This window comes from Phenylobacterium sp. FG114, from assembly GCF_057809855.1.
Genome location: NZ_JBMDKU010000012.1, coordinates 1 through 115,343 on the forward strand (window position 1 = coordinate 1; position 115,343 = coordinate 115,343).

The following is a 115,343-nucleotide window of genomic DNA, read 5'->3' on the forward strand; positions in this document are numbered from 1 at the left end:
CGGGCGCCGCCGCCGGCGCCGCGGCGGCAGGCGCCGCAGCCTCCTGGGCTACGGCCGTCGACGCCAGCGGCGCCCCGGCCACGGCGGCGGCGAGCATCAGCCCTGCCAGCCGCTGTTTTCCGAAGAATTTCATGATCATATCCCCTTGTCCCGTGTCGCTAGAGCGCCGCCGCGCCGGTCTCGCCCGTCCGGATGCGCACCGCCTCCGAGACGTCGAGGACGAAGATCTTTCCGTCACCGATCTTGCCGGTGGCGGCCGCGGCCTTGATGGCCTCCACCGCCTTGCCCGCCGCCGCGTCGTCGACGACGGCCTCGAGCTTCACCTTGGGCAGGAAGTTGATCTGGTACTCCGCCCCCCGATAGATCTCGGTCTGGCCCTTCTGCCGGCCATATCCCTTGACCTCCGAGACCGTCAGACCTTCCACGCCGGCCCCGACGAGCGCTTCGCGCACGTCGTCCAGCTTGAACGGTTTGACGATCGCCATGATGAGTTTCATCCGCTCGCTCCCGCGTCCGGCCCTGAGGGCGGGCCCAACCCCTCTCGTTCGTCCGAAGACCGCCGCGCCGTTCATCCCCTTGGCGGCGGTCGAAGCGACGCTATGTCGGGGCGCCGCACGGCGCGGACCGCTGGGGTGACGGTTCGATGAAGAAGCCGGCTGGAGCCCAAATCCTGGGCGCCGAGAGCCGCGGGCGCCGGGAATTTGCGCAAATATGGCCGTCCAGAGAGGACGGCGGGCGCTTGACGCATCTAGAGGTCGTCGTAAATCCGGCGCTTTCCGTCCCTAATCTCGCGACTGCCGGGGACGGGAACCGCCTTTATGTCTCCAGCGTAGTCACCTGCGGTCCGACGCTCACCGGGCCGCCGTAACCACAAGGACCACGAATGTCGCCGACCCGCTTCCTCCTCGCCGCCGCCGCCGTCGCCGCAATCGGCGCCGCGCCGCTCGCCGCCCAGGCCCAGGAGCCGGCCGCCGCTTCCGCAGACGCCGCCAAGCCTGTCGCCGTTCAGGGCGATCTCGTCGACACCCTGAAGCTCTCGGGGCAGTTCACCACCTTCGTAGGGGGCATCGACGCCACGAACCTCGCCGGCCTGCTGAAGACCAACAAGAACCTGACGGTCTTCGCGCCGACCGATGCGGCGTTCGCAGCCATGCCGCCCGCCGAGCTGGCGAAGCTGAAGTCCGACAAGACCGCGATGCAGAAGTTCGTCCTGCACCACGTGGTCAACGCACCGATCGACTCCACGAAGATCAAGGGCGCGAAGGGCCCCATTCCTTCGGGCGCCGGCGACACCATCCTGCTCGACGGCAGCGACGAGGGCGGCAAGCTGAAGGTGGATGGCGCGACCATCACCCAGGCCGACCTGCGCACCGGCAGCGGCCTGCTGCACGTCGTGGACCATGTCCTGGTCTCGGGGCAGGGCGCTGTAGAAACCCCCGCCGCGGCCCCGGCCGCCGATGCCTCCGCCACGGCTCCGGCCAAGCAGTAGGCGATAAAACCTAGGGCTCAGGTGGGAACCAACCACCCGCCTGAGCCGTAGAGCGTCAGCACATCGAGGATGGGGCCAGAGATCGCGCCATCAACCGGAGTTCTGACGATGAAGATCGCCCTTTTCGCCACCGCCACGGCCGCTGTCGCCCTCGTGAGCGGCGCAGCCTACGCCCAGGATCCCGCGCCCAAGGCGCCGACCCCCGGGTCGGTCACCGGCGACTGGAACGGGGCCCATTCCCCGACCGACGACAAGCAGTACACCGAGAAGGTGACCGTGCCGGTGGGTTCGGCCCCGGCGTCCGCCGGCATCGCCGCGCCGCCCGTCGACACCGGCGTCGCGGCTACGGCTTCGACCGACGTGACCACCCCGGCGCCTTCGGCGACCGACAACGCCCAGGCCGCCAGCGTCACCACCACGACGGTCACCAATGGGCCGGTGCCCGACACGGCGGAGAACCGCGCCAAGTACGGCCAGCCCATGTCCCGGGCCGGCAAGCGCACGGCCGCCCGCGGGAATTGATCCTGCGCGCGTCCTGAAATCACCCCGCTTCGGCGGGTTGAAGCGAAGGTCGGCGGGCCCTATGGTCCGCCGACTTTTTTGCGACTGCGAACAGCCCGTCCCCCAATGCCCGACCAACCACTGTCTTTTCAGGGCCTTATCCTGAAACTCCATGACTATTGGAGCCGTCAGGGCTGCGCGATTCTGCAGCCCTACGATGTGGAGATCGGGGCCGGCACCCTGTCGCCGATGACCGTGCTGCGAACCCTGGGGCCGAAACCGTGGAAGGTGGCCTATGTGCAGCCCTCGCGCCGGCCGGCCGACGGCCGCTACGGAGAGAACCCCAACCGGCTCCACCAGCACCACCAGTATCAGGTCATCCTCAAGCCCAACCCCGAGAATCTGCAGGAGCTCTACCTGGGCTGCCTGGAGGCCATCGGCATCGATCCCCGGGTGCACGACATCCGCTTCGTCGAGGACGACTGGGAAAACCCCACGGTGGGGGCCTGGGGCTTGGGATGGGAAGTCTGGTGCGACGGGATGGAGATCACCCAGTACACCTACTTCCAGCAGGTGGGCGGCCTAGACGTGTTCCCGGTAGCCGGCGAGCTGACGATCGGGCTGGAGCGGCTCAGCCTGTACCTGCAGGACAAGGACAACGTCTACGACCTGCAGTTCAACGACGAGTTCAAGTACGGCGACATTTACCTGGCCAACGAGCAGCAGTTCTCGGCCTTCGAGCTTGAGGTCGCCGACGTCGCCACGGCCAAGCGCCAGTTCGAGGACATGGAGCGCGAGGTGCCGCGCATCCTGGCCGCGAAGGGACGCCAGGGCCAATCCTTGGCGCTGCCGGCCTACGACCATGTGCTGAAGGCGAGCCACCTGTTCAACATCATGGACGCCCGCGGCGCCATCGCCGTCGCCGAGCGCCAAAGCTACATCGGACGTATCCGCGACCTCTGTAAGATGTGCGCCGAGGCCTGGGTGGCCGACCAAGGCGGGAACGCTTAGAGACCATGCCGCAGCTCCTGCTCGAACTGCTCTCCGAAGAGATCCCCGCGCGCATGCAGGCTGGGGCCGCCCGCGACCTGGAGCGGATGGCCCGCGAGCGCCTGGCCGCCGAGGGCCTCCTGCCCGAGGCGCTGAAGACCTTCGCCGGCTCGCGCCGCCTGACCCTGGTGGCCGAGGGGCTGCCCGAGGCCCAAAAGGACCGGCATGAGGAGCTGAAGGGTCCGCGCACCAACGCGCCGGAACAGGCCCTTGAGGGCTTTCTGCGCAAGAACGGCCTGCAGAAGGCCGATCTCACCGAGAAGGACGGCGTGTGGTTCGCCCACGTCCATCGCAAGGGCCGTCCGACGCCTGAGATCGTCGCCGAGATGGTCGGGGGCATCGTCCGCGAGTTCCCCTGGCCGAAGTCGATGGTGTCCGGGACCAGCAAGCTGCGCTGGGTGCGCCCGCTGCGTCGGATCCTCTGCACCTTCGACGGCGAGGTCGTGCCGTTCCAGGTCGACGGCATCCCGAGCGGCGACACGACCCAGGGCCACCGCTTCATGGGCTCGGGCCAGTCGTTCAAGGCGAAGGACTTCGAGGCCTACGCCGAGAAGCTGGAGAAGCACTACGTCGTTCTCGACCCGCAGGAGCGGAAGGATCGCATCGTCGACGCCGCCCGGACGCTCTGCTTCGCGCGAAACCTGGAGCTCGTCGAGGACCAGGGCCTGCTCGAGGAAGTGGCGGGCCTGGTGGAATGGCCGGTCCCGGTCCTGGGCGACATGGATCCTGCCTTCCTGGACCTGCCGCCCGAGGTGATCCGCACCTCCATGCGGGTCCACCAGCGGTTCTTCGCGGTGCGCGACCCCAAGTCGGGCAAGCTGGCGCCGCACTTCCTCACGGTGGCCAATATCGACGCCACCGATGGCGGGAAGACCATCGCGAGGGGCAATGCCAAGGTGTTGGCCGCGCGACTTTCCGACGCCCGCTTCTTCTGGGACGAAGACCGCAAGACCAGGCTGGAAGACCGCTTGGAGAAGCTGAAGGGCGTGACGTTCCACGCCAAGCTGGGCGCCATGTACGAGCGCGTCGAGCGCCTCGAGATGCTGGCGGCCGCCCTCGCGCCACGGGTCGGGGCCGACGTCGCCAAGGCCACGCAGGCCGCGCGCCTGGCCAAGGCCGACCTGGGCACGGGCGTCGTGGGGGAATTCCCCGAACTCCAAGGGGTCATGGGCGGCTACTATGCCCAGGCCGAGGGGCTTTCGCCGCTCGTCGTCGAGGCGATCCGCGATCACTACAAGCCGGTCGGGGCGAACGACGAGGTTCCTGACCGCCCGGTGACCATGGCGGTGGCGCTGGCCGACAAGCTGGACACCCTGTCCGCCTTCTTCGCGATCAACGAGAAGCCCACCGGTTCGCGCGATCCGTTCGCGCTGCGCCGCGCCGCCCTGGGCGTGATCCGCATCGTGCTGGGCTCGGAGCTGCGCATTCCGCTGCGCCAGGCGGTGGCCGATTGGTACCGATCGCTGCGCTGCTTCGTGGATCCGGGTCGGGCCCTGTGGGTCTCGACGCCGAAGGTGACGGTGCACCTCGGCGCGGGCGGCCGGGCGAAGTCGCAGGAGTTCGAGGTCTACCTGCGGGAATTCGACGAGGCGCTGCTGGGCGGCCCGCCGCAGGTGGTGGCCATGGATCGCGATGTGGACATCGTCTTCGACCGCCTCGAGCGTGAGAAGCCCACGGGGCGCGTGCTCTACGAGTTCCGGCCCTACGACGACGTGGCCGACGAGATCGTGGCGTTCTTCGCCGACCGCCTGCAGGTCTGGCTCCGCGACAGGGGCCAGCGGCACGACCTGGTGGCCGCCATCTTCGCCCTGGGCGATGACGACCTGGTCCGCATCGTGGCGCGCGTGAACGCCCTCGACGCCTTCCTCAAGACCGAGGACGGCGCGAACCTTCTGGCGGGATACAAGCGCGCAGTGAACATCCTCAAGGCCGAGGAGAAGAAGGGTCCGTTGCCCGCCGGCGCGCCGGTGCGGATGGCGTCGTCCTCGGCCGAGGAAATTGCGCTCATCGAAGCGGTTGCGGCGGCGGATGCGAAGCTGGACGCGGCCCTGGACGCCGAGGACTTCGCCGGCGCCATGCGGCTGCTGGCGAGCCTTCGCGCGCCCGTCGACGCTTTCTTCGACAAGGTGTTAGTAAATTCCACGGTATCCGAAGAGCGGGACAACCGCCTTCGCCTCCTGGCGAAGGTTCGTGACGCCATGGGTCAAGTGGCGGATTTCGCTCAGGTTACGGGCTAGCTAGGGGACGAAACGAGATGGCCGAGACGATGGTGAAGACGCGGTGGGTCTATGCCTTCGGCGGCGGCTCGGCCGACGGCGATGCTTCGATGAAGAACCTGCTGGGGGGCAAGGGCGCCAACCTGGCTGAGATGTCGTCGCTGGGCCTGCCGGTGCCTCCAGGCTTCACCGTCACCACCGAGGCCTGCACCCACTACTATTCGAACGGCCGCGCCTATCCGGACGGCCTGCGCGAGCAGGTGGCCGCAGGCCTCGCGAAGGTCGAGCAGATCACCGGCAAGACGTTCGGCGACGCGGCGAACCCGCTGCTGGTCTCGGTGCGCTCGGGGGCGCGGGCCTCGATGCCCGGTATGATGGACACGGTCCTCAATCTGGGCCTGAACGACGAGACGGTGGAAGGCCTGGCCAAGCTGTCGGGCGACCGCCGCTTCGCGTTCGACAGCTACCGCCGCTTCATCCAGATGTACTCGAACGTGGTCCTCGATCTGGACCACCACATGTTCGAAGAGATCCTGGACGACCATAAGGACCGCCTGGACATCCACGTCGACACCGGCCTGTCCGCGCAGGACTGGGAAGCCGTGGTCGCCGACTACAAGCGCGCCGTCGAGGACGAGCGCGGCGAGCCGTTCCCGCAGGACCCGAACGAACAGCTCTGGGGCGCCATCGGGGCCGTGTTCGCCAGCTGGATGAACGACCGGGCCAAGTTCTACCGCCGCATGCACGACATCCCCGAGAGCTGGGGCACGGCGGTGAACATCCAGTCCATGGTGTTCGGCAACATGGGCGACGGTTCGGCCACGGGCGTGGCCTTCACGCGCAATCCCTCGACGGGCGACAACCGCCTCTACGGCGAGTTCCTGATCAACGCCCAGGGCGAGGACGTGGTCGCCGGCATCCGCACGCCGCAGCCCCTGACCAAGGTGGCCCGCGAGGAGATGGGCGACACGAACCCTTCGATGGAAGAGGCGCTTCCCGAGGTGTTCGCCCAGTTCAAGGAGGTCGTCGGTAAGCTCGAGAAGCACTACCGCGACATGCAGGATATCGAGTTCACGGTCGAACAGGGCCGGCTCTACATGCTGCAGACCCGCAACGGGAAGCGCACCGCAAAGGCGGCGCTGAAAGTGGCGGTCGACCTGGCCAACGAAGGCCTGATCACCAAGGCCGAAGCGGTGATGCGCGTCGAGCCCGGGTCGCTGGATCAGTTGCTTCATCCGACCATCGATCCCGCGAGCCCGCGCGACGTGGTAGCCACAGGACTGCCGGCGTCGCCCGGCGCAGCCACGGGCAAGGTGGTGTTCACGGCCGAGGAAGCCGAGAAGCTGGGCGGCTCTGGCGAGGCGGTGATCCTGGTCCGCGAGGAAACCTCTCCGGAAGACATCCGCGGCATGGATGCCGCCCGCGGCATCGTGACCGCCCGCGGCGGCATGACCAGCCACGCGGCCGTGGTGGCGCGCGGCATGGGCCGGCCCTGCGTCTCGGGCGCGGGCGAGATCCACATCGACGCGCGCACCGGCGAGTTCCGCGCGCGCGGCCAGTCGATCAAGGCGTACGACATCATCACCATCGACGGCTCGACCGGCGAGGTGCTGAAGGGCGCGGTGAAGATGATCGAACCGGAGCTGTCGGGCGATTTCGCCGCGCTGATGGCCTGGGCCGACGAGGTGCGCCGCCTGAAGGTTCGCGCCAACGCCGAGACCGCGCTCGACGCACAGACCGCCCGCCAATTCGGCGCCGAGGGCATCGGCCTGTGCCGCACCGAGCACATGTTCTTCGATCCGGACCGGATCGCCGCCGTGCGCGAAATGATCCTCGCCGACGACGTGGCCGGCCGGAAGCAGGCGCTGGCCAAGATCCTGCCCATGCAGCGCCAGGACTTCGTCGACCTGTTCAAGATCATGGAGGGCCTGCCGGTCACCATCCGCCTGCTGGACCCGCCGTTGCACGAGTTCCTGCCGCACACCGAAGAGGATGTGCAGGCGGTGGCCGAGGCCACCGGCCTGGACGCCGCCAAGCTGCTGCGTCGGGCCCAGGAGATGCACGAGGTGAACCCGATGCTGGGCCACCGCGGTTGCCGCCTGGGGGTGTCGTACCCCGAGATCTACGAGATGCAGGTCCGCGCCATCATCGAAGCGGCCTGTGAGGTCGCCGCCGAGGGCCGCCCCGCTCCGATCCCGGAGATCATGCATCCGCTGGTCGCCAAGGGCGAGGAGATGAAGTTCCTGCGCCAGCTCACGGACAAGACGGCGAAAGAGGTGATCGCCGAGAAGGGCGTCGCCATCGAGTACATGGTCGGCACCATGGTCGAGCTGCCGCGCGCGGCGATCCGGGCCGGCGACCTGGCCGAGTACGCCGAGTTCTTCTCGTTCGGCACCAACGACCTGACGCAGACGACCTTCGGCATCAGCCGCGACGACAGCGGCAGGTTCCTGAACGCCTATATCGACAAGGGCATCTTCGAGAAGGACCCCTTCGTCAGCCTCGACCAGGAAGGGGTCGGCGACCTGATCAAGATCGCCGCCGAACGTGGCCGCGCGGCCCGGCCGAACGTCAAGCTCGGCATCTGCGGCGAGCACGGCGGCGACCCGGCCTCGATCCAATTCTGCGAGGCCGTGGGCTTGGACTACGTGAGTTGCTCACCCTACCGCGTGCCCATCGCGAGGCTCGCGGCGGCGCAGGCCGCCATCGGGGAGCGCGAGAAGGACCGGTAGTGCTTCCAGTTGCTCCCCCGCTGGGGGAGCTCCCGCGAAGCAGGTGAGGGGGCTTCCTCCCGGAGGGTAGGACGCCCCTTGCCTCGAAGCGGAAGAGGAAACCTCCCTCCGTCGCCTTCGGCGACACCTCCCCCAACGGGGGAGGGACTAGATCACCAACTCCAGTCCTTCGCCGACTTGCGGCAACCGCCGTCCTTCCAGCCGGTCCAGCCGCGGCCGCGGACGACCTGGCCGGGCCGCGCGTCCGTGGGTTCGCCGTTCGCCAGCGCGAGATGGCCGTTGACCACCACCTCGCTGACGCCGGTGGAGAACTGCTGCGGCTTCTCGAAGGTGGCGTGGTCCTGGACGGTCGCCGGGTCGAAGACCACCACGTCGGCGTAGTTCCCGACCTTCAGCATGCCCCGGTCGTGGAGGCCCAGGTTGTGGGCGGGCAGCGCCGAGAGCTTCCGCACCGCTTCGCCGAGCGTGAGCCGCTTCTCGTCGCGCACGTACTTGGCCAGTAGGCGTGAGAAGTTGCCGTAGGCGCGGGGATGGGTCGACGACAGCAGGAACGGTCCCTCCGGCGCCTGGCCCTCGGCGTCGGAGCCGAAGCTCATCCAGGGCAGGGCGGTCTGGCGCGCGACATTGGCCTCGTCCATCAGGAAATAGACCACCTGGACGCGGCTGCCGTCTTCGATGACCAGGTCGATGGCGGCGTCCTGCGGACTGACGCCGCGTTCCTGGGCCACTTGGGCCAGGGTCTTGCCGGTCAGCGGCTTGAGCTTGGGGTTCTTGAAGCCGACCAGCAGGGTGCCCTCGGCGCCGGCGTGCCGCTGCAGGTTTTCGAAGCCGACCGGCTCGCCGATCATCTCGGCCTTCACCTTCGCCCGGGTGGCGGGGTCCTTCAGCCGCGCGATCCACTGCTCGACGCCGCCGGCCTGCACCCAGGTGGGCATGGCCGCGTCCAGGCCGGTGGAACCGGCGGGATAGGTGTACATGTCGGCTGTGATCCGCAGGCCATCCCCGCGCGCCGCCTCGATCTGTTTCAACACGCCGTCGAGCTTGCCCCAGTTCGGCTTGCCGCTGGCCTTCAGGTGATAGATCTCGGCCGGCGCGCCCGAGCGCCGCGAGATGGTGATCAGCTCGTCCACCGCCTGCTCCAGCCGGTTTCCCTCGGAGCGCATGTGGCTGATGTACATACCGCCACAGCGGCCCGCCTCGGTGACCAGGGCCACCAGCTCGTCCGTCTCGGCGTAGCTGCCCGGGGCGTAGATCAGCGAGGAGCCGACGCCCATCGCGCCGTCCTCCATGGCCTTGGTCACCAGCGCCCGCATCTGGGCCAGTTGCTCGGGGGTGGGGTCCACGTCCCCTTCGCCCAGCACATGGATGCGGGTGCTCGCGGCGCCGATGAACGAGGCCACGTTCACCGAGACGCCCTTGTTCTCGAGGAAGCGCAGGTATTCGTCGAGCGTGGTCCAGGCGACCGGGTATTTGATGTCGCCCTGCCGCTGGACGGCCAGGCGCTTCATCTCGGGGCTGAGCGGCCCCATGGAGTCGCCTTCGCCCATCACCTCCAGGGTCACGCCCTGCTTGAGCTCGGACAGCGCACGGCCGTCCTGGATCAGGCTCTCGGTCGACCAGGACAGCATGTTGATGAAGCCGGGCGAGACGGCCTTGCCGGTCGCGTCGACCGTCTTCGTCGCCGCGCCGGGGCACACGCCCACGCAGGCGACCCGCTGGCCCCTGATCGCGACGTCGCCCTTCACCGGGGCGCCGCCCGAGCCGTCGTAGATCTCGCCGCCCCGGATCGCGAGGTCGTACTGGGGCGCGGAGATTGCCGTCGACGCGGACAGGCACAGGGCCACGGCGGTGGCGGCGAACAGCTTGGTCATGCGGGACTCCCTCAGCCGGGGGAGCCTAGCCTCACCGCTTGCGGACGAACACCGTCCCGGCCGAATAGCCCGCCCCGAACGAGCAGATCAGGCCGGTGTCGCCCGCCGCGAAGTCGTCGTTGGCCTTGTGGAAGGCGATGATCGAGCCGGCCGACGAGGTGTTGGCGTACTCGTCCAGGATGATCACGTTCTCGCCCGGCGCCGGTTCGCGGCCCAGGACGCGCTTCCCGATCATCTCGTTCATGTTGATGTTGGCCTGGTGCAGCCAGAGGCGCTTCAGGCCGTGGGGATCGAGGCCCAGCTCGTTTGCGTGCTCGACGATCATCTCCGAGACCATCGGCACCACCTCGCGGAACACCTTGCGGCCCTCCTGCACGAACAGCTTGTCGGGCTTGCCGATCCCCTCGGGCGCGCCGCGGTTCAGGAAGCCGAAGTTGTTGCGGATGTTGTTGGAGAACTGGGTCTTGAGCCGCGTGCCGAGGATATCCCAGCCGGCCCCCTTGCCTGAACCTGAGGCGTCCTCGGCGCGCTCGACGATCACGGCCGTGGCGACGTCCCCGAAGATGAAGTGGCTGTCGCGGTCGCGGAAGTTGAGGTGGCCGGAACAGATCTCCGGATTGACCATCAGCACGGCCCGAGCGGAGCCCGAGCCTACGAAGTCGGCGGCGGTCTTGATGCCGAAGGTCGCCGATGAGCACGCCACGTTCATGTCGAACGCGAAGCCCTCGATGCCCAACGCCTGCTGCACCTCGATGGCCATGGCCGGATAGGCTCGTTGCATGTTGGACGCCGCGCAGATCACGGCGCCGATCTGGCTGACGTCCTTGCCCCAGCGCGCGATCGCATCCTTCGCCGCGGCGACGGCGATCTCGGCCAGCAGGGAGATCTCCTCGTTCGGACGTTCGGGGATATTCGGCGCCATCCGCTCGGGGTCGATCAGGCCGGTCTTGTCGACCACGAACCGCGACTTTATGCCCGAGGCCTTCTCGATGAACTCGGCGGAGGAGGGCGTCAGCGCCTGGACCTCGCCCGCGGCGATGGCCTCCGCGTTCCGTTCGTTGAAGCGGGCCACATAGGTGTTGAAGGTCTCGACCAGTTCTTCGTTCGAGAGGCTGTAGGGCGGCGTATAGAGCCCCGTGGCGGCGATCACCGCGTCGGTCATTCGTCTTCCTTCCGGACTTTGGCCGCCTGATTACCACGACCATGCGCCGCGTCACCTTGGACGTCGGGAAGGCCTGTTGCAGGAAGGCCACAGACACCAACTGAACAAACCTTCGCCAAAGAACCGTCTGCGCCGGGCCGCGTTTGGCGTCGATCCCTCACGGGACTGGGCGGGCTGTCCAGAACGAGTACGGAGTTCCTCCCCCAAAATGAAAAAAGCTCTCATTGCCACGGCCGCCCTGGCCGCCATCGCCGCTGTCCCCGCCTTTGCGCAGGCCCAGATCGCCTCCACCGCCGCGGTCCCCACGGGTGTATACGGCGGCGTCAGCGCCGGGATCGCCGACGGCAGCGGCGTCGACCTCGGCGTGATTGGCGCCAGGCTCGGCTATCGCTTCAACAACTTCATCGGCGTCGAGGGCGACCTCGGCACCGGCCTGAAGAGCGACACCGACACCATCGCCGGCGTCGATGTGAACACGAAGCTGAAGTACGACGCCGCCGCCTATGGCGTGGGCTTCCTGCCGATCGGCCCGAACACCGACATGCTCGCCCGCGTCGGCTACGGCACCACCAAGCTGCGCGCCAAGGCGGCCGGGGTCTCGGCCTCCGATTCCCAGGAGTCCTGGAACTTCGGCGTGGGCGCCCAGCACCACTTCGACGGTCAGAACGGCATCCGCGTCGACTTCACCCGCAAGGAGTTCGAGGACAGCTCGGCTCACGCCAACGTGTGGACGGTCGGTTACACGCGCCGCTTCTAAGGCGCCCGGAGCTTCGGGCGCCGGCGCGTTCCCAGTCCCTCCCAGGGACGCCAGCGCCTGAAGGAAGGCCACCCTGTCGCAGGGTGGCCTTTTCCTTGACCGGCCGTCGTCGCGCGCCCACGCTCGGCGGCTCGAAAGTCGAGTTTGGGAGAGCCTGCCATGGACGAGGCCTTCTTCGTTCAACTGGCCGCGTCGACGGCGGCGGTCGGCGTGCTGGTCGCCATCGCGGCCTGGGCCAAGATTTCCAGGCCGTCCGGCCCGCTGGACGAGCACAAGGCCCGCGGCCTGTTCGAGTACGAGTTCCCCGGGCGCAAGCTGGACGCCGTCTGGGTGGCTTCGGATGGGGCCGGGGCGCTAGCCAAGTCCGGCGGTCTCGCCCTGGTGATATGCCAGGTGGGCGACGGCTTTGCCGCCCGCCAGATCCCGTGGGCCCAGGCCATCGCCGCCAGCTTCAAGAATGGCAAGCTCTGCGTGGACCTCGCGGACATCGCCGCGCCGCGCGCCACCATCTCGCTGCCGTCGTGGCCGCCCAAGGACCTCGCCGCATGATGAAGGCCGAGTTCGACCCGGTCACCCTCGCGACGCCGTTCTTCATCCTCTCGATCATCCTGGAGATCGTCCTGGCCCGCCTGGGCAAGGCGGACGCGCGCTACGAGACCAGGGATACGGCGGTGTCCCTGGGGATGGGGCTGATGTCGTCGGTGGCCGGGCTGCTGACGGCGGGCCTGGTTTTCGCCTGCACGCTCTGGGTCTACGAGCACCGGCTGTTCACGATCCCGATGACGGCGATCTGGGCCTGGGTGGCGATCTTCCTGCTGGAGGATCTGACCTACTACGTCTTCCACCGCGTCAGCCACGAGCGGCGGTTCTGGTGGGCGGCCCACGTGAACCACCACACCAGCCAGCACTACAACCTGTCGACGGCGCTGCGGCAGACCTGGACCGGCGGCGTGGCGGGCACCTGGCTGCTTTGGCTGCCCCTGGCCTGGCTGGGCTTCCCGCCGGCCATGATCGCCATCCAGAAGGGGATCAGCCTCGTCTACCAGTACTGGATCCATACCGAGGCGATCAAAAAGCTGCCGCGCTGGTTCGAGGCGGTGTTCAACACGCCATCGCATCACCGGGTGCATCACGCCCGCAACGCCGTCTACCTCGACCGCAACTACGCAGGCATCCTGATCATTTGGGACAAGATGTTCGGCACCTTCCAGCCCGAGTTGGAAGCGGAGCCCTGCAAGTACGGGGTGGTGAAGAACCTCGCGACCTTCAACATCCTCCGCGTGGCGTTCCATGAGTGGATCGCCATGGCCTCCGACGCCCTACGCCACCCGCGTCACGCTTTGGGCTACGTTTTCGGCCCCCCCGGCTGGAGCCACGACGGCAGCCGCGAGACCAGCGCGATGATCAAGGCGCGGACTAGTCCCGCAACAGCGGCAGGCTCAGCCCCGACACCGGCCGAGCCCCAAGGATCTCGCGCCTGAAGCGGAACAGCTCGGCGGGGCGGCCGCCCGTGTCGGCGTCCAGGCGACCCAGGCCCTCAACCAGCTCGGCGCGCTCCAGCGCGCGCCGGAAGTTTTGCTTGTGCAGGGGGACGCCGGCGATCGCCTCGACCGTCCGCTGCAGGGCCGAGAGCGTGAAGGCGTCCGGCATCAGCTCGAACACCACCGGGCGATACTTGAGCTTGCCGCGGAGCCGACCCAGCGCGGTCGCCAGGATGCGCCGGTGGTCCGAGGCCATCGGTTCGCCCAGAGCCGCCGTCAGCGCTTCGCCGCGCGCGGGGGCCGCTTCGCCGCGGTCGCGGGCGGCCTCGGAGACCAGGCCCGCCTCGTAGAGCAGCTCGTAGCGCTCCAGCACGCGCTCCTCGTTCCAGGGTGCGCCATCCAGGGCGAACAGCAGCCGCGCGCGGGCGAGCCGCTGGGCGTCGTTGCCGGCCCAGGTCCGAAGCGCCGCCTCCACCGCATCGAACGCCGCGGGACGGCCCATGCGCCAGTCCTCCCACGGGAAGATCCGCGACCAGGGCCGCCATTCGCTCCCCGCGAAGTGGGTGTCGACCGCCGCGGGGGCCAGCGCCAGGTAGCCCACGGAAATCACCCGCGCGGCGGCGTCGCCGTCGCCCAGGTCGGCGAGCGGCGCGTCGCGGCCCTTGTCGCCGAAGGTGTAGAGCTGCTCGACATAACCCAGGTCGAACCGCGTCTGTTCGGTCACGAAGGCCCGCAGCGCCAGCTCGAAGGTGCGGTGGCCATCGGGGTCGAACGGGCCGAACGGCAGGCTGGTGAGATCGCCGCCCGCCGTCTTCTGTCGGACGGTGAGCGCGACGGCTTCGCCATCCTTGATGGCCACCACCACCGCCGACAGACCGATGACGAGCGTGCTGGTCATTCGGTGTCAAACGCCTGGGCGTGACTGACGTAGCCTGCCGCCTCGGAGAGCACCTCGAAGCGGCGGACGTAGTGCGCTTGGGCCTCGAATGGAGCCTGCGGCTCGATGGTCAGCGCATAGCCGGCCGGCGGCGCGCCGAAAAAGTCCAGGCTCTCGGCGTGGCTGAAGCCGGCCAGTTGCGTGGCCTCGAAGAACGCGCAGGCGCGGTCAGCCTGCTTGATCAGCTTCTTGATCGCGGTCGGCGTCTTGGCAGGCAAGCCGAAGCGCACGTGGATCGCGTTCTCCAGCCGCTCTTCGAACAGCTTATAGTCATACCCCAACGCCGCCTTGAACGGGCTGATCATGTCGCCGATCACATATTCCGATGCGTCGTGCAGCAGAGCCGCCAGCCGCCAGCGTGGCTCGATGTCGGGCTGGATGTGGGCGACGATCTCCTCGACCACCACCGAATGCTGCGCCACCGAGAAGGCATGCTCGCCGACGGTCTGGCCGTTCCAGCGCGCAACCCGGGCCAGCCCGTGGGCAATGTCCTCGATCTCGATATCCATGGGGGAGGGGTCGAGAAGGTCCAGCCGGCGGCCCGACAACATCCGCTGCCAGGCTCGGGGCGCCTCCTTCGTGCGACGCAGCCCTTTCCTCACCCGCGCATTCCTTTCACTGTCGAGGTCGTGAACTGGCCCAGGGACTGACAAAGATCAATCCGGGTCGGAACAGGATAGAAGATGATGGGGCGTGAAGAGGATGCACATATGAGTTGGGCGCGCATCATGGCGCCGTTGTCGGGCGGACAGGGCGACGCGGCGGCCGTGGCCGCTGCAGCGATGATCGCCGAGCCCTTCGGCGCGGAACTGGCCTGCGTCTACACACCGGCCGACGTCGCCGACGTCATGCCCTGGATGGGCGAGGGGTTCCTGGGCGGCGTCCAGACCACGGCCCTGGAGTCGCTGAAGGAGGCGACCGCCGCCGGCGAGGCCAACGCGCGCAAGGCGGCCGAGAGCGTTCGATACGCCAAGAGCCAGTTCGTGGCCCTGCAGACCCCCGTGTGGGCCGGCCTCTCCGCCGAGAGCCGACTCTCGGACGTGGTTGTGTTCACGGGCGACCCCGCGCGCGGCCGCGGCCCGCTCGCCGAGGCCTTCCAGCAGATGGTGGCCGACGAGCAGCGCCCGGTGCTGATCGCCCGCGAAGGCCTCAAGGTCGGCGGCGTCGTGGCGGTGGCCTGGGATGGCGGCAAGGAAGCGTCGCGCGCCGCGCGGCTGGCCACGCCCCTGCTCGAAAAGGCGTCGAAGGTGGTGATCATCGCCGCGCCTAAGGCCAGTTCGCGCACCTTCGATCCGACGCGTCTGCAGAGCTACTACGCCGCTCGCGGCGTGGCGTCCGAGGTGCAGCTTTTGACGGATAGCGGCGACGCAGCGCCGGCGATCCTGCATGCGGCGGCCTCGGCCGGCGCGGACATCCTGGTAGCCGGCGCGTTCGGCCACCCGAGGCTGCAGGAGTTCATCTTCGGCGGGACCACCCGTACGCTGCTGAACTCGGACAGCCCCAGCCTGTTTCTCTCACACTAGAATTTCCATCCAAAACCTAGAGGTGATGCCATGACCCTGTCGCGCATCGTGATGCGGCTGGCCCGCAATCCCGGAACCGAGTTCGCTGGGGGCGACGACCATCGCGGCTATTCGCTGACCGCGCCGCTGACGGCCGACGGGATGCTGGACGAGGCCGCCTACGGCAAGGCGCGCGACGCCTGCACCGTGCGCCGGTTCGCGCCGGATGAAGATCCCGTCGACGGCCGCCTGGCGCGCAAGGGCCAGCGTTGGTTCTTCGACTACGACGAAGAGGACTCGGCCGACGACGAGCCCGTGCACCGCCTCGGGCAGCACCGCTTTGCCGTCGGAGAGTATGTCACGGTCACCGACGAAGACGGCCGGCCGCTGACCTACAAGGTGGTCGAGGTGCAACCGGCGGCCTGAGGACCGCAAGGCCGTTGGCCGCGCCTGCGGCCGGCGGCCCGCGGCGGCGTCAGACGCCGCCGTTCTTCCGCACGAGCTTCTTCACATCGGGATAGATGTCGTGGCCGTCGGGTCCTTCGGACTTCGACTTCACGACAGCGATGGTCAGCGGCCCACGCTTGGGTCCGCCTGCCTCGTAGCCGACGAAACGGTAGCCGGCGGGCAGGTCCTCGCCGGTGTAGATGAACATGGCGCGCAGGCCGCGCTTCTCGGGATTCAGCGCCTCGCCGCGCAGACGCACGTCGCGGCGCATGCGGATCGTGGCGCCGTCGTCGCCCGCATTCACGCGGAGGGGGCCGATCTGGACGTCGGCGGTGTCATTCGCATCGTCCGCGACGATGTGGACGCCGGGCAGGTTCACGCGGGTCTTGCCGTTGCTCTCCGTGACCACGCCCTTCTGGTCCTCGCCGTCCACCGTGACCTTGATGTCCAGGCCGTTGGTGTCCTCGCGGGCCTCCTTGGCCGCCTTTTCGGCGGCCGCGACGGCCTCGGCGCCGGCCTTGCCGGGGGCGGTCGCGTCCTTACCTTCGCTGACGGCCGCGGGAGCCCGATCGGCGAGCAGCGTCTTCTCGACGGAGGCGAGGGTGGCGTCGACGCCCCCTGTCACATTGACGAGCTGCAGCGTGACCTCGGCGCCGTCCTTGGTGGCGTAGGTGCAGGCCTTGCCGTCAGGCGAGGCGGAGGTCCGGGTCAGGTCGCCCTGGGTGGTGGGGCAGTCCAAGGCCGCGCGCGTCGGCGGCACCCGGGGGCCGCAGGCCGCGGCGGTCAGGGCCAGGGCCGAGGCGGTGAGCAGAAACAGCGGCTTCATATGAAAAGGGCTCCGTCCTAGCCCTGAAGGCTGGCCGGAGCCCTTCGAAAAGGCGAGTGAATTCGCCGTAACGCCGAGGCGTATTGAGTTACTGTTGCCCGGGGCGCGCCGCCCCTTCGCGCCGCGCCAGGAAGGCGAGGCGTTCGAACAGGTGCACGTCCTGCTCGTTCTTGAGCAGAGCGCCATGCAGCGGCGGAATCAGCTTGGTGGGATCCTTCTCGGCCAGCGCATCGCCGTCGATGTCTTCGACCATCAGCAGCTTCAGCCAGTCCAGGAGCTCCGAGGTAGACGGCTTCTTCTTCAGTCCAGGCACCTTGCGCATGTCGTAGAAGATGCGCAGCGCCTCGGCGACCAGCTTGTTCTTGATCCCTGGATAGTGGACGTCGACGATCTCCTGCATCGTCTCGGCGTCGGGGAAGCGGATGTAGTGGAAGAAGCAGCGGCGCAGGAACGCGTCGGGCAGCTCCTTCTCGTTGTTGGACGTGATGATCACGATCGGGCGGACGGCGGCCTTGATCGTCTCATTGGTCTCGTAAACGTAGAATTCCATCCGATCGAGCTCCTGCAGGAGGTCGTTCGGGAATTCGATGTCGGCCTTGTCGATCTCGTCGATGAGCAGGACGGGGCGGCCGCCGTGCTCGAACGCCTCCCAGAGCTTGCCCTTCTTGATGTAGTTCTTGACGTCCTTGACCCGCTCGTCGCCGAGCTGACTGTCGCGCAGACGGCTGACCGCGTCGTACTCGTAGAGGCCCATGGTGGCCTTGGTGGTCGACTTGACGTGCCAGGTGATCAGGTCGGATCCCAGCGCCTTGGCGATCTCGTAGGCCAGGACCGTCTTTCCGGTGCCGGGTTCGCCCTTGATCAGGAGCGGGCGCTCCAGGGCGATGGCGGCGTTGACCGCCACCTTCAGGTCTTCGGTAGCGACGTAGTTGTCGGTCCCTTCGAAACGCTGGCTCATCTAGGCTCCCCGCGTGGGCGCCACGCCCACGTTCGAACAGTTGTTTGTCTGGCCGCAGACTATAGGCCTGTACCGGATGTTCAAGCGCGTTCGCCCCGACGCTAGGGAAGGGCGCAGGCCATTGCCCGGCGGGGAGACGCGGAATAGTCCTTGCGATCAGCAGGCGCACTCACGAGGTCATCGGACTTGAACCTGGCGATCCTTCAGGCGCGGATGACCTCCAGCCGGTTGCCCGGCAAAGTGATGGCGCCGGTCCAGGGCGAACCGATGATCGGTCGGCAGCTGGAGCGCCTGGCTCGATCCGCGCGCATCGGTCGCATCGTGGTCGCCACCAGCACCGATCCTTCGGACGACCCGCTGGCGGCGTATGTGGCGGGGCTGGGGCATCTGGTGTTCCGCGGGTCCCTGACCGACGTGCTGGACCGGTTCGCGGGCGCCATGGCCCTGGTTCCGGAGGCCGATACGGTGGTGCGGCTTACCGCGGACTGCCCGCTGGCGGACTGGCAGGTGATCGACGCCACCATCGACTGCTACCACGATGCGGGCGCCGACTACGCCAGCAACACGCCGGCGGTGCGCACCTACCCCCACGGCCTCGATACCGAGGTGATGCGTCGCGCGGCGCTGGAGCGGGCCTGCCGCGAAGCCACCGATCCCTACGAGCGCGAGCACGTGACCCCGTTCATCTACCGCCGGCCGGACCTGTTCGAGCTGGCCTACCTGTCCCAGTCGCCGTCGCGCGCGCATCTGCGCTGGACGGTGGATTTTCCGGAGGACCTCGCCTTCGTGCGCGACGTCTACCAGCGCCTCTATCCGGGAAATCCGGCCTTCACGAGCGCCGATGTCGAAGCCCTGGCGCACAACAGTTCGGGAGCCGCCGCATGAGCGCGCCGGAAATCCTCCTCCGCCCCGTCGAGGCTGCCGACAAGGACCGGCTTCGCACTTGGCGGAACCTGCCCGAAATCTCGGCGTGGATGTACAGCGACCACCTGATCTCGGAAGCCGAGCATGAGCGGTGGTTCAACGCCGCACTGGCCGATCCGGCGCGCAAATACTGGATCATCCAGCTCGACGGCCGCCCGGTTGGCCTGGCCAACCTCTACGACATCGCTCCACAGCACCGGAAATGCTCGTGGGCCTACTATCTGGCCGACCCGTCGACCCGGGGGAAGGGTGTCGGAGCCTTTGTCGAGTTCCAGGTGATCGAGCACGTCTTCACGGACCACGGCCTCAACAAGCTGTGCTGCGAGGTGCTCGTCGGCAACGAGGCGGTCTGGAAACTCCACGAGTCATTCGGCTTCCGACGCGAGGCGTTGCTGCGCGCGCACGTATGGAAGAACGGCGCGCCGCTCGACGTCGTCGGCCTGGGCCTGCTCGCGGAGGACTGGGCCGTGCAAAGACCGCACAGCCTTGCCCGGCTACGTGAGAAGGGCTTCGACCTCAACTAGCGCTTCGCCCGGCCGTCCGGGCCGGTGTAGCCCAGGTCCTGGACGTCGGCGTCGTCCACCTTTCGCGCTTCGAAGTTGCTGAAGTCGTCCTCACCGCCGTCCACCGCGTCGGCGTCGCGGGTCTCTTCCAGGCCATCGATGTCACTGCGCGCGATCCGGGCGTCGTCGTAACTGTCTTCCGGGCCCTGGCCGTCGAGGTCGTCTTCACGCTCGGCGGTGGCGGCCCTGTAGTCCAGCTCGTCGTCCTCTTCCGTGTCCGCGTCGTCGATGGCGTCGGGGTCGAATTCGTCGGCGTCGAGTGCCAGGGCCTCGTCGTCGTCGCGGTCGCCGTCGACCTGGGTCAGGTCCTCGACCTCGGGCAGTTCCTCGAAGGTGCGCTCTTCGCCCAGCTCCGAGCCGTCGTCGTCGAGCAGGGCGTCATAGGCCTCGGCTCCGTCCTGGGCGTCTTGGCCGTCGAGATCGGGTCGTTCGGACATCGGGGACTCCTCGCGCTGCGCCGGTCTCGGCGCCTTGCGCGATCAATCCCTGGAACGGGTCAGCGTTCCGCCGCGAAGGCCTCGACCGCCTCGCCCACCGCCTCCATCACCGGGCCCCAGTTGCCGAACGCCGGCGTGGTGAAGGTGCGCGCCTGGGGATACCAGGGGTATCGGGACGTCCCGAGGCGGGTCCAGGCGCCTGGCACCGAAATCAGCCAGGTCGGTGCGCCGCAGGCGGCTCCCAGGTTCAGCGTCGCGTTGGAGAAGCCCACGACGAGGTCCACGGCGCAGCAGAGCGCGGCGACGTCGTCCAGGTCCTGCTTCAGATCGATGCCGGGCGGGGTCCAGATGCGAACGCCGTAATCGCGTTCCGCGACCTCGATCTCGTCCGAACAGTCGCCGTATTGCAGGTTCACGAACGTCACGCCCTTGGCCTGCAGCACCGGCGCCCAGTCGGCGAAGGGCGAGAAGAAGCGGCGCCGGGCGCTGTTCACGAGGTTGCTCTTCCAGAGCAGCCCGACCTTGACCCCTTCGGGCGCCTTCTCGAGCTCCCGCTTCCAGTGGGCGACGCGCTCGGGGTCCGGCGCCATGAAGCCCGCGCGGTCCGGGTAGGCGTTGATCGAGCGCCGGAACTCGCGCAACAGCGACCCCATCGGCGCCCAGAGGTCGAACGCCGCGAAGTCCTCGATGAAGGGCAGGGTGCGATAGGTGCGGCCCGTCTTCAGGAAGGTTGCGTGCGGTCCGACCGTCGCGGTGGGGAAGCTGCGCTGGAACAGCGGGACCAGGCGCGGTTCGACAGCGATGGTCAGCCGGCCGTCGGGCCCCAGGGCCTCGATCACGTCGGGCAGCAGGTTCGCGAACAGCACCTCGTCGCCAAGGCCCTGTTCGCCGACGACCAGCAGCGACTTTCCGGCCAAGTCGGCGCCCGGCTTCCAGTCGGCGACGTTCAGCACAAAGAACGTCGAATCGGGGTGGTGCGGATGGAGACGCGACTCGTACTCGTCCCAGCCCTCGCCGGTTCGGCCCAGGGTGAGGAGGATAGTCGAGAGCGACAGCCGCATCAGCTGGCGCTCCTCGTCCGACATCTGATGCGTCATGGCCCGCTCGCACAGCGTCAGGGCTTCATCAGCGTCGCCCTGGGACAGCCGCGCGGTGCTGAGGTTGTAGATGGCCTTCGCGAAGTTCTCGTCCAGCCGGACGGCCTCGCGGAAGAAGATCTCGGCGTTGGTGTAGTCGCCTTGCTCGGCCATCACCGTGCCCATGGTGTTCCACAGCATCGGCACGTCGGGCTTGGCCACGATGGCCGATCGGAGAAGGTCGGTGGCCTCGTCGTAAGCTTGGCGGTCGCGCAGGACGCAGGCCAGGTTGTTGCTGCCCTCGTGATGCCCGGGATGCCGCGCCAGGAAATGGCGAAACAGCTTTTCAGCGTGCTCCTTCATGTTGAGGCGGTAAGCGAGGCGGCCCAGGTCGTTGGCGACCTCGGCGTGGTCGGGCAGCAGGCGCAGCGCGGTCTCGTAGGCCGTAATGGCCGTGCCGAAGTCGCCCGCGCGCTCGCGGCTGATGGCCAGGAGGTACCAGCCGAAGCCGTTGGTCTCGTCCTTGTCGAGCGCCTTGAGCGCCCACTCGGCGCCTTCCTGGTGGCGCTCGGCGTTGAGCGCCGCCACCGCCCGGTCGAGCATCGGCTTCACGGCCAGGGCCCGCAGCTCGCTCATGGCCTGGGTCAGCCGCGACAGGGCTTCCCTGGAGCCGGCCTGGCCCACCGTTCCGCCCACCATCCGCGGCGCGCTGGCTGCGGGTCCGACAGCGCTCTCGAGCGCGTGGGCGGACGCGGCGCTGGGCGGGGCCTTGGGCGTCATGGGACAGGGACTCCGGAGGATGGTCCGCCAGTTGCCCCGATTATGCTTAATCCGCGCTTAAGGTGGTCGCCGAAAGCGCCCGGCAATCGGGCGTTAACGGACAATGGGTAAGCGTAGGGTGCGTTCGGACCCAAGGAGGGCGAATATGGTTCATTCGAATCGCATCGCCGGTTCTTGGACTCCGAAAACAGGGGGCGGGACTTGCCGCTGAAGCTGTCACTGAGGCCCGGAGAGAAATTCGTTCTGAACGGCGCGGTCGTTCAGAACGGTGATCGCCGGGCCGTGCTCGTCCTCCAGAACAAGGCTTCCGTCCTTCGCGAGAAGGACATCATGCAGCCCGACGAGGTCCAGACACCTGCGCGGCGGATCTATTTCCCCGTGATGATGATGTACCTCGATGAGACGGCGGCCGAACGTCACTACGACGAGTTCGTCCGACGGCTGACGGAATTCATGGGGGTCATTTCGAACCCCACGATCCTGGCGGAGTGCGTGAACATCTCGAAGCACTGCATGGCGCGCGAGTACTACAAGGCGCTCATGCTCTGCCGGAAACTCATCGAGTACGAAGACGAAAGGCTGGGGAATGTCCCTTCAGGCGTATCAACAGGCGGCGACGCGGGCTGAGAATCCCCGCGACATGGAATACCGTCTGTTCGCGCAGGTGACCCGCGCGCTGATGGAAGCTTCCAAGCTCGACCGGACGGAAGTGGCTAAGCGCGTCGACGCCCTGGATTGGAACCGCCGACTGTGGGCGACGCTCGGCGCCGACTGTTCCAGCTCGGGCAACCAACTGCCGGCCCCCCTGCGGGCGTCGATCATCTCGCTGAGCATCTGGGTGAGCAAGCACACCACCCTGGTGATCCGAAACCAGGAGGATTTCGAGCCCCTGATCGAGGTCAACCGCATGATCATGCAGGGCCTCGCGAACCAGGGCGCTCAGGCCGCCGCCTGAGCCTCACCTTGATCGCGAGCTGACAAAGGCCGCAGCCATGCTGCGGCCTTTTTGCTGCGTCGGGGAAAAGGCGCTCGGCAGGTCCTGCCGGGCTGCAGAATATAGCTAAGCAGCGCTAGAAGTCGCGTTGCGGCGTTATCCAAAAACCATAGGCAAAACAAGCACATATCAACGGTCGGTCGTGGTTAATCCTGGCCCGGCGCTTGCGAGGCCTTGAGGGAGCGAAAAATCGCTCGCCGGCAGAAGTCCGGACACCCCTCCAGAATGGAAGGACTACCCAATGGCCAATTCGGTCAACACGAACGTCAGCGCCATGATCGCGCTGCAAAACCTGAACATGACCAACGCCGACCTGGCGAAGACTCAAGGGAGGATCAACACCGGGCTTCGGATCGCGAACGCGAAGGAAAACGGCGCCGTCTGGGCCATCGCCCAGAACCAACGCGCCGCGTCCCAGTCGCTGAACGCTGTCCGTGAGTCGCTCCAGCGCGGCCAATCGACGGTGGATGTGGCCATCTCGGCCGGCGAAACCGTTTCGGACCTGCTCCTTCAGATGAAGGAAAAGGCTCTGGCCTCGGCCGACGCGTCGCTGGACACCAACAGCCGCACCGCCCTGAACGAAGACTTCAAGGCTCTGCGTGATCAGCTCGCCAAGGCCGTGAACAATGCCGAGTTCAACGGCATCAACATGGTCAAGTCGGGCGGCACGACGATCGCGGCTCTGGCGAACTCCGACGCGACGTCGAAGATCACGGTGACGGCGCAGAGCCTGGCTCTGGGCGGTTCCAACGTGACGGTTGGCGCGGCCTCGACGATCGGCACGATCACGTCGGCCACGGCGATGATCACGGCGGTCAACGCCTCGATCGTCAACGTGTCGACTGCGCTGAGCAAGCTGGGCACGGGCTCCAAGTCGCTGGGCTCGCACCTGGACTTCGTCAACAAGCTCCAGGACTCGATCGACGCCGGCGTGGGCAACCTCGTCGACGCCGACCTGGCGAAGGAAAGCGCCAAGCTCCAGTCGCTGCAGACCAAGCAGCAGCTGGGCGTCCAGGCGCTGGGCATCGCCAACCAGTCCTCGTCGATCCTGCTGGGTCTGTTCCGGTAGAGTTCATAAGCCCCGGGCGCGCTTCACGGCCCGCCCGGGGCCTCTTTCCGCCCCGGCAGAAGCTGCCGCATGGGCGCGGCAATTTTTGCCGATCAGGGGTCCAGCTAGGCAAGAGTTGCCGGGCAAGAGTAACCCTTACAACCCAATAACGTAATCATCCCAGTGAGTTGACCGTCATTCCGTTAACGCCGGAATGGCCTGCGGATTGCTGCTTCACGTGCAGGGCAAAACGCCCACCGGCGCCAGAACGGAGCCGGCTCCTTACAATGAAGGACTGCTACGATGACCAATTCGGTCAACACCAATGTCGGCGCCATGGTTGCGCTGCAAAACCTGAATCAGACCAACAACGACCTGCAAACGACTCAAGCCCGGATCAACACGGGCAAGAAGATCAACAACGCCAAGGACAACGGCGCCGTCTGGGCTATCGCTCAGAACCAACGCGCCGCCTCCCAGTCGCTGAATGCGGTTCGTGAATCGCTGCAGCGTGGTCAATCGACGGTGGACGTGGCCATCTCGGCCGGTGAAACCGTTTCCGACCTGCTCCTGCAGATGAAGGAAAAGGCTCTGGCCTCGGCCGACGCCTCGCTGGACACCAACAGCCGCACCGCCCTGAACGAAGACTTCAAGGCTCTGCGCGACCAGCTCAAGAAGGCCGTGGACAATGCCGAATTCAACGGCATCAACATGGTCAAGTCGGGCGGCACGACGATCGCGGCCCTGGCGAACTCCGATGCGACCTCGAAGATCACGGTTGCGGCCCAGAGCCTTGCCCTGGGCGGCTCCAACGTGACCGTCGCCGCGGCGGGCACCATCGGCACGATCACGTCGGCGACGGCGATGATCGCGACGGTGAACACGTCGATCACCAACGTCTCGACGGCGCTGAGCAAGCTCGGCACCGGCTCGAAGTCGCTGGGCTCGCACCTGGACTTCGTCAACAAGCTTCAGGACTCGATCGACGCCGGCGTGGGCAACCTCGTCGACGCCGACCTGGCGAAGGAAAGCGCCCGCCTCCAGTCGCTGCAGACCAAGCAGCAGCTGGGCGTCCAGGCGCTGGGCATCGCCAACCAGTCCTCGTCGATCCTGCTCGGCCTCTTCCGTTAAGGCCTGGCGCCGGGGAGCCGCCCGCGCGGCTGGCCGGTTCATCAGTTGCATCGGCGGGCGGGGGAAACCCCGTCCGCCGGTCGCACTAAGTCTGGAGCGCTGTACGCCAGTTCAGCGAAGGAGACATGGACAGTAAGGCAACGGCCGTCGCGCCCGCGCCGGTGTCCGCAACGACCCAGCCGCAGCCTGTCGCGCCCGCCCAGAGCGAGCCGCCGGCGGCGAAGGGTCCGGACACGGTCGAGATGCGACTGGTCATCGAACAGGATCAAGCCACCGGTTCCTACGTCTACAAGACGATCAACCGGGTCACCGGCGAGGTCATCCAGCAGCTTCCCAGGGCCGAGATCCTGAAGTTGCGGGACGCCCTCCAATACGAGGCCGGCTCGGTCATCCAGACCAAGGCCTGATCCGGGAGCTACGGCTGCCTCCTGAACCGGGACAAATTGTCCCAACCGCCCCAGGCGCGCCTGGCGGCGGCGAACGTCGTTAATGTTGTTAACCATATTGGAACCAGGGCTTCCTAGCCTGAAGCCACGTCCGGGTAGCGAGTCGCTGCCGAGGGCGTCCCGCCGCTAGGAGAGCGTCATGACGATCAGCGTCAACACGAACAAGTCCGCGCTGACCGCGCTGCAGAACCTGAACCGGACCAACGACGAGCTGGCCAACACCCAGAACCGCGTCAACACCGGTCTTCGGATCGCGAACGCCAAGGACAACGCCGCCGTCTGGGCCATCGCCCAGGGGCAGCGGGCCGACATCGGCGCCCTCGGCGCGGTGCGCATGAGCCTGGATCGCGCCCAATCCATCGCCGAAGTGAGCATGACCGCGGGCGAGACCATCTCCGACCTGCTGGTGGACCTGAAGTCCAAGGTCGTCGCCGCGATGGACACCTCGCTGGATACGGCCTCGCGCACGGCGCTGAATTCCGACTTCCGCTCGATCCTGCGCCAGATCACCCAGGTCGTGGCGAACGCCACGTTCGACGGCGCGAACCTCCTGGACGGCTCGGTGGGCGCCAACATCCAGTTCCTGGCGAACGCCGAGGCGACGCAGCGGATCACGCTCTCGACTCAGAACATGTCGCTGGGCGGCGGTATCCTGACCGTGGCCTCGACGGCCTCGATCACCACTGTGACGCTCGCCACGGGCGTTCTCGGCTCGCTGAACACCTCGATCAGCCAGGTGAACCAGGCGCTGGGCAACCTCGGCTCGCAGGGCAAGCAGATCGAGGCTCACCTGGGCTTCGTCTCCAAGCTCACCGACGTGCTGGAAGCTGGGGTCGGCAACCTTGTGGACGCCGACCTAGCCAAGGAAAGCGCTCGCCTCCAGGGCCTGCAGGTGCAGCAGCAGCTGGGCGCCCAGGCGCTGTCGATCGCCAACCAGGCGCCGCAGATCGTGCTGCAGCTCTTCCGCGGCGGCTAGGCCGCCAGACGTTTCCGTTGGGGCGTACGAGGGCCTGGGCGCGTGTCGCCCGGGCCCTTTTTCCTGTCGCCTTAGCAACCCGTAAACGATCTGGGCCCTAGGGTCTGAATGGCGGAATAGCTAACCGCCGAAGAGCGCCATGGTCACCCCGATCGATCCCAGTCTGCTGCTCGGCATCTACAACGCCCGCCTCGGCGTGAGCGGCGGCGCGGGCCTTTCGGGCCTGGGCTCCAGCGCGACCAAGAAGGTCGCGCCCACCGCCCCCTGGACACAGGAAACCACGCCGGCGGAGAGTTCTGCGGCCGTGAAGGCGGTCCTGGCGGGACGGAAGTTCGTCAATCCGAACTCGGCGCAACTCGATCTGCCGGGCGCCAGCGACGACTACCGCAAGCTCTTCTCGCTCTACCAGGGCCTCTCGACGCTCCAGGGCGTTGTCGACCAGTATCAGAAGAAGGGCCTAACCAGCCCCGAGCAGGCGCGCATCGCCAAGACCTTCTCCAGCGGGCTGGACGAGATCCTGACCTACGCCAAAGGCGCGAACCTCGACATGGTGCGCCTCACGGCCGGCGACGTCGGCGCCACCACCAAGACGACGGCTCCAGTGGCCGCCAAGAAGACCGAGTACACCACGGCGCCGATCTTCGCCGGCACCAGCAACGATGCCGTCCCGCAGTTCGCCGGCGATGTGAAATTCCAGATTGCGGTCAAGCGGTCGGGCGTAACTTATAATGTGGACGTCGACCTCAACGACATGGGTTCGGACACCCGCTCGGTGGCCAATGTCGTCAACTTCATCAATGGCAAGCTGCAGGCCGCCGGCGTCGATACGCGGTTCGCGACCCAACGCCTGCCGGGCGCAGAGAAGACGGTCGTCGCCAACGGCAAGACCATCAGCCTCGGTCCCGGGCCGGACCAGTGGGCGTTCAAGATCAAGCCGAACGGCGAGACGGTGACCTTCGGCGCGGCGGCCACCGCGCCGGCCGTCTACATGACCCAGAGCGTCGGCGACCCGAACCCCGACGGCAAGACGACCACCAACGACAGCCGCGCGGTTCAGCAGTTGCTGAAGTTCCAGACCGAATCGGCGGTGGGCGTAGGCGATCCCGTGCAGGGCCAGAACGACGCCAACTGGGTCGATGGCCGCGCCTTCGCCAAGACGCTCGGTCCGGAGATCAAGACCGTCCGCCAGAGCAAGGTCGGGCCGGACGGCTCGGTCTACATGCTGGCCGACGTCGTCAACAAGACGGGCGGGCAGGAGATCAAGGGCGACCAGGACGTGGCGCTCCTGAAGTACGACGCCGCCGGCAACCTGCTCTTCACGCGCACCCTCGGGGCGTCTGACACAGCCACCGGCCTGGGCCTGGCGGTCTCGGCCGACGGCAAGATCGCCATCGCCGGTTCGGTGACCGGGACGCTGAACGGCGCGCAGGAAGGCGCGCTGAACTCGGGCGCCACCGGCACGTTCGCCAAGGAGACGGACAGCTTCGTCACGGTGTTCAATGCCGACGGCGAGGAGGAGTGGACCCAGCGCCGCGGGGCGCGGCTGGCGGACGAGGCCAGCCAGATCACCTTCGGCGACAACGGCATGGTCTATGTGGCCGGCCGCTCGAAGTCGGCGCTGCCCGGCGGCTCCCAGATCGGCGGGTGGGACAGCTACATCGAAGGCTTCGGTCCACCGTCCACCGCGCTCGCCACCAAGGGCAAGGTCCCGGCGACCTTTACGATGAACTTCGGCTCCGCAGGCGACGACCGTCCGGCGGGCATGGTGCTAGACGGCACGAACCTGGTGACCGCCAGCGTCGAGAACGGCCGCGCGGTGCTGCGCCGCTTCGACATCTCGTCGGGCTCGCCGGTGCTGACCTCGACCCGCGACCTGGGCGATCTGCAGGGGGGCGACATCGCCGGCCTGGCGCTGGACGGTGGCGACGTGGTCATCGCCGGCTCGACCGCAAACGCCTCGCTCGCGGGCGGCGGCGTGGGGGCTGGTGCGCACAACGGCGGCCTCGACGCCTTCGCGGCGCGGATTCCCAAGGACCTTTCCGCCGGCGGTTCGATCGCCTTCTACGGCGGGGCCGGCGACGATAGGGCCACCGGCCTGACAGTGTCGAACGGCAAGATCTACATCGCCGGGTCCGCCGGGACCGGCGACGTTGAAGGCCAGGCGGCGGTCGGCAAGAAGGACGGCTTCCTTGCCCAGATCGACACCGCCACGGGCGCCGTCGCCTGGCAGCGGCGGTTCACCGGCAAGGACGGCTATGCGGCGCCCACCTCGATCGCGATCGACGCCACGGGCGCGAGCTCGCTGGACCGCCTCGGCCTCCCGAAGGGCACGCTGGACCTGGTGGACAGCCAGCGCATCACGGCCGGCAGTTCGCTGCGTCCGGGCGAACAGTTCCAAGTGCGGGTGGGCACGGGGCGCTTCCAGACCGTGACCATCGAGAACAACGACACGGTCGACACCCTGGCCCAGAAGATCAAGCGGGCCACGGGTTTCCAGGCGAAGGTCACGGTCGGCACGTCCGAAGGCGTGCGCAAGATAACCGTCGCGCCGCTGAACGACCGCACCATCGTGGAGTTCGCGGCCGGCAAGGACGGCAAGGACGCCCTCGAACTGCTCGGGATCCCGGAGGGGATCATTCGCAAGACCGAGGTGGACGACAAGGGCGTCAGCCGACCGGCGGACGGCAAGGGCCAGATCTTCGGCCTGGGCCTCGAGGCCGACCTGAACCTCGATAACGAGACCGAGATCGCCCACACCGTCGCCGATATCGCGACGGCGATGGGCGTGATCCGCAAGGCGTACAAGGAACTGGTGGCGCTGGCCTCGCCCAAGACCGCGCAGGCGACCGCCGCGGCCGCGGCTGCGTCCGGGCCCGTGCCGGCCTATCTGACCAACCAGATCGCCAACTATCAGGCCGCGCTCACCCGCCTCGGCGGCTAGATGGCTTGAAAGGCCGTCTCCAGGGGGCTAGCCAGACGCCATGGAGACGCCTCCGGCCCCCGAGCGCCCTGAAGATCCCCGACCGGCGCGCCGGGGTCCGCCACTTGTCGTACTCGGCGGATTGGGCGCGCTGCTCGCCGGTGGCGCGATCGCCTGGGTCCTCGTGTCGGGCGATCGGGGATCGGCTCCGCCGCCGGCCTCGGAGGGCGGCCTCGTTATCGATTCGAGCGCGGCCGAGGACGGCAAGATCGACGCCGGCAAGCCGCTCCGCTGCTTCGTGCAGGGCCAGTTCGTGGGCGAGCTCACCCTGACGGACTGCGCGCGCCGCAACGGCGTGGCCACCGACGCGCTCGACGTCGGTCTGGACGAGACCGGCGCGCTCGCCGCCGCGCAACAGGCCGGCGCCCAGCTGGTCCCGCTGCCGCCGGTGGAGGAGGGGGCCGTCTCGACGACCGAGGAGTCCTCGCTCCCGCCGGCGGAGGCCTCGACGCCTGTCGAGGACGCCACCCAGGCCGCGGTTTGTTGGCGCCACGGCGGCGGCCGATGGCGGCGTGTCCCCGAAGCGGGCGACCTGAACGCCTGTGTGCAGACACTGTTCGCCGGCCGCTGCGAGCGTCCGGGGGGCGCTACCTACGGGCGCTTCGGGACCCAGACGCTGCGGCTCGTGGCCGGCAAGGTTGAGATCTCGGACGACAACCGCAGCTTCCGCACCCTGGCCCCGCAAGCGCCGGATTGCAGTCTGCCGCCCGTGGGGTAGGTTCGGCCCATGTCGCCGAAGCCGCTCCTCGTCCTCGCCGCCGCCGCCCTGGCGCTCTCCGCCTGCGCCAAGAAGACCACCCCGCCCGGCGACGCCGGCGTCTGTTACCACGTGGTCCCGCAGAAGGACGGCTCGCTGAAGTACAACAAGCTGGTCCAGGCGAAGAGTCTGGAGGTCTGCGCCGCGAACCTCGAGGCGATGCGTATCAAGTTCCTGACCCTGGGCGGAAACCAGCAGGAGATCTACGGCGCCTACCAGGCCAACTTCCTGTTCCTGCAGAAGGAAGGCGTCTTCACCTCCACGTCGTTGGAGGGGCCTCGCTATGTCGCCCTGGTCCGTACCGGCGACGGACGTCTGGCGATCCCGGGCGCCATGCCGCAGACACCGTGAGTTAGCGGCCATTCTGCTGTGGACGGTGCGGAACAAAAATAGAACTTAAGCTTGTTAACGGATTTGCGACCGGCTAGCGTGCGCGCCGGCGACGAACTCGCTTTCTACGGAAACCAAGGAACACATCGAAATGGCGGGCAGCGTCAACAAAGTCATCCTGATCGGCAACCTGGGCGCCGATCCCGAAATCCGCTCGCTGGGCTCGGGCGACCGCGTCGCCAACCTCCGCATCGCCACCTCCGAGACCTGGCGCGACCGCAACAGCGGCGAGCGCAAGGAAAAGACCGAGTGGCACCGCGTGGTGGTGTTCAACGAGAACATCGTGAAGGTCTGCGAGAACTACCTGCGCAAGGGCTCGACGGTTTACATCGAGGGCGCGATCCAGACCCGCAAGTGGACCGACCAGTCGGGCCAGGAGAAGTACTCCACCGAGATCGTGCTGCAGAAGTTCCGCGGCGAGCTGACCATGCTGGGCGGCCGCGGTGGCGACGCCGAGCAGGGCGAAGGCGGCGGCTATTCGGGCGGCGGCAATTTCTCGTCGGGCCCGCGCCAGTCCAGCTCGCGCCCCAGCGAAGACTTCTCGGCCAACCTGGACGACGAAATCCCGTTCTAATTCGCGGCCGGGAACTCGGCGCGCAGCGCGGCGCCGATGCGCGCCATCACCCTGTCCCACGCGTAGCCGTCTGCCTCCGAGAAGGCCCGGGCGCGCGGGTACCAGGGAAAGGCCTCGGCGCCGAGCCGGGGCCAGGCGTCGGGGGTGGTGGCGAACCACGTCTCGGCCCCGACCGCCGCCGCGATGTTGGTCGTCGCCGTCGCGGGTCCAACGACTAGGTCCAGCGCCGAACAGAGGGCCGCGATCTCGTCCAGGTCGGTGCGCAGATCGATGCCGGGCAGGACCCGGATGTCCGCGCCGGTCGCCTGGGCGATGGCGCGAAGCTCGTCGGCGCTGTCGCCGAGCTGCAGGCTCACGAAGGTCACTCCGGGCGCGGTGAACACCGGCGCCCAGTGGTCAAGCGGCGGGTAGAATTTCTGTCGCTGGGACGTCATCAGGAGGCTGCGCCAGATCACGCCCACCTTGGGGCCGGGGCCGAGGCCGGCCAGAACGCCTCGCCAGTGCTCCACGCGGTCCGGATCGGGCCGCAGGAAGGACGGCGCCGTCGGGAAGCCGGCGAGTTCGCGGCGGCGCTCCCTCAGGAAGTCGCCGATCGGCGCCCAGGTGTCGTAGGCGTCGCCCATCAGGCCCGGAACACTGCGCACGGCGCGGCCCGCCTCGCGCCGGGTGTCGTAGGCGAGGACGGTCGCGGCTGGGAACGAGCGCTGGAAGAGGCTCACCAGGCGTGGCTCCACGGCCACCAGCATTCGGCCGTCGGGACCCACATCCCGCGCGACGTCGCCGAGCACATTGGCGAACAGCACCTCATCGCCGAGACCCTGCTCGCCCATGACCAGCACGCGGCGCCCCGTGAGCGGCTGCCCAGGACGCCACCGTTCGCCCAGGAATTCGTGGCGCACGAAGTCGGGATAGGCCTCTTCGTTGCGAACGTCATAGGCGTCCCAGCCCGCTCCGATCTCGCCGGCCGTCAGCAGGAGCAGGGCCCGGGCGTAGCGATACATCGCGCGCTGGGCCAGGCTTTCGCCGCCCAGGGCGATGGCCTGCTCGGCGTCCCGCAACGCGCCGCCGATGTCGCCCACGGCCTTGCGCGCATTGGCGCGGTTGAAATGGCTGGCGTGGAGATCGTTCTGCAGACGCAGCGCTTCATCGAAGAACACCAGCGACTGCGCCGCCTGGCCCGACTCGAACAGCACGCATCCCAGGGTGTTCCAGAGCAGCGCCGAGCCGGGGTTCGCGGTCAGGGCCGTCTGCAGCAGGCCGATGGCCTCGTCGAACCGCGACTGTGCGCAGTACGCGTAGGCCAGGTCGTTGGCGATCTCCAACGACCCGGGGTCCTGCTGGCGACCGCGCAGCAGGAAGCGTTCGGCCAGCTCGGGCATGTCCAGCAGGCTGGCCAGCCGGGCGAGGTCGCGCGCCAGGCCGGCGTCGTCGGGCGCCAGGGACTGGGCTTCGCCATAGGCCTCGAGCGCGCCCGCGTAGTCGCCGATCTTCTCGAGATACAGGCCGGACAGGCGCCAGGCCTGGGCGCTCCGCCCATCGATCCTCGTGGCTTCCCGGGCGAGGCGTGCGGCCTCGGGCAAATCCTTGCGGCGCTCGGCGTCTACGGCCCGGCGCAGCAGGTCGTCCGCCGTCCGGCTCACAGACGCGTCCTGAGCGACCACAACTCCGGGAAGCAGCGACGTTGCAGGGTGCGCTGGAGATAGCTCGCGCCTTCACTGCCGCCGGTGCCCCGCTTGCCGCCGATGATCCGTTCGACGGTCAGCACGTGCTTGTGCCGCCAGGTCAGCAGGGCGTCGTCCAGGTCCACCAGCTTCTCGGCGAGCTGGTACAGCTCCCAATAGCGCTTGGTGTCGCGATAGACCGTCAGCCAGGCCTCCTCGATCGCCGGATCCGGCTCGTAGGGCTGCGTCACGTCGCGCTGCAGCACCTCGGTGGGCACATGCAGGTCGTGGGCGGCCAGGCGGTGAATGGCGTCGTCATACAGGCTGGGCCCTTCCAGCGCGTACTTCAGCGCCGCCATGGCCTCGCTGCCCTCGTCCTGGAACGCCAGGAACGAGGCGTCCTTCAGGCCCAGCAGGTATTCCAGCGTGCGGAACTGCCAGGATTGGAAGCCCGAGCTGGTCCCCAGCCCGGCGCGGAAACTGAGGTAGTCGGCGGGCGTCATCGTCGCCAGCACGTCCCAAGACAGGGTCATGATCGTCTGGATTCGCGAGACGCGGGCCAGGGCCTTGTAGGCCGGCTCCACCTCGTCGGTGCGGATCAGGCGCTTGGCCAGCCGAACCTCGTGGATGATCTCCTTGAGCCACAGCTCCTTCGTCTGGTGGATGACGATGAAGAGCAGTTCGTCGTGGCGGTCGGTGGTGGGATGCTGGGCGGCGAGCAGCTGGTCGAGGCCCAGATAGCCGGCGTAGGTGATGTTCGTCGTCATCTTGCCGCCTGAGGGACGCGCGCCGGGTGAGCCTGTCAAGTCGGCGGCTAGCCGCCCCCCTCAGGCTTCGGTTCGGGCGCCGGACAGGTGTCGCCGAGGCGGCGCGCTTCGGTGGACGCCTTGCCGGCGATGTCCAGGCCCAGGAACTCGGTGGCGATCTCCGCCGTCAGGTTGAAGCTGGTCGGCGTGTAGGCCCCCGAGCCCTGGACCGCGACCTTGCGGCCCTTCTTGCTGACGCAGGTGCCCTTCAGGGTGATCCGGCCGCCGGAGAAGACCTTGGTGGGATAGCTGCAGGCGTAGTGGCGGTTCGAGGGGCCCGCGAGGAACTTGTCCACGTCGGCGGGCGTGATGCAGCGCTTCTCGGTCTTGGTCTGCTTGATCGGCGACAGCAGCCGGTTGGTCGATTCCCAGTAGCCGGGGAGGATGGTCGTCGCGGCCACGGCGCTCGCCGGTGCGGTGACGGCGAGGGCGACGAGCAGGATGGGCAGGGATCTCATGAGGCGGCGCACTCTACGGCTGATTCCGGCGCGAGCATGACCGCTGGTCGATGAACCGCACCTTAGGCGCCTGAGGCGGCCGGCTCCGCCTTGGCGAGGTAGGCGAGGTTGCGATCACGGATCGCCTGACCTTCCTCGTCGTACAGGAAGGGCAGGAAGGCGTAGCGGCGACCTCGGGTGACCGGCGTCGCCTCGTGAAGGAGATTGCAGGCGAAGACCACGGCGCCGCCGGTGGGGGGACGATAGGTCCGGTCGCCGAACTCGGGGAAGCGCAGGTCGCCGCCCTCGAATTCCTCGGCGTTGAGGTTGATCGAGCAGGCGAACCGGCGGTGGGCGGTGGCGAGGGTCTCGTTGTCGCGGTGGGGCCGGAAATAGCCCCCCTCCGCCGCGTCGTAGCAAGCCACGATGTGGCGCTCGACCCGCGTCGGGCGGAACTGGAACGTGCGGGTCATCATGGGCGAAAGGATGAGGTCCAGGCGCGCAACGACCTCGCTGCGCAGGGCCTCGTGATCGTGCAGGTTGACGTCGCGCCGGCTCTTCATCGGATCCAGTACGCCGACCGTGCGCCCGTCTATGTCGCGCATGACCCCAGACGGCGCGCCGCCCTCTTGCTCGTACAGGTCGATCAGCCGGCGGCAGAACGCGGGATCGAAGACGCGAGGGACGATAAGGGCGGGCGCCACCAAGGTAACGCCCGCGTAGGAGGCAAGCGGCGGCAGGCCGGCGGCCAGGCGGTCGAACACGGGGCCAGGGGCGTGGAGCGGGGCCAGGGCCACCACGCGCATGGCCGGGTCGCAAAGAACCCAGGCGCCCTCGTCGGGCGCGAGGTGGAACGTGGGGCCGACCTCGTCTCGCGGGTCGAAGAACCAGCGCAGGGCGGGCTCGTCGGCCGGCAACGCCGGCCCGTCGGTCTCGCGCGCGATGAAGAAGGCCGCCGCGAAATGACCGTCGAACCCGGCCAGCAGGGGCCGAACCGCAGCATAGGCGGCGTCTCGGCGATCGGGGTGGCGGGGCAGGAACCCGAGCAGAAGATGGCGGCCCGCCACGGCCGAGAAGTGGAACTTGGGGTTGGTCCGCGAAGCGGCGGTGAAGGCCGGCGCCATGTCGCCCGGCGCCAGAGGCGGCAGCGTCCAGCGACTGGTCATGCGGACGCCTTTTCGGGGAGCGCCGCGACGCGGGCGTTATACGCGGCCAGGATCGCCGCGCCCGCCTCATCGTAGAAGAACGGGAGGAAGGCGTAGCGCCGCCCGGCGGTGACGGCGGTGGCCTCGTGCGTCATGCCGCAGGAAAACACCACGGCGCCGCCCTTCGGCGGGCGGTAGGTGGCGGGGCCATATTCGTTGAAGCGCAGGTCGCCGCCCTCGAAGCCGTCGTTCAGGTTCAGCGAACAGGCGAATCGCCGATGGGCCGTGCCCTGGGTGTTGTTGTCACGGTGCGGGTGGAAGACGGCATTTTCTGCCGCGTCGTAGCAACTGACCAGGTACCGCTCGATCCTGGTGACCGTGAAGCCCAGACCGCGCCTGATCAGCGGGTAGAGACGCCGCTCCAGCCGCTCGCGGACGGCGTCCTGCAGCTCGGGGTCCTGGACCCAGATATCTCGGCGCTTCTTCAGGTCATCCATCACCGGCACGGTCCGGTCGCCCGCATCGCGCATCACGCCTGTGAAGGCGCCTCCGTCGGCCTCGTGCCGGGCGATGAGGGCTTCGCACAGTTCAGGCTCGAAGATGTTGGGCGCGATCAGCACGGGCGCGTGCAGGGGCACGCCGGCGTGGTCGGCTGGCGCAGGCAGGGCGGCGACGCGGGCGAACATCCCCTCGGCGGCTTCCAGGGGCTCGACGGCCAAGGCGCGCAGAGTCGGGTCGAGCAGCAGCCAGTGCGGCTCGGGACCATAGCGCTGGGTGATGGCCCCGCGCGCGTCGAGCATCCAGCGCAGGCCCCGGACGTCGCGGAGGCCCGCGCTCATGGCCGGATCGCGGTAGATCACCAGGGCGACGGCCTTCGCCTCGTCGAACAGCCGCTGGTTCGCCGACAGGGCCCGAAGCGCCGCGACCTGGGCGCCTGGCTCCTGGGGCAGGAACAACATCAGCACGTAGCGGCCGGAGGTCGTCTCGAAGGCGAACTCGGGGTTGCTGGGCGTCGGGGCGATGAACCACGGCGCGGTCTGGCCAACGGCAAGCGGCATGGGCGCAAACTAGACAGTCGAAGCGCCGGCGTCACGCGGGCCGCCTGCCGCAGCCTCGCGCGTACACGCGTATACGCGCACGAGCGTACGCGCGAAGTGGCGTATGCGTCTTCCGGGTGCTAACTGGAACACCTACCTAACAGTCCGATTCGAACGGCGTTTCCTTCCCTTGACCGACGACAGCACTACGACCCCTCCCGAACACGCGCCCGGGGGCATCGCCCCTATCGCGATCGAGGACGAGCTGAAGCGCTCGTACCTCGACTACGCCATGAGCGTGATCGTCAGCCGCGCGCTGCCCGATGTGCGCGACGGCCTGAAGCCGGTGCACCGGCGCATCCTGTTCTCGATGGGCGAGCAGGGGCACACGCCCGACCGCAGCTATGTGAAATCCGCCCGCGTCGTCGGTGACGTGATGGGTAAGTATCACCCGCACGGCGACGTCGCGATCTACGACACCTTGGTGCGCCTGGCGCAGCCATTCTCGATGAGCCTGCTGCTCATCGATGGCCAGGGCAACTTCGGCTCGGTGGACAACGATCCGCCGGCGGCCATGCGCTACACCGAGAGCCGCATGACGCGGGCCGCCATGGCGATCCTGGCGGACCTCGACAAGGACACGGTCGACTTCAAGGACAACTACGACGGCTCCGAGCAGGAGCCCGTGGTCCTGCCGTCGCGCATCCCGAACCTGCTGGTCAACGGCGCGGGCGGCATCGCCGTCGGCATGGCCACCAACATTCCCCCGCACAACCTGGGCGAAGTGGTCGACGCCTGCCTGGCCTATATCGACGACCCCGACATCGGCCTGGACGCCCTGCTCGACATCGTGCCGGGCCCCGACTTCCCGACCGGCGGCCAGATCGTCGGCCGCACCGGCCCGCGCACGGCGCTGATGACCGGCCGCGGCTCGGTGATCATGCGCGGCATCGCCAACGTCGAGGAGATCCGCAAGGATCGCGAAGCCATCATCATCACGGCGATCCCGTACCAGGTGAACAAGGCCGCCCTGGTCGAGCGCATCGCCGAGCTGGTCCGCGAGAAGCGCGTCGAGGGCGTCGCCGACCTGCGCGACGAGTCCGACCGCCAGGGCATGCGCATCGTCATCGAGATGAAGCGCGACGCCTCGGCCGACGTGCTGCTGAACCAACTCTACCGCTTCACGCCGCTGCAGACCTCGTTCGGGGTCAACATGCTGGCGCTGAACCGGGGTCGGCCCGAGCAGATGGGCCTGCGCGAGATGGTCACCGCCTTCGTGGATTTCCGCGAAGAGGTGGTGGTCCGCCGCACCAAGTTCGAACTGTCCAAGGCGCGCGATCGCGGCCACGTCTTGGTGGGCCTGGCGATCGCCGTGGCCAACATCGACGAGTTCATCCACATCATCCGCTCGTCGAAGGATCCGACCGAGGCGCGCGAGCGGCTGGTGGCCAAGGACTGGCCGGCGGGCGACATGCTGCCCCTGGTCGAGCTCATCGCCGACCCGCGCACCCTGGTGATCGACGGCAAGGAGATTCGGCTCACCGACGAGCAGGCGCGCGCCATCCTGGCCCTGACCCTTTCGCGCCTGACCGGCCTGGGCCGCGACGAGATCTTCGGCGAGGCGCGTGAGCTGGCCGAGACCATCCGCGGCCACCTGGAGATCCTGGCCTCGCGCGAGAAGATCATGGCGATCGTCCGCGAGGAGCTGGTGGCCGTGCGCGAAGCCTTCGCCGTGCCGCGCCGCACCGAGATCGTCGACGGCGACGCCGACGTCGAGGACGAAGACCTTATCGCTCGCGAGGACATGGTCATCACCGTGACCCACGGCGGCTATGTGAAGCGCACGCCGCTCGCCATCTACCGGACGCAGCACCGGGGCGGGAAGGGCCGCTCCGGCATGGCGACCAAGGAAGAGGACGCGGTCACCCGCGTGTTCTCGGCCAATACCCACACGCCCATGCTGTTCTTCTCCAGCGGCGGCAAGGCGTTCCAGCTCAAGGTGTGGCGCCTGCCGGTGGGCACGCCCACCTCCCGCGGCAAGGCCTGGGTCAACCTTCTGCCGATCGAGCCCGGGGAGAGCATCACCTCGATCCTGCCGCTGCCCGAGGACGAGGCGACCTGGGACCAGTACGACGTGATGTTCGCGACCCGCTCGGGGAACGTCCGCCGCAACAAGCTGAGCGACTTCATCGGCATCAAGCGCAACGGCAAGATCGCCATGAAGCTCGATGACGGCGACGCGATCATCGGCGTCGGCGTCTGCAACGCCGAGCAGAACGATATCCTGCTGACCACCGCGCTCGGCCGCTGCATCCGCTTCGCCACCGAGGACGTCCGCGTGTTCGCCGGCCGTGATTCCACGGGCGTGCGCGGCATCCGCCTGGCGGAGGGCGACAAGGTTATCTCGATGGCGATCCTGCGCGCCGTGCCGGCGACCCCGGCCGAGCGGGCCGCCTATGTGAAGCAGTCCAACGCCAACCGGCGCGCGACGAGCGGAGAGGGCGAGGACGTCGAGGACGTGGCGGCGCCGGACGACGAGGAAGACGTCGCCGACGAGGCGGCCCTGTCGGTCGAGCGGTTCGCGCAGCTGGGCGCGGCCGAGGAGATCATCCTGACGGTCTCCACGGAAGGCTACGGCAAGCGCACGTCGGCTTACGAGTTCCGTCGGACCGGTCGCGGCGGCCAGGGCCTGCTGGCCCAAGACCTCACCAAGCGCGGCGGCAGGCTCGCCGCCTCGTTCCCGGTGGATGATGGCGACCAGATCCTGCTGGTGACCGACCAGGGCCAGTTGATCCGCACGCCGGTGAGCCAGGTGCGCATGGTCGGCCGCAACACCTCGGGCGTGATCATCTTCCGCACAAGCGCCGACGAGCACGTGGTGTCGGTCGAGCGCCTGGCCGACCAGGGCGAGGACGACGTCGCCGAGGCAGAGACGCCCGACGCGAGCGGCGAGGGCGAAGGGCCGACGCCCGAGGGTGGCGAAGCCTAAGGCTTCTGCGCGGAATCCCTGGTTCCACCGGGGGTTCCGCACCGACCCTCACCCTGCGGGAGGTCGATTTCCGCTTGCCATTGTCGCGCCCGGCGGCGAAAGGGCGAGGGTCGAGTTGGGGGGATCCTGAACCGCATGACCCGCGTCGGACTCTATCCGGGCACTTTCGATCCCATCCACAACGGGCACACCGACATCTTGGGCCGCGCCGCCAAGCTGGTGGACAAGCTGGTGATCGGGGTCGCCATCAACGCCGGCAAGGGGCCGCTGTTCTCGCTGGACGAGCGCGTCGCCATCGTCGAAGAGGCGGTCAATCCGCTGCGGAACCAGACCGAGATCGTGGTCCAGCCGTTCGAAGGCCTGACCATGCATTTCGCGCGCGAGGTGGGGGCCCAGGTGATCGTGCGCGGCCTGCGCGCCGTGGCCGACTTCGAGTTCGAGTTCCAGATGACGGCGATGAACCAGCAACTCGACCGCGAGATCGAGACCGTCTTCTTCATGGCCGATCCGCGCCACCAGGCGATCGCTTCGAAGCTCGTCAAGGAGATCGCGATCCTGGGCGGCGAGGTGACCAAGTTCGTCAGCCCGTCGGTGAAGGACCGGCTGATGGCCAAGGTGGGCCGCGCCTAATCGCTGGCGAAGCGAGGCCGACCTCGCTACGAGAAGCGCCATGACGTTCAAGACGGTCCTGCTCGCCGCGGCGTTCGCGGCCCTGGCCACCACGGCCGCCGCCCAGAAGACCCCGCCCGCGCCGCCGCAGCCCGCGGCTCCCGCCACCGCCGACTGGCGCACGCCCAATCCCGACGACGTCCTGGTGATCGACACCAACAAGGGTCGGATCATCGTCGAGATGGTCCCCGAGGTGGCGCCGCTCTGGACGACGCGCGTGCGCGAACTGGCCCGCGAGCACTTCTACGACGGCCAGACCTTCTTCCGCGTCATCGACGACTTCATGGCCCAGACCGGCGACCCCGAGAACCGCGGCACCGGCGGCTCGACCAAGCCGGACGTGAAAGCCGAATTCCAGTTCCGCCGCGGGCCTGAGACCCCCTTCGCCCTGGCCGTCGACCAGAGCGTGGCCGAGGTCGGCTTCATCAAGTCGCTGCCGGTGACCACCCAGTCGATGATGCTGGCCCCGCTCACCCGCGACGGGAAGATCTCGGGCTACGGCCTATTCTGCCCGGGCGTCGCCGGCGCGGCCCGTGGCCAGGAGGACGACTCGGCCAACAGCCAGTTCTTCCTGATGCGCGAGAACTATCCGATGCTCGAGCGGCGCTACACAGCCTGGGGCCGGGTGATCTCGGGCCAGGACGTGGTGAAGGCCATCAAGGTGGGCGAGCCTGTGCCCGAGCCGCAGGACCGGATGGAACGCCTGCGCCTGCTGAGCGATATCCCCGAGAAAGATCGGCCGAAGATCCGCGTGATCGACCCGGCCGGAAAGTGGTTCAAGGCCGAGGTGGCCCGTGCGCAAGCGGCGAACGGTGCGAACTTCAAGGCCTGTGACGTGAACATCCCTGTCGAGGTGAAATGATGGACGCCGAAAACACCCTCCTGCTCGAGCTGGAAACCGGGCTCGTGAAGATCAAGCTGCGGCCCGACCTGGCGCCCCAGCATGTGGCCCGCATGAAGGAGCTGGCCCGCGAAGGGTTCTACGACGGCGTGGTCTTCCACCGCGTGATCCCGGGCTTCATGGCCCAGGGCGGCGACCCCACCGGCACGGGCACCAGCGGCTCGAACAAGCCGAACCTGCCGGCCGAGTTCTCGAAGGAGCCGCACGTGCGCGGCGTCTGCTCGATGGCCCGCACCGCCAATCCGAACTCAGCCAACAGCCAGTTCTTCATCTGCTTCGACGACGCGCGCTTCCTCGACGGCCAGTACACCGTCTGGGGCGAGGTGACCGAGGGCATGGAGCATGTCGACTCGCTGCCGAAGGGCGAACCGCCGCGCAACCCGGGCAAGATCGTCTCGGCCAAGGTCGCCGCGGACGCGTAACGCGCCATGGCGGCCCGCCTGAAGGTGTTCGTCACGTCGGACGGCCTGACCGACTATGTTGTGGCGACCACCTCCAGGCCCAAGGCGCTTGAGGCCTGGGGCAGTCACCAGGACCTGTTCAAGACCGGGCTCGCCCATGAGACCGACGACAAGGCGCTGGTGAACGCCGCCAGCGCCCAACCCGGCCGGGTGTTGAAGCGCGCGGCGGGCTCGCGGGCCACGTTGGAGAAGCTGAAGCCCGCCCGGCCGAAGGCCCCGACCAAGCCCAAGGGCCCCTCGAAGGCCGCGCTGAAGAAGGTGGCCGACCTGGAGGCGCGGGCGGCGTCGCTGGCCGCCGAACAGGCCGAGGAGCGGGCTGCGCTCGAGGCGCGCCAGGCCAAAGCTCGCGACCGGCTGGACGCGCAACTTGCGAAGGCCCGCGAGGCTCTGGACCGCCACTGAACTTGACGCGCGGGCCAGCGCGTGCGCTTCACCTCGCCCTCCATGCAACTCGCCGACTTCGACTTCCATCTGCCCGAGGATCGCATCGCGCTGCGGCCCGCGAACCCGCGCGATTCCGCCCGCCTGCTGTTGGTCCGGCCGGGCGCGCTGCTCCAGGACCTGCAGGTCCGCGACCTGCCGGGTCTGCTCCGCGCCGGCGATGTCCTGGTGGTGAACGACACCCGTGTGATCCCGGCCCGACTCAAGGGAGTCCGCGTCCGCGGCGAGAGCCGCATCGCCGTCGAGGCCACGCTGCACCAGCCCAAGTCGGGCCACGTCTGGACCGCCTTCATGCGGCCGGGGAAGAAGCTTGCGGTCGGTGACCGCATCCAGTTCGGCGAGACCGACGACCGCGCCTGCTTCTTGGGCGAGCTCGACGCCACGGTGCAGGCCAAGGGGGAGGGGGGCGAGGTCACCTTGGCCTTCGACCTTTCGGGCCCCGACCTGATGGCCGCCATCGCCGAGCGCGGGATGATGCCGTTGCCGCCCTATATCGCCGCCAAGCGGGGCGAGGACGAGCAGGATCGCGCCGACTACCAGACCGTCTACGCAACCGAGGACGGCTCGGTCGCCGCACCCACCGCCGGCCTGCACTTCACCCCCGAACTTCTCGCCCGCCTGGAAGCCAGGGGCGTGGGTTTCGAGCGCGTGACCCTGCACGTGGGCGCCGGCACCTTCCTGCCCGTGAAGGTCGACGACATCTCCGAGCACAAGATGCACGCCGAGTGGGGCGAGGTGGATGCCGAGACCGCCCGGCGCCTGAACGCCACCCGGGCGGCCGGCGGCCGCATCGTCTGCGTGGGCACCACGTCGCTGCGCCTCCTGGAAAGCGCCGCCGACGAGGACGGGACGATCCGTCCGTTCGCCGCCGAGACCGCGATTTTCATCACGCCCGGCTATCGCTTCCGCGTCGCCGACGGGCTGATGACCAACTTCCACCTGCCGAAATCGACCCTGTTCATGCTGGTCTCGGCCTTCGCGGGGCAAGAGACCATGCGCGCCGCCTACGAACACGCGATCGCGACCGGCTACCGGTTCTATTCCTATGGCGACTCCAGCCTGCTCTGGCGGGCCGCCTGATGGCCGGCTTCCCGTTCAAGATCGCGGCGACCGACGGCAAGGCGCGCACCGGCGTCCTCTCCACGCCGCGCGGCGAGATCCGCACGCCGGCCTTCATGCCCGTGGGCACCGCGGGCACGGTGAAGGCGCTGACCGTGGAGCAGGTGGCCGCCACCGGCGCCGACATTATCCTGGGCAACACCTATCACCTGATGCTGCGTCCCACGGCCGAGCGGGTGAAGCGGATGGGCGGGCTGCACCGGTTCATGCGCTGGGAGAAACCCATCCTGACCGACTCGGGCGGCTTCCAGGTCATGTCGCTGTCCAAGATCTCCAAGGTCACGGAGGAGGCGGTCACCTTCCAGAGCCACATCGACGGCAGTCGACACGCCCTGTCGCCCGAACGGTCCATGGAGATCCAGGCCGATCTGCTGGGGTCGGACATCGTCATGCAGCTCGACGAGCTCGTCGCGCTTCCGGCCACGCCCGAGAAGGCGGCGGACGCCATGCGCCGTTCCGCGAGGTGGGGACAGCGTTCAAGGAACGCGTTCGGCGAACGTGATAGTCAAAATCTGTTCGGCATCCAGCAGGGAGGTCTCGACCCCGCCCTGCGCGGCGAGTCCGCCGAGCGGCTGCGCGAGATCGGCTTCGACGGCTACGCGATCGGTGGGCTGGCGGTGGGGGAGGGCCACCAAGCCATGTGCGAGGTGCTGGATTTCGCTCCGGGCATGCTGCCGGAGGATCGGCCGCGATACCTGATGGGCGTCGGCAAACCTATCGACATCGTGGAAGCGGTCTGGCGCGGCGTCGACATGTTCGACTGCGTCCTTCCCACGCGCTCGGGTCGCCACGGCCAGGCCTGGACCTGGGATGGGCCGATAAACCTCAAGAACGCCCGCTTCGCCGAGGACGACAGTCCGCTGGACGCCGAAAGCGACGTCTCGGCCAGCCGCGACTATTCGAAGGCCTACCTCCACCATCTGGTGAAGGCCGAGGAGATCCTGGGCCAGGTGCTGCTGTCCTGGCACAACCTGGCGTTCTTCCAGGCGCTGATGGCCCGGATGCGCGCCGCGATCGCGGCCGGGACGATGACCGAGTTCCGCAACGCCTTCGTCGCGCGCCAGCCGGCGGCTAGCGGATCGGGTACTTCGGACTGAACGTGCTCTTGGTCGGCGGCTTGCCCGTGGCGGCGGCCTGCTTCTGCTGCACGATGGCGGCCTTCTCGTGCGAAGGCGTTGCGGGCGGGGTGCAACCCTTGGACTCGCCCAGACCCTTCAGGTAGGCGCGCCGCACGTTGCCGGCGACGATGGCGGACTGCACCAGCCGATCGTGCGCCTCGGCGCCCGAGAGCTTGCGCACGAAGCCGCGGAACGGGATCGCATCCGCCGCGAGGTCGCCCGCGACGCCCAGCGCCGTGGACTTGCCCCGGTCCATCAGGTTCTCGTCGCTGACCGGCACCTTGTCGATGTCCGGGCCCAGCGCCTCGTCCAGCGGGCGGATCAGCGCCACCAGCGCCACGCACTTGAAGCTCCTGGGCGGCCGGGCATAGGGATCATCCAGCGCCTGCAGCAACACGTCAGGAATCTTGGCGCGCACCACGTTGAGGTCCCGCAGGGGCGTCGTCGCCGCGCCCTGGACGCTCTCGCGCTTGAGCTGGTCCGACGTCTTCATCTGGTTCGCCGGATCCGGCGGAGGGGGAGGCGGCGCGGGCGGCGGCGCGGCCTTCTTGGGCGCAGACTTCGCGGCCGCGGCCTTGGTCGCCGGCTTGGTCTGGCCGACGGCGTGCCCCGCGAGGCCGGCGGCGACGGTCGCGACGACGATCATTCGGAGGAGGGACGAGCGCATGACCGGCCCACCATACGCCGCCTTGCGGCGCTGTTAAGGCCGAGCCTGCGAAAGCGTGCTGGACGCCCGCCTGGTGCGCCTGCGCGAGATCGAACAGGCTGGAGCGCGCACCAACGCAAAACCGGCTTCCACTTTTACCGCGCGCACTCTAGGTTCCGCCCCCTTCGCCGCACGGTTCACCCGAGCCGCGCGATGAGGGCCGGTAGCTCAGTGGTAGAGCATCCGACTTTTAATCGGATGGTCGTGAGTTCGAACCTCACCCGGCCTACCATCGCCGTTCGCCGGGCAGGCGGCCGGGCGCCCGATGGAAAAAGAAGCGGCGACTGAGAATTGACGTCTCAGCCGCCAGTTCGCACCTCCCCAGATGCACCGCTCACATAGCAGCGCCCGCAGGCGCCGCGCAGTACGGCGTTACCCGATTGGGGTAGCTTGGCTGTGGAGGGATGACCGCCCAAACGAAAGGGCCGGGGAACGCTCTCGCGCTCCGCCGGCCCCTGGCGCCCACCATAAGGCGGTTCGGATCAGTTGTTCGAGGTCGCGCCCTTGGCCAGGTAGGCGTCGAGCGCCTGGCGGGCGACGGTCTTGCATCCGCTGGCTTCGGCGGTGCGGACGATATCGTCCAGGGTGGTAAGGGTTTCTGCCGCCGGGCAGATGCCGCCCCGGCGGGCCCCGAAAGTGCGGCCGGTGGGCGGGGGCTCAACCAAGGCGCGCAGGGTCTCGAATCGTGCGCTGTCCGCGGAAGCCAGGCGGGCTCCCGGAAGGGTTGCGCCGGCGGTCGTGCCCTTGAGGGTCGTGACCTCGCCCGAGGCGCGCATCACGGTCAGGGTCTTGCCCGCGCCGAGCGGCACCTTGGCTCCGGCGTCGAAGGCTTGGCCGCGCTTGAACGCCGGATCTGTCGAGTTCACAACGATGTAGTCGCTCGCCGCTGCGGTTCCGCACACCGCAAGGGAAAGAGCAACTCCGATCAGTAGTTTACGCATCTGTCTTACCCCCGAAGGATATCTTGGATCGGTCCCGTGTCCGGCGAGCAAGTACCACATCGAAACCGTGAACGGTACCTGAACACTGTCTGTCGCCTTCATGTACGCGGCGTTGTGACGCGCAGACGCAGCAGACCGAACTTGGCCAGCCAGATCAGGCCACGTTCGATGAAGGGTCGCCTCTCGGGCGATATTGAGGCCAGAACGGCGCCGACCGTGCGTGGACCCCCCGACAGGCCCCCCAGGATCGCCATCGCCTCGTCCAGGCTGGGCAGTCGGGCGGCCTCCAGCCGGACCGACGGATGACCCAGCATCCGGGCGATCGCCTCGGCGTCCAACGGCGCGGCGAGCGCCACCGTGTCGCCTTCTGACAGGACCGAGGTGGGATAGGCGGCGAACATGCGGAAGGGGTCGGGGCGGTAGGGATGCTGGAGCGCCGGCTGGGGGGACGCGGCGGCCCGCCGACGGCCAAGCTCGGCCCAGAGCGCCTGGTACTGCGGGACGATCGTGCGCCAATCAAACACCTCCCGCGCATGGGCGCGGCCAGCCTCGCCCATGCGCCGGCGCAGGTCGGCGTCGGCGAACAGCGTGCCCAGAGCCTCGGCCGCCTCCGCGACGTCGACGGCGGTCAGCAGCGAGGCTGCGCCGACGTAGGTTTCATAGCCGACCATCCGCTCGGCATGCGCATAGGCCAGGTCCGACCCGAGGCCTGGCCGCGGCGCGGTGGTGCGGATGCGAAACCCGTCGACGCCGTGGCGCACCGTGTCGCGATAGCCGTCCCAGTCGCTCACCACGCAGGGCAGGCCGGCCGCCATGGCCTCCACTGGCGTGAGGCCGAAGGTCTCCTGGACGTTGTCGGACAGTGACAGAAAGACGTCGGCGGCCGCGACCACGTGGTTGCGCGTGGAAGCCAGCGCGTTCGGAGCCTCGCGGATCACCACGTCGGGCGCGAAGGCCGCCGCCGCGGCGCGCCACGCATCCTCGGCTTCGGGCCGCGGGCCGGCGCCGAACAGCAGCCAGTACACCGGTCGCCCCAACCGGCGCGCGGCGGCCTGCAGAGCCAAGCCCATTGGCGCAGGGTGCATCTTGGTGGCGAGGCTGAGCAGCCCCATGTGCAGCGCCACGGGCGCGTCGTCGGGTATGTCCAGTCGGGCGCGCCATTCGGCCCGCGCCGCCGGATCCCGGTGGAAATCGTCGGTGTGCACGCCCAGTGGGATGGTCACCAACTGGGCGGGGGGAACATGCGCGGCCCCGAAACGCGCCTGCAGATAGTCCGCGACGGAATCCAACAGGGATTCCACGGCCTTGCGGACGGCTTCGGAGGTGCAGACCAGGGCGTCCCACGGTTCCAGCGGCGCGGTCAGCAGCGCGCCGATCTCGTCGAGGATGTAGGCTTCCGCGATCGTGTGGGTGACGCCGGTGATCGACCACGAATGGCCACCGAACGCCCGTCGGGCCCAGGCCTCGCGTTGCAGCTCCGGCGTCGGAATATGCACGCCGCCGGCCGCGGCGAGGCCCCTCCGGTCCCCGCGCGGCAGCCACGTGACGGGCCGGTCCGTTCCGCCGAGGCGTTCCACGAGGGCGGCGAGTCCGGCCGGATCCTCGTCGGCCACGTTCCAGAGATGGAAGCGGTCCACCTCCGCATAGCGCAGGAAACCGCGCAGGAAGCCTTCGCCCGCCGCGTGGCGGCCCATCGGCCGCGGGCCCGAGGCGTCGTAGGCCTCGCGGGTGAACTGGATCGCGGCGTTGGCCATGCGGCCGCCGCGAGCCTAGCGGGCCGCGGTCTGGACGGACGCGCCCGGCATGGGCCGCGAGCCGTCGCCCACGATCGTGAAGGGCGCCCAGAAGTAGGGATGCGAGAACTGGGCGCTCTGCTGGAGCGCCTGCTGAGCATGGGCCATCGCGCCGGCCTGGTCGCCCGATGCGGCCGAGAACATGCCGGTCATCAGGCGCACGGTCGCCACCGAGTCCACCGACCAGTGCGAGACGATCAGCGACCGGCCGCCGGCGTAGATCACCGCGCGCGTCAGCCCGCCCAGGGCCTCGCCGCCGCCCTGGAGGCCGCTCGAGGCCGCGTCGCCGCCGGCGCCGCCCGTGTCGCAAGCCGAGAGCACGACAAGGTCGGCGTCCAGCTTCAGGTCCAGGATCTCGCTGGCGTCCAGCAGGCCGTCGGAGTCGCCCAGGCCGACCGACGTCATCAGCGCCGGCTCCGGCAGGCAGGCCGAGGGCTGTGGCAGCAGGCCGTGGGTAGCGAAATACAGCACCTTGTAGTCGGCCAGGTCCTTGCGCGACTTCACGGAAGAGTCGGTGAAGGCTGCGCCGGTGACGATCTGCTCGCCCTGGTTCCCGGCGATGCTGGCGCCGACCTGGCGGACCTCGTCGGCGGTGTCGGGCAGGGCAGGCATCTGCAGCAAGGCCAAGCGGGTGTTCTCGCAAACATTGCTGAGGTCACGTTCGCTGCGCAGGCTCACCGAGCGGCGGACCACAGAGGCGTAGGCCTGAGGGTTGGACCTTCCCGGGGCGGCGGGGTCGGCGAAGCCCAGGAAGCTCTTGCTGGCTTTCGAAGGCGCGAAGGCCCGCGACTGCATGAACGACGCCGCCGACAGCACCAGGGCGGAGTCCACCTTGGCGCCCAGCCAGGCCACCTTCCGATAGTCGGGGTCGGCGCCTGCGGCGACGCCGGCCAGGACGGCGGAGGGATCGGCCGTCACCAGCGCGCCCACGGGCAGCGAGATCAGCGCGCCGTCCGGTTCGTAAACGAGGTGCTTGGCCGCCATGACCTCGGAGGCCACGGGGCCGAACAACTGCTGGAAGAGCCTGTGGGCTCCGGCCACGTCGAAGGCCGGAAGGGCGTCTTCCGCCTCGAACGGTGCGCGCAGGCGGCGCACCGCCGCGCCGGCCGTCCCGCGGTTCAGCTCGATGGCGTAGGGCTTGGCGGCGGTCGGCGTGACCAGCAGACCGTAGCCCCGCGTGTCCAGCAGCAGAATCTTGACGTAGACCTCGTCCTTGCCGAGCGCCTTCTGCAGGTCGGCCAGTGAGGCCTCGGTCGAGACGAGCTGGGCATAGCGCGGATTGGCGGCCAGCAGCTGGGCCTCCAGCGCGTCGGATTGCCCCTGCAGCGCCTTCAGCCGGGCCTCCAGGTCCGTGCGCGCCTGGCCTTCGAAGGCGTTGGCGGCCTGCAGGTTGGCGGCCTGAGCCTCGGTGGCGCGCAGCTCGCGGCGGGTGTCCTCCAGGGCGCGGACGAGACCGGTCACGGCGCTGTCGCCCGACGCCACCCGGGCCGCCAGCTTCGAGACCGTCTGGGCGGTGGCGTTCGAGACTACGCTTGCCCCGGCGGAGAAGAAGCGGGACTTGTACTCGTCGGCCTTCGCCGGATCGGTCGCAATGCGCTTGAGCAGCAGGTCGAAATAGGGTGCGGCGTCGTCGGCCGAGGCGCCCAGCGCCCCCCGCTGAGCTTGGAACAGCTCGAAGGCTCGGGCGTAGGTGGCCAACGCGGCGTCTTCCTGGCCGGCGCCCACCTGGGCATGACCCAGGTCCAGGAGCAGGCCGCCCTCGGCCGCCGTTCCGGCGTGGCGCAGGCGGATGGTGCGGAGGGCGTCGTTGTACTTGCCGATGGCCGCGCCGGGCTGGCCCGAGTCCATGTCGATCTCGGCCAGGTCGGCCGAGATGCGGGCGCGCAGCCAGACGTTCAGGGCGCCATTGGCCTCGGCGGCGGTCAGGGTGCGGCTGGCGCGGGCCAGGGCCTCACGCGCTCCGGCGACGTCGCCCTGCGCGGCCAGGGACGACCCCATGACTTCCAGCGCCTGCGCGTCCTGCACGGCCAGGCGGTCGGCCGTGGTGACGCGGCTGCCGCCGATCACGTCGCGGCCGCCCGGACGGTTGTTGAGCGCCGAGGCCAGGTCGCCGCCGATGGCGAGGCCGTCAGGTCCCTGGGTCACGCCGGGACCAGACACGCTGAGCCCGCGTGTCGCGCGCACGTCGTCGCTGGCCCGCAGGGCCGCCTGGGCGGCGGTCACGGCGTCGGCGAAGCGGCCGGCGTTGCGCAGGTGCAGCGCGCGATAGGTGCGCGCACGGGCCGCCAGCAGCGGATCGCCCGCCACCGCCACCTGCGCATCGGCGTCGGTGAACAGGCGGTCAGCCTCGGCGAAGCGGCCGTTGTTCGACACGTTCAGGGCGAGGTTCAGCATTGCGTCGCCCAGCTCGGACGGTGGCGCGCGGCGGGCCTCCGCGTCCGCGACCAGGGCCTGGAAGTCCGTCTCCGCCTGTTCGAAGCGCCATTCGTTGTTCTGGACGTAGGCCCGGGCGCGTAGGCGGTTCGGATCGGCCGCGGCGGCAGCCTGCGACCGGGCGAGACCGCCGGTGGCGCCGCCGAAGTCGGCGGCGATCTCGGCGCTGGCCGCCGAGGTCTGCATTTCGGACATGGCCGGGGGGCGGGCGGCGCCCGCGACCACCTTCAGGCCGGCCTCGAGGATATCGGCGATCTGGGCGGCGCCCTCGGCGGCGTACAGCTGCCCGCCGCGGGCCGACGCATAGGCGAGATAGGGCGCCTGGCCTGCGGCGCTGCGGCAGGCGCGACGGTCGACGGCGCCCAGGCCCGCTACCGTCTGAGACTTGGTTTCGGAGCACTCGGCGCGACCGCCCAGCGCCGTCTGCCACGCGCTCGCGTCAGCGGCTTTGGGCAGGGCGTAGAGGCGGCCCAGGCTGCCTTCCCAGCCACGGCAGCGAATGCTCCAGGCGCGACGGCCCGCGGCCTGGACCACGGGGTCGTCATAGTCGCGCACCGCCTGGCAGACCGCCCCCGAGGCGGAGCTCTGGCCCAGCGGGATCAGGTCGGCGCGCGTTTGGGCGCTGGCGAGGGTGGGCAGCGCGGTCAGCATGGCCGCGCCGCTGAGTCCGAGGAGGAGGCTCTTCCGGATCATTTCGTCTGCCTGCGCTTGCGCCAGATTTCTTCGCTGCCCGTGCCGGTCACGACCGGGTCGGTGACGATCTCGTCGGTCGGCGGCTCAGCGATGCTGAGCAGGACGGGCGGGCTCGTCAGGGCTTCCGCGCCGAGGGCGTCCACTGTGGCGTCGGTCTCGTCGCCGTCGCCCAGCCGGTCCCGCGCCGTCAGGACGCCCGAGTTCATGTCGCCTGAGCCGCTTCCGCCGGAGGAGGGCGACTGGATGACCGGGCAGTTGCTGGTGCCGACGTCGCAGGCGTTGAAGCGGTACTGGGCGCCGTCGGGCCGGGAAGTCGGGTTGCCGTTGGCGTCCACCACAGTGAACGTAAGGCCGCTGCCCGCCGCAGAGCCGGTGACGACCTGGCCGTTCGAGCCGGCGATCGCGCCCCACAGTTCGACGATCCGCGGCGGGTCGATGATCAGGGCCGGGTTGAAGGCGCCGGTGAAAAAGAGACCCGCGGTGCCGCCGGTGCCGACCGGGGCGGTATTTTGCTGCACGGCCTTGCCGTCGGCGGAGACCTCCAGGCGACCGGTGGCGACGAAGACTTTTCCGACTTCATCGCCGATGGGGGCTGAGCCGACGGGTTGGCCGGCTGCGATGTCGATGGCGCCGATGGGGGTGCCCTGAATCAGGCTGATGAACCGCGGCGAGCCGAAGATGATGTCCTGCCGGGCCGCCAGCCGAACCTCGTTGAAGGCGCGAACGCCCGTGTAGTTGGCGCCGTTGTTGGTGAAGGTCGCCGTGCCCAGAGAGCCGCTGACCAGGATCGAGCTCGGACGCCAGGCGAGGTCGGTCGCATCGCCGATCCGCAGGAACCCGCCGCTCGCCGTCGGCGCCACGACGCCCTGGACCATGGCGCTGTTCCCCGAGCCCACCAGGAAGGCCACGTTCGGCGTATTGGCCGGGTTGATCGTCAGCGCCTGCAGGGTGAGGTCGCCGCGCGCCGAGCCCGTGGTCGACCCGGCGTAGAACCTGGTCTGGCCGGAGACCCGGAGCTGGCCGAAGTCGGAATTGTCGAACACGAAGCCCGAGCCGCTCGCGTCGCCGCCGACCCGCAGGGCGCCCGCCTTGGATTCGATCTGGGCGTTGGGGGCGGTGAGCACGCCGGTCAGGTCCAGGTCGCCCGCCGCGATGCGGATCGAATTGGCCGCGCTGGTCGCGCCGAGGGTGGCCTTGCCGGCCACGTCCAGGATCAGGTCGCGACCGGCGCTCAGCGGCGTTGAAGACGTGAAATTTCCGAGGGATGTGATTGAAAGATCGCGTGGAACCGCGCTGATCGTCGTCCCCAGGGATAGCGAAGAGCCCTGCACGATGAGGTCGCGCCCGGTCTTGAAGCTGGCGGTGGTCACGCCGCCGCTCAGGGCCCGCAGGGTCAGGTCTTCGCTGGCCGAGACGTTGCCCGCCGTCACCGTGGCGCCGACCAATGAGACCGACCCGGAATCGGCCCGCACGTCGGTCACCTTCAGCGCGCCCGCCGCGCTCACCGACACGTTGCGGACGGCGGTGAGCGAATTGGTCAGGGTGAAGTCCCCGGTCGTGCTGCCCACCGTCAGGTCGCGCCCGGCGCTCACCGACTCCAGGGTCACGCTCGGCGCACGCAAGGTCGCGTCGCGCGCGGCGGTCATCGAGAACTGCCCCGGCGTGGCAGTCGGAACATCGACGGCCGCGTCGCGTCCGGCGAGCACGGTCACGACGGTGGCGCCGCTCACGCCGCCCGTGCCGAGGCCGAGCTTGGCGTCGAGGTCCGTCGACCGCACCTGGACGACCCGGCCGTTGCCCGCCGTATCGGGGTTGTTCGAAAAGCCCACGCCCACCGTGTCGGGCGCGGAGCCGGTCAGGGTGGCGTTGGTCAGCGAGGCCGTGCCGTGGGTGGCCAGCACATAGATGTCGTCGCCCGCGGTTGCGGAGCCCACGATCGCGTCGCCGCCGGTGGCCACCACATACAGGTCTCCGGTCGTCGTGACCGTGCCGATCTTCGCGCTGGTGGTCAGGCCGAACACCTTGGGCGCCGTGATGGTCCCGACATCGGCCGCGCCGCGCAGGTTGACGACGCCGCTCGCCGTGATCGTGTCGATCCGCCCGGATGCGACATCGAGCGTGACGTTCGGAGCCGACAGGGTGATCGCGCCCGCGACGTCGCCCCCGGCGTCGCCGACGGTGATGCTCTGGCCGGCGGTGACGGTCAGGCCCTTCGGCGCGGAGATATTCTCGAGCCTCACGTCCACCGCCCCGGCGATCGCGCCCTGGCCCATGACGCCCACGCCCGCCAAGGTCACGCCACCAAGGGTCGAGGCGACGTCCAGAGCGCCGCTGGCGACCAGGGTGTTGCCTTTGACCGACCCGCCGCGAACGTTGACGTCGCGCGCGGCCGTGATCCCGCCCAACTCGATGCTCGCCGTCGCCGCGATGCGGGCGTCACGGCCGACGCTGATCGAGGAGACGGCGGTGGGATCGAACAGGCTGGCCACCAGCGCCGCCTCGTCGAGGTCGACGATCTCCACCGGCGCGAAGCCGAAGCCGTTGCCGCGGTCCTCCTCACAGATCCGCTCGCCGCACAGGTCGATGTTTTCCTGTTCCTCGATCGTCGGCGGGTCGACGAATTCGTCCAGAGGGCGAGGCCAGGGCCGGCCGATCACCTGGCCGACCTGGGTGATCCGCAGGTCGCGCGAGGCCGTGGCCTTGTTGAGGTAGATGTCTGTGTTGGACACGCCTTCCAGCGTGGGCGCCGCCTGGCGGCCGGCGATGCCGCCGCCGCCGGACAGGATGATGTCGCCGCCGTCGGCCTTGGCGGCCTGCGCCGTCACGAGGCCGTCGAGGTTGATGACGGCGCTGCCAAGGCCCGAGCGGTTCACGGCCGCCACGAAGACCGCGTTCGCCTTGGTCTGAGCGCCCAGGTCGAGCGGGATGCCGGCGTCGCTGCCGTCGAAGGCCGCCGGGACGATGAAGTCCACCAGGTCGAAGTCGCCGGCGGCGTCGGGGGCCAACCGGATCTGGAAATTGCGGGCCGAACCGTAGAGGACGCTGCCGTCGGTGGCGGTGACCACGGCGTTCGCCCGCGTCTGCACGCTGGGGCCCAGGAGCGCCACCATCCCGCCGTGCGCGGTCATGGTGGCGTTGGAAAGCACCATGATCTTGGCGCCTCCGATGACGTCGCTCCCGTTGAACGAGAACAGATTCGACGTCGGATCCAGGAAGCTCGCCCGGTCCGGATTGCCGATGGCCGCCAGGATGCCGCCGGCGTCCACCTTGGCCCCCTTGCCGAAGATGATGCCGCTGTTGGAGGTGAACCAGATGTTGCCGCCGGCCTGGCCGCCGACCTTGCCCTCGATCGTGCCTTCGATCTTGGTGAGTTGCAGGCCGCCGATCCGGTTCAGCACGATCCAGTTCTTGGCGCCAAAGTTGAAGCCGACGCTCTCGTTCGGCCTCACGTCGAAGCTGGCCCAGTCGATCACCGTGCGCGACGCCCCAAGGGTCACGTCGGTACGCGTACCGTCCGTCACGATCGTGGGCTGGGCGCCGCCGGCGTTGACCTGGGCGCTGCCGCCGACCGGCAGCGCGTGGCCGACCTGCGGCAACAGGCTCAGCCCGCAAAGCACGCCCGACAAGGCCGTGCGCGCCAGCAGGCCGCGGCGACGGGCAGGGGCCGTTTCGGTTTCGATAGACTTAGACATCTTGCTCCCCCTCCGCGTCACAGCAGGCTGGCCGTGAGCTGCACCAGCACACGGTCGCCGGGTCGCGGCCCGCCGGGATTGGTGGCGTGCAGCGGGTGGGCGTAGGTGATCTCGAGGTTGGCGCGGTTGAAGACGCGCAGGATCACGCCGGCGCCAACGGACGTGAGGCTGCGATCCTTCTCGAGTCCCGTGAGGGACGTCCGGTTGTTGGCCACATAGCCGGTGTCCACGAAGGCGTACGGCGCCGCCAGGATCTTGGGATGCAGTTGCACCGGGCCGTAGCGCACCTCGAACGCCGCCGAGACGCCCTTGTCGCCCAGCAAGGCCGCGGGATCGTAGCCGCGCCCGACGGTCAGCCCGCCAAGAGACAACTGCTCGTAGGGCAGCAGCACGCTGTCGGAATACTGCGCCTGCGCGCGGAACGAGCCGGTGAGGCGGCTGGAGAGCGCGACGTCACCGCCGCCCTGGGCTCGAACGACCCAGGCCTCGGGCTTGCCGAGGGCGCGCGTCAGGGTCGGATCGCCCGCGTCGCTGCCGCCCAGGATCGACAGGCCCTTCCGCACCGCCAGCCCGCCCGTGAACAGAACCGGCCGCTCGGCGATCTCGGTGCGATAGTCGCCGTCCGCCCGCGCATAGAGCACCCGCAGCTTGTCGCGGCTGAGCAGGCCTATCCCGCCGGCGACGGTCTTCTGATCTATGATGTCCAGTCCGCCGGCCAGGTTCAGGTTCTGGTTGCGCGAGCGGATGTAGGGGTAGGCCACCTCGAGGTTGCCCACCATCGAACGGCTCTTGAGGTCCAGCGCCTTCAGCGCCGCGCCCGGCCTGCTCTCGCCGTAGGTGAAGGCGCCGCGCGCCGTCAGCCCTTCCGAGCCGAACCGCGCGCTCTCGGCGATCTGCACCAGCCACTGCTCGTTGGAATCCAGGGTGTGGAAGGCGGTGAGCGAGGTGCTCTCGCCGTAGGCCGTGTAGCCGGCCAGGTCGGCGCGAACGAGGCCGCCCCACCGGCCCGTCGCCTTGGAGCCCGTGTTGGTGATGTTGGCGATGGCCTGGGGACCGTCCTTGCTGACGGTGAGGTCGATGTCGACCGCGCCACGCTCGGCGCTGGTCGACGGCCGCACGGCGGCGCGCACCCGCAGGCCCGGGATGTCCGACGCGAGCAGCAGGTACCGCTGCGCCTTGGCCATGTCGAAGGGCTTCATGCCGCGCAACTTCTCGGCGTAGCGTTCCACGGCCGCCTGAGCCGGGCCGACGTCGCCCCGGACGCGCACGTTGACGACGTGGGCTTCGATTACGTCGAGCACCAGCGCGCCGCCGGCGATGCGTTGCTCCGGAATCTCCACGCGGGCCAGGACGCCGTTGTCGAAGACGGTGCGCGCGGCGCGGTCGCGAATGCGGCAGATCACGGACACCGGCTGCGGCTTGCCCAGATATTCGGCATAGGCGTCGCGCAATTCGATCTCGCTCACCGTCGTGGCGCCGCGGAACGAGACGCTGTTCAGCGTCACCTGGACGTCCGAGGTCTCGAGCGGACATGGGCCGGGCGGCTCGGGCGCGAAGGCGCTGGCGCCGCGCGACGGCGGCGGACGCGAGACCCGGGCCTCCGGGTTCAGCTCGGCGGCGGTGGTGCCCGGCGTCGCGGGCGTCTGCGCCCAGGCGGCGGCCGGGGGCGTCAGGGCGGTCGTCGCCAAGGCAATGATACACAGCCGCGAGCCCATACAGGCTCGCAGAGCGCTGTTGCGGCGCCCGCTCATAGTCTTGAACCCCCCAGGTAGACCGGCAGCGTCTTATCGCTCGCCGAACACGTTGTTAAGTACGCACTCCTTCTACGCGAGGACGCAAACGAGTAGGCGCGGCTGGCGATTTGCCCGGTTAGCAATCTATTCAGGCTACCGAACGTCCACTGACGTCGCTAAGATTCGCAGCGTGTGCGTGCCGGGGGAGGGCCGATGGGGGAGGGACGAACGTCGCGTGTCATCGGCGCGCTCTGCGCCGCCGCCGTTCTAACGATCGGTGGGCTCGCGATCGGTATGGGCCGTTCGGCCACGGCGGCGCCCGAAAGCTCCGGCAGGGCGACCCACGAGGGCGTCGCCTCGTGCGCCGGCTCGACCTGCCACAGCCGCCAGGTCGATTCCGGTGTGAACGTTCGTCAGAACGAACTCATTACCTGGCAGGATCCCTCCAGCGTCGCGGGCGCCCATAGCCGCGCCTATCGCGTGCTCTACGAGGCCCGCGGCCAGGCGATCATCCGCAAGATGGGCCTGGACGATGGCGGCGTCGCGCGCCAGTGCCTGGGCTGTCACGCAGACCCTGCGGCGGCCGGTCAGCGCGGCGCGCGCTTCCAGATCTCGGACGGCGTCGGCTGCGAGGCCTGCCACGGCGGCTCCGGCGCTTGGCTGGCCAGCCACCGCACCGTCAGCGGCACGCATGCCGACAACATCTCTCGTGGCATGCGCGCGCTGGAGAACCCCAAGGTCCGCGCCGGGGTCTGCCTCGACTGCCATTTCGGCGGCAGCAAGCCCGGCCAGTTCGTCAGTCACGAAATCATGTCCGCCGGCCATCCGCGCGTCGCCTTCGAGCTCGACCTGTTCTCCAGCCTGCAGCAGCACTGGGACGTCGACGCGGACTATGTAAAGCGCAAGACCTATGCGGGAGGCGTGAAGACCTGGGCCGTGGGCCAGGCGCTGGCCCTGGATCGCGCCTTGACCCTCTACGGCCAACCCGGCCGCGGCAATGGCGCGTTCCCCGAGCTCTACTTCTTCGACTGCCACGCCTGCCATCGGCAGATCTCGGACGACCCCAAGGCCCGCCCGCAGTGGCAGGCCAACCCGGGCCGGCCCATCCCGGCCGGCACGCCGCCGTTCAACGACGAGAACATGATCATGCTCTCAGCGGCGGCGAAGGTGGTCGCGCCCGGGCTCGCCGCCCGGTTCGACGCCGACAGCCGCGCCTTCCACGCCGCCCTGGCCCGCGATCGCGCGGAATCCGTGCGAGCCGCGGCCAAACTGGCGGCCACGTCGCGCGCCCTGGCCGATGCCTTCGCCTCGCGCGGTTTCTCCCGCGCCGAGACCCTGGCCATCGTCGACGTGGTGCTCCAGGGCGAGATCGCGCGGCGCTACACTGACTATGCCGGCAGCGCCCAGGCCGTCATGGCCGCCGACACCCTCCTGAACGCCCTGGTCAAATCGGGCCAGGTGGACCCGGGCGCCGCGGCGCGCATCCGGCCCAACCTGGACCGCGCCTACGCCCAGGTGCGCGATCCCAACAGCTATCGACCTGACGCTTTCCGAGCCTCGCTCGCCCAGGTCGCCCAGGCCGCGAGGTCTCTGCGATGAGTTCTGTTTCGCGCTGGGCCGTGTCCGTGGCCGCGTTGGCGCTGGCGTCCTGTGGCGGCGGTGGCGGTGGAGGAGGCGGCGGCACGACCGCGCCTCCGCCGACGACTCCCCCCCCGGCCGCGCCGACCTATTCCCTGCCGGCGGCGCAGAGCCTGACCACGGCCGACGTGCAGCAGGTCATCGCCCAGGCGGTGGCCGAGGCTCGCGCTCGCAACCTGCCCGCCGTGATCGCCGTCACCGACCGGGTCGGCAACGTCCTGGCCGTCTATTCGATGACCGGCGCGCGGGCGAACGTCACGCTGCGCGCCGCGCCCAATGGCCAGAACATGGACGTCCAGGGCGCGGTGGTTCCCGCTGCTGCCGGCGCGATCGCCAAGGCCATCACTGGCGCCTACCTCTCGTCCGGCGGCAATGCGTTCTCGACGCGCACCGCGAGCCAGATCGTCCAGGAACATTTCCCGCCGGCGCCATCGACCGTGGGGCTCGAGGGCGGCCCGCTGTTCGGCGTGCAGTTCTCGCAGCTGCCATGCTCGGACGTGGTGACCCGGACGGCCACCGCCCCGATCGGGCCGCGTCGTTCGCCACTGGGCCTTTCCGCCGACCCCGGTGGTTTCCCGCTCTACAAGAACGGCGTCCTGGTGGGCGGCGTCGGGATCATGGCCGACGGTGACTACGGCTTCGACAAGAACATTCTAGACACCGACGACGACCCGGAGGAGGCGATCGCCTACGCCGCCGCCACGGGCTTCGACGCGCCCACAGAGATCCGCGCCGAACGGGTGACGGTCGATGGCACCTCGCTGCGGTTCAGCGACGCGAGCGCGGCCAGCCTGCGCTCTGTTCCAGCCAGCGCCCCGGCGTTCGCCAGCCTGCCGGCCGGCACGGGCAGTTTCACGGCGGTGACCGGCTACTACGCCGGCGGCGGCGCCCTGGCGGGCGCGGTCTACGGGACCGAGGGTTCGGGCCTGCGATTGGCCACCACGGCCGAGTTCGCGAACACCAGCGCCATGGTGCTGACGAACGGCGCCGGAGCGAACCGCTTCCCGATCCGCGCCGGCACCGACGCCGCCGACGGCCTGACGCCGCTCAGCGAGGGCGAGGTCCGGGCGGTGCTCGAGGAGGCTTTCACGGTCATGAGCCGGGCGCGGGCCCAGATCCGCCGCCCGCTGGACAGCCGAGCGCAGGTTTCGATCAGCGTCGTCGACAGCCGGGGCCAGATCCTGGGCATCGTCCGCGCGCCGGATGCGCCTATCTTCGGCATCGACGTCTCGGTCCAGAAGGCTCGCACCACGGCGCTCATGTCGGGACCGACCGCGGCCAGCGACCTGCTCGCCGATCCCAGCGCCGACGTTCGCGGCTTCGTACAGAAGGTGCGCGACTTCTTCCCCGATCCAACGGCGCTGACCGGCAAGACGGCCTTCGCGGCGAAGGCGATCGGCAACCTCTCGCGTCCCTTCTTCCCGGATGGCGAAGTGGGTCGGCCGAATGGTCCCCTGTCGCGTCCCATCGCCCAGTGGAGCCCGCTGTCCACGGGCCTGCAGTCGGCGCTGGTGCTCACCAATATCGGGCAGCACGTGGGCTTCGTGACCGGCGCTTCGGCCACAGACACGGCGCAGCGCTGCACCTTCCTGCCGGATGTCGCGCCGGGCCAGAATCGGCTCCAGAACGGCCTGCAGATCTTCTCGGGGTCGGTGCCGATCTATCGCGGCAACCGCCTGGTGGGCTCGATCGGAGTCTCGGGCGACGGCATCGACCAGGACGACATGATCTCGTTCCTAGGCGCGCACAACGGGGGGCTGCGCGTCGGCGGCATCGGCAACGCCCCGGCCGCCATTCGCTCCGACACCCTGCTGGTCGGCCCCACGTCCAGCCGGTTGCGCTACGTGGGCTGCCCCTTCGCGCCGTTCCTCGATTCCGCCGACCAGAACGTGTGCCAGGGGAAATAGGCATGCGCGCGGCCTCTCTTCTCGCCCTGACCGCCTTCGCCGCCCTCGCCGGGCCGGCCGGGGTTGCGTCGGCGCGCGAGACGGCGCCGCTGAGTATCGACGACATCCTGGAGGGCCGCGGGACAATCCAACTGGCTGCGCTGGACAACGGCGCGCCGGCATCGGCTCAGGCTGCGGAGCCGCCGGCCGAAGCTCCGCCGGCGACCTCCGCGCCCGCCCCGGAGGGCGAAGCTCCGCCGACCATCGACGACATCCTCGATGGCCGACGCATCCCGGGCCGCGTCAAGGACCTGCCCCCGCCGGTGGTGCAGGACAATCCGGGCGCGGTGCGCGCGCCGCCGCCGGAGGCGTTCCCGACCGACGAAGTGCCGGTTCCGGACCGCTGGCGGCTGGCCGGCGCGCTGGGTGTCACCAAGCCGCGCTGGTTCGACCCCTACAACCAGAACTTCCTGAAGGGCGACATCCCGATCAAGGGGACGCACGACTGGTTCTTCGCCTTCACCGGCATCTCCGACACCGTGGTCGAGCCGCGGACGTTCCCGATCCCGGTGAGCGTCCAGACCACCGCGCGGCCGGGCAGCCTGGACGTGTTCGGCAACAACACCAGCCTGGTGCTGGCCCAGACGTTCATCGCCGCCGCCTCGCTGATCAAGGGCTCGACCGCCTACAAGCCGCCCGAGCTCGAGTTCCGCGTGGCCCTGGCCTTCCAAGACAACTACGTCGACGTGCCCGAGAAGCGCGTCCTCCATGTCGAGCCCAGCAAGCCCACGCACCGCAACGACGCTTTCGTGGGCGTGCAGGAAGTCTTTCTCGACTACCACCTGCGCAATGTCTCGGACCGCTACGACTTCGACAGCGTGCGCGTGGGGATCCAGCCGTTCTCGAGCGACTTCCGCGGCTTCCTGTTCCAGGACAATCAGCTGGGCGTCCGCCTCTTCGGCAACCGCGACAACAACCGCTACCAGTACAACCTGGCGGCCTTCTGGCGCGTGGAGAAGGACACAAACTCGGGCCTGAACGACATCACCCAGGACCTGCGGGACGACTTCGTCTTCCTGGGCAACCTCTACCGCCAGGACCTGCCGTTCCCGGGCATCACCTCGCAGGTCACGGTCGTCTACAACCGCAACCGCGAAGGCGACGAAATCTACGTCGACAAGAACGGTTTCCCGCAGCGGCCGGCCCTGCTGGGCAGCCTGCGCGGCCGCGACTACGACGTCACCTACCTGGGCTACAACGCCGACGGCCGGATCGGCCGGATCAACCTCACCGCCTCGGCCTACTATGCGTTCGGCGAGGATCGGAATTCGCTCTTCACCGACCGCAAGGCGAAGATCCGCAGCTACTTCGTGGCCGCCGAGCCGTCGATCGACTTCAGCTGGGTGCGCCTGCGACTCCAGGGCCTCTACGCCTCGGGCGACAAGGACCCCTACGACAACAAGGAAACCGGCTTCGACGCGATCTTCGAGAACCCGCAGTTCGCCGGATCGGACACCAGCTACTGGATCCGCCAGACCATTCCGTTCGCGGGCGGCGGCCGCCTTATCGGCGTAAACGCCCGCAACGGCGTGCTGAACAGCCTGCGGCCCTCGAAGGAAGAGGGGCAGTCGAACTTCAACAATCCTGGCACCATCCTGGTCGGGGGCGGCGCCGACTTCGATGTGACTCCAGAGCTTCGCGTTTCGACCAACATCAACCACATCAGCTTCTCGAACACCGCCGTGCTGCAGGCGCTGCGGATGGAGGGCTCGATCCCGAAGTCCCTGGGTTGGGACGCCTCGATCTCGACGATCTGGCGGCCGCACATGACCCAGAACATCGTCTTCCGCGCTTCGGCGGCGGCCTTCGACCCGGGCAAGGGCTTCAATGACCTGTTCGAGAACCGGGATCGTGATAAGCGCTACTATTCGATCCTTCTGAACGCAGTGCTGAGCTTCTAGGGGCAGGATGCTGAAATTCGGGACAAATTGGCTGAAAGTCGGAGCGCTGATCGCAGCGACTCTGCTCGCGCCCTTGTCCGTGAAGGCCAGCGATGCCGAGAAGCCGGTGGCGCGCACCTATCCGGTCTTCCCGTCCGCCAAGCTCGGGATGACCGACGCCGAGGTCGACAAGGACAGCGTGGGCTGCGTGAGCTGCCACACCGACAGCGACGCCAAGACGATGCATGTGTCGCAGGCGGTGAAGCTGGGCTGCGCCTCTTGCCATGGCGGCGACGCCGGCGTGATCGCTCCCGCCGGCCTGGCCAAGGGCGACGCTCGTTACGCGGCGCTGCGCGACAAGGCCCACGTTCTGCCGAAGTATCCCAAGACCTGGCACTACCCCAGCTCGGCCAACCCGAAGCAGAGCTACACCCTGCTGAACAAGGAAGCGCCCGAGTACATCCGCTTCGTGAACCCGTCCGACTACCGGGTGGCGCGCCAGGCCTGCGGCGCCTGCCACATGGAGCTGATCGAGAAGGCCGAGCGCTCGCTCATGGCCACGGGCGCGATGTTCTTCGGCGGCGCCTCCTACAACAACGGGATCCTGCCCTATAAGAACTACGTCCTGGGCGAGGCCTACACAGCGCATGGCGAGCCGGCGCGGGTGCTGTCGCCCGGAAATCCCCCAGGCACGGTGACGCCCGCCCAGGCCAAGCGCGGCGCGCTCCCCACGCTCTATCCGGCCCCCACCTGGCAGGTGACCCCGCCGTCCGACATCTTCCGCGTGTTCGAGCGGGGCGGGCGCAACATCAACAGCCAGTTCGCCGAGGTCGGCCTGCCGAACGCCAACGGCCAGCTACAGCGTCTCGAAGAGCCTGGGCGTCCCGACATTCGTCAGTCGAACCGCGGGCCGGGCACCGGTCTGCGCGCGGCCATCCCGCTGCTCAACATCCACAAGACCCGCCTGAACGACCCCTTCACCTGGTTCCTGGGCACCAACGACCAGCCGGGCGACTATCGCTCTTCGGGCTGCGCGTCCTGCCACGTGGTCTACGCCAACAATCGCCAGCCGCACGCCAGCTCCACGTGGGCTCAGTTCGGCCGCGACGGCCAGTCGGCGACGGTGGACCCGACGATCAGCAAGGAAGAGAGCGGCCACCCGATCAAGCACGCTTTCACGCGCTCGATCCCGACGGCCCAGTGCATGAACTGCCACATGCACCAGCCGAACATGTTCGTGAACACCTACCTCGGCTACACGATGTGGGACTACGAGGCCGACGCGCCCTTCATGTGGCCGGAACGCCAGAAGTACCCGACCGCGGAAGAAATGCGGAAGGTGCTCAACCGCAATCCTGAGGGCGCCGCGCCGCGGGGCAAGTGGGCCGATCTCGATTTCCTGCGCAACGTGTTCAGCCTGAACACCAAGCTGAAGGACACCCAGTTCGCCGACTACCACGGCCACGGCTGGAACTTCCGGGCCGTCTTCAAGCGCAACCGCGACGGCGAACTGCTCGACAAGGACGGCGCGGTCATCGCCAACGACGATCCCGAGAAGTTCCAAAAGGCTGGCGCGCCCGAGTTCACGCCGGTCGGTCAGAACGCGCCTGGCAAGGCGGTCCATATGATGGACATCCACGCCGAGAAGGGCATGCAGTGCGCCGATTGCCACTTCAGCCAGGACAGTCACGGCTCGGGCCTGATCATGGGCGAGGTAGCCAATGCGGTGGAGATCCGCTGCAAGGACTGCCACGGCACGTCCTCGGCCTATCCGACGCTTCGTACCTCCGGGCCGGCGGCCGACCCGAAGGGCAACGACCTCAGCCTGCTGCGCAACCCGGATGGCCAGCGCCGCTTCGAATGGGTCGAGCGCGACGGCCGCCAGGTGCTGATCCAGCGCTCGCTGATCGATCCCAAGCTGGAATGGCGGATTAAGCTGACCAAGGACACGGTCGACCGCACCTCGCCCGACTTCAACGCCAAGTCGGCCCGCGCCAAGCTGATGAGCAAGATCAGCCAGGACGGCCGCCCGTTCCAGTGGGGCCCGGGTGTCGATCCCAAGAACCGGGCGCACAACGACGACGAGATGGAATGCTTCGCCTGCCACACGTCGTGGACCACGGCCTGCGCCGGCTGCCACCTGCCCATCGAGGCGAACTGGAAGACCACGACCCACAAGTACGAGGGCGAGGAGACGCGGAACTACGCGACCTACAACCCGCAGGTGGCGCGTGACGACATGTACCAGCTGGGCGTCCACATGACGACGAAGGGCTCGACCATCGCGCCGATCCGCTCGTCGTCGGCCCTGGTCCTGTCGTCGACCAACGTGAACCGCGAGCGCATCTACGTGCAGCAGCCGCCGATCGCCGCCTCGGGCTTCTCGAGCCAAGCTTTCGCGCCGCACTTCCCGCACACCGTGCGCACGACCGAGACCAAGACCTGCTCGGACTGCCACGTCAGCGCGGCCAACGACAACAACGCCATCATGGCCCAGCTGCTGCTGCTCGGGACCAACTTCGTGAACTTCGTGGGCCAGAACGCCTGGGTCGGCCTGGACGGCGGCGTGGAGGCGGTGCGCGTGTCGGAGTGGAGCGAACCGCAGGCGGTCTTCGGCTCATACCTGCACAAGTACGCCTATCCCGACTTCTACAAGCTGCACGTCGAGCAGAACAGGCGCGAGCTGAAGAACTGGGTGCGCGGCAAGCCCTTCGCCAAGGGCAAGGGCGCCTCGGGCGGCGAGGAAGACTCCTCGGAGGAAATCTCCAACTTCGTGGCCAAGACCGACGGCGCGGCCCGCTGCCTGCAGCTGCGCGGCGAATACATGTTCGTGGCCGAAGGGAAGGGCGGCTTCCGCGTGTTCGACGCCGCCAGCGTCGCCAACAAGGGCATCTCGCAACGGGTCATCTCGGCGCCGTTCTCGCCGCTGGGTCACAACACCCATGTGGCTTCGAAGAACGCCACCTGCATGGCGCTGCCGACCAACCAGAACATCGCGCCGCTTCGCAACGAGGCGATGCAGAAGATGATGGTCAAGGACGCCGTCACCGGCGCCGACGTCAGCCTGCTGCAGGCCAACCAGGAGCAGACCTTCCATCCGCTCTATTCCTACGCCGTCGTCACCGACAGCGAGGAGGGGTTGATCCTCGTGAACGTGAATACCCTGGCCGACGGCGACCCGCGCAACAACATCCTGAAGCGTGCGGTGACCTGGAACCCGGGCGACGTGCTCAAGGGCGCCCGCCACATCACCCTCGGCGGCCACTACGCCTACATCGCCGCCGACGCCGGCCTGGTGGTGGTCGACCTGAATGACCCGCTGAAGCCGCGCCACGTGACCACCGTGGCCCTGCCGGACGTGCGGGCCTCGGCGCTCCAGTTCCGCTACCTGTGGGTCACCACGGCGCGCGGCCTCGAGGTGCTGGACGTGACCAAGCTGGATCAGCCGCGCATCGTCGAGGGGGCCACGATCCCGCTGGTCGACGCCCGCCGCGTCTACGTGGCCCGCACCTTCGCCTATGTCGCGGCCAAGAAGGACGGCCTGGTCATCGTCGATGTGAAGAACCCCGAGCGGCCGCGCCTCTACCAGAAGTTCGACGCCGGCGGCGCGCTGAACGACGCCGAGGATGTGGTAGTCGCCTCGACCAACGCCTCGCTGTTCGCGTACGTGGCCGACGGCAAGAACGGCATGAAGGTGCTGCAGCTCATCAGCCCTTCCAGCCAGCCCAACTTCTACGGCTTCTCGCCGCCGCCGAAGCCCGAGCTGATCGCCTGGGCGCGCACGCCCGGCCCGGCGCTGGCTCTGTCCAAGGGCCTGGACCGCGACCGCGCCGTCGACGAGACCGGCGGGCAGATGGCCATCTTCGGCCGCCTGGGCTCGCGGCCCTTCACCCGGCCGGAGATGGAGCGGTTCTTCACCGACCAGTGGGGCCGCCCCTACCGCGTCAGCGACGAGGTCGACATGGCCGGCTGGCTGGGCCCGCGCACGACGGGGCAGGCGGACCGGTAGCGTTCGGCGTTACATCCGCGCCTTCCATCCAAACCCTCGTCATCCGGGCTTGACCCGGGGGTCCATGCCTTGGCGGCGCGGTGGCGGGAGCGGATTGCGCTGCGCAGTCCACCGCGGAGACTCCGGCGGCCCAAGCATGGATCCCTGGCGGCAAGCCTGGGATGACGAGCAGAAGGCGGCGTGCGCGGAGGGGCCGTTGCCGCCTAAGTCGCGTCGGTTCGGGTCGTGTAGGCCGGGATCGGAACCGGGACGCCCTTGAGGTCGATCTCGCCGACCGCCTCGATGGGCACGTCGTTCCTGGCCAGCTTCAGGGTGTCGGCGCTGAAGAGGATGCGGGTGCCGAAGGTCTTGTTGGCCGCTTCCAGGCGGGCGGCGATCACCACCACCTCGCCATAGGCCGTGTAGTTGAACCGGCGCTCGCCGCCGAAGTTGCCCACCAGGCCGATGCCCGAAGACAGGCCCATCCGCGTGTAGCCGAACTTGATGCCGCGCCCGATCATCCGGTCGCGGATCTCCAGGGCGTAGCGGTCGATCTCGCGCGCGCAGGCGATGGCGCGGTCGGCATGGTCGTTGGAGGCCACCGGGGCGCCGAAGATCGCGATGATGCCGTCGCCGGTCATCTTGTCGATCATCGCCTCGTGCTTCCAAAGGATGTCGATCACCCCGTCGAAATATTCGTTGATCACCTCGGAGAAGGTGTCGAGGGGCAGTGTGGCGACGAGCGTGGAGAAGTTCTCCAGGTCGGAGATCATCACCGTGATCTCACGCTCCTCGGCCCCGATCTTCACCTCTTCGCGCCCGTCGACCATTCGGTCGATCACCTGCGGCGCCAGATAGCGCTCCAAGGTCGAGGAATAGAACGCCCGCTGGTTCTGCAACTCGGCGGCGGCCAACCGGCTCAGGATAAAGAAGCCGAAGGCGAAGCTCAGCAGCGGCGTCATCATTGGGATCATGAAGGCGCCGTAGACGTAGAGCGCAAACGCGCTCCCCAACAGCGTGGCCATGCCAAGGACCACGATCCCCAGCGAAATCCACCAGCGCTGCGTCGAGCGACCCAGGAGCGCCCCGCAGACGGCCGCCAGAAACACCATCAGGGTGTTAAGGACCACGCCCGGCCGGCGCACCTTGTCGCCCGCCAGGATCTGGGACAGCGCGTGCACGTGCACCTCCACCCCCGGTGTGCCCTGGGTGTGGCCCGGCGAGAACCGCAGCGGCGTGGCGTGCATGTCTTCTTTGGGCGTCGAGGAGTCCTGGGTCGCCGATCGCGTCACGCTGCCGATGAAGGCGATCTTTCCCTTCAGCAGCTTGTCCGGGACGAATGGCACGAAGGCTGCGGAGTAGGAGGGCGCGATGGCGCCCATGTTCTCGGCCGCCACGTTCGGATCGCGCTGGCGATAGCGGATGTCGAATTCTTCCGTCGGCGGCTTCATCCCGGTCACGGCGGTCGCGACGCGGACGGCGAACGCCGGGTACTGGCTGGGCGTCGGATCGTAGCGACGGATCACATCGTCGTAATCAACGTGCATGAGCGCCCGGGCGTCGGAATAGAGCACCTTCTTCGACACCGGGAAGTCAACGCCGGCCTGCCGGTCGGGATCGACCACGGCGATCAGCGGAGCCTTCACATTGGCGATCCGCGCCTCGAAGTCCTGGAATTCCTCGGGCGAGGACCAGGTGTCGAGCAGGTAGTCGACCGCGATGGCCTTCACGCCCTTGGCGTCGAGCGCGGCGATCAGGTCCCCAAGCCACGCCTTGTCGATCGGGGCCAGGCAATGGCACGGCGAGGCTTCGGCCATGGCTGCCGATGCCGCGTCGTCCATCTTGACGATCACGAAATCGGGCTGGGCGCTGGGCGCGCCGAAGGTCTGGCGCAGGTCGTAGGTGACGTTCTCCACGAACCGGACGGGCGCCGTCGTGCCGAGATAGAGCGCCGCGCCCGCCGCGGCCGCCGACACCACGGCCGCCACGACTGTATCGGCCAGGGCCTTGCCGCCCACCGCCCGGAGCCGGGCGACGAGAGCCAGCACCGGGCCGAAAATCCCGCGACGCGCACCCGCGGCCATGGTTCAGGCCAGCTTTCGGAAGGGGAAGTTGTAGGTGACGGCGGGCGCGTAGTCGCCGGCCAGGCACATGTGCGTGGTCAGGTTCCGGCCGTCCGACATCAGCAGCGCGTAGCCCGGCGGCTCCTCCACCAGGATCTCGCGGCCGTCCGGCACGTGCATGTCGACCTCGGTGAGGTCGAGGGTCAGCTGGATCGAGGTCGCGGGCGCCGCCGACACCACGTGCCCGGCGAAGACGCCGTTGAAGGCCCGGTGGATGTGGCCGCACATCAGAACCTTCACTTGCTTGCGGCCGCTCAGCACCTGTTCCAGCCGCCCGATCCAGGGCGAGGCCGGGTCGGGATCCATCCACTGGATTCCGCTCGGGATGGGCGGGTGGTGCAGGATCACCGCCGTGGGCCGGTCCGGGGCCTCGTCGAGCGTGCGCGCCAGCCAGGCCGCGCGCGCCTCGTCGTACTCGCCGTCATTGGGGCCATCCAGCGTGTCGCAGACCACCATGCGCATGTCGCCGAAATCGACGGCGTACTGGATGAAGCCGTTCTCGTCGGTCTCGGCGCCCGGCCCGCTGAACACCGAGAGGAAGCCCTCGCGGCTGTCGTGATTGCCCATCGCGTAGAAGACCGGGAGCTCGCTCTCGGCCATCAGACGCTTGAGCTCGACGTATTCCTCGGCCTCGCCGCGGTCGACGAGGTCGCCGCTGGCGATGATGGCGATGGGCCGCGGCCGCAAGGCGTGGATCGCCTGCATCACCTGACGCAGGCGCTCCTCGTTCCGCCGTTGATTCAGCGAATCCTTCTCCGTTGTCACGTGGAGGTCGGTGATCTGCGCGATCGTCAACAAAAAGCCGCCTCCCCAAGCAGCGCGCATGGTCCCGCGTAGATACGAACGCTCAGCGGCGACGGATGACCAGATTGCGAATTTCCGTCATGTCTTCCATGGCGAAGCGTACGCCCTCGCGCCCCAGGCCCGAATCCTTCACCCCGCCATACGGCATGTTGTCCACCCGATAGCTGGGTACGTCGCCGATTACGACACCTCCTACGTCCAGGTGATCCCACGCTTCCAGCATCCTGTAGAGGTCGCGCGTGAAAACGCCGGTCTGTAGACCAAACTTGGAGTCGTTCACCTCGTCGAGCGCATCTTTGAAGTTGGTGAACTTGGACAGGATGGCGACCGGGCCGAAGGCCTCTTCCGCATAGAGCGCAGCCGTGCGACCGACACCTTCCAGCAGGGTCGCTTCCAGCATTGCGCCTTCGCGCTTGCCGCCCACGAGCAGCTTGGCGCCGTCGGCGACGGCGGCCTGGATCCAGCTGTCGAGGCGCTTGGCCTCCTTCTCGTCGATCATCGGGCCGACGAAGGTGGCCTCCTCGCGCGGGTCGCCGGCGACCAGGGTCTTGGTCTTGGCCACCAGGCGGTCCTTCAGCTCGTCGTAGATGTCGGCGTGGATGATGATCCGCTGCACGCCGATGCACGACTGTCCCGACTGGTAGAAGGCGCCGAAGATGATCCGCTCGACCGCATCGTCCAGGTCGGTGTCCGCGTCGACCACCACCGCGGCGTTGCCGCCCAGCTCCAGCACCACCTTCTTCTTGCCAGCCTTGGCCTTGAGGTCCCAGCCCACGCCGGGCGAACCGGTGAAGCTGAGCAGCTTCAGCCGCTCGTCGGTGGTGAAGAGGTCGGCGCCGTCGCGGTGCGCGGGCAGGATCGAGAAGGCGCCCTTGGGCAGGTCGGTCTCGGCCAGCACTTCGCCGATGATGATGGCGCCAAGCGGCGTGCGCGAGGCGGGCTTCATCACGAACGGGCAGCCCACCGCCAGCGCGGGAGCGATCTTGTGGGCGGCTAGGTTCAGCGGGAAGTTGAACGGGCTGATGAACGAGCAGGGGCCGATCGGCACCCGCTTCCACATGCCCTGGTAGCCCTTGGCGCGGGGCGAGATGTCCAGCGGCTGGACCTCGCCGGTCATCCGCACCGACTCCTCCGCCGCGATGCGGAAGGTGTCGATCAGGCGCGTGACCTCGCCGCGCGCGTCGCGGATCGGTTTGCCGGCCTCGATGCATAGGGCATAGGCCAGTTCGTCGAACCGCTCCTGGAAGCGCTTCACGCAGTGCGCCAGCACCTCCTGCCGCGCATAGGCGGGCAGGCGGGCCATGGGTTCGGCCGCCTCGACGCAGGCCTGAATGCCCGCGTCGATGGTCTTGGCGTCGGCCTGGGCGACGCGCGTGGCGACCTTGCCGGTGTACTTGTCCGTCACCTCCAGATCGAGGTTCGGCGTCTGGGCCTCGTTCGCCAGGTAGAGCGGGTAGGAGTCCTTCAGGGCGGTCATGTCCGTTGTCCTTGAGGCCTACGCCGCTCAGAGCGCCGCGCTCAGTTCCTTGATCTGCTTGTTCAGGATCGCGTCGTTGTCGGAGTAATCCACCGGGCAGTCGATGAGGTTCACGCCGGGCGTTTCCAGGCACTGCTTGAGGAGGGCGGGCAGCGAGCTGGCGCTCTCCACGCGATATCCGTTGGCGCCGTAGCTCTTGGCGTACTCCACGAAGTCCGGGTTGCCGTAGGTCAGGCCCCAGTCCTTGAAGCCCATGTTGGCCTGCTTCCAGCGGATCATGCCGTAGCTGTTGTCGTTCAGGATCAGCACGGTGATGTTCATCTTCAGCCGGACGGCGGTCTCCATCTCCTGGCTGTTCATCATGAACCCGCCGTCGCCGCAGATCGCCATGACCTTGCGGTTCGGATAGACCATGTGCGAGGCCATGGCCGACGGCAGGCCGGCGCCCATGGTGGCCAGCGCGTTGTCGAGCAGCACCGTGTTGGGCATCCGCGCCGGATAGTTCCGGGCGAACCAGATCTTATAGACGCCGTTGTCCAGGCAGATGATCCCGTCCTGCGGCATCGCCTCGCGGATCTGCTTCACCAGGTATTGCGGATAGATCGGGAAGCGCTGGTCATTGTCGTATTTGGCGGCGTGCGCCACCTCGGCCTCGCGCGCCTTCATCATGGCTGAGAAGTCCCAGCCCGACTGGGGCAGGATGTCTTCCTTGATCTGCCAGATGGCGTTGCCGATGTCGCCGATCACCTCGTACTGCGGGAAGTAGACCGGATCGACCTCCGCCGAGCGGAAGTTGATGTGGATCACCTCGGTGCCGCCGCGCTGCATGAAGAACGGCGGCTTCTCGATCACGTCGTGGCCGATGTTGATGATCAGGTCGGCCGCGCCGATCGCCCGGTGCACGAAGTCGCCGGCCGACAGCGCCGCGCAGCCGAGGAACTTCGGCGACAGCTCGTCCACCACGCCCTTGCCGAGCTGGGTCGAGACGAACGGGATGCCGGTCTTCTCGATGAACTGGCTGAGCATCCGGCTGGTCATGGTGCGGTTGGCGCCGGCGCCGATCACCAGGATGGGTGACTTCGCCTGCTCGATACGCTTGGCCGCGGCGCGGATCGACTTCTCGTCGGCCACCGGGCGGCGTGCGTTGCTCTTCGGCAGGGGCGTGGAGTCGGTGTGCTCGTCGGCCACGTCCTCGGGGAATTCGATGTGCACCGCACCGGGCTTCTCCTCCTGTCCCAGGCGGAAGGCTTCGCGGACGCGCGACGGGATGTTGTCGGCCGAGGCGAGCTGGTGCGTGTATTTCGTGATCGGCTTCATCATGTCGACCACGTCGAGGATCTGGAAGCGACCCTGCTTGGACTTCTTGATGGGCTTCTGGCCGGTCAGCATCATCATCGGCATGCCGCCCAGCGTGGCGTAGGCCGCCGCGGTGACGAAGTTCGTGGCCCCCGGGCCCAGGGTAGCGACGCAGACGCCGGCTTTGCCCGTGTGGCGCCCGTAGGTGGCGGCCATGAAGCCCGCACCCTGTTCGTGGCGGGTGAGGATCAGTTTGATCTTCTTGGATCGGCTCAGGCTGTCCAGGAAGTCGAGGTTTTCCTCCCCCGGCACGCCGAAGACGTACTCGACGCCTTCTTCTTCGAGGCACTGGACGAACAGATCAGACGCTTTGGTCGACATAACATAGCCCCCATCCCAGGGGTGTGAGTTGTCGCAAATTCCAGGCTCTTGTGAAGGGGCAAAGAAGGCGGTCGTCCATTGCGTCCGCAATTGCGCTTAGACCGTACGGAATTCGAAGCTAAGCTTCCCAAGGGAAGAGGCGCTGGCGCGAAGGTCGCGCCGGAGTATGGGGGACAACATGGCAGTCAGTGATCACGTCGATCTCAATGGTTTCATCGAGGGCGTGAAGCGCCGCAATCCCGGCCAGCCGGAATTCGTGCAGGCGGTGCAGGAAGTGGCCGAAGACATCTTCGACTTCATCCAGGACAAGGAAAAGTACCACGAGGCGCAGATCCTGCGGCGCATCGCGGAGCCTGACCGCGTCGTCAGCTTCCGGGTCTGCTGGCAGGACGACAAGGGCAACGTTCGCGTGCAACGCGCCTGGCGCGTCCAGAACAACAACGCCATCGGCCCCTACAAGGGCGGCATCCGCTTCCACCCCTCGGTCACCGAGAGCGTGCTGAAGTTCCTGGCCTTCGAACAGACCTTCAAGAACGCCCTGACCGGACTGCCGATGGGCGGCGGCAAGGGCGGCTCGAACTTCAATCCGAAGGGCAAGTCCGACGGCGAGGTGATGCGCTTCTGCCAGAGCCTGATGACCGAGCTCTACCGCTACATCGGCGCCGACGTCGACGTGCCGGCTGGCGATATCGGCGTGGGCGCGCGCGAGATCGGCTACATGTTCGGCCAGTACAAGCGCCTGACCAACGAGTTCACCGGGGTGCTGACCGGCAAGGGGCTGGAATATGGCGGCTCGCTGATCCGGACCGAGGCCACCGGCTACGGCGCCACCTACTTCCTGCAGAACATGCTGAAGACCCAGGGCAAGGACATCGAGGGCCATACCGTGGTCATCTCGGGCTCGGGCAACGTGGCCACCCATGCGGCCGAGAAGGTCAACATGCTGGGCGGCAAGGTGGTGACGCTCTCGGACTCCGAAGGCTTCGTCTACGACCCCGACGGCTTCACCCAGGAAAAGATCAACTGGGTGAAGGATCTGAAGAATAAGCGCCGGGGCCGCATTTCCGAGTACGCCAAGGAGTTCAAGGGCGCCGAGTTCCACGTGGGCAAGACGCCCTGGGGCGTGCCGTGCCAGCTCGCGCTGCCGTGCGCGACGCAGAACGAACTCCTGGGCGATGACGCCCGCACCCTGGTGGCCAACGGCTGCATCGGGGTGTCGGAGGGTGCCAACATGCCGACCAACCTTGAAGGCGTGCATGTCTTCAAGGACGCCCAGATCCTCTACGCGCCCGGCAAGGCGGCCAACGCCGGCGGCGTGGCGGTCTCGGGTCTGGAGATGAGCCAGAACTCGGCGCGCATTTCCTGGAAGGAAGACGAGCTGCAGCGCCTGCTGCAGGACATCATGCTCGGCATCCATTCGTCCTGCCTGGAATACGGCGGACGCCCGGGTTCCAAGATCCCCGACTACGTGAAAGGGGCCAACATCGCCGGCTTCAAGAAGGTCGCCGACGCCATGCTGGCCTTCGGGGTGGTCTGAGCCACGTCTTCAGATCGCTGAAACGAGAACGCCGCCTCGGGCAACCGGGGCGGCGTTTTTCTTGGCTGTCTCGCGAAGCGGGCGCTCCCTCTTCCGCCGCCTCCGAGGGGAGGCGGGGTCTTACGCCCCCGCCGCTCGGCGCGTCACCGCCTCCGTCCACCGCAGCGTGCGCAGCGGCGGATGGCCGGGCTTCGGGGTCGCCTGGCCCGGCTTGTGGAAGCTGTGGCAGGTCGTGCAGTCGGCGTCGTCGGCCGCGGCGATCTGGGCCGTGGTCTTGCCGTGGCATGTCCCGCACTTGGCCAGGTCCGGGATGAGCACGTCGGCCGATTTGTCCGACGTCTGCGCCCGATGGCAATCCGCGCATTTGAAGCCGCCACGCTTGGACTCGCCCGGGCCACCATGCTCGGGGACGCTGTGATCGAAGCCGCCGCGGGGCAGGTACTTCATGGCGAGCTTCACCGGCGCGAGCTGTACGGTATCCGCGCTCCAGGTGATCGTATGGCAGTCGTAGCAGGCGCCGCCAGGCGAGAAGGTGGCGCGGTAGGCGCTGGCGCCCACGGCCGAGAAGGCCGACGGCCGGATGCCGCCCGGCCGAGCCCGGTCCGAGCCGCCAGGAGCCGCGAGCGTGCGGCCGGCGAGGGTGGCGACCACCTTGTTGACGTCGCCGTGCGGGAGGTTGCGTAGCTCACCCCCGACCCGCGCGTAGGCCAGGCTGTGGCAGGTCCCGCAGTCGCGCTCCATCTCGATCGGCAGGAAGTTCTTCCCGGAGGCGTCGCGACGGTGACAATCGGCGCACTCCATCGGGGCGCCATAGCCTGCGGCCTTGCCCAGTCCGATCGCCTGGCGCGCCACGCCACCCGCGGGATCGAGGTGAAGGCGGTGCGGGAAGATCAGGCCGTTCTTCTCCTGGGGCGCCGTATCCAACGCCACGCGCTGGAATTTCGGCGTCGGGCCCGGCTGGGTCATGACCAGCGGCCGGAAGCCGGGGTGCTTGCTCCAGTCGGGCGTGTCGATCAGCTCGGTGGTCTTGAGCCGCATCTTCAGCTCGGTGTGGCAGCTCTCGCAGGTCTGCACGACCACCAGCTTCGGCTTGTCCTTGAGCGGCGCGTCAGACGTCCCCCCCTTGGCGGGGGTATGCTCGATATGGCAGCTCGCGCAGCGGTCGGTCGGGTGGTTGAAGGCCCGCTGGATCAGCACATTCGCCTTCGCGCCCAGGCCCGGGGGCAGGGGCGTGCCCTTCTCCAGCTTGGCGTGCGGCGCATGCTCGGCGATCAGCAGCGGCTGGAAGGGGCTGCCCATACGCCGGGCGGTGGCCACGGCGGCGGGCGCCTTGGCCGAATCGGCGGTGTGGCAAGTCAGGCAAGCCTCGTCGCGCACGGCCACGAAGGCGTTCGTGTGGCACGACTTGCAGTCCTGCTGCATGAAGGCGTGCGCCTTCGACAGCGGCCCGGTCGACCATTGTTCGTCGGGATGGATCTTCGGGTTCGCCATGAACAGCACGAAGATCATCGGGATCGCCAGGCAGAGCAGGAAAATGCCCGAGCCGAGCAGCCACGCCATGTTGCGCCGGCCGAACACCTTCGCCTGCAGGGAAAACACGCCCGGGCTCGCGTGATGCTCGTCGTCCTCGCGGGTGATCGTGACCCCGACCGACTCGTTGTCGGGACCGGGCTCCAGGGCCAGGCTGAAGTCGCCGAAACGCACCACGGGATGACTGGCGGCGCTGAGCTCCGCGCCCATGACCGCCTTGCCGCCGAGGTCGAAGGGCAGGCCACTGACCGATTCGATGCTCACGCGCCCGGGGCCCGTGAAGCGCATCCGGGCGTGCTGGGGATCGACCGATAGGTCGGCCAGGACGATGTCGTTGCTGCTGGCCCGGCCGATCGACAGCTCGGCCTTCTCCACCGTCCGCTCGCGGATGATCGGGTCGCCGCCGCCGGCGCGCTGGGTGATCAGCTTGAGGTGGAATTCCTGCGCCACCGGCTCACCAGTACGTAAAGACGCTGACGATATGCGCCGTCAGCGCCGCCAGCAGGGCGAAGGTCGCGGGGATGTGGACGAACAGCCACCCCTCCAGCACGGCGGTGATCTGCATCTGCCGCCGAGCCAGGCCCAGCACGTCGCGCTTCTGCTCCATCACCGTGGCGATCTTCTCCAGGGTCTCGGCCTGGCGGGGCTCTGCTGGCACGGGCAGGGCCTTCAGACGCTGCAGCGCGCGGGTGTTGGCGCAGTCGCCGTAGCTGCCGGTCAGCCGCCGCCAGAAGCCGCCGCCGAGCTCGGTTTCCTCGAGCGACAGTCGCACCACCTGGGCGCCGGCGCGATCCAGCGGGAGGGCCAGATCGTGAAGCTGTTTGTCCAGGCTCTCGAGCGCCTCGAGCATCTGCTTGCGGGTCGTCTCGCCGCGGTTGCCGTGCAGGCGCTGGGGCAGGGTGGCGTAGGCCCAAATGCCGAGGGCGCCCGAGGCGATCACCAGCATCATCAGGCCATAGGCAAGCGTGTGGACGTTCCAGCCGAACTGGAAACCGGTGTGCAGCGTGGCCAGCACGACCAGCGACAGCCCCAGGTAGACGTGCGCCGAGACCCAGGCCTTCAGTGAATAGTGCCCCGCGGTGATAACCCGCTTGCGGACGCCCAGGCAGGCCAGCCAGACGATCAGCCCGGCGCTGATCGTACCCAGGAGATACCCCAGCCAGCTGCCGCCGCTGGGCGGCTCGGCGAGCCGTACCGCCACGAAAAAGTAGACTGCGATGGCCACAAGGCACAGCAGCCCGGCGATCTGCGCCCAACGGAAGCCCTTGTGCCGCAGGAACCCCTCGTGGGTCCGCTGCCGCACGCGCTCGGTATGATGCCCCCCAACCTGTGTCACGGCCTAGCCGGCGCCTTTCTCGATCCGCGCCACCGAAAGGAAGGCGTCGGGCGAGACCCGGATCGCCGCCCCCGTCGGGCAGGCCCGTACGCAGGCCGGTCCCCCCGCCTTGCCCGAGCACATGTCGCACTTGATCGCGAGCTTAGGCGATTCCGCGCCGGCGCCAGACTTGGCCGCCTTCTTCCGCCATTCGTATGGCGGCTGGCCGGGCCCGGGGCCCTTGCCGAACAGCATCCACTCCCAGAGCTTCGGCTTGGGCGGCGGCGGCTTGTCCATCTGGATCACGCCGTAGGGGCAGGCCCGCTGGCAGTTGCCGCAGCCGATGCAGGTGTCCGAGATGAACACCTCGCCGTCCGGCCCCCGCCGGATCGCGTTCGGCGGGCAGTCGCTCATGCAGTGCGGATGCTCGCAGTGCCGGCAGGAGGTCGGCACGTGGATGTTGGCGAAGGTGGTGCCGGCCTCGCGGTTCAGGCGGCTGAGGCCATCGTGGCTGTCGGCGCAGGCCTTCTCGCAGTTGTCGCAGCCGACGCAGAGGCTCTCGTCGATCAGCAGCACGTCGGTGGCCTCGCCGATCCCCTGCTTGATCAGGAAATTGGCGACCGAGGAGTACATGTCCACGGCGCCGCCGAACTCTTCCTTCTGCTCCTCGATGAAGGCGTTGATCTCGCGGCGCGCCTTCATCTCGTCGTACATCCGCTTGGCCAGCTCGGGCTTGCGCGCCAGCAGGCGGCGGAACGGATCGGCGGGCAGCTTCACGACGGTCGAGCGGATCGCGGCCTTCACGGTCGCCACGCGCGGCGCGCGTTCGATCATCGCCATCTCGCCGGAATACGAGCCGGCCGGGACGTAGCTCATGAACACGGGCTTCCCGCCCAGGTTCTTCTCCACGATCATCGAGCCCGAGCGAATGATGTAGAGGTCGTCCGAGACGTCGCCCTCGTTGATGATCGCCTGGCCGGGCTTCACTTCCATCACTTCCGCGCCCGCCAGCACCTCCGAGATGTCGGCGGGCGTCAGGCCCGACTTGAAGATCTGCAGCACCTGGCGCTCGCTGGTGATGCGGTTCACCGTGTCGCGCGCCTCGGGCACCTGGGCCATCAGCTTCAGGGCCGCCATACGCGGGATTTCCACGCAGATGGTCGGCTCGGCGGCGCGGATGGTCGCGCCGCGCTTGCGGCCCGATATCAACCCCACCTCGCCGAAGATCGAGCCTTCGCCGATGGGAACCACGATGTTCGGATTCGACGGATCGACTTCCACCTTCACCGATCCCTCGGCGATGCCGAACAGGGATGACCCGGGATCGTTGCGGATGAAGATCGGCTCGTCGGCCTTGTAGGCCTTCACATCCGAGTCGAGCAGGAACTCCCGCATCTGCAGCGGGGACAGGCCGTTCAGGATCTCGACGTTGCTGCGCAGGAACTCGAGCCACTCCGAGACCGAGCGGCGGCCGGGTAGGCCCTCCAGCTTTTCCTTCAGCAGCGGCTCGTCGGCAGGTTCCAGGTCGGTCGTGCCGCTGATGAACTCGACCACGTCGAAGCCCTGGTTCATGCAGTGCTTGATCAGTGGATAGCCCGCCAGCGCGCCGATCACATAGATGCCCGGCTTGGTGGTTTCGAAGGTGGGCGACAGTGTCGGGAAGGCCGAGGGCGAATCGCTAGCGAACGCGATCCCGCAGCTCTCGACAAACTTCCGCGGCGGCGAGGCGCCCATCCGCGCGATGATCCGGTCGCACTTGTAGCGAGACGAACCCTGGGGCGTCTCCACCGTGATCCAGCCGGGCTCGACCAGGCTCGGCGAGGTTTCGGTCATGATGGTCATGCGCCCGGCGTCGCGGGCGGCCATCAGGTTGTCGACGTTGGCCTTCTTGGCGCGAGCGAAGTCGGCCGAACGGTTCAGGATGGTGACGGTGTTGCCCTGGGCGGCGTCCGCGGCCAGGCCCAGCGCGTTCTCGATGCCCGCATCGCCCGATCCCACCACAAAGATGTGCTCGTCGGTGTACTCGCCCGGATCGTCGAGTTGATACTGGACGTGGGGCAGGGAGGCCCCGTCGCAGCGCATCAGGTTCGGATTGCCCTGGGTGCCGATGGCCAGGACGATGTTCTCGGCCCGGATCTGGCCGCCCTTCACCAGTTCGATGGTGAAGGCGCCCTTTTCCCCGGTGATCGCCTTGGCCTCAGCGTTGAAGCGTACGTTCACGCCCGCGGCCTTCACGTCATCGTTCCACTGGGCGAGGATCTTCTCGCGCTTGCCGGCGTCGAATTCGCAGTCCGCGCGCAGGACCAGCACCGATGGCGTGGCCATCACGTGCTTGCCCTTCTGGTAGCGGAAGATGGTGTCGGAGAGGTGGTCCGTCTTCTCGAGGAGGACGTGCGATAGCCCCTTCTTCGCCGCATGAGCAGCCGCGCTCATCCCGGCCGGACCGGATCCGACGATCGCGATCTTGTAGAGTTCCGACATCGCCCCAAACGCCCCCAGTACTTACGGCCGGCCCAGCCCCTTGGCCGCACGCGCTAAGCCTTCACGCTCCCACTTGGCTTTGACACACTAACATTTCCGATCCGCGCCGAACGCGCTACCACGCGCCGCAGGTCGGAGGGGAGCACAAAGTCCATGTTGGCGGAAGTCGGTCAGTTCGCGCTGATTCTCGCGCTGCTGCTGGCGCTCGTCCAGTCGGCGGCCCCGCTGTGGGGCGCGCACCGGGGGGATGGGGTGCTGATGGCGGTCGGCCGCCAGGCGGCGATCCTGCAGGGAGGATTCGTCGTCCTCGCCTTCGTGTGCCTCGCCTGGGCCTATGTGACCTGCGACTTCTCCCTCGAGCTGGTGGCCGAGCACAGCCACACCACCCAGCCGCTGGCCTACCGCCTGGCCGCCACCTGGGGCAGCCATGAAGGCTCGATGCTGCTCTGGGTGCTGATCCTGGCCCTCTATGGGGCGGGCGTCGCGGTCTTCGGCGGCACCCTACGCGAGACGCTGCAGGCCCGCGTCCTGGGCGTCCAGGGCGTGATCGGCGCGGCCTTCCTGGGCTTCCTGCTCTTCACGTCGAACCCGTTTCTGCGGCTGTCACCGGCGCCCGCCGAGGGCACCGAGCTGAACCCGCTACTGCAGGATCCCGGGCTCGTGCTGCATCCGCCGCTGCTCTACCTCGGCTACGTGGGGTTCTCGGTCGCGTTCTGCTTCGCGGTCGCGGCGCTTATCGAGGGCCGCGTGGACGCGGCCTGGGCCCGCTGGGTCCGGCCGTGGGTGCTGGCCGCCTGGATCCCGCTCACCGCGGGCATCACGCTCGGAAGCGCCTGGGCCTACTACGAGCTGGGCTGGGGCGGCTGGTGGTTCTGGGACCCGGTGGAGAACGCCTCGCTGATGCCGTGGCTGCTGGGCACGGCCCTGCTGCACTCGGCGCTCGTGCTGGAACGTCGCGGCGCCCTGGTGAGCTGGACGATCCTGCTGGCCATCCTGACCTTCTCCCTCAGCCTGGTGGGCACCTTCCTGGTCCGCTCGGGCATCCTCACCAGTGTCCACGCATTCGCGGTCGACCCGAAGCGGGGGGTCTACATCCTGGGCATCCTGGCGACGACGACGGGCTTGTCGCTGGCGCTCTATGCCTGGCGGGCCCCGGCCATCCGGACCGGCGCGCTGTTCCAGCCGCTGTCGCGGGAAGGGGGCATCACCCTCAACAACCTGTTCCTGACCGCGCTGACCGCCACCGTCTTCCTGGGCACCTTCAGCCCGGTGTTCATCGAGATGGTCAATGGCGACAAGATCTCGGTCGGCCCGCCCTATTACGCCAAGACGTTCGCGCCGCTGGCGATCCCGCTGCTGGCGCTGGTGGTCTTCGGCCCGATGCTGAACTGGAAGCGAGACGAGGCGAAGAAGGTGCTCGGCCGGCTGAAGATCCCGGCCATCGTCGTGGGTCTCGTCCTCCTGGCCGCCCTGCCGTTCGGTGGGCTGAAGGGGATCGCCACCGCCGGCGGCCTGGCGCTCGCCGCGTGGCTGATCGTGGGCTCGCTGTGGATCCTCGGCCGCCGCTGGTGGTCGGGGCGCGCCTACCTCGGCCGCGCGGTCCGCACCACGCCGCGCTCGATGGTGGGCCTGGTGGTCGCGCACCTGGGCCTGGGCCTGCTCGCCCTCGGGATCACCGGCGTCACGGCGTGGGAGTCGGACAAGGTGCTGAACATGAAGGTGGGCGATAGCGTGGTCTTCGCCGGCCGCACCCTGACGATGACCGACTACGAGCTGGTCGAGGGGCCGAACTATCAGGCCAAGCAGGCACGCTTCGCCGTCAAGGGGACGGCAGGGGGCTACGACCTGCGCAGCGAGAAACGCTGGTTCCCCTCGGCCCAGTCCCAGACCACCGAGGCCGGCATCCGCGTGGGAGCGCTCGGCAACCTCTACGTCTCCATCGGCGAGGAATCCGACGCCGGCGTCATCGTCCGGCTTTGGAATCACCCCCTGATCATCTGGATCTGGATCGGCGGCTTCGCCATGGCGGTCGGCGGGGCGGTGTCGCTCAGCGACCGACGCCTGCGGGTCGGCGCGGCGGTGAAGACCCAGCCCCTGGCGCAACCGGTCCCGGCGGAATGAAACGCTTACTGTTCATCCTGCCCGTCCTGGGCTTCGTCGGGCTGCTGGCGGTCTTCTTCCTTGGACTGGGCCGGGATCCGCGTGCGTTGCCGTCGGCGTTCATCGGCAAGCCGCTGCCGGCCTTCACCACCGCGCCGCTGCGGCCCGGGGATCGCGGCCTCGCCAACACCGACTTCCAGGCAGGCGAGCCGGTCTTGCTGAACGTCTTCGCCTCCTGGTGCGGCCCCTGCCGGGTCGAGCATCCGGTGCTGATGCGCCTGCGCCAGGAGGGCGTGATCATCCACGGCCTCGACTGGAAGGAAGACGCCGACGCTGGGATGGAGTGGCTCAGGCAGCGGGGCGACCCCTACGCCCGCGCCGGCAATGACCAGACGGGTCGCACGGGCATCGAGTTCGGCGTGGCCGGCGTGCCCGAGACCTTCGTCATCGATAAGCAGGGCCGCGTCCGCTATCGGCACGTGGGCGCCCTGACGCCGGAGGATTGGGAAAATACCGTCCGCCCGCTGATGGACGAGCTGAGGAAGGAATCGTGAAGCGCCTCCTGTCTTTCGCGGTCGCCCTCGCCCTGCTGGCCGGGCCGGCCGCCGCCGTGAACCCTGACGAGGAGCTCAAGGACCCCGTCCTGGAGGCGCGGGCCCACAAGCTCTCGAAGGAGCTGCGCTGCGTTGTCTGCCAGAACCAGTCGATCGACGATTCCGACGCCACGCTCGCGCGCGACCTGCGCCTGATCCTGCGCGAGCGGATCAGCGCTGGCGACACCGACGAGCAGGCGGTGGACTACATCGTGGCCCGCTATGGCAGCTTCGTGCAGCTCGACCCGCCGATGCGTCTCGACACCCTCGCGCTCTGGTTCGGCCCCCTGGCGGTGCTGGCCCTGGGCGGCGTGGGGGCGTTCGTCTACATGCGGAGCCGTTCGCCGGCGGGAGCCCAGGCTTTCACGCCCGAGGAAGAGGCCGAGCTGGCCGAGATGCTGAAGTCGGATGAGGTCCGCTAGATGCTCTGGATGATGCTGACCCTGATGACGGTCCTGGCGGCCGTGGGCCTAGCCATCCCGCTCGTGCGACGCCGCGACGCCGCGCGCGAGAAGCGCGCCGACGCCGTCACCGTGTTGAAGGACCAGCTGGGCGAGATCGAGGCCCAGGCCGCTGCGGGAGCCTTGGCGGAACCCGAGGCCGAAGCGCTCAAGTCCGACCTCAAGCGCCGCGTGCTGGCCGAAGGCCGCCGTCCGGACACCCAGGCGCGTCCGCTCAGCGAGAAGACCCTCCTGGTCGTCGCCCTGGGCATCGTCGCCGTCGTGACGCTGGCCGGAACCGGCCTCTACCTGAAGATGGGCCGTCCCGACGTGCCGGGGACTTCGGCGCTGAAGAGCGGCGCCCCTGGCCCGGCCTCGATGGCGACCACCGCCGAGGGGCACCCCAACGGCGACGTGACCGCGATGATCGGCCAGCTCGAAGCCCAGATGCGCGAGCGGCCGGACAACGCCGAGGGCTGGCGCATGCTGGGCTGGTCGTACATGCAGACGGGCCGCAACGCTGAGGCCGCCACCGCCTATGGCAAGGCCGCCGCCCTCGATCCCACCAACGCCGAATATCTCTCGGCCCAGGGCGAGGCGATCGTGCTCTCGTCCGACGGTGCGGTGACGCCGGCCGCGGAAGAGGCCTTCCGACGCGCGGTGGCCGCCGACGCGAGCGATCCCCGGGCGCGGTACTACCTGGCCGTCGCCAAGGACCAGCGCGGCGAGCGCGACGCGGCGATGAACGACTGGATCGCGCTGCTGAAGTCCGCGCCGCCAGACGCGCCATGGGCGATGGAGGTAAGGGCCTTCGTTGAAAAGGTGGCCGCCGACCGCAAGATCGACCTTTCGGGTCGCCTGCCGCCGGTGCAGACGGCGCAGGCCGCGCCCGCGATGGGTTCGGCGCCGCGCGGCCCCACCCAGCAACAGATGGCCGACGCCCAGAACATGAGCGAGGGCGACCGCCAGCAGATGATCCAGGGCATGGTGGCGGGCCTGGCCGAGCGCCTGAAGGAGAATCCGAAGGACCGCGCGGGCTGGGAACGGCTGCTGCGCGCCCGCATGGTCTTGGGCCAGACCCAGGAGGCGGCCAACGACTACCGCGCGGCGTCCCGCGCCTTCGCCGGCTCGCCCGCCGACCAGCAGGCGCTTCGCAACACGGCCCAGCAACTCGGCGTTCCGGTGGGTTGATGTCCGAGACGATCGACAAGAGTGGGGCGGGGACCGCGGCGCAGTTGATCCTGGAGCTGTTGCCCGAGCCCGTGCTTCTGGTTCAGGGCGGCGAGGACGAGGCGCCCGAGATCGCCTACGGCAACCGCGCCGCGCGCGAGGTCTTCCGCATCGAGCTCGCCGGCGCGCCCCTGGGCGCGGCGCTGCGGCGTCCCGAGGTGCTAGAGACCATCGAGGCGGCGTTGGAGATGGGCGCCTCCGCCGAGGTGGCCTTCGAGACCATCGGCGTGCAGCCTCGGTTCTGGCGCGCCTTCGCCCGGCCGCTGGAGACCGACGGCCACGGGCCGAACCAGCTCGTCGTCATGCTGCGCGACGAGACCGACGCACGCCGCACGGAGCGCATGCGCGCCGACTTCCTGGCCAATGCCAGCCATGAGCTGCGAACGCCGCTGGCCTCGCTGGCCGGCTTCGTGGAGACGCTGCGCACCCACGCCAAGGATGATCCCGAGGCGCGTGAGAAGTTCCTGGGCATCATGGCCCAGCAGGCGACCCGCATGGCCCGCCTAGTCGACGACCTGTTGTCGCTCAGCCGCATCGAGCTGAATGAACACATCGCGCCTTCGGGCAAGGTCGAGCTGGCGCGCACGATCCAGGACGTCTCCGACGCCGTGAAACCGCTCACCGCCGAGCGCGACGTCACCATCGCCGTCAAGGCTCAGCCCGGCGTCACGCCCGTGACGGGCGACCGCGACCAGCTGGTCCAGGTGATCCAGAACCTGGTGGACAACGCGGTGAAATATACGCCGCGCGGCGGCAAGGTCTGCGTCAGCCTGGAGCCGGCCGCCAACCTGGAGGCCGCTCGCGCGGCGAGCCGACCGGGTGTTGGCCTCTCGCTCCTGTCGCCCGACAGCGGCGAGAGCCAGGCCTATGTCGTCCTGCGCGTCACCGATGAAGGCCCCGGCATCGCCCGCCAGCACCTGCCACGCCTGTCCGAGCGCTTCTATCGTGTCGAGGGCCAGCGCAGCGGGGGGACCGGCCTCGGCCTGGCCATCGTCAAGCACGTGGTCAATCGCCACCGCGGCGGCCTGACCGTGGAGTCCCAGGAAGGCGAGGGCAGCACCTTCAGCGTCTACCTGCCCGTAGCTCCTCTGACGAACTGATCCTCGGCGGTCGTTTCCGCTGTCATAAACCCCCGCCGCTGTCGCAAAACTGTCGTCAGACCGCATTAGTTTGCACTGCGATGGAGAGGGGTGTCGTGACACGTACCTATCAGGCCGAGCTGAGACAGCTCGTCGCCGAGGTGATCCGCATGGGGGGCCTGGCGGAAGCCCAGGTCGTCGACGCCGTCGACGCCGTGGTGCGCCGCGACGTGCCCCTGGCCCAGGCGCTGATCGTCCGCGACCTGCGCCTTGACACCCTGCAGAGCGAGGTTGAGCGCCGGGCGCTCGACCTGATCGCCACCCACCAGCCGGGCCATGCCGACCTGCGCCGCGCCATCTCGACGCTGAAGCTGGCCATGAACCTCGAGCGCTGCGGCGACCTGGCGCGCAACATCGCCAAGCGCAGCCTGGTGCTGTCGGCGGGTGAGCCGTTGCTGCCGCTCACCGGCGCGATCGAGCGCATGGGGCGCCTTGTTTCGGCCCGCCTGCGCGAGGTGCTGGACGCCTACGCCGCCGGAGATGTCGAGCCCGCGCTCGACGTTTGGCGCCGCGATGGCGAGGTCGACGAACACTACGAGAGCCTGTTCCGCGAGCTGCTCTCGCTCATGACCAATCATCCCGGTTCGGTAGCCGCCGGGGCCCACCTGCTGTTCATCGCCAAGAACCTGGAACGCATCGGGGATCACGCGACCAACATCGCCGAAATCCTCCACTTCCAGATGACCGGCCGCGAACTGATCGGTGAGCGCCCCAAGGTGAGTTTGCCGGACCTTGAAGTGGAAGGCTCATCGCCGTGACCCCGTACGTACTGGTCGTCGAGGACGAAGACGCGCTCGCGACCCTGTTGGACTACAACCTCATGAAGGAGGGCTTCCGCGTCGAGCGGGCCGCTGACGGCGAGGAGGCCTTGCTGCGCGTCGCCGAAGAGCCGCCGGATCTCGTGGTCCTGGACTGGATGCTGCCCAAGGTCTCGGGCGTGGAAGTCTGCCGCCAACTCCGGGCCGGCGCCGAGACGCGCCGCACCCCCGTCCTGATGCTGACTGCTCGCGGCGAGGAGGCCGACAAGGTGCGCGGCCTGGACACCGGCGCCGACGACTATGTGGTGAAGCCGTTCGCGATGAGCGAGTTGGTGGCCCGGATCCGGGCGCTGCTGCGGCGCACGCGGCCCGAGTTGGTCGAGGAGCGCCTGGAATACGCCGACCTGATTCTGGACCGCGGTCGCCACCGGGTGACCCGTTCGGGAAAGGACGTGCACCTGGGCCCCACCGAATACCGCCTGCTGGACTTCCTGATGCAGCGGCCCGGCCGCGTGTTCAGCCGCGAGCGGCTCCTGGACGCGGTCTGGGGCGCCAACACCTACGTCGAGGTCCGCACGGTGGACGTCCACGTGGGCCGCCTGCGCAAGGCGCTGCGCCAACCGAACTCGCCCGACCTGATCCGCACCGTCCGCTCAGCGGGCTACGCCCTCGACACCGAGGGCTGACGGATACCGCCGTCATTCGAGCGTCACAGACTCGGCTGACCGTCACACGCGTCTTCTCGCCGTTGGGGGCAGCGATGCTTGAGACTTCCTCCGCCGTCCGTTGCCGGACGGCGTTCATCTCCGACATCCATCTCGGCACCAAGGGGTGCCAGGCCGAGCTCCTCCTGGAGTTCATCCGCGAGCTGGAGTGCGAGACCCTCTACCTGGTGGGCGATATCGTCGACGGGTGGAAGCTGCGCTCGGGCTGGCACTGGCCGCAGGCGCACAACGACGTGGTCCAGAAGATCCTGCGCCTGGCCCGCAAGGGCGTGAAGGTGATCTACGTGCCCGGCAACCACGACGAGGTGGTCCGCGACTTCTGTGGCGTACACTTCGGCGGCGTGATCGTGGCTCGCGACGCGATCCACGAGGCGGCCGACGGCAAGCGCTATCTGGTCACCCACGGCGACGAGTTCGACGGCGTGGTGCAGAACGTCCGCTGGCTGGCCTTCCTGGGGGACTGGAGCTACCGGGCCCTGATCGCCCTCAACACCCACTTCAACCGCGTGCGTCGGATCATGGGCCTGGGCTATTGGAGCCTGTCGGCCTACCTCAAGCACAAGGTGAAGGACGCGGTGGCCTTCATCGACAAGTTCGAGGCCGCCATGGCTGAGGAAGCGCGCCGACGCGGCGTGCACGGCGTGATCTGCGGCCATATCCACCACGCCGAGATGCGCGACATCGGCGGCGTCATGTACATCAACGACGGCGACTGGGTGGAGAGCTGCACCGCCATCGTCGAGGGGTTCGACGGCAAGTTCGAGATCGTGAACTGGCTGGAGGCCCGCAAGGCCGTCGTCGCCCAGCCCATCCCGCTGCGGCCGATCGCGGCCTGACCCTAGCGCAAAAAGAGGGCCGCGACCGGGGGGCGGTCGCGGCCGAAACGCGGCCTCGGGGCGGCCGACTGGAGAGATACGCGAGGGGTTACTCCGCGGAACGCTAGCCGCGCCCCGTGTCGCCACCGTGACGGGTTTGCGAAGGCCCATAAGAAAAGCCGCCGCGGCGAACCGCGACGGCTTGGGGCGCCTCGGGGGAGGAACCGCTAGAAGTTGACCTGTCCGCGCGCCGCCACGGCATTGTAGGTCTGGCCGATCTGCAGGCCCGTGGCGCCCAGGCGGTCGATGTCGACGTGTTGCCAGTCCAGCATCAGGCGCATCGACGGGTTCAGGTACCAGTTGACCCCGACGGTCCAGATCTTCTGCTCCCCGCCGCGGACCGCACCGAGGACCGGGGCAGTCCCTTGCGCGCCTTCGCGGAAGTTCAGGTCGGTGAGGGAGTAGCGCGCGGCCACCTCGAAGGCGCCCCAGGTGCCGGCCTCCGGGTTGAAGTTGTAGTTCAGCTTGGGCGCGTCGAAGCGTGCCTCCGCCGGGTTGTAGACCCGGGGCTCGCCGGTCAGCATCCAAGACCCTTGGACGTACCAGCCCTTGAACTTCGGATCGGCCGGGACGGCGGCCGTGGTGACGCGGCGGTCGATCTTGTAGCGGAACCACTCGCCCTCGATCATCGCCGGGCCGTACTGGAAGGCGCCCTCCAGGCCCAGCACGCTGGTGTGGTTCGCGTCGATGGCGCCGGTGTCGATCAGACGCGTGCCGTCCAGGCGCAGCTCCGGACGGTCGCGAAGCTGCGCGGCGTAGCGCGGATTGGCGGCGGCGCCCGCGTCGTTCGGCTGGATCACGTACTGATAGTTCGCGCCGAGGTGGGCCAGCCAGGTCGTGCCGCTGAACGGCGCGAAGGCCACGCGGCCGATCACGCCGGTCTGCTCGTCGAACGGCTGCACGGTCGCAGAGGCGGCCGAGCTGCCGGTGGCGATGATGTTGCCGGTATAGGCGGTAGAGAAGAACCAGCGGGTCGCGATGCCCTCGTCGCCGCTGCCCAGCACGCCGGCGCCGCTCAACTGGGCCGCCACGCGGCTGTCGCCGGCGGCCACGCCGCGGGCGATCTCGGCTGGCGCCGGACGCTCCATCAGCGGCATCTGGCTGGTGGACACCGCCGCCGCTAGGCCGATGTTGGGTTCGAACGCGCCGACCTTGATGCGGAAGGGCTTCAGGGCCGTGTAGGTGATGGCGGCCTCATACAGCCGGCCGGGGTCTTCCTGGCCCGAACCGCCGAACTCATAGATGAACGAATAGTCGAAATCGCGGAACAGCTTGCCGTCCAGCCCGATCCGGGCGCGGCGGAAGTTGGCGCCCTCGTTCAGATCGCGATTGGTCACCGCGGCGGGCAGGTTGTCCTTCTGGAAGTACTTGCCGGCGTCCAGCATCAGGATGGCCTTGATGTTCGCGGTGAAGCGGCCATCGGCGGTGGCGAAGCCGGGCTTGCCGTTCGACAGGGTCGTCGTCACCGACGAGCCCGCCGGGGCCTGCTTCAGGGTGGCGATGTCGGTGCTCGCCGTCTCCTGCGAGGCCTTCATCTCGGCGAGCTGCGCGGCCATCGCGTCGAGCTGCTGCTTCATCGCGGCCATCTGCGCGTCCTGCTGGCCGGGAGCCTGCATGGCGTTCATCTGGGCACGCATGGCGTCCAGCTGCTGCTGCATGGCCTGCAACTTGGCGTCGGTGGCGGGTGCGGCGAGGGCCGCCGTCGAGACGCTGGCCAGCAGCACCCCGGCGAGGCTGGCGGATAGGCGAGCGCCAGCCCGTCCTTTGAGAGACGTTCCCATCGTGAGGAATCCTTGGTTTGGCCGCCAGGACGGCGACGTCGACGGGCCGGTCTCTAGGCCTCCAGTGCGACGCTTCGGCAAAAGTGGCGAGACAGATTCATGACAGTCGCGAATGCTGGCGGCTTGTCACTCAACTGCCATCCAAGCGTCACCTCAGCTTCGCGCAGTCTGCCTAAACCGGCGTTCGAACGGGCGCCCGCCGGCGCCTTCGACGAGGGGGTTTCCCAATGTTCAAACGCTATATCACCGCGATCGTGACGGCCGCGTCCCTGGCCGGCTTCAGCGCCCAGGCCGCCGACATCTCGGGTGCTGGCGCCACGTTCCCGGCGCCGGTCTACGCCAAGTGGGCCGAGACCTATCGCGCCCAGACGGGCAACCGCCTGAACTACCAGGCCATCGGTTCAGGCGGCGGCATCCGCCAGATCACCGCCGGCACGGTCGACTTCGGCGCCACCGACAAGCCGCTGAAGCCCGACGACCTCGCCACGGGCGGCTTCTCCATGTTCCCGACCGTGATGGGCGGCGTTGTGCCCGTGATCAATGTGCCCGGCATCAAGTCGGGCCAGCTCAAGCTTACCGGCGCGCTGACGGCCGACATCTTCCGCGGCGTGCTCAAGAAGTGGAACGACCCGCTGATCGCCAAGTACAACCCCGGCGTCCAGCTGCCCAACCTGCCGATCACCGTGGTCCACCGCTCGGACGGCTCGGGCACCACCTTCCTCTTCACCAGCTACCTGTCGATGAAGGCGCCCCGTTGGGCCTCGGAAGTCGGCGCGAACGATGCGGTGAAGTGGCCGACGGGCCTGGGCGGCAAGGGCAATGACGGCGTCGCCGCCTATGTGAAGCAGACCCCCGGCGCCATCGGTTATGTCGAATATGCCTACGCCAAGCAGAACGGCCTCACCTACACCCTGCTGCAGAACAAGGCTGGCAAGTACGTGGCCCCGGCTGCGGCCAACTTCAGCGCCGCCGCGGCGAACGCCAAGTGGAACGCCGCGCCGGGCTTCTACCTGCTGCTCCTCGACCAGCCGGGCGCCGAGGCCTGGCCGATCACGGGCGCCACGTTCATCCTGGTGAAGACCAAGCAGGAAGATGCCGCCAAGGGTAAGGAAGTCCTGGCCTTCTTCGACTGGGCCTACAAGAACGGCGACGCCGCCGCGCAGCAGCTGGATTACCTGCCCATGCCGCCGGCCGTGAAGGACATGGTCCGCAAGTCGTGGAGCAAGGTCGTCGGACCGGACGGCAAGCCCGTCTACAAGTAACCCGCTTCCACGCGGACTGGAGACGTCATGGCCGGGCTCGTCCCGGCCATGTGCGTTTCCGGGCTAGCCGAAGGTCCGGTCCGCAAAACGGGCCAGCCCGTAGAACGCCGCGGCGATCAGGCCCGAAGCGGGCAGGGTGATCACCCAGGCCCAGACGATCCGGCTGGCGATGTTCCATCGCACCGCCGACACCCGCCGCGAGGCGCCGACGCCGACGATGGCGCCCGTGATCGTGTGGGTGGTCGAGATCGGCACGCCGATGTGGGTGGCCAGGAAGATGGTGATCGCCCCGCCGGTTTCGGCGCAGAAGCCCTGTTGCGGCGACAGGCGGGTGATCTTGGATCCCATGGTGTGGACGATGCGCCAGCCGCCGAAGAGCGTGCCAAGTCCCAGCGCCGCCTGGCAGGACAGCACCACCCAGAACGGAACGTGGAATTCTGGGCCCAGCTGTCCGTGGGCGAACAGCAGCACCGCGATGATCCCCATGGTCTTCTGGGCGTCGTTGCCGCCGTGCCCGAGCGAGAACATCGCCGCCGAGACGAACTGCAGCTTCCGGAAGGTCGAATCCGCGAACGCCGGTGTCGCTTTCACGAAGGTCCACGACACGATCAGCACCAGGACAAGCGCCAGGACGAAGCCGAGCGCGGGAGAGACGACGATGCCGGCCACCGTCTTCAACACGCCCGACCAGACCACCCCGTCGAACCCCGCCTTGGTGATCCCGGCGCCCAGTAGCCCGCCGATCAGCGCGTGGGACGAGGAGGACGGGATCCCCGCCAGCCAGGTGATCACGTTCCACGAGATCGCCCCGCCCAGCGCCCCGAAGATCACCGCATCCGAGATGATGTTGGCGTTGATGATCCCCTTGCCGACGGTGTTGGCCACGTGCAGGCCGAAAAACAGGAAGGCGATGAAGTTGAAGAAAGCCGCCCAGACCACCGCCCAGCGCGGCGACAGCACGCGCGTCGAAACAATGGTGGCGATCGAGTTCGCGGCGTCGTGCAGGCCGTTCAGGAAATCGAACGCCAGCGCCACGAAGATCAGGAAGATGAGCAGGTAGCTCGCGCCCGCCAGGTCCATGGGCGCGCTAGAGGTGCTCGATCAGCACGCCGCTGATCCGGTTGGCCACGTCCTCGAAGCGGTCGACCACCTTCTCCAGGTGGTCATAGATCTCGGCGCCCACGATGTAGGCCATCGGATCGGTCTTTCCGACGTCTCGGTAAAGGGCCGCGATGCCTGCGTCGTAGAGGTGGTCCGACTCTTCCTCCAGCCTGGTCACCTGCTCGGTGAGGGCGTTCAGCTTGGCGGCATTGTTCTTCATCGACCGCAACAGCGGCACGGCCTGGGCCGTCAGGTCGGCGGTCTTCACGATGACCTCGCCGAGCCGCAGCATGTCGGGCTGGAAGGTTCGCTGTTCGAAGAGGGCGGTGACCTTGGCCGTCTTGTGCATCTGGTCGATGGCGTCGTCCATCGAGGTGGTCAGGTCGATGATGTCGGCCCGATCGAACGGCGTGATGAAGGTCCGCCGGACCAGCAGCATCACCTCGCGGGTGATCTCGTCGGCGTCGTTCTCATGCTTGGCGACAGCCGCGCAGTGCTCGGGCGTGGCCGGGCCGCCCTCGAGCAGGCTGTGCAGGGATTGCGCGCCGGCGCACAGGGTCGCCGCGTGGCGCTCGAACAGGTCGAAGAACCCGCCCTCCTTGGGCATGAGGGCCTGGAACCAGTTCACATCCGACCTCTATAGTCTGGCGCGCGACGGGTGCGCGGCGGGTCCATAGCGCGATCCGCGCTCGGCGTCATCGAAGTGTCACGCGACTGTCGCAAAACCTTCGGCGTATTGTCGCCCAACTGTCGTACGCCCCGCGTAGAGCGAACTCAGGATCGCCCCAAAGCGGAGGTGCCGCATGTATCGGAAAGTTTTCGTTGGCCTGGCGGCATGCCTGGCTCTTTCGGCCTGCGGGCAGAACAACGCCAAGAAGGGCGACGGTGCGGCTCCGGCCGCCGCTGGGGCCCAAATCTCCGGGGCGGGCGCGACCTTCCCCGCGCCGCTCTACGCCAAATGGGCGGAAACGCAGAAGGCCGAGACCGGCCTCGCGCTGAACTATCAGGCGATCGGCTCTGGCGGCGGCATCAAGCAGATCAAGGCCAAGACCGTCGCCTTCGGCGCCAGCGACAAGCCGCTGAAGGGCGAGGAGCTCGACGCGGAAGGTCTGGCGCAGTTCCCCACCGTCATCGGCGGCGTGGTGCCGATCGTGAACCTGCCCGACCTCCAGCCCGGCCAGCTGAAGCTGACGGGGCCCGTGCTCGCCGACATCTTCCTTGGCAAGGTCAAGAAGTGGAACGAGCCCTCCATCGCCGCGCTGAACGCCGGCGTGAAGCTGCCCAACCTGCCGATCACGGTGGTCCACCGGTCGGACGGCTCGGGCACCAGCTTCCTGTTCACCAGCTATCTCGCGGCCGTCGCGCCGCAATGGGGCGTGGTCGGCGCCAGCGATGCAGTGAAGTGGCCCACCGGCCAGGGCGGCAAGGGCAACGACGGGGTGTCCGGCTATGTGAAGCAGACGCCAGGCGCCATCGGCTACGTCGAGTACGCCTACGCCAAGCAGAACGGGCTCCCGCACGCCAGCCTGCAGAACGCCGCCGGCAAGTTCGTGAACCCGACTGCGGAGAGCTTCTCGGCCGCCGCACAGGGCGCCGACTGGAGCAAGGCTCCGGGCTTCGGCACGCTCCTGATCAACCAGCCGGGCGAGGGCGCCTGGCCGATCACCGGGGCCACCTTCATCCTGATGCACAAGGCCCAGGCCGACGCGGCGAGGGGCAAGGCGGTTCTCACCTTCTTCGACCGCGCCTATGCGACGGGCGACGCGGCCGCCAGCGAGCTGGCCTACGTGCCGCTGCCGGCCGGCCTGAAGGCCCAGGTGCGCGCCAGCTGGTCGGCGATCGTCGGGCCTGACGGCAAGCCGGTCTTCACGCCGGCCGCCCAATGACGGCGACGGCCGACACGCCACCGGCCGCTGCGGCGTCCGCGCCGCCGCGGTCGGCCTTCGGGGCCGCTTTCGACAAGGCCTTCGAGATCCTGTGCTTCTCGGCGGCCACCTTCCTGCTGGCCGCCCTGGGCGGGATCGTCGTCTCGCTGGCCATCGGCGGCTGGCCGGCGTTCCAGGCCTTCGGCCTTGGCTTCTTCACGAGCGCCGAGTGGGACCCGGTCCAGGAGATCTACGGCGCGGCGGGCGCGGTCACCGGCACCCTGGTCACCGCTTCGCTCGCCCTCCTGTTCGCCCTGCCGCTGTCGTTCGGCATCGCCACCTTCCTGGTGGAGCTGTGCCCGCCGATCCTGCGCCGGCCGATCGGCACGGCGGTGGAGCTGCTCGCGGGCATTCCCTCGATCGTCTACGGCATGTGGGGCCTGTTCGTGTTCGCCCCTTGGTTCGCCAAGCACGTCCAGATGCCGATCATGATGTCGGCCGAGCCCGGCACGCTCTGGGAAAGGATCACCACGGGCGTTCCAAACGGGGCCGGCATCCTGTCGGCCTCGATCATCCTGGCCATCATGATCCTGCCGTTCATCGCCGCGACCATGCGCGAGCTGCTGCTGACCATTCCGGCCCAGGTGCGCGAGAGCGCCTACGGCCTGGGGTCGACCACCTTCGAGGTCGTGCGCAAGGTCAGCATCCCCTACGTACGCACCGGAGCCATCGGCGCGGTGATGCTGGGCCTCGGTCGCGCCCTGGGCGAGACCATGGCCGTCACCTTCATCATCGGGAACGCCCACGGCTTTCCCACCTCGATCTTCGCCTCAGGCTCGACGATCGCCTCGACGATCGCCAACGAGTTCGCGGAGGCCACCGAAGAGCTTCACGCCGCCTCGCTGATCGCCCTTGGCCTGGTGCTCTTCGTCATCACCTTCGCGGTCCTGGCGCTTGCCCGGCTGCTCATCGGACGGCAGCAGCACGCATGACGACCGCACCCGGCCCGCGGCTTTCGCGCCGCGTCAGCGAAATCGTGTTTCTCGTCTTCTGCTGGACGGCGACGGTGGTGGCCATCCTCTTCCTGGCGGCGATCCTGTGGTCGCTGCTCAGCCAGGGCGTCGGGGGACTGGACCTCAACATCTTCACCAAGAGCACGCCGGCTCCCGGGTCGGAGGGCGGCCTCATCAACGCCATCTTGGGCTCGCTGATGATGTGCGTTGTCGCCATGGTCGGCGCCGTGCTCGTGGGCGTCCTCGCCGGCACCTGGCTCTCGGAGTACGCCCGCGACAGTCACTACGGAAAGGTCGTCCGATTCCTCAACGACGTGCTGCTCTCGGCCCCATCGATCCTGGTCGGTCTGTTCGTCTACGAGATCCTCGTCGCGCCGGTGAAGGGCTTCTCCGGCCTCGCCGGTTCCGTGGCATTGGGCCTGTTGGCCGCCCCGGTCATTACTCGCACCACCGAGGACGTGCTGCGCCTGCAGCCCACGGCTCTGCGGGAGGCCAGCGTCGCCCTGGGCGCGCCGGTGTGGCGCACCATCCTGGCGGTGATTTGGAAGTCCGCCCGCGGCGGCATGCTCACCGGCGCCCTGCTGGCGTTCGCCCGTATCAGCGGCGAGACGGCGCCGCTGCTGTTCACCGCGCTGAACAATCAGTTCCTGTCGTTCGACCTGACCAAGCCCACCGCCAACCTGCCGGTGGTGATCTTCAACTACGCCCTGTCGGCCTACGACGACTGGCGCCGTCTGGCCTGGGCCGGCGCGCTGCTGATCGCCGCCACCGTGCTGACGGTCACCGTCATCGCCCGCATTCTCGCCCGGGAGCCTCGTCGCTCATGAACGCCCAGCTGGACAACCCGCCGGAGTCGGCCGTCCTCGAGTTGCCGCCCGAGATCGTCAAGCTGGCGATCAAGGATCTCAACTTCTTCTACGGCCAGAAGCAGTCCCTGTTCGACGTCAGCGTCTCCTTCGCGGCCAATGCCGTGACGGCGCTGATCGGGCCTTCGGGCTGCGGGAAGTCGACGCTGCTCCGGGTCCTGAACCGCATGTACAGCCTCTACCCGGGCCAGCGCGCCCAGGGGCAGGTGCTGCTCGACGGCGAGGACGTGCTGTCTTCGCGGGTCGATGTGGCCACCCTCCGCGCCCGGGTCGGCATGGTGTTCCAGAAGCCCACGCCCTTCCCGATGTCGATCTTCGACAACGTGGCCTATGGCGTGAAGCTGTACGAAAAGCTTTCCAAGGCCGAGATGGCCAACCGTGTCGAGGAAAGCCTGCGCCGCGCCGCGCTTTGGGACGAGGTGAAGGACAAGCTCAAGGAGTCGGGTCTCAGCCTCTCCGGCGGCCAGCAGCAGCGCCTGTGCGTCGCGCGCGGCATCGCGGTGAAGCCCGAGGTGCTCCTGCTCGACGAGCCGGCCTCGGCGCTCGATCCGATCTCGACCGCCCGGCTGGAAGAGACGATCGCCGAGCTGAAGCGCGACTACACGATCGTCATCGTGACCCACAACATGGGCCAGGCGGCGCGCCTGTCGGATCATACCGGCTTCATGTACCTGGGGCGGCTGGTCGAGTTCGGCGAGACCGAGCAGCTGTTCACCAACCCGGTCACCACCCGGGCCCGCGACTACATCACAGGCCGGTTCGGCTAAGGAGGCGACCGTGGACCATACCTTGAAGGCGGTCGACGAAGACCTCGGCGCGCTCAGCCACGCGGTGGCGGCCATGGGCGACCTGGCGGTCGCCCAGGTGAAGGCCTCGGTCGACGTGTTCGTCCGTTACGACCTGCCCGCGGCGGAGAAGGTCGTGCGCGCCGACAACGCCGTCGATATCCAGGACGTCGAAATCGAAAGGAGCGCGGTGCGCTTCATCGCGCTGCGCCAGCCCATGGCCGACGACCTGCGCCGGCCGATCGCCGCCATGAAGATCGCCATGCAGCTCGAGCGCTGCGGTGACCTGGCCAAAAACATCGCCAAGCGCGTCCCGCGCCTGGATGTTGGCCCCTCCGAGATCCATGTCGCCCTGATCGCCGAACTCGGCCGGATGGCGGCGGATCGCCTGGCGGCCGTCATCAACGCCTACCGCAACGACGACGCCCAGGGCGCATACGACGTCTGGCTCAAGGACACCGAGATAGACGAGCGCCACGAGGGCGTGGTCCGGGAGATCGTCGCCGGCATGGCCGCGCAGTCCGATACGGCGGGCGACTCGATCCACCTGATGTTCATCGCCAAGAACCTGGAGCGGATCGGCGACCACGCCACCAACATCGCCGAACTCGTCCACTATCAGATCACCGGCCAGGATCTGGCCAACCGGCCGAAGCTCTAGGGTTGCGCTGCCCGCCCGACGCCGCCGAACATGGCGGCGTCGTGGTCGGAGGGCTTCGCGTGACGTCTCAAATCCCAGCGGGCCGCCGCGCCTTTCTGCAGCGCTCCGCAGCTCTGGGCGGCCTTGGTCTCCTCGGCGGATGCGCCACCGCGGGGGAGGGCGGCCTGGCTCGGCCGGCGGCATTCGCCCCGCTGCCCCTGCTGGCCCCGATCCGCGCCCGCGCCGACCGCATTCAGAACATCACCGTCTGCCTGCGCCCCTTCCGGGCCGCCGGCCCGCGGATCGAGGCCGAGCCCCTGGGGGACAAGCTGGTGGTCCACAACTACGGCCATGGCGGCAGCGGCTGGTCGCTGTCCTGGGGCTCGGCCCTCGCGGCGCTGAAGATCGCCCTGGCCGGCGGCGAAAAGGATATCGCCGTCATCGGTTGCGGCGCGCTGGGGCTCACCGCCGCCACATTGGCGCAGCGGGCCGGCTGCCGTGTCACCATCTACGCCAAGGATCGGATGCCTGACGCCCGCTCGGCCCGGGCCACCGGCGTCTGGTCGCCCGACAGCCGGATCGCGCTGCTCAGCGCCGCCGGGCCGGCTTACGCCGCCCAGTGGGAAGAGATGGCGCGCCGCTCGTTCCGCATCCACCTGCAGTATCTGGGTCTCGCCGACCGGCCCGTGGAATGGATCGACCAGTACCGGCTTTCGGACAACCCGCGGCCCGTCCCGTCGCCGCCCGAGCCGATGGACTTCGCCCACTATCTACCGCGCGTCCGCGACCTGACCCCGCCGTCCGAAGAGGTGCCGGCCGGCCAACACCCGTTCCCGGTCGCCCGCGTGCGCCGCGGCTTCACGCCGATGTTCAACATCACCGCCTACGGCCACCTGCTCACCAACGATTTCCTCGTCGCGGGGGGCCGGATCGAGACGGTCGAGTTTCACACGCCCGCAGACCTCGCGGCCCTGAAGCAGAAGGTGATCGTCAACTGCACCGGCTACGGCGCCCGCGCGCTCTGGAAGGACGAGAGCATCGTGCCGGTGCGGGGCCAGATCGCCTGGCTGATCCCCCAGCCGGAGGTCACCTACGGACTCTACTACCGGGGTATCAGCACGCTCTCGCGGTCAGACGGCATGGTCGTGCAGAACACCGGCCCGGACGAGTCCTACGGGTACAACGACGCCAACGAGCAACCCGACCGCGCCGAGGCCGAGGCCGCGGTCGGGATCATCGCGCCGCTGTTCGCTGCCGGGTCGGCAAAACGCAGCGCCTGACCTATATTCTGCTGGCTGCGGCGGGCTACGACGGCCCACCGGCGCGCCCATTCCGGGCCCCGCTCAGGACGGTGGGTCAGAGCGTCGTCGCAAGAGCGCTCTCCCGCCGCAGCGCTACTGCTGCTGTTGCTGCATCTGGTGCAGGCGCTGCTGGTGCTGATAGGCGGCGCTGCCGGTCGCCCGGCGGCCGGCCGGGATGCTGGCCTTCGAGCCGCCCGACACTCGCAGGAACTCGGGGTCGCTCAGAGCGGCGCGCGCCTTGCGCACCGACACGCCGACCGCCAGCTGGCTCTCGGCCTCGCCCTTGTAGACACCGCGCGACGGCGGCACGTCGGAATAGTCGCGGCCCACCGCGCAGGCCACGTGGCGTTCGGTGGCGGTGGTGTTGTTGGTGGGGTCCAGCCCGATCCAGCGCAGGCTCGGCAGGAACACTTCCACCCAGGCGTGGGTCGCGTCGGGGTCCGAGCGGTCGCCGTGCTTGCGGTCGGTGAACAGATAGCCCGAGACGTAGCGCGCCGGCAGGCCCCAGGATCGACAGATCGCGATCATCACGTGGGCGAAGTCCTGGCACACGCCCTTGCGCGCCTGCAGCACGTCGTCGATGGGGCTGTCCGCGCGGGTGACGCCGGCCTCATAGCCGAAGGCGCCGTAGATCAGGGTGTTCAGCTCGCGCACCGCCGACAGGGGATCGCGCCCGCGCAGGGCGTCGATCTGGTGCTCGGCCATGAAGGCGTGCAGCGCCTCGCTCTCCCGCGCGAAGCCGTGCGGATTGAGGTAGTCGAAGTTCTCGCCGCGCAGAAATTCCGAGCGCAGCCGGTCCCATTCGCCGCGGTCCAGCTGATCGGGAAGCGGCGTGGCGGGCTGGGTCTCGACCGCCGAACGCGCCGTTATGGTCAGCTTGTCGTGCGGCTGGGGCACGTCGAAGTGGTAGACGGCGTTGCCGAAGCTGTCGGGGTAGCTGAACACCTGGGCCGGCGGATCCAGGTCCAGGTCGAAGCTGACCAGCCGCTGCCGCGCGCTCTTCTGCGGCTGCATCCACACCTCCATGACGCTTTCGCGCACGAGGGAAGCGTAGCGGTACTGGGTGACGTGGCGGATCTCGAGCAGCACGCGATGCAGGTCCTTTACGCCGGAAGCCGGTCTTCGAGGGGGTAGGCGACGAAGGCGTCGTAGAGGCTGCGGTGGATCGTGGCGCACTCGTCCAGCACGGTCTTCAGGAAGGCGCTGGGTCCCTGGGCCTCCACCTCGTCCATGTCGGCATATTGCATCCGCGCGCGCAGGCGGCCGGCCAGACGGTCGGGGCCGACGCTGCCCGCCATGCCGGCGTGGCGGATGATGGCGGACAGATGCGACTCGATCTCCTGGGTGCAGAACCGGATCGAACGCGGGAAGTCCTCGTCCAGCATCAGGAACTGCAGGATCAGGCGCGGCTGCATCTCGGCGGTGTAGGCGCGCAGGTAGGGCTCCAGCGCGCAGCCCATCCGCAACACGCTGGTCAGGGCGAAGTGGTCGTGGATCGGCCGCCGCCTGCGCTCGTCGCCGAACACCACCTCCAGCAACGACCCGATAAGTTGCGCGCGCTCGAGGTAGACGCCCAGCAGCAGGAAGCTCCAGCCTTCGCCGTGGCTCATGGTGGCGTCGCCGGCGCCCTTGAACAGGTGCAGGTCGGCGATCGTGTCGTGCAGGAAGAGCTGCGAGCCGTCGGCGAAGGACTTGGCGGCGTCGGGATCGCTCATGCGCAGGTAGATGAGGTTGAGCCGTTCCCAGGTCTCGGTGGTGATCTGGTCGCGCACCTGCCGCGCATTTTCGCGGGCCCGGGCGATCGACGAATAGATCGAGCCGTTGTCGTCGCGATCCAGCGCCAGCGAAAGGGCCGCGTCATAGGGGCTCTTGGCCTTGGCCACGTCTGGATCGCCCACGGCGGCCAGCGCGATCCGCGCCACTTGAGACGCCGCTTCCGATCGGTCCAGCGTGGCGTTCAGCATCACGTCCGACAGGCGGCACATGTGCTCGGCGCGCTCCACGTAGCGCCCTATCCAGTAGAGGCTGTCGGCGACCCTGGCGAGCATCATGGGCGCAGCCCTTTCTTCAGACTGCCGGGCATCATGATTTGTCGCCCTTGCTGTCCGACAGCACCCACGTGTCCTTCGACCCGCCGCCCTGGCTCGAGTTCACCACCAGCGACCCCTTGCGGAGCGCCACGCGGGTGAGCGCCCCCGGGGTCACGGTGATCTTTTCGCCCGACAGGATGAAGGGGCGCAGGTCCACGTGGCGGGGCTCGACGGCGTTGTCGATCAGGCACGGGGCGGTGGAGAGCTGGATCGTTGGCTGGGCGATGTAGTTGGAGGGGTCGGCACGCAGCGCTTCGGCGAACGCATCCTGCTGCGCTTTCGTCGAGTGCGGGCCCACCAGCATGCCGTAGCCGCCCGAGGCGCCCACCGCCTTCACCACCAGCTTGTCCAGGTTGGCCAGCACGTGGCTGAGCTGCGCCGGCTCGCGGCACAGGTAGGTTTCGATGTTGGGCAGGATCGCGTCCTCGCCCAGGTAGTAGCGGATGATTTCGGGCACATAGGCGTAGACCGCCTTGTCGTCGGCCACCCCGGTGCCCGGCGCGTTGCAGATGACCACGTTGCCGGCGCGGTAGGCGTTGAACAGTCCGGCTGCGCCCAGCGACGAATCCCGCCGGAAGGTGAGGGGATCGATGAAGTCGTCGTCCACGCGGCGGTAGATCACGTCGATACGGCGCAGCCCCGTCGTGGTCCGCATGTAGACCATGTTGTCGTGCACCACGAGGTCGCGGCCCTCGACCAGCGGCACGCCCATCAGCCGCGCCAAATAGGCGTGCTCATAGTAGGCGGAGTTGTAGACGCCAGGCGTGAGCACCACGACCTGCGGGTTGGGCCGCCAGTCGGCCGCCATGCTCTTCAGCGTCGTCAGCAGCAGGTCCGGATAGCGATCGACCGAGCGCACGCCAGCGCCCCGGAAGGTCCCCGGGAACACCCGTCTCGACGCCTCCCGGTTGGCCAGCATGTACGAGACGCCGGAGGGGACACGAAGGTTGTCCTCCAGCACCGCGAACTCCCCGTTCGGCTGGCGGATCAGGTCCGAGCCGCAGACGTTGGCGTAGGCCTTGTGCGGCACATAGAGGTTCTGCATCTCGCGCCGGTAGGAGGGGGCCTGCAGCACCAGCTCGCGCGGCACCACCCCGTCCATCAGGATCTGCTGTTCCGAATAGATGTCGGCCAGGAACATGTTCAGCGCCCGCAGGCGTTGGGTCAGCCCCGCTTCGACCCGTGCCCATTCCGCGGCCGGGATGATGCGCGGCAGGATGTCGGTGGGGATGATCCGCTCGGTGGAGCTCTCGGCGCCGTAGACGGTGAAGGTGATGCCCTGGAGCAGGAAGAAGCGCTCCTGAGTGCGCTGGCGCTCGGCCAGTTCGTCGGCGGTCAGCGTCGAAAGCCGGGCGTCGAGCGCCGCATAGTGGGGACGCACCTGGCCGTCCGGCGTCAGCATCTCGTCGTAGGGCCCGACCGCTGCCGGGGTCGCCACGTCCAGGCCCGGTTCGTCCCGCCTGGCGCTCACGATGGAATCCACGTCTTCCCGCCGACTTTCATTCTGGAATCTGTAGGACGCTTACGGCGGCCCCGGAAGCCGGCGGCTGAAATTCGTGGCTTTTCGCCCGGTTCCCGGTCAGGCGCCCAGCATTTAGGCGCCGCCGATCTGCGACGGCCGGATGACACGACCCGGACGCCCAGCTACACCCGCCTCTTGAGGGGCCGAGCGAGGATTCGGGCTTGGGTCGACTGCTGTACGCCGTCGCCGCCTCGGCGGCTCTGTGCGCCCCCGGCCTGGCCGACGCGGCCGAGCCTAAGGCCACGGTCCAGGGTGAGATGGATCCGGACCTGCGCGCCACCATCCAGCGCGTGATCGGCGACACCGACCGGCCGATCGAGAACCGCTTCGAGGCCCGTCGACGCGCCCGCGCCGCCGCCGAGGACGCCATCGCCGTACTCCGTTCAGAGGGCTATTACGCCAACCAGGTCGAGCCCGACGTCAGCGAGGCCGATCCGCCACGGCCGGTGGTGCAGATCACGCCCGGCCCGCGCTTCAACATCGGCGCGCCGGGCGTGGCCTGGCAGGGCGAGGCGCCCGACGCCGCCTCCGACACCGCCGCCCGCGAGGCCATGGCCCTGCGGCCCGGATCGCCCGGCCGCGCCGTCGACGTGATCGCGGCCGAAGGGCGCGTCGTGGCTGCAGTCCAGAAGCGTGGCTATGCCGACGCCGTGGCCGAGCCGCGCGAGGTGATCGTCGACCATGCCGACCACACCGTCCGCCCGACCTACAAGATCGCGGCGGGCCGGCTCGTGCGGCTGGATGGCCTGGACATCGCGCCGGGCGGGCGCACGGACCCGGCGTGGCTCCGACGCCTGGCGCCCTGGAACTCCGGCGACACCTACGATCCCGACGACGTGGCCGAGCTAGAGCGGCGGCTGCTGGACGCCGGCGTTTACGACAGCGTCACCGTGGCCCTGGCGCCGCTCGAAAAGACCACCGCCGATGGCCTCCGCCCAGTCGTCGTCAGCCTGGGCGAGAGCAAGCGCCGCACCATCGAGGCGGGCGCCAGCTACGCCACGACCGACGGTGTCGGCGTCAACGCTCGCTGGACGCACTACAACCGGCTACGCCGCGCCGACACCCTGGCGCTGTACGGCACGATCTCGGACCGCGACACCCGCGTCGGGGTCGATCTCTCTCTGCCGCACTGGCTGCGGCCGCAGCAGACGCTGAAGGTCGGCGCCTCTGGTTATCGCGAAGCGACCGACGCGTACGACGAGACCGGCGCCGAGGCGCACGCGGACGTCACCCGGCGCTACGGCAAGACGTCCTACGTCACCGTGGGAGCCTCGGTGTCGGCCGGCCGGTCGGACGAGATCAAGGCTGGCACCCTGTCAACCATCGGTCGCGACCTTGTCACCCTCGCCGCACTAGGCGATGTCCTGCTCGACCGCTCGAACGATCCGCTGAACCCCACGCACGGCTGGCGGCTCAGCGCCCGGCTGGAACCTACCTTGATCGTCGGCGACACCAATCTGCCGTACCTGCGCGCCGTGGCTCAGGGCACGGCGTACCTGCCGCTGGACAAGCAGGCGAAGACGGTGATCGCCGGGCGCCTGCGCCTGGGGCGCATCCTGAATGGAACGGTCGATCAGATCCCGGCCTCGCAGCGCTTCTATGCCGGCGGCGGCGGCTCGGTGCGCGGGTTCCCGTACCAGGGCGTTGGCCCCCGGTTGGCCGACAACACGCCTCGCGGCGGCGTCTTCCTGTTCGAGTCCTCGCTCGAGGTGCGGCGCGATCTCACGTCTCGTTGGGGCTTCGCCGCCTTCGTGGACGCTGGCGCCGTCGGCTCTAGCGGCCCGATCGACTTCCAGGACCTCGCCGTCGGCGCGGGCGTCGGCGTCCGCTACAACCTGGGCTTCGCGCCCATCCGGGTCGACATCGCCACGCCCGTCGCGCGCCGCAAGGGCGAACAGCCGATCCAGGTATACCTCAGCATCGGACAGAGCTTCTGAGCGGTCTCGACGATACGACGCCGCCCGGAGATCCGGGCAAGGGCGAGGGTGTGGTCCCGGAGGTCCTGAAACGCTCGGCCTTGCCCAAGGCGATCACGGCCGCGGCCGTCTCGGTGCTGCTCCTGCTGGTCGGCGCTCTCGCCCTGGGCCGCTATGGCGTCCTGATACCGCAGGTGCGCCTGCTCATCGAAGCACGCAGCGACGGGCTCAAGCTGGGCCGGATCGGCCGACTCAAGATTGAGGGCCTGTCCGGCGATGTCTGGCGCGACGCGCGCGTCCAACGCCTGACGATCCGCGACGAGAAAGGCGTGTGGTTGGAAGCCAATAACGTCCATATCACATGGCGTTATCTGGAACTCCTCAGGCGTCGGTTCGACGCGGACCTCATCGAGGCGCAGACCGTCCGCGTCATCCGCCGGCCAACCCTGGCGCCCAAGGGCAAGGACCGCGGCCTGCCGGTCTCATTCCACATCGACAAGGTCGCCACGCGCCTGATCCTGGAACCCGCATTCAGCAGTACGCGCGGGGTTTACGACCTGGGCCTCCAGCTCGACGTCGAACGCAAGGGCGGGCGCAGTGGCAAGCTTCACGCGCTCAGCGTCCTGCATCCTGGCGACCGCCTCGACGTGGATTTCGCCGTCGGCCCGCTGGGGCCGATGCGGCTGGTCGCGGACGCCGTCGAGGCCAAGGGCGGGGCCCTGGCGGGCGCGGCCGGCTTCTCCCCGACCCAGCCCTTCCGCTTCACGGTCCGCGCTTCGGGCACAGTCTCCGAGGGTCGGTTCTCGGCGACCTCGACCTCGGGAAGCCTCACGCCGCTCTACGCCCGCGGCGCCTGGAATCCACAGGGCGGGCAGGCGGGCGGGCGCATCCTGCTCGCGGCCTCGTCCCTAACCCAGCCGTATGTCGAGCGCTTCGGCCGCGACGTGATCTTCGGCGTCGCCGGCCGCAAGGCGCGGGAAGGCGACTACGCCCTGGACGCTCGGCTGCGCTCGGACGCGATGACGCTTCGCGCCTGGGGCGAGGGCGACATCGGCCAGCGGCGCCTCGGTCCAGGTGGCCTCCGGCTCGACGCCCAGACCGCCTCGCTCTCCAAGCTGGTCGGCGTCGGCCCGAGCATGGGAGCGACCCGGGTCGTCGGCGCGGCGGCGGGCGACATCAAGGTCTGGAGCTTCCGCGGCACGGCCGACATCGCCAACGTCGCCGTGGGTGAAAGCTACGGTCTGGCGCGCGTCTCCGGCCCGGTCGAGCTCGGCCACGACAAGGCGGGCTTCTTCGTCAAGGCAAAGGCTCAGGGCGCCGGCGGCCGGGGCGAGGGCTTTGCCGCGGCCCTCCTGGGCGGCGCGCCGGCGGCGGAGATCGACGGCCAGCGCCTCACGAATGGCCAGCTCCTGCTGCGTCGTCTGGACCTTACCGGACGGGGCCTCAAGGTGCAGGCCAGCGGCGGCCGTAGCCTTCTGGGCGCCGTGAACTTCAAGGGCAAGGCCGACATCTCCAACCTGCAGGCGGCGCGCCTCGGGGCCAACGGCGCAGCCAGCGTCGACGTCCAAGCCTTCCAGGCCCGCTCCGGCGCCCCCTGGACCTTCACCCTCGACGCGAAGGGCGACCGGTTCGCCGTCGGCCTCGCCGAGCTCGACCGCCTGCTGGGCGGCAAGCCCCGCCTGCAGGCCCAGGCCGCCTGGCAGGCCGGCAAGCTCTCCGTCGCCAAGGCCACTCTGGACGGCGCCTCGCTGGACGCCAACGCCGCCGGGGTGATGGAGGCCGACCGCACGCTCGCCTTCAAGGCCGACTGGACAGCTGTAGGGCCCGTTCGGGCCGGTCCCGTCGAGCTCACCGGCCGGATCAAGGGAACGGGCGGCGTCACGGGAGCGGTCTCGGCGCCGCGCCTGGACCTCGTGGCAGACCTGGAACAGGTCGACGTGCCGCGCCTGCCGCTCAGGGACGCCAAGCTCGCCATCACCTTCCAGCGTCAGGCCGACGGTTCCACCGGAACTGTCGCCCTCACGGCCACCAGCCAGTATGGACCGGCCCGCGCCAAGTCCGACTTCCGCTTCCCGCGCGGCGGCGTCGAGCTTACCGACCTGCTGGTCGACGCTGGCGGGTTGAAGGCCGCCGGCTCGCTTTCGCTACAGCAGACTCGTCCCTCCGCCGCCGACCTGACGCTGGAGATCGGGAAGGGCGCGTTCCTCGATGCGGGTCGGGTCTTTGGGACAGCCAAGGTCGTCGACGCCGCCGGCGCGCCGCGCGCCGATCTCGATCTGCGCGCCGAGGGTCTGCGCGCCCGCAACTCCACCATCACGGTGCGATCGGCCCGCCTGGACGCCCAGGGGCCGCTGGACCGGCTGCCGTTCACCGTGAGCGCCCGCGGCGGCTCGGACCAGGGCGCCTGGACGATCGACGGCAGGGGCGTGCTGGCCGACGTCCCGCCGGGCTACCGGCTTGCCTTCGACGGCAAGGGCGCGCTGGGCAAGCGCGACCTGCACACGACCGAGACCGCCCAGATCCGCTTCGGCGGCCCGGAGCAGACCGCCCGCGTTCGCCTGGCTGCCTCGGACGGGGGGCGACTGGACTTCGACGGCGCGCTTCGCGACGGCTCCGCCAACGTGCAGGCCCGCGTGCAGGAGATGGGCCTCAGCCTCTTCAATGCCGACCTTGATGGCCGCGTCGACGCGACGCTCGCTCTGCAGGGCCAGGGCGACCGGCTGACGGGGACGCTGGACGCCCAGCTCGCCGACGCCCGTGGCAGGGGCACGCCCGCAGCCCAGGGCATGGACGGGACCCTGAAGGCCCGCCTGGCCGATTCGACGCTGAACTTGGACGTCGCCACCGCCAACGACAACGGCCTCAAGGCCAACGCCAGCTTCGTCCTGCCCGCCGAGGCCTCGGCGAAGCCTTTCCGGATCGCCATCGCCCGCCAGAAGCCGATGCGGGGGCACTTCTTCGCCGCGGGCGAGGTGCGGCCCCTATGGGAGCTCCTGATCGGCGGCGAGCGCTCCCTTGCGGGCTTCGTCCGCACCGAGGGGTCGGTCTCGGGAACGCTGGCTGACCCGCGCGCGTCCGGAAACATCACCGTGGACCGCGGTCGCTTCGACGATGGGGGCACGGGCCTTTCCCTGCGCGACGTCACTCTGCGCGCGGCGTTCACCGAGGATGACGTGAACGTCAGTCAGGCCACGGGCGTGGATGGGCACGGCGGACAGCTGAGCGGACAGGGGCGGATGAGCCTACTGCGCGAGGGCGCCTCGAACTTCCGCCTCGACCTGAAGGGCTTCCGCCTGATCGACAACGAGACGGCCACGGCCTCGGCCACCGGCCAGGCCACGATCAACCGTGGCGCCGACGGCAAGGTGAAGCTGACCGGCGACCTGGTCATCGACCGCGCCGACGTGGCCGCCGACCCGCCCACGCCTTCGGGCGTCGTCGCCATGGACGTCACCGAGATCAACCGGCCTGACGACCTCCCCGCGGTCCTGCCCGCCGCAGCCAAGCGCGGTGACGGCTGGACGCTGGACGTCAAGCTGCGCGCGCCCCGTCGCGTCTTCGTGCGCGGCCGCGGCCTCGATGTGGAGCTGTCTCTGGACGCCCATGTCGGCGGCACCACCACGCGGCCTGATCTGACGGGCACGGCGCGCGTGGTTCGGGGCGACTACGACTTCGCCGGCAAGCGTTTCGAGTTCGACGACCGCAGCGTCGTCTATCTTTCCACCCGGCCCGCCAACATCCGGCTGCAGCTCGACGCGACCCGCGAGGATCCCTCTCTCACCGTGACCGTCCGCATTCGCGGCACGGCCGAGCGGCCGGAGATCACCCTGGTCTCCTCGCCCAGCCTGCCCAACGACGAGGTGCTCGCAAAGGTGCTGTTCGAGCGTTCGGCGTCCCAGCTCTCGCCCGTCGAGGCCGCTCAGCTCGCCTCGGCGCTGTCGGCGCTCGCGGGGGGCGGCGGCTTCGACGTGATCGGCAACCTGCGTAACTTCGCCGGCCTCGACCGCTTGGCGTTCGGCGGCAGCGAGCAGTCCGGCGTCACCGTCTCGGGCGGCAAGTACCTGACGGACGACGTCTACCTCGAACTCACCGGCGGCGGCCGCGAGGGGCCGTCGGCCCAGGTGGAGTGGCGCATCCGCAAGAACCTGTCGATCCTCTCCCGCCTGACCAGCCAGAGCGCCGGTCCGGGCACGGGCAATCGCGTCGCCATCAGGTGGCGCAAGGACTACTGAGTATCTTCCACCATGATGGGTGAGGCCCGGTTCTCACGCCTTGAAGTAGAACATCTGAGTGGTGGTCGCGAGGAGGCGGCCCGACGGCGACCACAGCTCGGCCGTCTGGTCGCCGTAGCTGCGGTGGAAGGTGCGCGCGTCCGCCACGCCCAGCACCTCGGTGGCGCCGTCCTCGGCCAGTTCCGCGGCGCTGACGTGGAAGTGGGTTGTCATCGAGACCGTCCCGAAGGGCACGATCCCGCGTTTGGCCTGGAAGATGCGGCCGAAGAACGCGTCGCCCATGGAGGCGAGCGAAAGGTGGTCGAGCACCCGCGGCTCGGCGTCGGCGATCCACACTTCGGAGCGCGTCGAGACCTCGGTGGAATTGAAATCATCCCCGCCCGACACGAAGCGGAACGTGTATTGGCGAGGCCAGGCGACGGAGCCGCTCTCCCGGCGCGGCAAGACATCGGACGGTGGGACGACAGGCGGCGACAGCACCTGATGCGACCAGCTCGGACGGCGTTCCGCGAGGACCACGCTGGCGAGGGCGGCCGGATCGCCGCCGCCTTGCCGCAGCTCCACGGTCCAGTGCTGGGTCGAGCGGTTGGCGCGCGCGAGCACGGGCGTCAGATCGAAAGGTCCCGCCGCGATCGGCGCGGCGTAATTCACCGTCAGCGCCAGGGCGTCGCCGGCGGCGCGGGGGTCGCTCAGCACCGCTCGCAGCAGCGTTGCGGCGGTGGCGCCGCCGAAAGGGCCCACGAAGGCCCAGTAGGCCTCGCTGGTGTGCCCCGTCATCCGGTCGCCGTCGCGGCGGGTCTCGGTGGCGGCGTCGAAGCCGTGCAGGCGGGCCGTTGCGGCGATCTCGAGGGTCATGCCCACAGAATGCCGGCCGCGCGCGCTGCGGCAATGACCTCGGGGGTAAAGCTCAGGCCGCGCTGCGCCCGCCGCGCCGGGCATAAGCCTGGGTGCCACGGGTGAAGACCTGATCCTCCGGCAGGATCGCGTCGATCGTTACGTCCCTGGCCCCCTGGAGGTAGACGTAGAGCGCGCCGAAGTCGGCGAGGGTCGCGTCCAGTAGCGCCTGCAGCGAGGGGATCACGAAATAGACCTGCTGGAAGTCGTCGATCCGATAGGGCGTCCGCATGGTCCGCGCCAGGTCGAAACCCAGGCGGTTGGGGGAGGGGTCGTCCAGGGCGAAGAGCGACTCCGAATGGCTGGAGACGATGCCGGCGCCGTAGATCCGCAGGCCCTGCGCGGTGTTCAGTAGGCCGAACTCCACCGTGTACCAGTAGAGACGCGCCAGGTTGTGCAACTGGCCCAGGCCCAGGGCGCGGAGGCCGCCCTCGCCATAGGCCTGCATGTAGTCGGCGAAGGTCGGGTCGGTGAGCATCGGCACATGACCGAACACGTCATGGAAGATGTCGGGTTCCTGAAGATAATCAAGCTGCTCTGGACGGCGGATGAAGTGCCCCGCCGGGAAGCGCCGGTTGGCCAGGTGGTCGAAAAACACCTCATCGGGCACCAGCCCCGGAACGGCGACCACCGTCCAGCCGGTCAGCCGCTTCAGCTCCTCGTTGATGCGCGCGAAGTCTGGGATGCCGGCGCGGTGCAGGTCCAACGCGTCCAGGCCCCGAAGGAAAGGATCGCAGGCGCGACCAGGCAGCAGGGCCGACTGGCGCTCGTACAGGGTGATCCAGACGTCGTGCTCAGCCTGGGTATAGTTCTCCCAGCCCTGGTCGATGGTCCAATCGGGACGTGCGCCGGGCGGCGGGACGAGGCTTTGAATATCGGCGGCCATGCCGCGAGAATGGCGCGCCCTGCCCGCAAGTTCCCGTCTCATTGCTCCGCGGAAACGGCCTTCGCGGAAACAAATTTGCGCGGCGGCGAGGCTTCTCGCATAGATTGTGTAGCCGTTGAATCGGCGTCGTGCGGGCGGGGGCTTGGATGCGGTTGCGTATGTTGGGCCTGGCCGCGGTGGCCTCCCTCGTTGTGTCCTCACCTGCGCTCGCCGCGAACTGCGCCCGAAACGAAGCCGATGCGGCCGGACGTGTCGCGGCCTGCGAGCGGATCCTGGCCGCGCCGGGCGTCGACGACGACACGGCCGCCCAGGCCCGGGTGATCCTGGCCGAAACCTACATGGACGCCGACAAGCTCGAGGCGGCGCTTGCCCAGGCTGAGATCGCCGTGAAGCTGGCGCCGAGGCAGCCGGTCGCCCTGGTCACCCGCGGCCATATCCTCGAACTGATGAAGCGCATCGACGGCGCGATGGCCGACTACGACGCCGCCATCGGCATCGATCCTAAGAACGTCATGGCGCGGGTCAGCCGCGGCCTCGTGCGCTTCGCCCGCGCCGACTACCAGGGCGCCCGTCGCGACTACGACGCCGCCCTGTCCGTCACCCAGGACGACCCTTCGATCTACGAGGCTCGCGCCCGTGTCTTCTATGCGGTTCAGGACGACGCCAGCGCGCTGGAGGACCTGCGCCGGGCCGAACGGCTGGAGAAATTCGACGTCAACCAGACCTACTTCAAGGCCCAGGTGCTACAGGCGCTGGCCCGTTATCCCGAGGCGCTCGCCGCCTACAATGCCGCCCTGAAGGCCAAGCCGAACGAGCCGGAGCTGCTGGTCGGACGCGGCGACGTGCTGCAAGCCATGCAGCTGGACGACGAGGCCGTCGCCAGCTACCGCGCGGCGCAGCGCGCCAATCCCGACTATCAGGTCGCCTACTATGCCCAGGCGACGCTCCACCTGGACGCCCAAGCCTACGACAAGGCGACCGCCGTCCTGCAAGCGCTCCTGAAGCGCCAGCCCACCGACCGCGGCGCCCGGCAGGGCCTGGCCCAGGTGGCCGCCCACCAGCAGCGCTACGACGAAGCCATCGCCATCCTCGACGGCGTGGTGGTCTCCTTCCCGGACGCCGCCAGTCCCTACTACGACCGCGCGCTCATCTGGGAGGCCAAGGGCGACACCGCTCGCGCGCTGGCCGACCTGGACAAGGCCGTGGCTCTGGAGCCGGACGAAACCAGCCTCCGCTTCGCCCGTGGCCGCGTCCACGTCGCGGCCAAGGCTTACGACAAGGCGATCAAGGACTTCGACGTCGTGGTCCAGGCGGAGCCTGACCTAGCCGGCGTTTGGTGGTGGCGCGCCCGCGCCAAGGCCCTGGCCGGAGATGCCGCCGGCTCCAAGGCTGACCGCGAGAAGGCCACGCAGCTCTCGCCCGACGTCGTGAAGGACCTAGACGCCAAGGCAGCGACCTAAGCCACGCCTACGGCGCGTCCTAGTGCCCGATCCCGTGGCGCAGCTTGTACTGGCCTTCGTCGAACGCGTCGAAGATCAGAGACGCCTGCGGGTGGCCCACCGGCTGGCCGGTCTCGTCGATCTCGAGGTTCTGTTCCGAAACATAGGCCACGTAGGCGCTGTCGTCGTTTTCGGCCAGCAGGTGGTAGAAGGGCTGGTCCTTGTGCGGCCGGATGTGCTCCGGGATCGACAGCCAGTACTCCTCGGTGTTCGAGAACATGGGATCGACGTCGAAGATCACGCCGCGGAAGGGGTAGACCCGGTGGCGGACGACTTGGCCGATCGTGAATTTGGCGAGTCGTGTGCTCATGCCGTCGAATCTACATCCCGCTCTCTGACTGGAAGGTGAACGTAGCGTCGGAAAGGCGTCATTCAACCGTCGTCATCTTCCGGGCGCCTGCCGCGCTTGCTACAGTCGCCGCGAAATCAGGCGCACGGGGGGTGCGGCTGCGTAGGACAGGTACGAGTCCATGAGTGAGGCGCTGCGTGCGCCCGGGCCGGCGATTCGCGGGCGGGAGAGGTCTGTCAGCGACCCACCCTGCTACGCGGCGCTCGACCTTGGTACGAACAACTGCCGCCTGCTGATCGCCACGCCCAGCACGAGCGGGTTCCGGGTGGTCGAGGCCTATTCCCGCATCGTGCGCCTGGGTGAGGGGCTCTCCCAGAGCGGCCGGCTGTCGGACGAGGCCATGGAGCGCGCCCTGGCCGCCCTGAAGGTCAGCGGCGAGAAGGTGCGTCGCCGCCGCGTGGTGAAGTTCCGCGCCATCGCCACCCAGGCCTGCCGGATGGCCGAGAACGGCCAGGCCTTCGTGAACCGCGTCGCCAACGAGACCGGCGTGAAGCTTCAGATCATCAGCCCGCAGGAAGAGGCCCGGCTTTCGGTCACGGGCTGCCTCAACCTGCTGGACGACCGCCACGAGGCCGCTTTGGTGGTCGATGTCGGCGGCGGCTCCACGGAGCTGTCCTGGGTCGATCTCAAGGCCGCGCCGCCCGGCGGTGCGCCCCCGGTGCGCGCGTGGCTGTCGGTGCCGATCGGCGTCGTCACCCTGGCCGAGCGTTTCCCCGAGGGCGACGTTGCGACCGAGAGCTGGTTCCGCGAGATGATCGCCCACGTCCGGGCCCAGATCGCCGCGTTCCGACGGGCCGACCCCATGCGGCCGGTGTTCGAGGCCGACCGCGCCCACCTCGTCGGCACCTCGGGCGCCATCACCAGCCTGGCAGGGATGCACCTGCGCCTGCCTCGCTATGACCGCAACCGCGTCGACGGCATCTGGATGAGCCGTGAGGACTGCGAGGCCGCCGCCGGCGACCTCCTGGCCCTCAGCGCCGCCCAGCGCGCCGCCCAGCCCTGTATCGGGCCCGACCGCGCCGACCTGGTGCTGGCCGGGGCGGCCATCCTGCAGGCGGTGCAGGAGGAATGGCCCTGCAGCCGGGTCCGGGTGGCTGATCGGGGGTTGCGCGAAGGCATCCTCCTGTCGCTCATGGCCGAGCGCAGCCAGCGCCGCCGCCGCAAGCGCCGGCGGGCGCGCAACAAGGCCGCCGCGGGAGCCGTCCAATGACCGAACCGCCCCGCAAGCGCATGGTGAAGCCGCCCACCGGCGGCGTCGAGGGCGGCCGCTCCAAGCCGGCGCGCCTGAAGACCGCCAAGCAGCGCACGCCTTCGCAGCAGGCCTGGCTGGAACGCCAGGTCAACGATCCGTTCTCGGCCAAGGCCCGGGCGCTCGGCTACCGCAGCCGCGCGGCCTTCAAGATCACCGAGATCGACAATCGCTTCCGCTTCCTGAAACCCGGCGCCCGCGTCGTCGACCTGGGCCTGGCCCCTGGCGGCTGGACCCAGATCGCCATCCTGCGCGGCGTCACCAACATCGTCGGTGTCGACCTGCTGCCGGTCGACCCGCTGCCGCCCGCCACGATCCTGCAGATGGACTTCACCGATCCCGCCTGCGGCCCGAAGCTGATCGAACTGTTGGGCGGACCGCCAGACGTGGTCATGTCCGACATGGCGCCGAACACCATCGGCCATCGCGAGACCGACCACCTGCGTATCGTCGGGCTGATCGAAGCCGCCATCGATTTCGCGATCGACGTGCTGAAGCCCGGCGGGACCTTCGTCGCCAAGGCCTTCCAGGGCGGGGGCTCCGACCAGCTCATCGCGTTGCTGAAGCGCCACTTCGCCGACGTGAAGAACGTCAAGCCCAAGGCCAGCCGTCAGGACTCGTCCGAAGTCTTCTTCGTGGCGACGGGGTTCAAGGGGCGTTAGGGGGTTCCGGGGTCTTCGCGCCCTCGGCGACCAGCCAGTCCCGGAATCGCCCCAGCGCCCGGCCGTCGGCGCCCGGCGCGGTCAGCATCGCGAAGGCGCTGCCCGAGCGCAGGAAGCCCAGCGGCGCCACGAGCTGACCTGCCTGCACCTCGTGCACGCACAGCGGCCACGACACGACCGCCGCGCCCAGCCCGGCCGATGCCGCGTCCATCGCGAAGTGCACGTGCGGGAAGGGGCGCTCGTTCGCCGGCGGCAGCTCGATGCCCGCGTGCTCGGCGAAGATCGGCCAGGCCTCCGGGTGGGTCGCCGCGGCGAGGCGAGGGGCCCTCAGCGGATCGTTCCCGCACCGCTCGGCCATCCCGGGCGACATCACCGCCCCCAGCGCATTGCGGATGAAGGGCGTACAGTGTGGGTCCGACAGGCGCGAGAGGGGCACGATCCGCACCACCGCCTGGGCGCCGCGATGCGAGGTGGCGTGGGCCGAAAGCTCCGACAGGTGCAGCCGCACGTCCGGATGCGCCGCCTGGAAGCCGGCCAGCCGCGGGATCAGCCATTTCACCGACAGGCTGGCGTTGACCGCGATGTGCAGGTCCTCACCGCCGACCCGCACCCGGCGCACCGCAGCCGAGATCTGGTCGAACGCCTCGGTTAGCGCGGGCAGCAGCTCGCGGCCCGCCGCCGTAAGCTCCAGCCGGTTCTTCGGGCCGGAGAACAGTCGCACCCCCAGCGCCGCCTCCAGCGCCTTCACCTGCCGGCTCACCGCCGAGTGGGTCACGTTCAACTCTTCGGCCGCCAGGGTCACCCGCCCAGTCCGCGCCATCGCCTCGAACGCCCGGAGCGCGTTCAGCGACGGCAACGGCCTCGATGTGAGATTTTCGAACATCGAAGCGCAAATTAGTCGATTTCCTCAAATCGGCAATCCGGGCACTAGCTGGCCATGGAAGCGGAACCGCCCCCTCAGCCTCTCGCTCCGGTCGATTACGACCGCGTCCAGCATCAGAACTACGCCCAGGGCCGTGTCCTACCCGCTGGCGCCATCTCCCGTTACATGGCGATCTTCGGCGCCCACCTGCCAGGTGACCGGCCGCTCGCCGGCATCGACCTCGGTTCGGGCACGGGCCGCTTCACCCCGGCCCTTGCCGACGCGTTCGGCGGTCCCATCCATGGCGTCGAGCCCGCCGATGGCATGCGTCGCGCGGCCGAAGCCGACAGCCGCCACCCTGCTGTGACCTATCTCGCCGGCCGCGCCGAGGCGATCCCGCGGCCAGACGCCAGCGCCGACTTCGTGCTGATGTTCCTCTCGTACCACCATGTGGCCGACAAGCCGGCCGCCGCATGCGAGATCGCCCGCGTCCTGAAGGCGGGCGGCCGGCTGATCCTGCGCAGCACCTTCAAGGACCGCATCCCCGACCACTGGTGGCGCAGCTACTTCCCACGCAGCCACGCGGTCGAGCAGGCCATGTTCCCCACCGAGGCCGAGACCATCGCGCTCTTCGAGGCGGCCGGGTTCCGGACCCTGGCGTCGGTCCAGGCCGAGATCCCGTTCGAGGGCGACATCGCAGGCCTGGTGGCGCGGCTGAAGCTGCGCGCCGTCTCCACCTTCGAGCACATGACCGAGGCCGAGCTGGACGAGGGCTTTGCCCGCATCGACGCCGACCTGGCCTTTGGCGCCATCGTCGAGAAGCCCACGAACGGCGACTTCATCGTCTTCGAGAGGCCGGCAGCATGAGCCGCCCCCAGGGCCTGGTGGTCGCCGGCTTCGGCCTGGGCCAGATCGCGGCCTTCGCCTCCAGCTTCTACCTGATGGGCGTCCTGGGCGACGCCATCGGCCGTGACCTCGGCCTGTCGCCCGCCTTCGTCTTCGCCATGGTCTCGCTGTCGCTGGCGGTCCCCGCCCTGATCGCGCCGCAGGTGGCGCGCCGCATCGACGAGAAGGGCGGCAAGCAGGTCCTGCTCGCCTCGCACCTCGCCCTGGCCGCCGGCCTGGTCCTCGTCGGCGCCGCCCGCGACGGCCTGGGCCTCGCCATCGGCATGGCCGTGATCGGCTTCGGCCAGTCGCTGGGCCTGTCGCCGACGCCCTTCGCCATCCTCGTCTCGCTGTATGGCGAAGGCGCGCGCCGCCCGATCACCGCCGTGGCCCTGATCGGCGGGCTGGGGTCGGTGGTCGGCTGGCCGCTGACGAGTTGGCTGGCCGAACAACTCGGCTGGCGCGGGACCCATTTTGTCTGGGCCGCCGTCCAGGTGCTGGTCTGCCTGCCGCTCACCGCCTGGGTCTGTCCGCCGACGCCCGGTCGCGGCCGCCGCACCGAGGCCCTCCACGCCGAGGTTCGCTGGGACCGGCCGATGGTCCAACTCGCCGTGCTGTTCGCCTGCGCCTGGTTCGTCTCCACCTGCATGAGCGCCCATCTGCCGCGCCTGCTGGGCATGTTCGGCCTCACGCCTCACGCCGCCGCCGCCGCCGCCGGCCTGATGGGCGTGGCCGCCGTCACCATGCGCTTCCTGGAATTCACGGTGCTGCGCAGGCTGCCGCCGCTTGCCACCACCCGCCTCGCCACCCTGATGCACCCCACGGGCGCCGCGGCCCTGCTGACCTTCGGCGCCCCCGCCGGCGCGGTGATGGCGTTGGGGCAGGGGGCCGGCAACGGCATGCTCACCGTGGCCAAGGGCGTCCTGCCGCTCAGCCTCTACGGCGCGGACGGCTACGCCTATCGCTCGGCGCTCATCGGCCGCCCCGCGCTGATCGCCCAGGTGTTCGGCCCGGCGCTGTTCGCCCTGGCGCTGGAGCGCTCCGCGAACCTGGCCATCGTCGCCACCTCGATCCTCTGCCTGGTCATGTTCGCCATGACCTTCGGCCTCCGCCGACGCAACCCATCGTTCCAGCAAGAGGTAATCGCATGAACGCCCCCTTCAGGCCCCTTGCCCCGGAAGCCGCCGACCCCCTATACGCGGACCGCAAAATGGAGACTCTCCCGATGGAGATACGCGAAGGTCTTACCTTCGACGACGTTTTGCTCGAACCCGGCCCGTCCGACGTCATGCCCACCCAGGTGGACGTCTCGACCCGGTTCACGCGCGAAATCAGTCTGAACATCCCGCTCGTGTCCGCCGCCATGGACACGGTCACTGAGAGCCGGCTGGCCATCGCCATGGCCCAGTCCGGCGGCATCGGCGTCCTGCACCGCAACCTCACCGTCGAGGAGCAGGCCGACCACGTCCGCGAGGTGAAGCGCTACGAGAGCGGCATGGTCATCAACCCGCTGACGATCGGCCCCGACACCACCCTGGGCGAGGTGCGCCAGATCAAGGCGCGCCGACACATCTCGGGCTTTCCGGTGGTGGATCATAATGGTCGGCTGTGCGGGATCCTCACCAACCGCGACATGCGGTTCGAGGC

The 115,343-nt window shown here is 68.7% G+C and carries 94 protein-coding genes and 1 tRNA gene (1 of these 95 running past the window's edge); 58 read left to right on the forward strand and 37 right to left on the reverse strand.

Translation table 11 applies throughout. From position 1 onward, the window contains the following. Window positions 1–158: 158 nt before the first annotated feature. Window positions 159–497, reverse strand: a complete 339-nt coding sequence (locus tag ACODSY_RS18810; RefSeq protein WP_068878565.1) for a P-II family nitrogen regulator — start codon at window positions 495–497, stop codon at window positions 159–161. Between the two features lie 386 nt (window positions 498–883). Here ACODSY_RS18810 and ACODSY_RS18815 point away from each other — a divergent pair, with 386 nt between their 5' ends. From ACODSY_RS18815 to ppdK, 5 genes are all read left to right on the forward strand, one after another. Beyond that, complete coding sequence (locus ACODSY_RS18815) at window positions 884–1,489, forward strand: fasciclin domain-containing protein (protein WP_488953412.1); 606 nt, start codon at window positions 884–886, stop codon at window positions 1,487–1,489. A gap of 108 nt (window positions 1,490–1,597) precedes the next feature. After that, window positions 1,598–2,011, forward strand: coding sequence for a hypothetical protein (locus ACODSY_RS18820; protein WP_488953413.1), 414 nt, complete (start codon window positions 1,598–1,600; stop codon window positions 2,009–2,011). A 105-nt stretch (window positions 2,012–2,116) separates the two neighbouring features. Then, window positions 2,117–3,001: a glycine--tRNA ligase subunit alpha gene (locus ACODSY_RS18825; RefSeq protein WP_488953414.1), complete on the forward strand. Its 885-nt coding sequence runs from the start codon at window positions 2,117–2,119 to the stop codon at window positions 2,999–3,001. Between the two features lie 5 nt (window positions 3,002–3,006). Then, entirely contained in the window at window positions 3,007–5,277 is a 2,271-nt protein-coding gene (gene glyS / locus ACODSY_RS18830) for a glycine--tRNA ligase subunit beta (RefSeq protein ID WP_488953415.1), read from the forward strand. A gap of 17 nt (window positions 5,278–5,294) precedes the next feature. Then, a complete protein-coding gene (gene ppdK / locus ACODSY_RS18835) occupies window positions 5,295–7,988 on the forward strand; it encodes a pyruvate, phosphate dikinase (RefSeq protein WP_488953416.1) in 2,694 nt (897 codons plus the stop codon). Between the two features lie 152 nt (window positions 7,989–8,140). Here the strand turns inward: ppdK and ACODSY_RS18840 are convergent, their stop codons facing one another. Together ACODSY_RS18840 and ACODSY_RS18845 are read right to left on the reverse strand one after the other, a co-directional pair. Next, window positions 8,141–9,859 (reverse strand): N-acyl-D-amino-acid deacylase family protein, encoded by a 1,719-nt coding sequence (locus ACODSY_RS18840; RefSeq protein WP_488953417.1) that lies wholly within the window; start codon window positions 9,857–9,859, stop codon window positions 8,141–8,143. A 31-nt stretch (window positions 9,860–9,890) separates the two neighbouring features. After that, window positions 9,891–11,021, reverse strand: a complete 1,131-nt coding sequence (locus ACODSY_RS18845; protein ID WP_488953418.1) for a beta-ketoacyl-ACP synthase III — start codon at window positions 11,019–11,021, stop codon at window positions 9,891–9,893. A 208-nt stretch (window positions 11,022–11,229) separates the two neighbouring features. Here ACODSY_RS18845 and ACODSY_RS18850 point away from each other — a divergent pair, with 208 nt between their 5' ends. The 3 genes from ACODSY_RS18850 (at window position 11,230) to ACODSY_RS18860 (ending at window position 13,259) form a co-directional block, all read left to right on the forward strand. Next, a complete protein-coding gene (locus tag ACODSY_RS18850; RefSeq protein ID WP_488953419.1) occupies window positions 11,230–11,778 on the forward strand; it encodes a porin family protein in 549 nt (182 codons plus the stop codon). 159 nt (window positions 11,779–11,937) lie between these two features. Next, window positions 11,938–12,327: a hypothetical protein gene (locus tag ACODSY_RS18855; RefSeq protein WP_488953420.1), complete on the forward strand. Its 390-nt coding sequence runs from the start codon at window positions 11,938–11,940 to the stop codon at window positions 12,325–12,327. Further along, window positions 12,324–13,259, forward strand: a complete 936-nt coding sequence (locus ACODSY_RS18860) for a sterol desaturase family protein (protein ID WP_488953421.1) — start codon at window positions 12,324–12,326, stop codon at window positions 13,257–13,259. The genes ACODSY_RS18855 and ACODSY_RS18860 overlap by 4 nt, the downstream gene beginning before the upstream one ends. On the opposite strand, the gene ACODSY_RS18865 is transcribed toward ACODSY_RS18860, so the two are convergent. Both ACODSY_RS18865 and ACODSY_RS18870 read right to left on the reverse strand, forming a co-directional pair. After that, window positions 13,195–14,157: an NUDIX hydrolase gene (locus ACODSY_RS18865; protein ID WP_488953422.1), complete on the reverse strand. Its 963-nt coding sequence runs from the start codon at window positions 14,155–14,157 to the stop codon at window positions 13,195–13,197. The two genes, ACODSY_RS18860 and ACODSY_RS18865, sit on opposite strands and share 65 nt — an antisense overlap. After that, window positions 14,154–14,798: a YfbR-like 5'-deoxynucleotidase gene (locus tag ACODSY_RS18870; RefSeq protein ID WP_488953423.1), complete on the reverse strand. Its 645-nt coding sequence runs from the start codon at window positions 14,796–14,798 to the stop codon at window positions 14,154–14,156. Before ACODSY_RS18870 ends, ACODSY_RS18865 begins: the two co-directional genes overlap by 4 nt. 108 nt (window positions 14,799–14,906) lie before the next feature. On the opposite strand from ACODSY_RS18870, the gene ACODSY_RS18875 reads away from it, so the two are divergent. Both ACODSY_RS18875 and ACODSY_RS18880 read left to right on the forward strand, forming a co-directional pair. Further along, a complete protein-coding gene (locus tag ACODSY_RS18875; protein WP_488953424.1) occupies window positions 14,907–15,719 on the forward strand; it encodes a universal stress protein in 813 nt (270 codons plus the stop codon). Between the two features lie 30 nt (window positions 15,720–15,749). Further along, window positions 15,750–16,124 carry a hypothetical protein gene (locus ACODSY_RS18880; protein WP_488953425.1) on the forward strand — a complete coding sequence of 125 codons (375 nt, stop codon included), beginning with the start codon at window positions 15,750–15,752 and terminating at the stop codon, window positions 16,122–16,124. Between the two features lie 49 nt (window positions 16,125–16,173). On the opposite strand, the gene ACODSY_RS18885 is transcribed toward ACODSY_RS18880, so the two are convergent. Next, the gene (locus tag ACODSY_RS18885) at window positions 16,174–16,971 is read right to left on the reverse strand and encodes a hypothetical protein (protein WP_488953426.1); all 798 of its coding nucleotides are present in this window, start codon (window positions 16,969–16,971) and stop codon (window positions 16,174–16,176) included. 88 nt (window positions 16,972–17,059) lie between these two features. Next, entirely contained in the window at window positions 17,060–17,929 is an 870-nt protein-coding gene (locus ACODSY_RS18890; RefSeq protein WP_488953427.1) for an AAA family ATPase, read from the reverse strand. Between the two features lie 186 nt (window positions 17,930–18,115). Here ACODSY_RS18890 and ACODSY_RS18895 point away from each other — a divergent pair, with 186 nt between their 5' ends. Then, on the forward strand, window positions 18,116–18,814 hold the full coding sequence (locus tag ACODSY_RS18895; RefSeq protein WP_488953428.1) for a cytidylyltransferase domain-containing protein: 699 nt from the start codon (window positions 18,116–18,118) through the stop codon (window positions 18,812–18,814). Continuing rightward, on the forward strand, window positions 18,811–19,377 hold the full coding sequence (pseH, locus tag ACODSY_RS18900) for a UDP-4-amino-4,6-dideoxy-N-acetyl-beta-L-altrosamine N-acetyltransferase (RefSeq protein ID WP_488953429.1): 567 nt from the start codon (window positions 18,811–18,813) through the stop codon (window positions 19,375–19,377). Before ACODSY_RS18895 ends, pseH begins: the two co-directional genes overlap by 4 nt. Here pseH and ACODSY_RS18905 read toward each other — a convergent pair. Both ACODSY_RS18905 and ACODSY_RS18910 read right to left on the reverse strand, forming a co-directional pair. Next, window positions 19,374–19,853 (reverse strand): hypothetical protein, encoded by a 480-nt coding sequence (locus ACODSY_RS18905; protein WP_488953430.1) that lies wholly within the window; start codon window positions 19,851–19,853, stop codon window positions 19,374–19,376. The two genes, pseH and ACODSY_RS18905, sit on opposite strands and share 4 nt — an antisense overlap. A gap of 59 nt (window positions 19,854–19,912) precedes the next feature. Further along, window positions 19,913–21,709, reverse strand: a complete 1,797-nt coding sequence (locus ACODSY_RS18910) for a tetratricopeptide repeat protein (RefSeq protein WP_488953431.1) — start codon at window positions 21,707–21,709, stop codon at window positions 19,913–19,915. A gap of 201 nt (window positions 21,710–21,910) precedes the next feature. Between ACODSY_RS18910 and flbT the strand changes: the two genes are divergently transcribed. The 10 genes from flbT to ssb all read left to right on the forward strand — a co-directional run bounded on the left by flbT (window position 21,911) and on the right by ssb (window position 31,005). Next, the gene (gene flbT / locus ACODSY_RS18915; RefSeq protein WP_488953432.1) at window positions 21,911–22,336 is read left to right on the forward strand and encodes a flagellar biosynthesis repressor FlbT; all 426 of its coding nucleotides are present in this window, start codon (window positions 21,911–21,913) and stop codon (window positions 22,334–22,336) included. Continuing rightward, a complete protein-coding gene (flaF, locus tag ACODSY_RS18920) occupies window positions 22,296–22,664 on the forward strand; it encodes a flagellar biosynthesis regulator FlaF (protein WP_488953433.1) in 369 nt (122 codons plus the stop codon). Before flbT ends, flaF begins: the two co-directional genes overlap by 41 nt. 280 nt (window positions 22,665–22,944) lie before the next feature. Next, window positions 22,945–23,772 (forward strand): flagellin, encoded by an 828-nt coding sequence (locus ACODSY_RS18925; protein WP_488953434.1) that lies wholly within the window; start codon window positions 22,945–22,947, stop codon window positions 23,770–23,772. A 282-nt stretch (window positions 23,773–24,054) separates the two neighbouring features. Continuing rightward, window positions 24,055–24,882, forward strand: a complete 828-nt coding sequence (locus ACODSY_RS18930) for a flagellin (RefSeq protein ID WP_488953435.1) — start codon at window positions 24,055–24,057, stop codon at window positions 24,880–24,882. A gap of 125 nt (window positions 24,883–25,007) precedes the next feature. Further along, window positions 25,008–25,289, forward strand: a complete 282-nt coding sequence (locus tag ACODSY_RS18935; RefSeq protein WP_488953436.1) for a flagellar protein FlaG — start codon at window positions 25,008–25,010, stop codon at window positions 25,287–25,289. Window positions 25,290–25,467: 178 nt separating this feature from the next. Next, window positions 25,468–26,304 carry a flagellin gene (locus tag ACODSY_RS18940; RefSeq protein WP_488953437.1) on the forward strand — a complete coding sequence of 279 codons (837 nt, stop codon included), beginning with the start codon at window positions 25,468–25,470 and terminating at the stop codon, window positions 26,302–26,304. 139 nt (window positions 26,305–26,443) lie between these two features. Then, the gene (locus ACODSY_RS18945; RefSeq protein ID WP_488953438.1) at window positions 26,444–29,245 is read left to right on the forward strand and encodes a hypothetical protein; all 2,802 of its coding nucleotides are present in this window, start codon (window positions 26,444–26,446) and stop codon (window positions 29,243–29,245) included. A gap of 121 nt (window positions 29,246–29,366) precedes the next feature. Next, a complete protein-coding gene (locus ACODSY_RS18950) occupies window positions 29,367–30,002 on the forward strand; it encodes a hypothetical protein (protein ID WP_488953439.1) in 636 nt (211 codons plus the stop codon). A gap of 9 nt (window positions 30,003–30,011) precedes the next feature. Then, on the forward strand, window positions 30,012–30,392 hold the full coding sequence (locus tag ACODSY_RS18955) for a hypothetical protein (RefSeq protein ID WP_488953440.1): 381 nt from the start codon (window positions 30,012–30,014) through the stop codon (window positions 30,390–30,392). Window positions 30,393–30,522: 130 nt separating this feature from the next. Continuing rightward, window positions 30,523–31,005, forward strand: coding sequence for a single-stranded DNA-binding protein (gene ssb, locus ACODSY_RS18960; protein ID WP_488953441.1), 483 nt, complete (start codon window positions 30,523–30,525; stop codon window positions 31,003–31,005). Here the strand turns inward: ssb and ACODSY_RS18965 are convergent. From ACODSY_RS18965 to ACODSY_RS18985, 5 genes are all read right to left on the reverse strand, one after another. After that, entirely contained in the window at window positions 31,002–32,645 is a 1,644-nt protein-coding gene (locus tag ACODSY_RS18965; protein WP_488953442.1) for a tetratricopeptide repeat protein, read from the reverse strand. The two genes, ssb and ACODSY_RS18965, sit on opposite strands and share 4 nt — an antisense overlap. Next, complete coding sequence (locus tag ACODSY_RS18970) at window positions 32,642–33,433, reverse strand: tryptophan 2,3-dioxygenase (protein ID WP_488953443.1); 792 nt, start codon at window positions 33,431–33,433, stop codon at window positions 32,642–32,644. The genes ACODSY_RS18965 and ACODSY_RS18970 overlap by 4 nt, the downstream gene beginning before the upstream one ends. A 47-nt stretch (window positions 33,434–33,480) precedes the next feature. Then, window positions 33,481–33,930 carry a DUF3617 domain-containing protein gene (locus tag ACODSY_RS18975; RefSeq protein ID WP_488953444.1) on the reverse strand — a complete coding sequence of 150 codons (450 nt, stop codon included), beginning with the start codon at window positions 33,928–33,930 and terminating at the stop codon, window positions 33,481–33,483. A 62-nt stretch (window positions 33,931–33,992) separates the two neighbouring features. After that, window positions 33,993–35,075, reverse strand: coding sequence for a 2OG-Fe(II) oxygenase (locus ACODSY_RS18980; RefSeq protein ID WP_488953445.1), 1,083 nt, complete (start codon window positions 35,073–35,075; stop codon window positions 33,993–33,995). Then, on the reverse strand, window positions 35,072–36,112 hold the full coding sequence (locus ACODSY_RS18985) for a 2OG-Fe(II) oxygenase (protein ID WP_488953446.1): 1,041 nt from the start codon (window positions 36,110–36,112) through the stop codon (window positions 35,072–35,074). Before ACODSY_RS18985 ends, ACODSY_RS18980 begins: the two co-directional genes overlap by 4 nt. Before the next feature lie 169 nt (window positions 36,113–36,281). On the opposite strand from ACODSY_RS18985, the gene gyrA reads away from it, so the two are divergent. The 7 genes from gyrA to tgt all read left to right on the forward strand — a co-directional run bounded on the left by gyrA (window position 36,282) and on the right by tgt (window position 43,768). After that, a complete protein-coding gene (gene gyrA, locus ACODSY_RS18990; protein WP_488953447.1) occupies window positions 36,282–39,080 on the forward strand; it encodes a DNA gyrase subunit A in 2,799 nt (932 codons plus the stop codon). 135 nt (window positions 39,081–39,215) lie between these two features. Next, window positions 39,216–39,710, forward strand: a complete 495-nt coding sequence (coaD, locus tag ACODSY_RS18995; RefSeq protein WP_488953448.1) for a pantetheine-phosphate adenylyltransferase — start codon at window positions 39,216–39,218, stop codon at window positions 39,708–39,710. Between the two features lie 40 nt (window positions 39,711–39,750). Continuing rightward, the gene (locus ACODSY_RS19000) at window positions 39,751–40,611 is read left to right on the forward strand and encodes a peptidylprolyl isomerase (RefSeq protein ID WP_488953449.1); all 861 of its coding nucleotides are present in this window, start codon (window positions 39,751–39,753) and stop codon (window positions 40,609–40,611) included. Continuing rightward, a complete protein-coding gene (locus ACODSY_RS19005) occupies window positions 40,608–41,072 on the forward strand; it encodes a peptidylprolyl isomerase (protein ID WP_488953450.1) in 465 nt (154 codons plus the stop codon). Before ACODSY_RS19000 ends, ACODSY_RS19005 begins: the two co-directional genes overlap by 4 nt. Window positions 41,073–41,078: 6 nt before the next feature. After that, window positions 41,079–41,513, forward strand: coding sequence for a hypothetical protein (locus tag ACODSY_RS19010; RefSeq protein WP_488953451.1), 435 nt, complete (start codon window positions 41,079–41,081; stop codon window positions 41,511–41,513). 42 nt (window positions 41,514–41,555) lie between these two features. Then, entirely contained in the window at window positions 41,556–42,632 is a 1,077-nt protein-coding gene (queA, locus tag ACODSY_RS19015) for a tRNA preQ1(34) S-adenosylmethionine ribosyltransferase-isomerase QueA (RefSeq protein ID WP_488953452.1), read from the forward strand. Beyond that, complete coding sequence (tgt, locus tag ACODSY_RS19020; RefSeq protein WP_488953453.1) at window positions 42,632–43,768, forward strand: tRNA guanosine(34) transglycosylase Tgt; 1,137 nt, start codon at window positions 42,632–42,634, stop codon at window positions 43,766–43,768. The genes queA and tgt overlap by 1 nt, the downstream gene beginning before the upstream one ends. Here tgt and ACODSY_RS19025 read toward each other — a convergent pair. Continuing rightward, a complete protein-coding gene (locus tag ACODSY_RS19025; RefSeq protein WP_488953454.1) occupies window positions 43,743–44,435 on the reverse strand; it encodes a hypothetical protein in 693 nt (230 codons plus the stop codon). The two genes, tgt and ACODSY_RS19025, sit on opposite strands and share 26 nt — an antisense overlap. 217 nt (window positions 44,436–44,652) lie before the next feature. On the opposite strand from ACODSY_RS19025, the gene ACODSY_RS19030 reads away from it, so the two are divergent. Continuing rightward, window positions 44,653–44,727: transfer RNA gene (locus ACODSY_RS19030), tRNA-Lys, on the forward strand. A gap of 250 nt (window positions 44,728–44,977) precedes the next feature. On the opposite strand, the gene ACODSY_RS19035 is transcribed toward ACODSY_RS19030, so the two are convergent. The 5 genes from ACODSY_RS19035 to ACODSY_RS19055 are packed head-to-tail and all read right to left on the reverse strand — an operon-like array spanning window position 44,978 to window position 55,735. Beyond that, window positions 44,978–45,538 carry a hypothetical protein gene (locus ACODSY_RS19035; RefSeq protein ID WP_488953455.1) on the reverse strand — a complete coding sequence of 187 codons (561 nt, stop codon included), beginning with the start codon at window positions 45,536–45,538 and terminating at the stop codon, window positions 44,978–44,980. After that, complete coding sequence (locus ACODSY_RS19040) at window positions 45,535–47,190, reverse strand: glycosyltransferase family 4 protein (RefSeq protein ID WP_488953456.1); 1,656 nt, start codon at window positions 47,188–47,190, stop codon at window positions 45,535–45,537. The genes ACODSY_RS19035 and ACODSY_RS19040 overlap by 4 nt, the downstream gene beginning before the upstream one ends. Before the next feature lie 15 nt (window positions 47,191–47,205). Then, the gene (locus tag ACODSY_RS19045) at window positions 47,206–50,355 is read right to left on the reverse strand and encodes a CHAT domain-containing protein (RefSeq protein ID WP_488953457.1); all 3,150 of its coding nucleotides are present in this window, start codon (window positions 50,353–50,355) and stop codon (window positions 47,206–47,208) included. Next, window positions 50,352–54,047 (reverse strand): two-partner secretion domain-containing protein, encoded by a 3,696-nt coding sequence (locus ACODSY_RS19050; protein WP_488953458.1) that lies wholly within the window; start codon window positions 54,045–54,047, stop codon window positions 50,352–50,354. The genes ACODSY_RS19045 and ACODSY_RS19050 overlap by 4 nt, the downstream gene beginning before the upstream one ends. 17 nt (window positions 54,048–54,064) lie before the next feature. Continuing rightward, window positions 54,065–55,735, reverse strand: a complete 1,671-nt coding sequence (locus ACODSY_RS19055; RefSeq protein ID WP_488953459.1) for a ShlB/FhaC/HecB family hemolysin secretion/activation protein — start codon at window positions 55,733–55,735, stop codon at window positions 54,065–54,067. A 258-nt stretch (window positions 55,736–55,993) separates the two neighbouring features. Between ACODSY_RS19055 and ACODSY_RS19060 the strand changes: the two genes are divergently transcribed. The 4 genes from ACODSY_RS19060 (at window position 55,994) to ACODSY_RS19075 (ending at window position 65,253) form a co-directional block, all read left to right on the forward strand. Further along, on the forward strand, window positions 55,994–57,379 hold the full coding sequence (locus ACODSY_RS19060) for a multiheme c-type cytochrome (protein WP_488953460.1): 1,386 nt from the start codon (window positions 55,994–55,996) through the stop codon (window positions 57,377–57,379). After that, a complete protein-coding gene (locus ACODSY_RS19065) occupies window positions 57,376–59,325 on the forward strand; it encodes a heme-binding protein (RefSeq protein ID WP_488953461.1) in 1,950 nt (649 codons plus the stop codon). The genes ACODSY_RS19060 and ACODSY_RS19065 overlap by 4 nt, the downstream gene beginning before the upstream one ends. A 2-nt stretch (window positions 59,326–59,327) precedes the next feature. Further along, window positions 59,328–61,265 carry a hypothetical protein gene (locus ACODSY_RS19070; RefSeq protein ID WP_488953462.1) on the forward strand — a complete coding sequence of 646 codons (1,938 nt, stop codon included), beginning with the start codon at window positions 59,328–59,330 and terminating at the stop codon, window positions 61,263–61,265. Between the two features lie 79 nt (window positions 61,266–61,344). Then, on the forward strand, window positions 61,345–65,253 hold the full coding sequence (locus ACODSY_RS19075; RefSeq protein ID WP_488953463.1) for an LVIVD repeat-containing protein: 3,909 nt from the start codon (window positions 61,345–61,347) through the stop codon (window positions 65,251–65,253). A 203-nt stretch (window positions 65,254–65,456) separates the two neighbouring features. Here ACODSY_RS19075 and ACODSY_RS19080 read toward each other — a convergent pair whose 3' ends face one another. The 4 genes from ACODSY_RS19080 to ACODSY_RS19095 are packed head-to-tail and all read right to left on the reverse strand — an operon-like array spanning window position 65,457 to window position 71,313. Next, on the reverse strand, window positions 65,457–67,316 hold the full coding sequence (locus tag ACODSY_RS19080) for a CHASE2 domain-containing protein (protein ID WP_488953464.1): 1,860 nt from the start codon (window positions 67,314–67,316) through the stop codon (window positions 65,457–65,459). Between the two features lie 3 nt (window positions 67,317–67,319). Next, on the reverse strand, window positions 67,320–68,153 hold the full coding sequence (locus ACODSY_RS19085; RefSeq protein ID WP_488953465.1) for a phosphodiesterase: 834 nt from the start codon (window positions 68,151–68,153) through the stop codon (window positions 67,320–67,322). A 49-nt stretch (window positions 68,154–68,202) separates the two neighbouring features. Further along, a complete protein-coding gene (locus ACODSY_RS19090) occupies window positions 68,203–69,636 on the reverse strand; it encodes an aldehyde dehydrogenase family protein (RefSeq protein ID WP_488953466.1) in 1,434 nt (477 codons plus the stop codon). Window positions 69,637–69,663: 27 nt separating this feature from the next. Next, window positions 69,664–71,313 (reverse strand): acetolactate synthase large subunit, encoded by a 1,650-nt coding sequence (locus tag ACODSY_RS19095; RefSeq protein ID WP_488953467.1) that lies wholly within the window; start codon window positions 71,311–71,313, stop codon window positions 69,664–69,666. A gap of 178 nt (window positions 71,314–71,491) precedes the next feature. On the opposite strand from ACODSY_RS19095, the gene gdhA reads away from it, so the two are divergent. Further along, on the forward strand, window positions 71,492–72,850 hold the full coding sequence (gene gdhA, locus ACODSY_RS19100) for an NADP-specific glutamate dehydrogenase (RefSeq protein ID WP_488953468.1): 1,359 nt from the start codon (window positions 71,492–71,494) through the stop codon (window positions 72,848–72,850). A 120-nt stretch (window positions 72,851–72,970) separates the two neighbouring features. Here the strand turns inward: gdhA and ACODSY_RS19105 are convergent, their stop codons facing one another. From ACODSY_RS19105 to ACODSY_RS19115, 3 genes are read right to left on the reverse strand one after another with little or no spacing between them, the layout of a single operon-like run. Then, a complete protein-coding gene (locus ACODSY_RS19105) occupies window positions 72,971–74,830 on the reverse strand; it encodes a cytochrome c3 family protein (RefSeq protein WP_488953469.1) in 1,860 nt (619 codons plus the stop codon). Between the two features lie 4 nt (window positions 74,831–74,834). Then, on the reverse strand, window positions 74,835–75,683 hold the full coding sequence (locus tag ACODSY_RS19110) for a hypothetical protein (RefSeq protein ID WP_488953470.1): 849 nt from the start codon (window positions 75,681–75,683) through the stop codon (window positions 74,835–74,837). A gap of 36 nt (window positions 75,684–75,719) precedes the next feature. Continuing rightward, on the reverse strand, window positions 75,720–78,176 hold the full coding sequence (locus ACODSY_RS19115) for a cyclic nucleotide-binding domain-containing protein (protein ID WP_488953471.1): 2,457 nt from the start codon (window positions 78,174–78,176) through the stop codon (window positions 75,720–75,722). Window positions 78,177–78,329: 153 nt separating this feature from the next. Between ACODSY_RS19115 and ACODSY_RS19120 the strand changes: the two genes are divergently transcribed. The 8 genes from ACODSY_RS19120 (at window position 78,330) to ACODSY_RS19155 (ending at window position 85,997) form a co-directional block, all read left to right on the forward strand. Continuing rightward, complete coding sequence (locus tag ACODSY_RS19120; protein WP_488953472.1) at window positions 78,330–80,297, forward strand: heme lyase CcmF/NrfE family subunit; 1,968 nt, start codon at window positions 78,330–78,332, stop codon at window positions 80,295–80,297. Then, window positions 80,294–80,830, forward strand: a complete 537-nt coding sequence (locus ACODSY_RS19125) for a DsbE family thiol:disulfide interchange protein (protein ID WP_488953473.1) — start codon at window positions 80,294–80,296, stop codon at window positions 80,828–80,830. Before ACODSY_RS19120 ends, ACODSY_RS19125 begins: the two co-directional genes overlap by 4 nt. Next, window positions 80,827–81,291, forward strand: a complete 465-nt coding sequence (locus ACODSY_RS19130; RefSeq protein ID WP_488953474.1) for a cytochrome c-type biogenesis protein — start codon at window positions 80,827–80,829, stop codon at window positions 81,289–81,291. Before ACODSY_RS19125 ends, ACODSY_RS19130 begins: the two co-directional genes overlap by 4 nt. Beyond that, entirely contained in the window at window positions 81,292–82,500 is a 1,209-nt protein-coding gene (ccmI, locus tag ACODSY_RS19135; RefSeq protein WP_488953475.1) for a c-type cytochrome biogenesis protein CcmI, read from the forward strand. It begins immediately after the preceding gene. Next, the gene (locus ACODSY_RS19140) at window positions 82,500–83,639 is read left to right on the forward strand and encodes an ATP-binding protein (protein WP_488953476.1); all 1,140 of its coding nucleotides are present in this window, start codon (window positions 82,500–82,502) and stop codon (window positions 83,637–83,639) included. The genes ccmI and ACODSY_RS19140 overlap by 1 nt, the downstream gene beginning before the upstream one ends. 95 nt (window positions 83,640–83,734) lie before the next feature. Continuing rightward, window positions 83,735–84,436 (forward strand): phosphate signaling complex protein PhoU, encoded by a 702-nt coding sequence (gene phoU, locus ACODSY_RS19145; protein WP_488953477.1) that lies wholly within the window; start codon window positions 83,735–83,737, stop codon window positions 84,434–84,436. Beyond that, entirely contained in the window at window positions 84,433–85,122 is a 690-nt protein-coding gene (gene phoB, locus ACODSY_RS19150; RefSeq protein ID WP_488953478.1) for a phosphate regulon transcriptional regulator PhoB, read from the forward strand. Before phoU (ACODSY_RS19145) ends, phoB begins: the two co-directional genes overlap by 4 nt. 74 nt (window positions 85,123–85,196) lie before the next feature. Next, on the forward strand, window positions 85,197–85,997 hold the full coding sequence (locus ACODSY_RS19155; protein ID WP_488953479.1) for a UDP-2,3-diacylglucosamine diphosphatase: 801 nt from the start codon (window positions 85,197–85,199) through the stop codon (window positions 85,995–85,997). A 206-nt stretch (window positions 85,998–86,203) separates the two neighbouring features. On the opposite strand, the gene ACODSY_RS19160 is transcribed toward ACODSY_RS19155, so the two are convergent. Continuing rightward, the gene (locus ACODSY_RS19160) at window positions 86,204–87,817 is read right to left on the reverse strand and encodes a porin (protein WP_488953480.1); all 1,614 of its coding nucleotides are present in this window, start codon (window positions 87,815–87,817) and stop codon (window positions 86,204–86,206) included. A 227-nt stretch (window positions 87,818–88,044) separates the two neighbouring features. On the opposite strand from ACODSY_RS19160, the gene pstS (ACODSY_RS19165) reads away from it, so the two are divergent. Further along, window positions 88,045–89,079: a phosphate ABC transporter substrate-binding protein PstS gene (pstS, locus tag ACODSY_RS19165; RefSeq protein ID WP_488953481.1), complete on the forward strand. Its 1,035-nt coding sequence runs from the start codon at window positions 88,045–88,047 to the stop codon at window positions 89,077–89,079. Between the two features lie 63 nt (window positions 89,080–89,142). On the opposite strand, the gene ACODSY_RS19170 is transcribed toward pstS (ACODSY_RS19165), so the two are convergent. Continuing rightward, window positions 89,143–90,159 (reverse strand): inorganic phosphate transporter, encoded by a 1,017-nt coding sequence (locus ACODSY_RS19170; protein ID WP_488953482.1) that lies wholly within the window; start codon window positions 90,157–90,159, stop codon window positions 89,143–89,145. Between the two features lie 7 nt (window positions 90,160–90,166). Beyond that, window positions 90,167–90,808, reverse strand: a complete 642-nt coding sequence (locus tag ACODSY_RS19175; RefSeq protein ID WP_488953483.1) for a DUF47 domain-containing protein — start codon at window positions 90,806–90,808, stop codon at window positions 90,167–90,169. A gap of 175 nt (window positions 90,809–90,983) precedes the next feature. Between ACODSY_RS19175 and pstS (ACODSY_RS19180) the strand changes: the two genes are divergently transcribed. From pstS (ACODSY_RS19180) to ACODSY_RS19205, 6 genes are read left to right on the forward strand one after another with little or no spacing between them, the layout of a single operon-like run. After that, the gene (gene pstS / locus ACODSY_RS19180) at window positions 90,984–92,066 is read left to right on the forward strand and encodes a phosphate ABC transporter substrate-binding protein PstS (protein ID WP_488953484.1); all 1,083 of its coding nucleotides are present in this window, start codon (window positions 90,984–90,986) and stop codon (window positions 92,064–92,066) included. Further along, window positions 92,063–93,037, forward strand: coding sequence for a phosphate ABC transporter permease subunit PstC (pstC, locus tag ACODSY_RS19185; protein WP_488953485.1), 975 nt, complete (start codon window positions 92,063–92,065; stop codon window positions 93,035–93,037). The genes pstS (ACODSY_RS19180) and pstC overlap by 4 nt, the downstream gene beginning before the upstream one ends. Then, window positions 93,034–93,885 carry a phosphate ABC transporter permease PstA gene (pstA, locus tag ACODSY_RS19190; RefSeq protein ID WP_488953486.1) on the forward strand — a complete coding sequence of 284 codons (852 nt, stop codon included), beginning with the start codon at window positions 93,034–93,036 and terminating at the stop codon, window positions 93,883–93,885. The genes pstC and pstA overlap by 4 nt, the downstream gene beginning before the upstream one ends. Beyond that, entirely contained in the window at window positions 93,882–94,691 is an 810-nt protein-coding gene (pstB, locus tag ACODSY_RS19195) for a phosphate ABC transporter ATP-binding protein PstB (RefSeq protein ID WP_488953487.1), read from the forward strand. Before pstA ends, pstB begins: the two co-directional genes overlap by 4 nt. 10 nt (window positions 94,692–94,701) lie before the next feature. Then, window positions 94,702–95,370: a phosphate signaling complex protein PhoU gene (phoU, locus tag ACODSY_RS19200; RefSeq protein WP_488953488.1), complete on the forward strand. Its 669-nt coding sequence runs from the start codon at window positions 94,702–94,704 to the stop codon at window positions 95,368–95,370. 59 nt (window positions 95,371–95,429) lie between these two features. Beyond that, on the forward strand, window positions 95,430–96,629 hold the full coding sequence (locus ACODSY_RS19205; RefSeq protein ID WP_488953489.1) for an FAD-dependent oxidoreductase: 1,200 nt from the start codon (window positions 95,430–95,432) through the stop codon (window positions 96,627–96,629). A 114-nt stretch (window positions 96,630–96,743) separates the two neighbouring features. Here the strand turns inward: ACODSY_RS19205 and ACODSY_RS19210 are convergent, their stop codons facing one another. Genes ACODSY_RS19210 through ACODSY_RS19220 form a run of 3 tightly spaced genes read right to left on the reverse strand, consistent with a single transcriptional unit; the run spans window position 96,744 to window position 100,142 of the window. Continuing rightward, window positions 96,744–97,739 (reverse strand): transglutaminase family protein, encoded by a 996-nt coding sequence (locus tag ACODSY_RS19210; protein WP_488953490.1) that lies wholly within the window; start codon window positions 97,737–97,739, stop codon window positions 96,744–96,746. 14 nt (window positions 97,740–97,753) lie between these two features. Then, window positions 97,754–98,701, reverse strand: a complete 948-nt coding sequence (locus ACODSY_RS19215) for an alpha-E domain-containing protein (protein WP_488953491.1) — start codon at window positions 98,699–98,701, stop codon at window positions 97,754–97,756. Window positions 98,702–98,732: 31 nt separating this feature from the next. Then, complete coding sequence (locus ACODSY_RS19220) at window positions 98,733–100,142, reverse strand: circularly permuted type 2 ATP-grasp protein (RefSeq protein WP_488953576.1); 1,410 nt, start codon at window positions 100,140–100,142, stop codon at window positions 98,733–98,735. A gap of 281 nt (window positions 100,143–100,423) precedes the next feature. Here ACODSY_RS19220 and ACODSY_RS19225 point away from each other — a divergent pair, with 281 nt between their 5' ends. Together ACODSY_RS19225 and ACODSY_RS19230 are read left to right on the forward strand one after the other, a co-directional pair. After that, window positions 100,424–102,199 (forward strand): autotransporter assembly complex protein TamA, encoded by a 1,776-nt coding sequence (locus ACODSY_RS19225; RefSeq protein WP_488953492.1) that lies wholly within the window; start codon window positions 100,424–100,426, stop codon window positions 102,197–102,199. A gap of 80 nt (window positions 102,200–102,279) precedes the next feature. Then, window positions 102,280–106,410: a translocation/assembly module TamB domain-containing protein gene (locus ACODSY_RS19230; RefSeq protein ID WP_488953493.1), complete on the forward strand. Its 4,131-nt coding sequence runs from the start codon at window positions 102,280–102,282 to the stop codon at window positions 106,408–106,410. Window positions 106,411–106,443: 33 nt separating this feature from the next. On the opposite strand, the gene ACODSY_RS19235 is transcribed toward ACODSY_RS19230, so the two are convergent. Both ACODSY_RS19235 and phhA read right to left on the reverse strand, forming a co-directional pair. After that, complete coding sequence (locus ACODSY_RS19235; protein WP_488953494.1) at window positions 106,444–107,265, reverse strand: acyl-CoA thioesterase; 822 nt, start codon at window positions 107,263–107,265, stop codon at window positions 106,444–106,446. Window positions 107,266–107,317: 52 nt separating this feature from the next. Then, window positions 107,318–108,190, reverse strand: a complete 873-nt coding sequence (gene phhA, locus ACODSY_RS19240) for a phenylalanine 4-monooxygenase (RefSeq protein ID WP_488953495.1) — start codon at window positions 108,188–108,190, stop codon at window positions 107,318–107,320. A 146-nt stretch (window positions 108,191–108,336) separates the two neighbouring features. On the opposite strand from phhA, the gene ACODSY_RS19245 reads away from it, so the two are divergent. Then, window positions 108,337–109,650 (forward strand): tetratricopeptide repeat protein, encoded by a 1,314-nt coding sequence (locus ACODSY_RS19245; RefSeq protein WP_488953496.1) that lies wholly within the window; start codon window positions 108,337–108,339, stop codon window positions 109,648–109,650. A gap of 19 nt (window positions 109,651–109,669) precedes the next feature. Here ACODSY_RS19245 and hspQ read toward each other — a convergent pair whose 3' ends face one another. Beyond that, on the reverse strand, window positions 109,670–109,999 hold the full coding sequence (gene hspQ / locus ACODSY_RS19250; RefSeq protein WP_488953497.1) for a heat shock protein HspQ: 330 nt from the start codon (window positions 109,997–109,999) through the stop codon (window positions 109,670–109,672). Between the two features lie 160 nt (window positions 110,000–110,159). Here hspQ and ACODSY_RS19255 point away from each other — a divergent pair, with 160 nt between their 5' ends. After that, the gene (locus ACODSY_RS19255) at window positions 110,160–111,248 is read left to right on the forward strand and encodes a Ppx/GppA phosphatase family protein (protein WP_488953498.1); all 1,089 of its coding nucleotides are present in this window, start codon (window positions 110,160–110,162) and stop codon (window positions 111,246–111,248) included. After that, a complete protein-coding gene (locus tag ACODSY_RS19260) occupies window positions 111,245–111,949 on the forward strand; it encodes an RlmE family RNA methyltransferase (RefSeq protein ID WP_488953499.1) in 705 nt (234 codons plus the stop codon). The genes ACODSY_RS19255 and ACODSY_RS19260 overlap by 4 nt, the downstream gene beginning before the upstream one ends. Here the strand turns inward: ACODSY_RS19260 and ACODSY_RS19265 are convergent. Next, window positions 111,936–112,805, reverse strand: a complete 870-nt coding sequence (locus ACODSY_RS19265; protein ID WP_488953500.1) for a LysR family transcriptional regulator — start codon at window positions 112,803–112,805, stop codon at window positions 111,936–111,938. The genes ACODSY_RS19260 and ACODSY_RS19265 overlap by 14 nt on opposite strands. Window positions 112,806–112,886: 81 nt before the next feature. Here ACODSY_RS19265 and ACODSY_RS19270 point away from each other — a divergent pair, with 81 nt between their 5' ends. The 3 genes from ACODSY_RS19270 to guaB form a co-directional block, all read left to right on the forward strand. Continuing rightward, window positions 112,887–113,678 (forward strand): class I SAM-dependent methyltransferase, encoded by a 792-nt coding sequence (locus ACODSY_RS19270; RefSeq protein WP_488953501.1) that lies wholly within the window; start codon window positions 112,887–112,889, stop codon window positions 113,676–113,678. Further along, window positions 113,675–114,847: an MFS transporter gene (locus ACODSY_RS19275; RefSeq protein WP_488953502.1), complete on the forward strand. Its 1,173-nt coding sequence runs from the start codon at window positions 113,675–113,677 to the stop codon at window positions 114,845–114,847. The genes ACODSY_RS19270 and ACODSY_RS19275 overlap by 4 nt, the downstream gene beginning before the upstream one ends. Window positions 114,848–114,921: 74 nt before the next feature. Continuing rightward, a protein-coding gene (gene guaB, locus ACODSY_RS19280) for an IMP dehydrogenase (RefSeq protein WP_488953503.1) crosses the window boundary here: on the forward strand, window positions 114,922–115,343 show its start. The gene runs 1,039 nt beyond the window's last position; the window shows 422 of its 1,461 coding nt (coding positions 1–422); its start codon is at window positions 114,922–114,924; its stop codon lies beyond the right edge, outside the window.

Bases quoted from the DNA above. Each gene is read 5' to 3' on its own strand.
- ACODSY_RS18810 (WP_068878565.1), bottom strand. From the start codon at position 497: ATGAAACTCATCATGGCGATCGTCAAACCGTTCAAGCTGGACGACGTG.
- ACODSY_RS18815 (WP_488953412.1), top strand. From the start codon at position 884: ATGTCGCCGACCCGCTTCCTCCTCGCCGCCGCCGCCGTCGCCGCAATC.
- ACODSY_RS18820 (WP_488953413.1), top strand. From the start codon at position 1,598: ATGAAGATCGCCCTTTTCGCCACCGCCACGGCCGCTGTCGCCCTCGTG.
- ACODSY_RS18825 (WP_488953414.1), top strand. From the start codon at position 2,117: ATGCCCGACCAACCACTGTCTTTTCAGGGCCTTATCCTGAAACTCCAT.
- glyS (WP_488953415.1), top strand. From the start codon at position 3,007: ATGCCGCAGCTCCTGCTCGAACTGCTCTCCGAAGAGATCCCCGCGCGC.
- ppdK (WP_488953416.1), top strand. From the start codon at position 5,295: ATGGCCGAGACGATGGTGAAGACGCGGTGGGTCTATGCCTTCGGCGGC.
- ACODSY_RS18840 (WP_488953417.1), bottom strand. From the start codon at position 9,859: ATGACCAAGCTGTTCGCCGCCACCGCCGTGGCCCTGTGCCTGTCCGCG.
- ACODSY_RS18845 (WP_488953418.1), bottom strand. From the start codon at position 11,021: ATGACCGACGCGGTGATCGCCGCCACGGGGCTCTATACGCCGCCCTAC.
- ACODSY_RS18850 (WP_488953419.1), top strand. From the start codon at position 11,230: ATGAAAAAAGCTCTCATTGCCACGGCCGCCCTGGCCGCCATCGCCGCT.
- ACODSY_RS18855 (WP_488953420.1), top strand. From the start codon at position 11,938: ATGGACGAGGCCTTCTTCGTTCAACTGGCCGCGTCGACGGCGGCGGTC.
- ACODSY_RS18860 (WP_488953421.1), top strand. From the start codon at position 12,324: ATGATGAAGGCCGAGTTCGACCCGGTCACCCTCGCGACGCCGTTCTTC.
- ACODSY_RS18865 (WP_488953422.1), bottom strand. From the start codon at position 14,157: ATGACCAGCACGCTCGTCATCGGTCTGTCGGCGGTGGTGGTGGCCATC.
- ACODSY_RS18875 (WP_488953424.1), top strand. From the start codon at position 14,907: ATGAGTTGGGCGCGCATCATGGCGCCGTTGTCGGGCGGACAGGGCGAC.
- ACODSY_RS18880 (WP_488953425.1), top strand. From the start codon at position 15,750: ATGACCCTGTCGCGCATCGTGATGCGGCTGGCCCGCAATCCCGGAACC.
- ACODSY_RS18885 (WP_488953426.1), bottom strand. From the start codon at position 16,971: ATGAAGCCGCTGTTTCTGCTCACCGCCTCGGCCCTGGCCCTGACCGCC.
- ACODSY_RS18890 (WP_488953427.1), bottom strand. From the start codon at position 17,929: ATGAGCCAGCGTTTCGAAGGGACCGACAACTACGTCGCTACCGAAGAC.
- pseH (WP_488953429.1), top strand. From the start codon at position 18,811: ATGAGCGCGCCGGAAATCCTCCTCCGCCCCGTCGAGGCTGCCGACAAG.
- ACODSY_RS18905 (WP_488953430.1), bottom strand. From the start codon at position 19,853: ATGTCCGAACGACCCGATCTCGACGGCCAAGACGCCCAGGACGGAGCC.
- ACODSY_RS18910 (WP_488953431.1), bottom strand. From the start codon at position 21,709: ATGACGCCCAAGGCCCCGCCCAGCGCCGCGTCCGCCCACGCGCTCGAG.
- flaF (WP_488953433.1), top strand. From the start codon at position 22,296: ATGTCCCTTCAGGCGTATCAACAGGCGGCGACGCGGGCTGAGAATCCC.
- ACODSY_RS18925 (WP_488953434.1), top strand. From the start codon at position 22,945: ATGGCCAATTCGGTCAACACGAACGTCAGCGCCATGATCGCGCTGCAA.
- ACODSY_RS18930 (WP_488953435.1), top strand. From the start codon at position 24,055: ATGACCAATTCGGTCAACACCAATGTCGGCGCCATGGTTGCGCTGCAA.
- ACODSY_RS18935 (WP_488953436.1), top strand. From the start codon at position 25,008: ATGGACAGTAAGGCAACGGCCGTCGCGCCCGCGCCGGTGTCCGCAACG.
- ACODSY_RS18940 (WP_488953437.1), top strand. From the start codon at position 25,468: ATGACGATCAGCGTCAACACGAACAAGTCCGCGCTGACCGCGCTGCAG.
- ACODSY_RS18945 (WP_488953438.1), top strand. From the start codon at position 26,444: ATGGTCACCCCGATCGATCCCAGTCTGCTGCTCGGCATCTACAACGCC.
- ACODSY_RS18955 (WP_488953440.1), top strand. From the start codon at position 30,012: ATGTCGCCGAAGCCGCTCCTCGTCCTCGCCGCCGCCGCCCTGGCGCTC.
- ssb (WP_488953441.1), top strand. From the start codon at position 30,523: ATGGCGGGCAGCGTCAACAAAGTCATCCTGATCGGCAACCTGGGCGCC.
- ACODSY_RS18970 (WP_488953443.1), bottom strand. From the start codon at position 33,433: ATGACGACGAACATCACCTACGCCGGCTATCTGGGCCTCGACCAGCTG.
- ACODSY_RS18975 (WP_488953444.1), bottom strand. From the start codon at position 33,930: ATGAGATCCCTGCCCATCCTGCTCGTCGCCCTCGCCGTCACCGCACCG.
- ACODSY_RS18980 (WP_488953445.1), bottom strand. From the start codon at position 35,075: ATGACCAGTCGCTGGACGCTGCCGCCTCTGGCGCCGGGCGACATGGCG.
- ACODSY_RS18985 (WP_488953446.1), bottom strand. From the start codon at position 36,112: ATGCCGCTTGCCGTTGGCCAGACCGCGCCGTGGTTCATCGCCCCGACG.
- coaD (WP_488953448.1), top strand. From the start codon at position 39,216: ATGACCCGCGTCGGACTCTATCCGGGCACTTTCGATCCCATCCACAAC.
- ACODSY_RS19000 (WP_488953449.1), top strand. From the start codon at position 39,751: ATGACGTTCAAGACGGTCCTGCTCGCCGCGGCGTTCGCGGCCCTGGCC.
- ACODSY_RS19005 (WP_488953450.1), top strand. From the start codon at position 40,608: ATGATGGACGCCGAAAACACCCTCCTGCTCGAGCTGGAAACCGGGCTC.
- ACODSY_RS19010 (WP_488953451.1), top strand. From the start codon at position 41,079: ATGGCGGCCCGCCTGAAGGTGTTCGTCACGTCGGACGGCCTGACCGAC.
- queA (WP_488953452.1), top strand. From the start codon at position 41,556: ATGCAACTCGCCGACTTCGACTTCCATCTGCCCGAGGATCGCATCGCG.
- tgt (WP_488953453.1), top strand. From the start codon at position 42,632: ATGGCCGGCTTCCCGTTCAAGATCGCGGCGACCGACGGCAAGGCGCGC.
- ACODSY_RS19025 (WP_488953454.1), bottom strand. From the start codon at position 44,435: ATGATCGTCGTCGCGACCGTCGCCGCCGGCCTCGCGGGGCACGCCGTC.
- ACODSY_RS19035 (WP_488953455.1), bottom strand. From the start codon at position 45,538: ATGAAGGCGACAGACAGTGTTCAGGTACCGTTCACGGTTTCGATGTGG.
- ACODSY_RS19040 (WP_488953456.1), bottom strand. From the start codon at position 47,190: ATGGCCAACGCCGCGATCCAGTTCACCCGCGAGGCCTACGACGCCTCG.
- ACODSY_RS19045 (WP_488953457.1), bottom strand. From the start codon at position 50,355: ATGATCCGGAAGAGCCTCCTCCTCGGACTCAGCGGCGCGGCCATGCTG.
- ACODSY_RS19050 (WP_488953458.1), bottom strand. From the start codon at position 54,047: ATGTCTAAGTCTATCGAAACCGAAACGGCCCCTGCCCGTCGCCGCGGC.
- ACODSY_RS19060 (WP_488953460.1), top strand. From the start codon at position 55,994: ATGGGGGAGGGACGAACGTCGCGTGTCATCGGCGCGCTCTGCGCCGCC.
- ACODSY_RS19065 (WP_488953461.1), top strand. From the start codon at position 57,376: ATGAGTTCTGTTTCGCGCTGGGCCGTGTCCGTGGCCGCGTTGGCGCTG.
- ACODSY_RS19070 (WP_488953462.1), top strand. From the start codon at position 59,328: ATGCGCGCGGCCTCTCTTCTCGCCCTGACCGCCTTCGCCGCCCTCGCC.
- ACODSY_RS19080 (WP_488953464.1), bottom strand. From the start codon at position 67,316: ATGGCCGCGGGTGCGCGTCGCGGGATTTTCGGCCCGGTGCTGGCTCTC.
- ACODSY_RS19090 (WP_488953466.1), bottom strand. From the start codon at position 69,636: ATGACCGCCCTGAAGGACTCCTACCCGCTCTACCTGGCGAACGAGGCC.
- ACODSY_RS19095 (WP_488953467.1), bottom strand. From the start codon at position 71,313: ATGTCGACCAAAGCGTCTGATCTGTTCGTCCAGTGCCTCGAAGAAGAA.
- gdhA (WP_488953468.1), top strand. From the start codon at position 71,492: ATGGCAGTCAGTGATCACGTCGATCTCAATGGTTTCATCGAGGGCGTG.
- ACODSY_RS19115 (WP_488953471.1), bottom strand. From the start codon at position 78,176: ATGTCGGAACTCTACAAGATCGCGATCGTCGGATCCGGTCCGGCCGGG.
- ACODSY_RS19120 (WP_488953472.1), top strand. From the start codon at position 78,330: ATGTTGGCGGAAGTCGGTCAGTTCGCGCTGATTCTCGCGCTGCTGCTG.
- ACODSY_RS19125 (WP_488953473.1), top strand. From the start codon at position 80,294: ATGAAACGCTTACTGTTCATCCTGCCCGTCCTGGGCTTCGTCGGGCTG.
- ccmI (WP_488953475.1), top strand. From the start codon at position 81,292: ATGCTCTGGATGATGCTGACCCTGATGACGGTCCTGGCGGCCGTGGGC.
- ACODSY_RS19140 (WP_488953476.1), top strand. From the start codon at position 82,500: ATGTCCGAGACGATCGACAAGAGTGGGGCGGGGACCGCGGCGCAGTTG.
- ACODSY_RS19155 (WP_488953479.1), top strand. From the start codon at position 85,197: ATGCTTGAGACTTCCTCCGCCGTCCGTTGCCGGACGGCGTTCATCTCC.
- ACODSY_RS19160 (WP_488953480.1), bottom strand. From the start codon at position 87,817: ATGGGAACGTCTCTCAAAGGACGGGCTGGCGCTCGCCTATCCGCCAGC.
- pstS (WP_488953481.1), top strand. From the start codon at position 88,045: ATGTTCAAACGCTATATCACCGCGATCGTGACGGCCGCGTCCCTGGCC.
- ACODSY_RS19170 (WP_488953482.1), bottom strand. From the start codon at position 90,159: ATGGACCTGGCGGGCGCGAGCTACCTGCTCATCTTCCTGATCTTCGTG.
- pstS (WP_488953484.1), top strand. From the start codon at position 90,984: ATGTATCGGAAAGTTTTCGTTGGCCTGGCGGCATGCCTGGCTCTTTCG.
- pstC (WP_488953485.1), top strand. From the start codon at position 92,063: ATGACGGCGACGGCCGACACGCCACCGGCCGCTGCGGCGTCCGCGCCG.
- pstA (WP_488953486.1), top strand. From the start codon at position 93,034: ATGACGACCGCACCCGGCCCGCGGCTTTCGCGCCGCGTCAGCGAAATC.
- pstB (WP_488953487.1), top strand. From the start codon at position 93,882: ATGAACGCCCAGCTGGACAACCCGCCGGAGTCGGCCGTCCTCGAGTTG.
- ACODSY_RS19215 (WP_488953491.1), bottom strand. From the start codon at position 98,701: ATGATGCTCGCCAGGGTCGCCGACAGCCTCTACTGGATAGGGCGCTAC.
- ACODSY_RS19220 (WP_488953576.1), bottom strand. From the start codon at position 100,142: ATGCTGACGCCGGACGGCCAGGTGCGTCCCCACTATGCGGCGCTCGAC.
- ACODSY_RS19235 (WP_488953494.1), bottom strand. From the start codon at position 107,265: ATGACCCTCGAGATCGCCGCAACGGCCCGCCTGCACGGCTTCGACGCC.
- phhA (WP_488953495.1), bottom strand. From the start codon at position 108,190: ATGGCCGCCGATATTCAAAGCCTCGTCCCGCCGCCCGGCGCACGTCCC.
- ACODSY_RS19245 (WP_488953496.1), top strand. From the start codon at position 108,337: ATGCGGTTGCGTATGTTGGGCCTGGCCGCGGTGGCCTCCCTCGTTGTG.
- hspQ (WP_488953497.1), bottom strand. From the start codon at position 109,999: ATGAGCACACGACTCGCCAAATTCACGATCGGCCAAGTCGTCCGCCAC.
- ACODSY_RS19255 (WP_488953498.1), top strand. From the start codon at position 110,160: ATGAGTGAGGCGCTGCGTGCGCCCGGGCCGGCGATTCGCGGGCGGGAG.
- ACODSY_RS19260 (WP_488953499.1), top strand. From the start codon at position 111,245: ATGACCGAACCGCCCCGCAAGCGCATGGTGAAGCCGCCCACCGGCGGC.
- ACODSY_RS19270 (WP_488953501.1), top strand. From the start codon at position 112,887: ATGGAAGCGGAACCGCCCCCTCAGCCTCTCGCTCCGGTCGATTACGAC.
- ACODSY_RS19275 (WP_488953502.1), top strand. From the start codon at position 113,675: ATGAGCCGCCCCCAGGGCCTGGTGGTCGCCGGCTTCGGCCTGGGCCAG.